Here is a 115,343-nt window from a genome sequence, read left to right as displayed (position 1 = left end):
GTCAGCGCGCGCAGCACCACGGTGGGCGGCAGCCCAGCGCGTACCGCGGTCCGCGCGATGTGGTCCAGGTGGCCTGCCGTGACGATGTGGTCGGCGGCCAGGTCGTCGGTGACCAGGCAGAACGGGGGGAGCTGCGGGAGCGCGAGCAGCGCCTCGACGACTTCCGGCAGCAGGCACTTCTCCTGGAGCATCATCAGCATGCCCATACGCGCCTTCTCCAGGACGACTTCGGTCCGGTTCTTGGTGTGGTCCGAGTCGATACCGGTTGCCATGTAGGCGCTCAGATCGGCACCGCTCAGGTTCGGGCAGTGCCCGTCGAGCAGTACGCCCTGCTCGCGTGCGGCGCCGACGATGCCGCGCATCCGGGGCTCGTCACCGACAACGGCGCGGTAGTCCATGACCTCGCCCAGCGCCACCACGCCGGGCCAGCGCAGCATGGCCGCGATGTCCTCGGCGCTCAGGTTGGCCCCCGAGTGTTCGAGCCCTTCGACGGCGGGGACGCAGGAAGGCACGCCCCACAGTTGGGTCTGCGCCGTCTCACGGCCCTCATCGATCATCCAGCGCATCGCGTCGGCACCGGCCACGTTCACGATCTCGTGCGGGTCGGCCAGGACGGTCGTCGTCCCCCGCGCGAGCGTGACCGAGGCGAAGGTGCGCGGTGTGAGGAAGGCGCTCTCGATGTGCATGTGCGCGTCCACGAAGCCGGGTGCGACGAGCATGCCGCTCGCGTCGATGTGTTCGCGCGCCTCGCCCGGCGTACCGGGCGGGACGACCCCGCTGATGGTCTCGCCCCGCAGCAGTACGTCGGCGGCGAACTCCTCGCCCGTGAAGGCCGAGACGACCCTCCCCCCGCTGATGCGGATGTCGTGCTGGTGCTCAGTCATGTGATGCGCTTCCTTCGGATACGTACGGGAATCTCGCGGGCCCTCGCGGACCTCGCGGGCCCTTGCGCCGCCGGTGTTCGGGGCCTTGGCCCTGCCGGGCGGTGTCGGGCCCTGCCGGGCGGTGTCGGGTGCCTGGCAGGCGGTGTCCTGGGCCCTGCTAGACGAGTGTGTAGAAGTAGTAGCCGAGCGGGATCATGACGATCCACAGGCCCCACGGCAGTTCCCTGAAACGGCCCGCAGCGGCCTTGACGAGGACGTGCGCGGTGAGGCCGACGGCGATGCCCGTGCCGAAGTTGCCGAAGAAGACCGTGGTGGCCACCAGCATCGCGGCGGGCAGCGCGTTGGTGGGCTCGGTGAAGTCCACCTTGCGCAGGGCGCCCAGCATGTTGAGGCCGATGTACATCAGCACGGGCGCCGTCGCGGCCGAGGGGATCAGCGTCGCGAACGGCGTGATCAGCAGCAGCGCGGCGAACCCACAGGCCGCGACGGCGGACGACAGCCCCGTACGTCCCCCGCTGTCAGCGCCTGCCGAGGACTCCAGGTACGCGGTCATGCTCGGCGCCCCCAGTCCGGCGCCGCCGATCACGGCTGCCGAGTCGACGTAGAAGGGGCGCCGCATGCGCGGCAGGTTGCCTTGCGCGTCGAGCAGCCCGGCACGACCCGAGACGGCCAGCAGGGTGCCCGTCATCGAGAAGAACTCCGAGACGAAGAAGGCGAAGATGTACGGGAAGTACTCCGGCTTGAGCGCGCCCAGGATGTCGACGTGGAAGGCCACGGCGCCCGGGCTGTCCGGGGCTCCGAAGAGATGGTCGGGCACCTCGGTGACCCCGGCCGGGATTCCGGCCAGCGTCACGGCGGCGATGGTGATCAGGAACGCGCCCGGAACCTTGCGCGAGGAGAGCGCGGTGAGCAGCACCAGCCCGCCGAGCGCGAGCAGTGCTGGCGCCGAGGAGAGGGCACCGAGGGTGAGGCTGTCGCTGTCGGGCTTTGCCACGACGAGGCCGCTGTCGCGGAAGCCGAGAAGCGCGATGTAGAGGCCGAGGCCCGCGCTGATGGCGTACTTGAGGTTGATCGGCATCAGCCGCGTGATCAGATCCCGGATGCCGAAGACCGTCAGCAGCAGGAACGCCACACCGGACCACAGCACCATGCCGAGCGCCGCGTCCCAGGGCACGTGGTCCTGCCCCACCAGGGTCACGGCCACCAGTGCGACACCGCCGAGGCCGGGTGCCAGCACGAAGGGCAGGTTGGCGAAGAGCCCCATGCCGAGGGTGGCCAGGGCGATGGAGAGGATCACCGCGGTGGTCACGGGACCGTGCGGCATCCCGGCCTTGGCGAGCTGCCCCGGCACGACGACGGCGGCATAGGCCGTCGCCACGAACATGGACAGACCGGCGACGATCTCGGTACGCGGGTTGCTGCCCCGCGCGCGCATCTGGAACCAGCGCTCCAGTCGCGAGCCACCGCCCTCCTGGGGTGCCGGGTCGGCCGTGGTGGCGGTCGCGGTGGCGGCCGTTGTGGCGGTCGCGGCGGACTCCGCCTGCGCCCCGGGCTCCGAGGGCTGTGGCTTGTCGGCACGTCGGTCTTGGGGCATCGCTACCTCGGCGGCTGGTACGGGCAGGCCGCGGTGTGCGGCGTACGGGGACCCGGCCGTCCGCGACCTGGGGCACGGCGACCCGCTGTACGGCGACCCGCTGTACGGCGAGACACCGAACGGCGGGATGGCCGAACGGCGCGCTGCCGAACGGCGAACCGCCGAACCGCAAGACGCCACATGTGCGGCGCCGATGCGCGGTGTGCGGTGGTGGCGCATGCCGATGCAATCGGTTGCAGAGACCGGTTGCAGCTAGGATGACATGGACCGGCCCGCGCGGGAACCCCATTCCGTTCCGGTGCGCGTGCGGCTCGGGAACTCGTCGCGCGACCAGGCACGTTCCGCATACTGTTCCCCAGACCTCTCCGGTCGGACGGAGGACGTACTACGGGCCACTGCGGACTGCGGACCGCGGACCGCGGACCGCGGACTGTATACAGGCGATCGCGGCGGGCGACGGAGGTTGCCCGGGCCTTCGGTCGGCCGGTGTTCGAGCTGGTCCGACCGGTACAGGTGCGGTGCGACCGAGTCCGGACTGGCCCGAATCGGGTGGACCGGGATCGAGTGGACCGTGATCGGGTGGACCCGAACCGGGCGAGCCCCGAGCCGGGCGGACCCGAACCGGGCGGGGCGTGAGCCTCGGGCGCCGGTCCAGGTTGGCCGGTGTCCCCGGGTGGGGCGAAGGCGCATGCGACGGCGGATGCGGAACGGCGGGCGGGAGGAGCGCGAGGGTGTCGACACTGGCGGATGTGGCCAGGGAAGCGGGGGTGTCCAAGGCCACCGCCTCACGGGCGATGATGCGCCCCGACATGGTGGCGGCCTCCACCCTCGAACGCGTACGCGCCGCGGCCGAACGCCTCGGCTTCCAGCCCAACCGCGCGGCCCGCGCGCTCACCACGGGACGCACGGGCATGCTCGGTCTGATCGTTCCGACGCTGGCCAACCCGTTCTTCTCCCCCCTGGTCCTGGGCGCCCAGCGCGCGGCGGAGGAGACCGACAACCACCTGCTCATCGGGGTGTCCGAGTACGACGCCGCGCGGGAGAGCGCACTCGCGGGACGGCTGTGCGAACAGGCCGACGGGCTGGTCATGGTCGCCCCCGTCGGCAGCGACGCCTCGCTGCGCGCGCAGGCGTCGCACCGTCCCCTCGTTCTGGTCGACCGCCGCGTCGGCCGGCTGCCCGCCGTCGTGCTGGACACCTCGGCCGGCACCGCTGCTCTCGTACAGCACCTGTGCGCCTTCGGCCACCGCGAGATCGCCTACGTCTCGGGGCCGGCAGGCTCCTGGGCGGACGCCGAGCGCCGCACGGCGGCCACCGAGCAGGCCGAGGCCGACGGTGGACGGCTGCACATCCTCGGACCCCTGGACCCGACATTCGATGCCGGTGTGGCAGCCGCGCGCCAACTGCCCCCGTCCGTCACGGGAGTTGTGGCGTACAACAGTTACCTGGCGCTCGGGCTTCTGCACGGCCTGACGGCCGCGGGTATCCATGTGCCCCGCGATCTGAGCCTGGCGGCAGCCGACGACCTGAACGCACTCGGGGCGACCGACCCACCCGTCACCGCGCTGGACGTACCCGTCGAGGAGGCCGGAGCGCTCGCCGTCGCCCGCCTCCTGGAGGTGCACGCGGGCACCCGCCGTACCGTCACCACGCGCCTCCCCACCCACGTTCTGCCCCGTGGCTCGACGGCACCCCCGCCCGGCACCGCCGCCAGGACGCCACACGGCGCCGGGCACGGTGCGTGAACCCCGACGCAGCGCCACACCACACTCACGGCACGGGGCACCCCTGGCCCCGCTCACCTATGGCACCGGGCACCCCTGGCACCAGGTTCGCCCGACGCCGGGTATGCCTGGCACCGGTTTCGCCCGCCGCCGGGTACGCCTAACTCCGTGGCCGCCCAACGCTGTGGCCGCCGGGCACCTGGGCCACCTGACGCCGGGCGTGGGCGGGGCCGAGCCCTGGACCTCACCAATTGTCCGCGCCAGCAGGGGCGTTGAACGACGGTGCCGCACCCGGCCGCACCGACGGTCCCCGCACGGTTGATCGCCGGAACTGCGATCACGCCGCCAACACGCCCACGGGACGGTGGCATGTCGTTCCGCTCGCCGTACCGATTCAGACGTGCCCCATGGGCCGTAGCGGAGGTGGCTCCGCGCATTACAACTCGGTTGTTTCCGTGCCGGGCCATTGACGTAGGCGGCGGCGGAGTTCTAGGTTCCCGGCGTCGGTAGGAAAGTTTCCTAACGAGTGCCGCCCGGGTGCTTCCGCATGGGCGGCTCGCATGGACGGGGCACGTCATGGCCACACACGCAGACCCGAGCGGCAGCGGCACAGCCGGAACCCCGGGCACGCCGCGCGTACTGCGCGCGATGAACGACAGGGCAGCGCTCGATCTGCTCGTGGCCCACGGCACCCTCACCCGCACCCGGCTCAGCGAACTCACAGGGCTGTCCAAGCCCACCGCCTCCCAACTCCTGCGCCGGCTCACCGAGATGGGGCTCGTACGCGCACGCAGCAAGGAGCGGGGCAAGCCGGGGCCGAGCGCGATGCTGTACGAGATCGAGCCGAAGGCCGCCCATGTGGCGGCGCTGTCGGCCGATCCCCACGGCGTCTCGGCCGTGGTCGCCGACATCGCGGGCACGGTCGTCGGGCACGCCCGCGTGGAGGCGGACTCCGTGGCCGAGGATGTGCGGCACCGCACCGCGCAACTCGTCAAGGAGGCCGTCGACGGCGCCCTGGTCCAGGCCGGTCTGGGCACGGAAGAGCCGCACACCACGGTCATCGGTACGCCCGGTGCGATCGACCCGCGCACGGGCGAGCTGCGGTACGCGCCGCACCTGCCCGGCTGGCATTCCCGCACGCTGCGCGCCGAGTTGGCCGAGGTGCTCGGGACACCGGTGACCATCGACAACGACGTGAACCTCGCGGCCATGGCCGAACAGCACGAGGGCGCGGCCCAGGACCACGACAACTTCGCGCTCATCTGGGTGGACGACGGTACGGGCGCCGCCGTCGTCGTCAACGGAACGCTGCTGCGCGGCGCGACGGGCGGGGCCGGCGAGATCGGCTACATGCCGCTGCCCGGCGCCCCGCTCGCACACGGTGGCCCCGGTACGTACGCGGCTGCGGACGCGGGCGGCGGCTTCCAGAGCCTCGTGTCCGTGCCGGCCGTGCGCGGGCTCGCGCAGGGCGAGCCACTCGCCGACGCGCTCGCCGAGCCCGCTGTGCGCGAGGAGGTCGCGCGGCGGCTGGCGTCGGGCGTCGCCTCGGTGGTCGCGGTCGTCGACCCGGAGCTGGTGGTGCTGTCAGGCGCCGTACCGCAGGCGGGGGGCGAACCGCTGCGTGCCCTGGTGGAACGCGAGTTGACCGGACTCGCACTGCCCAGGCCCCTGCTGCGGGTGAGCGAACTGGACGACGACCCGATCCTGAGCGGCGCACTGCTGTCGGCGCTGGTGCAGGCGCGTGACCACGTGTTCGACACCACGTGACCGGGCCGCCGCGAAGCTGGCCCTGGCACCGAACCGGTCCTGGCACCGATCCGGTTCCGGCGGCGGCCCGGTTCTGGTGACGGTGATGGTGATGGTGACGACGGTCGACAACCGACCGCCGACCGTCGGCCGCCGACCACCGCTCGCTGGCCGTCGCCCGTCGACCGTCGACCGTCGGCCGTCGGCCGTCGGCCACCGTTCGTCGACCGCTGCCTCCTCGACCGTCGACCGCTGGCCGTTGCCGGTTGCCTCCCGACTGCCGCTCGTTACCCGCTACTCGTTGCCCGTCGCCCGTCGCCCGTCGACCACCGCTCGTCGGCGGTCGACAGTCGACCGCCACACACCCCGCTCCCCGCTCCCACCTTCCGCCCACTCCCCCGCTCCACCCCCACTCAGCACCCGCCCCCCACTCCGCACCCACTCCGCCCGTAACCACCCAAGAGCCGCCCTGCCGGGGGCGGCGCCCTCCCATGAAGGAGACCGCCATGCCGCCTCCGCGTCCGCGTGCCTGGCCGACCGTGCTGCTTGCCGTCGGGTTGTTGCTGACCGGCTGTGCCAATCCGAGCGTCGGGAGCGCCGACGACGATCCGAAGGCTCCCGTCACGCTGAAGTTCTGGCACGGATGGTCGGAGCCGAGTGAGGTGAAGGCCATCGACAAGAGCATCGAGCGCTTCGAGAAGCTGCACCGGAACATCGACGTCGTAGCGACCGGGAACGTCAACGACGCGACGGTCAACCAGGCCCTGCGCGCGGGCGGCGACAAGGCGCCGGATGTGGTCTCGTCGTTCACCACCAACAACGTGGGCCAGTACTGCGATTCGGGGATGTGGGCCGATCTCGACCCGTTCCTGAAGAAGAGCGGACTGGACAAGAAGAAGCTCTTCCCGAACACGCTGCTGGAGTACACGCAGTACCAGGGCACGCAGTGCGCGCTGCCGCTGCTGGCCGACGCCTTCGGGCTCTACTACAACAAGGACGCGTTCGCCAAGGCGGGCATCACGCGTCCGCCGCGCACCATGTCGGAGTTCCGCAAGGCCGCGGCCAAGCTCACACAGCGCGAGGGCCGGCACGTCAAGCGGGCCGGGTACATGCCCAACTTCCGGCTCTACCAGAACAGTCCTGACCGGATGTTCGCGCAGTGGGGTCCGCGCTACTTCGACGCGCACGGCAAGGCGCAGCTCGCGAAGGAGCCCCGCACCCGGCAGTTCTTCCGCACGATGCGCCAACTGACCGACGCACAGGGCGGGTACGGGGCGCTGGAGAGGCTGCGGCAGAGCTTCGGGGACGAGATGTCGAAGCAGAGCGGCTTCATGACGGGCAAGCTCGCGATGCATCTGGACGGTGAGTGGCGCGGGCTGATGCTCAAGGAGGCCAAGCCCGACTTCGACTGGGGTGTGGCCCCGCTGCCGGTGCCCGACAAGCAGGCCGACACCTACGGGCGCGGCTTCCTGACGGGGACGGTCGCCGGGATAGCCCACAGCAGCAAACATCAGAACGCCGCCTGGGAGCTGCTGCGCTTCCTCACCACGGACACGGACCAGGTCGTGTCGTTCGCCAACGCGATCCACAACGTGCCGTCCACGAACGCGGCACTCAACTCCCCCGACCTGGACGCCGATCCGGCCTTCCGTACGTTCCTGCGGATCGCGAAGAACCCCCACAGCCAAGCGCTTCCGCCCTCGACCACCGGCGGCCAGTACGTGACGGCCCTCCAGGACTTCGCCTACTCGGTGGAGTCGGGCAAGGAGGGCGATCTGGACGCGGGGCTGCGCGCGCTCGACCGGCAGATCGACGCCGACACCGTCCAGGCAGAGAACTAGGAGCCCGGCCATGGCACTCTCCCTCTCCTCCGGTTCCGGTTCCGGCTCCGGGCGCGGCCCTGATCGCGGCTCGGGCTCAGGCCCCGGCTCGGGCTCAGGCCCCGGCTCCCGTGACGGGTCGGCCCCGAGCACGGCGACGCTGCTGCGCCGCAAGAAGACGCGGGACAGGCTGCGTACGATCGGTTTCCTGTCGCCCTGGCTCGTGGGGTTCACGGTCTTCTTCGGATATCCGCTGGTCGCGACCGTCTACTTCTCGTTCATGCACTACAACCAGATCAAGGAGCCCACCTTCGTGGGCCTGCGGAACTGGTCGTACGTGTTCCAGGAGATGCCCCTGTTCGGCCCCGCGCTGTGGAACACGCTGTGGCTGGTCGTGGTGATGGTGGCGCTGCGGGTCGTCTTCGGCATCGGTGTGGGACTGCTGGTGACGAAGCTCAAGAGCGGGGTCGGCTTCTTCCGTACCGCGTTCTATGTGCCGTATCTGGCACCGCCCGTGGCCGCGACCGTGGCGTTCGTCTTCCTGCTCAACCCGGCTACGGGACCGGTCAACGAACTGCTCGGCGCCATCGGGATCGAGGGACCGAACTGGTTCAACGACCCGCTGTGGTCCAAGCCCTCGCTGGTGATGCTCTCGCTGTGGGGCATCGGGGACCTGATGGTCATCTTCATGGCCGCGCTGCTGGACGTGCCCAAGGAGCAGTACGAGGCGGCCGAGTTGGACGGCGCGGGTGCCTGGTCCCGGTTCCGCTACGTGACCTGGCCGAACATCACGCCGATCGTGATGTTCGCCGTGGTGACCGGTGTGGTGCAGACGATGCAGTACTACACCCAGGCACTCGTGGCCGGAAAGCTGGCATCCGGGATCACGATCGGTCCCGGCACGGTCATCCAGCCCGGCTACCCCGATCACTCGACGATCACGGTCCCGCAGCTCGTGTACCAGCTGGGCTTCCAGAACTTCAACACAGGTGCCGCCAGCGTGCTGTCGCTCGTACTGTTCGCGATCGCGATGGCTGTCACCGTACTGCTCATGCGCCGCAAGAGCGGCCTGCTGTCGGCGGAGGACTGACCCCATGACGACCCCGACGACCCCGACACCACCGATGAACCCGCAGCCGCCAGCGGCCCCGAACGCCGCGCTGCCGTCACCAGGGGCCAGGCAGCGCACGGCGGCCGGTGCGCCGTCATCCGGCTCCTCGGCTGCCGGCCGCAGTGCCCGCCGCAAGCGGGCGCTGCACTGGATAGCCGTGCACAGCATGGCGATCGCGCTGGCGCTGGCCTTCGTGCTGCCGTTCGTCTTCGTCTTCCTCACCTCGGTGATGAGCGACGGGCAGGCCATGAGCGGCGAGCTGTGGCCCACCTCCTGGCACTGGGAGAACTACACCAAGGTCTTCCGGACCCCGGGCTTCCTCGACTGGTGGCGCAACTCCCTGATGTACGCGCTGGTCGGCACCGTGTTCACGGTGTGCTCCTCCATCCCGGTCGCCTACGCGCTCGCCAAGTTCCGCTTCCGTGGCAGGCGGACGGCGATGCTGCTGGTCATCTCCACGATGATGCTGCCGCCGCAGGTGATCGTCGTGCCGATGTACCTGGTGTGGGCACAGCAGTTCCATCTGTCGGGCACGCTGTGGCCGCTGATCATCCCGATGGCCTTCGGCGACGCGTACTCGATCTTCCTGCTGCGGCAGTTCCTGCTGACGATCCCGAAGGAGTACGTGGAGTCGGCGCGGATCGACGGCTGCGGCGAGCTGCGCACGCTGCTGCGCGTCGTCGTCCCGATGGCGAAGCCCGGTATCGCGGCGATCGCGCTCTTCCAGTTCTTCTACTGCTGGAACGACTACTTCGGCCCGCAGATCTACGCGGCACAGAACCCGGGCGCCTGGACGCTCAGTTACGGGCTCGAATCGTTCAAGTCAGCACATAGTGTGGACTGGAACTTGACCATGGCGGCGACCTTGCTGGTCATGGCCCCGGTCATCATCGTCTTCTTCTTCGCACAGAAGGCCTTCGTCGAAGGCGTCACCCTCACCGGAGTAAAGGGCTGAGACACATGAAGCTCGCAGTGGTCGGCGGAGGCTCGACCTACACACCCGAACTCATCGACGGTTTCGCACGGTTGCGTGACGTGCTCCCGATCGACGAGCTGACCCTGATCGACCCGGCCGCCGAGCGGCTGGAACTCGTCGGCGGCCTGGCCCGGCGCATCTTCGCCAGGCAGGGCCACCCCGGCACCATCACGACCACGTCCGACCTGGACGCGGGCGTGGACGGCGCCGACGCCGTGCTGCTCCAGCTGCGCGTGGGCGGCCAGGCGGCCCGCGACCGCGACGAGACCTGGCCGCAGGAGTGCGGCTGCGTGGGCCAGGAGACCACGGGAGCCGGCGGCCTGGCCAAGGCGCTGCGCACCGTTCCCGTCGTCCTCGACATCGCCGAACGGGTCCGCAGGAGCAACCCCGACGCCTGGATCATCGACTTCACCAACCCCGTCGGCATCGTCACCCGCGCCCTGCTCACGGCCGGACACAAGGCGGTCGGCCTGTGCAATGTGGCGATCGGTTTCCAGCGGAAGTTCGCCAAGCTGCTGAACACCTCCCCCTCCGAGGTGCACCTCGACCACGTCGGGCTCAACCACCTCACCTGGGAGCTGGGCGTGCGCCTGGGCGGGCCCGAGGGCGCTGACGTCCTGCCCAAACTGCTGGCCGAGCACGGTGAGGCCGTCGCCGACGACCTGCACATGCCACGCTCCCTGGTCGACCGCCTCGGCGTCGTCCCCTCCTACTACCTGCGCTACTACTACGCGCACGACGAGGTGGTACGCGCCCAGCGCGGCGCCCCCACCCGGGCGGCCGAGGTGGCGGCGCTGGAGCGGGAGCTGCTGGAGATGTACGCCGATCCGGCCCTGGACACCAAGCCGGAACTTCTCGCCCGCCGCGGCGGCGCCTACTACTCGGAGGCCGCCGTCGACCTCGCGGCCTCCCTGCTGCGCGAGCGCGGCAGCACGTACCAGGCGGTGAACACCCTCAACCGGGGCACGCTGCCCTTCCTCCCCGACGACGCCGTGATCGAGACCCAGGCCCGTATCGACAAGGACGGCGCGCACCCGCTGCCCGTACCCGCGCTCGACCCGCAGTTCACCGGGCTGATCGCGCACGTGACCGCGTACGAGGACCTGGCTCTGCGTGCCGCCCTGCACGGCGGCCGTGACCGCGTCTTCAAGGCGCTGCTCGCCCATCCCCTCATCGGCCAGATCGAGTACGCCGAGCAGCTCACCGACCAGCTGCTCGCGCACAACAAGGAGCACCTGGCGTGGGCTTGAACCAACCCCGGTCCGCCGCGGAAGCCGGCTTCCGGCCGGCGCCTTCGGCGGGCGGCCCGCGTACCCCGGCCGTCCTGGCCATCGACGCGGGCAACAGCAAGACCGACGTGGCGCTGCTCGGCACCGACGGCAGCGTGCTGGGCACCGCACGCGGCGGCGGTTTCCGCCCGCCGGCCGTCGGAGTCACGGCAGCCGTCGACGTACTGGCCGAGGCCGTGGCCCGCGCCCACGCGGACGCGGGCCGCGCCCCGGCCGCTCCCGGAGCGCCCGTACCCCCCGTACAGCAAGTGATGGCCTGTCTCGCCAACGCGGATCTGCCCGTCGAGGAGGAGCAGTTGGCCACGGCTCTCATGGAGCGCGGCTGGGCCAGGAAGGTGACCGTGCACAACGACACCTTCGCCGTCCTGCGTGCCGGACTCCTCGCCCATGAGGGCGACGCCGCGCCGCGCGGCGTCGCCGTCGTGTGCGGCGCCGGCATCAACTGCGCGGGCATGCTGCCCGACGGGCGCACCACCCGCTTCCCCGCCATCGGCCGCCTCTCCGGCGACTGGGGCGGCGGAGGCGGCCTGAGCGAGGAGGCGCTGTGGCACGCCGCACGCGCCGAGGACGGCAGGGGCGAGCCGACGCTGCTGCGTACGGCGCTGCCCGCGCACTTCGGGCTGGACTCGATGTACGCGCTGATAGAGGCCCTGCACCTGGGGCGCATTCCACAGGCGAAACGCCTGGAGCTGACCCCCGTACTGTTCGGGGCAGCGGCTGAAGGTGACGCCGTCGCCCGCTCCCTGGTGGAGCGCATGGCCGAGGAGGTCGTCACCATGGTGGTCGTGGCCCTGCGCCGGCTCGGTCTGCTGGACGAGGAGGTCCCGGTCCTGCTCGGCGGCGGTGTCCTCGCCGCCGGACACCCTCTCCTCAACGGCCGCATCAACCAGCTCCTCGCCCTGCGTGCCCCGCGAGCCGTACCCCGCGTCGTGCACGCGCGGCCGGTTCTGGGCGCCTCCCTGCTGGGCCTCGACGCGCTCGGCGCCCCGCCCGACGCACACGACAGGGCACGCCACTACTTCGAGACCCGGGCACACAGCCCCGGCACGGAGACGGGCGCTGCGCCGGGGACAGGCGCGGAGGCGGGCGCTGACGTCAGGGGCTGACGGCGCGCTTCACGGGGTGACGATGGTGAAGCCCGGGTCCGGGACCGTGACGTACGAGAGGAGCCTGGCCAGCAGTTCGGGGTCGCCCTGCTGGTCGATCCCGTCGAGGCCCTCCCCCGCCAGGGCGCCGCGGAGTTGGGGCCTGGTCAGGGTGAGGGTGAGCCCCGCCATGCGCCGTGGGTGCTCGCTCAGCGGGACGGCGCGATGGGTGAGGGCACCGTTGTGGAGGGTCAGCCGGTAGCGGCGTTCCTCGTCGCTGAGGATGAGGTCGATGGCGATGTCGTCGTCCCAGGCGCGGGGGCCGTCGATACGGGCTGCCACGGAGTCGAGCAGCATCTCCGTCGTGAGGGCGGTGGCCACCTGGGGGTTCGTGGCGTCGATGGCGATACGGTGCACGCCTTGCCGCAGCTCACGGGCCGCTGTCAGGTAGAAGTTGCGCCAGGTGGCGTTCTCCATCCGGCAGCCCAGCGCGTCATAGACCTCCGCCAGGAGGTCCTTGGCTTCCTGGTTGCTCTCGTCGGCGAAGACGAGGTGGTTGAGCAGGGTCACGGCGAAGCGCAGGTCGCCTTTGGTGACGTACGCGCGTGCCTTCGTGAGCAGTTCGTCGGCGCCGCCCGCCACCTCCACGTACCGCCACGCCTGTTCGGCGGGCGGGTGCTCCCACAGGTGGGCCGGGTTGCCGTCGAACCAGCCGAGGTAACGCTGGTAGATGGCCTTGACGTTGTGGTTGAGGGAACCGTAATAGCCGCGCGCGTGCCAGGCGTTCTCCAGTGCGGGCGGCAGCCGCAGCTCCTCGGCGATCTCGGGGCCCGTCTTGCCGTCGTTGAGCATCCGCAGCGTCTGATCGTGCATGTACGCGTACAGATCGCGCTGTTCGCTGAGGAACGCCACCACTTTGTCCCGCCCCCAGGTCGGCCAGTGGTGGGAGGCGAAGGCGACGTCGTACGCCTCGTCGAAGAAGCCGATGGCCTCGTCCAGATAGCGCGCCCACATGCGCGCGTCCCGCACCGGGGCGCCGCGCAGGGTCTGGATGTTGTGCATGTTGTGCGTGGCGTTCTCGGCCAGGCACAGGGCGCGGCGGCCGGGGAAGAGGAAGTTCATCTCGGCCGGTGCCTCGGTGCCCGGGGTGAGCTGGAAGACGAGGCGCAAGCCGTCGACCGTCTCCTCCTGCCCCGTGCGGGTGATGTCGACGGTGGGCGCGATCAGGGTGATGGTGCCGGTGGAGGTCGTCAGGCCGAGACCCGCGCCGATCTGCCCCTCGGGCCCCTTCTCCAGCCGCCCGCCGTACATGAACACGGCACGGCGGGCCATCGCGTTGCCCGCGTGGACGTTCTCGCTGACGGCGTGCTCCAGGAAGCCACGGGGAGCCAGTACCGGCACGCCCTCCTCGGTGCCCGGGGGCAGGACGCCGCGCGCGCCGCCGAAGTGGTCCGCGTGCGAATGGGTGTAGAGGAGCCCGGTGACGGGCCGGTCGCCTCGGTGCCTGCGGTACAGGGCGAGCGCAGCGGCAGCGCACTCGGCGGAGAGCAGCGGGTCGATGACGAGGACGCCCCGCTCGCCCTCGACGATCGTCATGTTGGACAGGTCCAGGCCCCGCACCTGGTAGATCCCCTCGGTGACCTCGAACAGGCCCTGCCGGGAGCAGAGCTGCGCCTGCCGCCACAGGCTGGCGTCGGCCGTGCCGGGGCAGGGCCCGTCGAGGAACCCGTAGACCTCGGTGTCCCAGACGACACGGCCGTCACCGTCCTGGACGACGCCGGGGGCGAGCGCGCCCAGGAAGCCGCGGTCGGCGTCGTCGAAGTCGGTCGTGTCCTCGAAGGGGAGGCCGTTCATCCGTCGCTCCGTTCCGGGGGATCCAGAGCCATCTCAACACCACCGGGCGCTCCGCGCATTCTGGCGGAAGGCACCCCGTTCCCCATGGTGCGAGGGAGGCGAGAGTGCCGGATGAGCCGAACCGGTGATCCTGTCCACGCCCGCTACCGGAGCCGGTCCACGCCCGCCGCGGGAGCCGGTCCGCGCCCGCTACGAGCGGGTGCCTGCGCCCGCTACGAGAGCGTGTCGGCGACCACGGAGGCCGCCTCGGCGATCAGCTTGTCGTCGTGTTCGGCATCTTCGTCGGCGCGGTTCGACATGATCGCCAGGACGAGGGGCGCGGAGTCGGGAGGCCACACCACGGCGATGTCGTTGCGGGCGCCGTAGCCGCTGCCGGTACCGGTCTTGTCCCCGATCACCCATTTCTCGGGCATCCCGGCCCTGATGACGTCGTCTCCTGTGGTGTTGGTCCGCAGCCACTTGGTGAGCTGCGCGCGTTCGGGCCTGTCGAGCACGTCCCCGAGCACGAAGGCACGCAGGTCCTTGGCCAACGCGCGCGGCGTGCTCGTGTCCCGCTTCTCGCCCGGGGCCCAGCGGCTCAGCTCCGGCTCGCGGCGCACCATGTGGGTCACGTCGTCACCCGTCTTCTCCAGCACGGCGTCGAGGCCCTTGGGCCCGCCCAGTTCGTCGAGGAGCAGGTTGCCCGCCGCGTTGTCGCTGTGGCGGACGGCGGCGTCGGACAGCTCGGCCAGGGTCATCCCGGTCCCCACGTGCTTCTCGGCCACCGGTGAGGGGTCGACCAGGTCGTCCTTGGAGAACTTGATGACCCGGTCCATGCCGCTCAGGCCGTGCTTACGCAGCACCGCGCCGGCGGCCAGCGCCTTGAACGTGGAGGCGTAGGGGAACCGTTCGCCATCGTTGTACGCCACCTCGCGTCCGCTGCCCGTATCCACGGCGTACACACCCAGCCGTGCGTCGAACTTCTTCTCCAGCCCTTTGAGGTCACGCGCTGCCCGCTTGGTCTCTGCCGCGGGCCCGGCCGTTCCGCCGTCCTTCCCCGCCCCGCCCGTTCCCGCGGTGGAGCCGGACGGAGACGGTGACGGATCCGACGACGTGCCGGTGCCGCAGGCGGCGAGCGGGACGAGGGTGAACGTGGCGAGCGCGCCGAGAACGGCACACCGGGCACGGGACTGCTGCATGATCCGAACCTCCGAGGCACCCCGCACGCGGGGCACATGGACAACAGGGGCGGCGCACCCCGTTCCGGGCAGGCGGTCACGAGTGGCGTGCTCAGCCCGGCAGGCCCTTCCGGCGCGTGCCGGTTCAGGCCCGCCCTCCCGGCATCTGAACCGGACAGGCCGATGGCCCGGCACCGGCACGTGACAGTTCCGGTCCTGGCTCGTCGGCCCCGGTCGCGGCTCGACGGCCCCGGTCCCGGCCCGACAGGCCAGATCCCGGCCCGACGGAACCGGTCCCCTACCGCCTTCCGGTAGGCGGCGGGGCCGGGCTCGTCTCCCGGTGTGTGCGCCGGGAGCAGCCTCACCTTTGGCGGCCCATGCGGTCCAATGCCCCCCTGCGCTGTTCCATGCCGATCTGGCATAAGGTTCACGCCGTGGATCTCGTGGGGGCGTGTCGCGCGTTCGTCAGCGTCAGCGAGCACGGCAGTTTCACCGTTGGCGCCGACGCGGCCCGGATGTCCCAGTCGGTGGCCAGCCGTCGCGTCGCGGCGCTGGAGGAACGCTTCGGTGAGCAGCTGTTCGAGCGCACCTCACGACGAGCCGTCCTCACACCGTTCGGCCGCGACATGCTGCCGGCCGCCAGACAGCTCGCGCAGGCGGCCGATGAGCTGCTGGACGAGGCGCAGGCCGCCAAGCGCAAGCCGTGGCGGCTCGCGGTACCCGGCGTCTGCTCGACGGCCGCTCTCGCACGCCTCGTCGCCGAAGCGCGCGGACAGGGCGTCACCCTCGATCTCCGCGTCGCCGCGCCCGCACGGCGCAGAGAGCTGGTCCACGCGCAGCAGGTGCGTGCCGCCCTGCTCGCTGTGCCGCCCGACGAGGCGCGGTGGTCCGTTCCGCTGGGGCTGGCCGCCGCTCGGGACCCCGGTATGAACCGCGTCCATCTGGAGACCCTCCGGGTCGGACGCGCCTCAGCAGGGCCGGCCCGGCGCGTCTGGATCCAGCCGGAGGACGACGTGCCGCACATCCGCGACCCGCTGACGCGCCTGCGCGACGCTGTCGGCCTGCGGCCTGCACAGCTCGTCGCCGGTGCCGACCTGACGACCGCCGCGGCCGAAGTCCTGTGCTCGTACGACCTGTTGCTGTGCTCCCCCGCACAGGCCGGGGAACTCGGGCTGTGCTGGCGGCCCCTCGGCGGTATCCCGCTCAGCCGCGGGTTCGCGCTCGCCGCCGCAGCCGACGGCAACCCCCAGCACCTCGAAGCCCGCCTGGGCGAAGCCCTCGCCCGCTGCCTCGGCGCCGAAACGGGCAGCGACGCACACTAGGGCACCGACGCACGAGAGGGCACGGAGGCGGACATCCGGACCGGCACGCAGGCAGACACGCAAGCGGGCACGCAGGCAGGCGCACGGACCAGCAGGCAGACCAGCACACGGACCAGCAGGCAGACCGGCACGCAGACCGGCGCCGCGGGAGGGCCAGCGGCATGAGCAGCGAGGCACTGCTCCGCGACATGCGCGGACAACTGCACGACGGCGGTCTGCGCGGCTGCTTCCTCGTGCGAGATCTGCGTACGGGCGAAGAGCTGGGCATCGACCCGGACACCCACCTGCCCTCCGCCTCCCTGGTGAAGGTCCCGCTCGCGCTGGCGACCGCCGAGCGCATCCGGCGCGGCGAGCTGGACGGGGCGGCGGCGATCGAGGTGCAGCCGGGGCGGATCACCACACCGGGCCCCACCGGGTTGAGCCGGTTCCGGCACCCCGCACGGATCGCGATCGACGATCTGCTCTACCTGAGCACCTGCGTGAGCGACGGCACGGCGGCGGACGCGCTGTTCGCGCTCACTCCACCTGGCCGGGTCGCCGGCATCCTGCACGAACTCGGTGTCCAGGGCATCACCGTCAGGCACGGCATGCTCGAACTGGCCGAGACCCCCGTGGAGCGCTTCGACGCCGGTCAGGCCCATCTCGCCCATGCCCTCGCCATCGAAGCGGGCACCAGCGGCCGGGGCCACCGGGTGCCGCAGCTCGACACCACCCGGGCCAACACCGGCAGCGCGCGTTCCTACGTCGACCTGCTGCACGCCCTGTGGGCCCCGTCGGCGATCCACCCCGAGGTGGCCGGCCGCGTGCGCGGGCTCATGGCCCACAACCTGCTGCGGCACCGGCTCACCCCGGACTTCAGCTCCGACGCGACAAGCTGGTCCTCCAAGACCGGCACCCTCCTCAACCTCCGCCACGAGATCGGCATCGTGGAGCACGCCGACGGGCAGGTCTTCGCCGTCGCCGTCCTCACCGAGTCGCTCGTCCCCGCGAGCACCCAGCCGGGAGCCGACGCGCTCATGGCCCACGTGGCCCGCACCCTGCGCGACCACCTGCGGCAGCTCTAACAGGCCGGAGCCGCCCCTCAGCGGCGTGCCGGCCAGGCCCGCAGTTGTTCACGAGGCACACGGCACCTACCATTCGGCGGCCGAGGGTGGGCAGATTTCCGCGGGCTCTCGTCGAACCCGCCGGGCGGCACCTCGCGCGGTTTCAGCAGCTTCCTTACGGGGCTCGCGGACACGTCCTCGCGGTCGTCGTACTGCGGCGGCCGGGGCTTGAGACCACGATTGCTCATGTGTGACCCCACCTGTCCGTGCCGGGAATGCCCAGCCAACAGACGATTGTTCCAACCGGGGTCAGGGCGGGGCCCGCCTTGACGCCCCGAGGCAGGAGAAAGCATGAGCACCATCGAGCTGACCAAGGAAAACTTCGAGGAGGTCGTTGCCGACAACGACTTCATCCTGATCGACTTCTGGGCCGAGTGGTGCGGTCCGTGCCGTAGCTTCGGGCCCGTCTACGAGGCGGCGGCCGAGCGGCACCAGGACCTCGCCTTCACGAAGGTCGACACGGAGGCCCAGCAGGAGCTGGCCGCCGCGTTCGAGGTCCAGTCGATCCCGACGCTGGCGATCATCCGCGACAAGACGCTGGTCTTCAGCCAGCCCGGCGCGCTCCCCGAGGCCGCGCTGGAGGACCTGATCGGTCAGGCGCGCGGCCTGGACATGGACGAGGTGCGCAAGGAGGCCGAGGCCGCTCAGCAGACCGGCCAGACCGCCGAGGGCCCGGCCTGAAGCAGCACACACCGCGTACGGGGACGCGCGGGGCGCCCGCCCCGTGAACGTCACGCACAGCGTCACGCACACGAAACGGCCGCCAGGGCGACTGAACCCGGGCGGCCGTTTCGCGCGTTCGCGCCCCTCCCCCACACTCGCCTTCCGCGCGTAGGCGCCCTGCCCCACGCCCCCCGCGGCCTCACCGTGGCTCCCCGCCCGCACCGGCCGGGCCGCCCGCACCGCCCGGTTCACCCTCTCCGTCGGCCGGTTCCTCTCCATCAGCCGGTTCCTCTCCGGAGTCCGTACCGTCCGTCAGAGCGCGGTGGTGGCGGGACTCCAGCAGGAGCAGCGCGGCGCCGAGGACGGCCGCGATCACGGAACCGGCGAGGATCCCGACCTTCGCGTCGCCCGCGAGCGCCGAGTCCTCGCCGAAGGCGAGGGTGGTGATGAAGAGCGCGACGGTGAAGCCGATGCCGCCCAGCACGGCGAGCCCCGTCACGAGCGGCCAGCCGAGTCGCGCCGGCAGCTCGCCCAGGCGCAGCCGTACGGCGAGCCACGAGAAGAGCAGGATGCCTACGGTCTTGCCCACGACCAGGCCGAGCACGATCCCCGCCGTCACGGGCGAGGCCAGGGCCTCCCCCAGCGCTCCGCCTGTGAGCGGGACGCCCGCGTTGGCCAGCGCGAAGAGCGGCAGGACGAGGTAGCTGCTCCAGGGGTGCAGCGCGGCCTGGAGCCGCTCGGTGACGGGGACGGTCTCGCCGAGGAGGAAACGGTAGCGGCGCAGGTCGTCCGAGCCGATCTCCTCGGGCGCCGTCTCCCGTGCCCTGCGCCGTGCCTGGTCCTGGTCGAGCAGGGGCCGCGCGGGACAGAGCAGGCCCATGGCGACACCGGCGAGGGTGGCGTGCACGCCTGATTCGTAGAGCGCGAGCCAGAGCACGAGGCCGAGTGCGACGTACGCATACAGGGACCACACCCGCAGCGCGCGCAGCACCGCGGCGGCGAGCACGGTGGCCACCGCGATCGCGAGCCAGGGCAGGGAGAGGTGCTCGGTGTAGAAGACGGCGATGACGGTGATGGCGCCGAGGTCGTCGACGATGGCGAGCGTGAGCAGAAAGACGCGCGCCGTGTTGGGCACGCGCTCACCGAGCAGGGCGAGGACGCCGAGCGCGAACGCGATGTCGGTGGCCATGGGGACGCCCCAGCCACGTCCGGCCTCGCCCCCGGTGTTGAGGACGAGATAGAGCAGCGCGGGGACGACCATGCCGCCGAAGGCCGCGATGACGGGTACGGCGGCGAAGCGGCGGTCGCGCAGCTCGCCCGCGACCGCGTTGTACTTGATCTCCAGCCCCACGACGAGGAAGAAGATCGCCATCAGCCCGTCGTTGACGGCCTCGCGCAGGTCGGCCGAGAGGTGGAAGGACCCGACCCGCAGCTCGGCCTCGGTGGTCCACAGCGTCTCGTAGGCGCTGCGGCCACCGCAGTTGACCCACAGCAGCGCAGCCAGGGTGGCGAGGAGCAGCAGGATCGCGCCCGACGTCTCGATCCGCAGGAAGGCGGCGACAGGCCGGGCGAGAAACCGTGCGACCCTGCGGTCGCTCATGGACAGGACGGGCCCGCTGCGCCAGATCTCCCCGGGCGGCCCCTGGCCGGACCGCCCGTCGGCCCGCTGTCCGGATCCCTGATCCGACCGCCGGGCCTGGCCTTGGTCCGACCGCCGGTCCGGGCCTTGGTCCGGCTCCTGGTCCGGCCCCTGGTCATCGCCACTCACGCGGCGATGTTAGCCCGTCCTATCCCTTATGGGCACTATGCCGCTTTCACGCCCGCACCTCGCCCGCACCTCACCCTCGCCGGCTCGCGCACGTGCCGGTCCGCGCACGTGGGGCGCCCGGTCCGCACACGTGCCGCGCCCGGCTCACGCAGCCGCGCCGGTACGTACCCGTACCGCGGGGGTTCGCATTGGGACCGCACGGATTCGCACCGTACGGCCCGTTGCGCACCCCCACACACGAGGGATCAGACCCCCGCCGTGTGGGCCGCCGCGTGCCGGGGCGCGAGGCGGAAGTCCTGGCGGGCCGGGTGTCCGTCCCGCGCGAGTACGCGGGCGACGGCGGCGAGGCGATCGGGGCTGCTGGCGATGACGTTGACGAAGTGGTCGGGCAGCCCGGACGCCGCGTACTCGCCGTGTTCGTCGGTGATGGCGCGCACCAGCTCGCGCCCCTGCGTGCCGGTCACCGTGATGGCGACCCCCTGGAGCGGGTGGCCGCGCTCGTCGGTGACCATGCCGGTCAGCGTCGGCTCCTGCTGGCCCATGCGGTGCGTGTGCGGGGCGACGGCGGCGGGCTGGGGCAGCTCGAACGAGGGGTCCTCGACCGGGGGTTCGGGTTCGGCCGCCTCGGCCGCCTCCTTGCGCTCGGCGCGGCGGTCCTTCCAGGCGCCGAGCAGGATCAGCGCGATGCCCGCCAGGACCCAGGCACAGATCACCATGACGGGTCGCCCGATGTCCTTGCTGTCGAAGTAGAACAGCCCGCGCAGCGCCTCGATCAGGTTGCCCATCGGCATGATCGGATGCAGCGCCCTGAAGAAGCCAGGCACCATCTGCACGGGGATGGCACCTCCGCTGGAGGGCATGCTGAGCAGCACGAACAGTCCCATGGCGACGCCGGGGAAGAACTGTTTGAAGAACGGCACGAGCCCGTACGAGGTGAGCGCGACGGCCTGCGTCATCAGGAAGACGAGGGGGATCGCGAGTGGCTCGTTCGGGATGACGTCCATCCCGCGTGCCACGAAGAAGGCGACGACGCTCTCGACGACACCGACGGCCACGAAGGTGGCGACCTTCTTCCGCCGCCCGAAGGTCGTGGCGCGCAACAGCATCATGACGCTCACGTACGACGGGATGGTGCACGCCAGCACGAGATAGAACAGTCCTGTCCCCATGCCGTCACCGGGCGCCGTCGGGGCCACGTCCTGCATCTTGAGCTGGCCGCCGCTCTGCTGCGCGACCGAGGTGAAGGTCTTCTGGAGGACGGACTCCAGCGAGTACCCGTCCGCCTTGGCGACGAAGAGCTGCGGGCTCTTCGCGTCCGGCACGAAACCTGCGGTCGCGTCGCGGTTGGTGACCGCGTCCCGCGCCGCGTCGGCGTCGGCGACCTGGTGGATGTCGAAGGAGCCGGGGCTCTTCTGTTCGAGCGCGTGCTCCAGCTGCCCCGCCGAGGGCCCCGCGACCGCCACGTCGACATGGTGCGGCACCGGGTTGTGGAAGGGCAGCAGGTAGCAGACGAGAAAGCCGGTGAAGAAGAACGCCGGGAACCAGAGCGTCTGCGCCAGCGTGCGCACGGTCGCACCGAGCGAGGAGGTACCGCCCTCTCCGCTCTCCGGTTCCGACTTGTGTTCCGCCATGGACGTGGTCCGCCTCCCTGGTTACGACGTCAGCCCAATAGGTGGCATGGGCAATGATTAGCAACGCTAACAGAAAGGTGCAGTGCTGCAAAAATGCATTACTGTAGGGAGCGCATGGAGAGGCACCGAACGGGGAGCAGAGATGGCCGCAGACCCCACCGCAGCCGCCGCCGGCGGGCTCCGGGAGCGGAAGAAGATGGAGACCCGCACCGCCCTGCGCGGTGCCGCCGTCCGTCTCTATCTGGAGCGCGGCCCCTCGGCCGTCACGGTGCATGACATCTGCGAGGCGGCCGGAGTCTCCCCGCGTACGTTCTTCAACTACTTCGACACCAAGGACGACGCCGTCTTCGACTGGGACCACCGGCTCACGGGCCAGCTCGTCGAGCTGCTCGCCGCGCGCCCCGAGTCCGAACCTCCGCTCGAAGCCCTGCGCCAGACCCTCCGTACGGCCATCCCCGCGCTGGTAGCCGACGCGGGCTGGCGCGAGCGGCGGCGCCTGCTGCAGGCATATCCGGAGCTGGTCCCCAAGCTCGTGCACAGCAACAGCCATATGGCAGAAGCGCTCACCGAAGCCGTCGCGGCCCGCACCCGGCTGACCGCCGACGCGCTCTACCCCCGGCTGGTCGCGGGCGCGGGGCTGACCGCGCTGCGCGCCTCCATCCGCACCTGGGACCCCGAATCCTCGGCCGATGAGCTGCTGGCCATGCTCGACGAGTGCTTCGCCGCACTGGGCGCCGGGCTGCCCGAACCCCGGCCGGCGGCGAGCGCCGGCGTCTGAGCGCTGCCGCGGCAGCGCCGACCGCGCCCAGGCTGCCCCGCGCCTCAACGGCCGCCGAGCGCCTCGGCCAGGTCGAAGCGCACGGGCTCTTCGAGCTGCTCGTACGTGCACGAGCGCGGGTCGCGGTCGGGGCGCCAGCGGCGGAAGAGGACGGTGTGCCGGAAGCGGTCGCCCTCCATGTGGTCGTACGCCACCTCACACACCCGCTCGGGGCGCAGGGGCACCCAGGACGCGTCCTTCTTGCCGCTCCATCTGCTCGGCGCCCCCGGCATCCTGCCCTCCTCGTGCGCCTCCTCCTCCCGCCAGCGTGCCCAGGGGTGCTCTTCGGGGTGGCCGGTGCGCAGCGGCTCCAGCTCCTCGTGCAGCGCCCGCCTGCGCGCGGCGGGGAAGGACGAGGAGGCGCCCACGTACTGGAGCGTGCCCTCCTCGTTGTAGAGCCCCAGCAGCAGGGAGCCGACGGCCCGCGCATCGCTCTTGTGCGCGCGCAGTCCCGCCAGGACGCAGTCGGCCGTGCGCTCGTGCTTGATCTTCAGCATCACCCGCTCCCCCGGCCTGTACGGCAGCTCGGGGCGCTTGGCGATCACTCCGTCCAGCCCAGCGCCCTCGTAGCGCGCGAACCACTCGGCCGCCAGCTCGGCGTCGTAGGTCACCGGCGCCAGGTAGAGCGGGTGCCGCGTCCCCTGCAGCGCGTTCGCCAGGGCCTGCCGCCGCTCGGACAGCGGCAGATCCATGGTCCCGAGGTCGCCGAGCGCCAGCAGGTCGAAGGCGACGAAGGCCGCCGGGGTCGTCTCCGCCAGCATCCGCACCCGGGAGGCGGCCGGGTGGATACGGGCCTGGAGCGTCTCGAAGTCCAGCCTCCCCTCCACGGGTACGACGATCTCGCCGTCGAGCACGCACCGCTCTGGCAGCAGCGCGCGCAGCCCGGTGACCAGTTCGGGGAAGTACCGGCTCAGGGACTTGCCGGTGCGGCTGCCCAGCGCGACCTCGTCGCCGTCCCGGAAGAGGACGCAGCGGAAACCGTCCCACTTGGCCTCGTACTGCATGCCCTCGGGGATACGGGAGACGGGCTTGGCGAGCATCGGTTTCACGGGCGGCATGACCGGAAGATCCACGGTCCCGATTCTGCGCGGCGGGCAACGGAAGCGCGCGGGGAGCGCCGCCGGTGGTGCGGCACCGGGAGCGCCGGCGGCGGTGCGACACGGGGAACACCGGCGGTGGGCGCACGGGACCGGCGGGGCATGGGCCCGTGGCGCGCTGCCGGCGTTACGCGGTGCCCGAGTACCGGGGGCCGGAGTTACCGGGGGCCGGAGTTACGGGGTGCCGCGTGGATGTCCGCGGGGTCTCGCGCGAGCGCTGCGGAGGCGGGCTTCCTGGGTGACCATGAGGCCATGCTGCTGGCCGATATCGCCCGTACGTCCCGCGAGATCACCGAGTCCCCGGCGCGCACGGAGAAGGTGGCGCTGCTGGCCGCGCTCTTCCGGCGGGCCGACCCGGGCGAGGTACCGGTGGTGGTCACCTACCTCGCCGGGCGGCTCCCCCAGCGCAGAACGGGGGTCGGCTGGAGTGCGCTGCGCGAACCGCCCGCACCCGCCGCCGACCCTGTGCTCACCATCGCGGACGTGGACGCGGCGCTCGACCGGATCGCGGCCGTCGCGGGCAAGGGCGCGCAGGGCGAGCGCAGGCGGCTGGTCGGCGAGCTGATGGCGGCGGCGACGGAGGAGGAGCAGCGGTTCCTCGTCCGGCTGATCGGTGGCGAGCTGCGGCAGGGCGCGCTGGACGCCTTCGCCGTCGAGGGGCTGGCATCGGCCGTGGGCGCCGAGCCCGGCGAGGTGCGGCGCGCTGTGATGCTGGGCGGCTCGCTCGGCGCCGTCGCACAGGCGCTGCTGGCCGAGGGCCCCTCGGCACTGGGCCGGTTCCGGCTGGAGGTGGGGCGCCCGGTGCTGCCGATGCTCGCGCACACCGCGAAGGACCTGGACGAGGCGCTGGACAAGCTCGGCCCGTGCGCCGTCGAGGAGAAGCTCGACGGGATCAGGGTCCAGGTGCACAAGGACGGCGACGACGTACGGGTCTACACCCGCACCCTCGACGAGGTCACCGACAGGCTGCCGGAGGTGACCGCTGCCGCGCGGCGCATCTCGGCGGGGCGCACCGTGCTGGACGGCGAGGTGATCGCGCTGCGGTCCGACGGGTGGCCGCGCCCGTTCCAGGAGGTCTCGGGGCGTGTCGCCTCCCGGCTCGACGTGGCGGGCGCGAGCAGCGAACTCCCCCTCTCGCCCGTCTTCTTCGACCTGCTCTCGCTCGACGGGCACGAACTGCTGGACCTGCCGGCCGTCGAGCGGCACGCCGCGCTCGCCGAGGCCCTGCCCACGGAGCTGCGCGTACGGCGCCTCGCGGTCCCGGACCCGGGCGACAGCGAAGTCCGCGCCGCAGCACGGCAGTTCGCGGAAGAGGTACTCACGCGTGGGCACGAGGGCGTGGTGGTCAAGGGGCTGGAGTCGGCGTACACGGCGGGGCGGCGGGGCGCCTCGTGGCTGAAGGTGAAGCCCGTGCACACGCTGGACCTCGTGGTGCTCGGCGCGGAGTGGGGGCACGGGCGGCGCGCGGGCAAGCTCTCCAACCTGCACCTGGGTGCCCGCCGCGCCGACGGCACGTTCGCCATGCTCGGCAAGACCTTCAAGGGCCTCACCGATGTGCTGCTGGCCTGGCAGACGGAGCGGCTGCGGGAACTGGCAACCGCCGAGGAGCCGTGGGGTGTGTGGGTGCGGCCCGAGCTGGTCGTGGAGATCGCGCTCGACGGGGTCCAGCGCTCCACGCGCTACCCCGAGGGCGTCACCCTCCGCTTCGCCCGCGTCGTCCGCTACCGCGAGGACAAGCGCCCCGAGGAGGCCGACACCGTGGAGTCGGTGACAGCGCTCCTGCGGTGAGAGGCCCTTGCGTGCCGGGGCGCGGGGACAGCCGAGGGCCCCGGGGGGGGCGGGGCCCGGGGGCCCGAGAGCCCGGGGTCAGATCTCGGCGCGGATGCGCGCGGCGACCCTGCGCGCCTCCGTTTCGTCCGCGTACTGCGAACGGGGCCAGAAGAAGCCGCGCAGGCCGTCCTTGTACTCGCGGGGCACCACGTGGAAGTGCAGATGCGGCACGGACTGGCTGACGCGGTTGTTCTCGGCGACGAAGGAACCGGCCGCCTCCATGCCCCGCTCCACAGCGCCGGTGACGCGGCGCAGCGCCCTGAAGTACGAGCCGACGGATTCCTCCGGCAGATCCGTCAGCGTCTCCACATGGGACCGTGCCACGACCAGGGTGTGACCGTGGAAGAGGGGGCGCCGGTCCAGGAAGGCGACGGCCGCTCCGTCCTCGTGCACACGGTAGGCGGGCAGCTCACCGTTGATGATCCGGCAGAAGACGCAGTCCGCGTCCACTGTCGTCTCCGCGTCCGTCGCCGTCTCCACGTCGGCTGTCATCTCCGCTTCCGCTTCCCTCTCCGCGTCCGCTTCCATGGCGGTCAGACGAGCGCGGCCGGGTCGGGACCGACGCGCGCTCCGGTCTCCAGCCGGCGGATCGCGCCCATGTCCTCGTCGTCCAGCGCGAAGTCGAACACGTCGAGGTTCTCCCTCATACGGGAGGGCGTGGCCGACTTCGGGATGACGACATTGCCGAGCTGGAGGTGCCAGCGCAGCACGACCTGGGCCGGGGTCCTGTCGTGCTTACGGGCCAGCCGGGTGACCGCCGGGTCGTCCAGCACGCCGTTGCCGCGTCCGAGCGGTGACCACGCCTCGGTGACGACGCCGTTGTCGGCGTCGAAGACGCGCAGCGCGTCCTGCTGGAGGCGCGGGTGCAGCTCGATCTGGTTGACGGCGGGAACGACACCGCTCTCGTCGAAGAGCCGCTGGACGTGCTCGGGATTGAAGTTGGAGACACCGATGGCCCGCGCCCGGCCGTCGGCGTAGATCTCCTCCAGCGCCTTCCAGGTCTCCACGTACCTGTCCTGCGTGGGCACGGGCCAGTGGATCAGATAGAGATCGACGTGGTCGAGACCGAGCCGTTCGAGGGAGGCGTCGACGGCGCGCAGTGCCTGGTCGTAGCCCTGATCGGTGTTCCACAGCTTGGTGGTCACGAACAGCTCGTCGCGCGGGATGCCCGACTCGGCCAGCGCGCGGCCCGTGCCCCCCTCGTTCTCGTACAGCGTCGCGGTGTCGATGCTCCGGTACCCGGCCTCCAGCGCGGAAGTGACGGCGCTCGCCGCCTCGTCGTCGGGGACCTGGAAGACACCGAAGCCCAGCTGCGGCATGGTGATGCCGTTGTTCAGGGTGACGGCGGGGACGGCTGCGTTGCTCACGGTGCGACCTCCGCTGGCTCGGGGCTGCATGCCGGCGTGCTCGGCATTCTCGGCGTGCTCGGCGGTCCTCCGCGGCTTCCGCGTGCCGTGGAGGCTTCCGCGTTCTCTGGTGCGTGTACCTGCGGCTTCCCCTGCCCATTCACGCACACACAGCCCCGGAGCACACGCCGAGAGACCTACCCCTGGTCGCCCCGGCCGCCCGGCCGGCTCACGCCCGCTCGCTCAGCCCGCCCCGCCCGGCTGCGGCCTGCCCGGTCCCGTCCTGCTCGGTCCCGTCCTGCTCGCGAGGCGCGGGGAGTACGGCGAAGAGCACGGCGGCGACCAGCGCGGTCGCGGCCCAGCCCAGACCGTTCTCGCCGATCCAGGTGGAGACGAAGGGACCGGTGAACCAGTCGACCTTGGTGAAGCCGAGACCGAGCAGAAGGGCGAAGCCCCAGGCGGTCATGGCCTGCCAGCAGTAGCCGCCCTTGTACCAGTACCGGCTGGTGGGCGAGAGGTCGAGCAGTCCCTCGGGGTGGTAGCGGACCGCCCTGTTCCGGCGCCGCAGCATGTCGATCCCGTACACCCCGACCCAGGCGGAGAAGGAGACGGCGAGCAGCGAGAGGAAGGAGATGAACGAGCCGTAGAAGCTCTTGGCGACGAGCATCAGCAGCAGCCCGCCGACGAGGCTGATGACCGCGTTGATGCTGACGGCAGAGGCCCGCGGCAGGCGTACGCCCATGGTCTGCGCCGTGAACCCGGCCGAGTACATCGACAGGCTGTTGATCAGCACCATGCCGATCAGCGCGATGAGCAGGTACGGCACGGCGAGCCACAGCGGCAGCGCGTCGCCGAGGAACGAGACCGGGTCGTTCGTCTTGGCCAGCGCGGGTGACTGGAAGGAGACCACGCCGCCCATCAGCACCATGGGCACCAGCGCGAGCAGGGCGCCCGAGATGGTCACGCCGAAGATGCTCTTGCCGGAGACGCTGTGCGGCAGATAGCGGGCGAAGTCGGGTCCCGTCGGGATCCAGCTGATGCCGCCCGCCGCGATGGTGCCGATGCCCGCGATCAGCATCGCCGTGCCGCCCGCCGGCTTGGAGAAGACCGCGCCCCAGTCCATGGTGCCGACGAGGTAGACCAGCACGAGCACGGTGAAGAGCCCGAAGAGGTAGGTCGACCAGGTGTTGCAGATGTGGAGCACCTTGCGGCCCATGCCGCTGACCAGGAACGTCACCCCGACGAAGGCCAGCAGGGTGACGACGATCAGTGGGGTGTTGCTCTGCACGCCGAAGAGCAGGTCGAGCACCGTGAGCACGGCATAGGCGCCGGTGACGGCGTTGATGGTCTCCCAGCCGAAGCGGGCGACCCACAGGATCATGCCCGGGAAGTAGTTGCCCCGTACGCCGAAGGTCGCGCGCGAGAGCATCGCGCCGGGCGCACCGCCCCACTTGCCGGAAACGGCGAGCAGACCGACCAGGCCGAAGGAGAGCGTGCCGGCGAGCGCCGCGGCGAACAGCACCTGCCAGAAGTTGAGGCCGTTGAAGACCACCAGCCCCGCGCCCATCGTCAGCAGCAGCACGCTGATGTTGGTCGCCACCCAGGTGGGGAACAGCTCCCGGGCTCTGCCCCGCCGTTCGTTGTCGGGCACGGGCTCGATGCCGCGGGTCTCGATCGTCTCCTCGACCGGCTCGGCCGAGGGCGCTGCGTGGGAGGACGCCTGTACGGCGTCGGAGGCGCTGGACACGCCGGGTGAAGCTGCCATGGATGGGGCTCCGTGCCTGGATCTCTGATGCATCGTGCGTCATTGCATTGCATGGCCCTGACCAGGACCGCGCCGGACTCTACGCGCGTTGCGAAAGCCGTTCTATCGTACATAGACACACGATCGCCCCCCGCCACGTGGGCTGATCCTCCAACGGCGGCCGGAGTTCAGACCACAGGGCCCCGGACCCGGAGTTCAGGCCCCCTGGCCTGCGACACGGGGTCCGGGGCGCGGCCCCGAAGCATGATGCGGAGGGCTGCGCCCCGGGTTACGGGGTTCGGGGGCGGCCCCTCGTGGCCCGAGGCACGGTGGGGCGGTGCGACCCCGGGGCTTCACGGGCGCCGGGTGCCAGGCGCGGAGGGGCCAGGGCACGGGGCGCGGCGGGTCACAGCCTCGGAGTCCGTGACCCGGGGTCCGTGACCCGGGAGGTTGGGGCGGGTCCGTGACCCAGAGGCCCGTGTGCCGGAGGGCCCGTAACCCGGGGCCATGGCCACGGGCCATGACCACGGGCGGCGCTGGGTCAGGACGTGGAGGCGGGTACCGGTACGAGGGCCACCGAGCAGCGGGCGTGCTGGAGCACGGTGTTGACGACGGGGCCGACCTGAAGGCCGAGGCGGCGGTGCTCGCGGCGGACTCCGAGCACGATGACGCGCGCGTTGCCGCTCAGCTCGATCAGGTGCTCGGACGTCGATCCGCGGTGCTGCTCGGTGGTGAGCGGCACATCGGGGTACTGCCGGTGGAAGGGCGCCACGGTCTCGCGGAGGAACGCCTCGGCCCGCACGCTCTCCTCCGTCGGCTCCTTGGGCGGGAGCTTGAGCGAGATGCTGGGAAGCGTCGGGTACGTCCAGGCATGCACCACGCGCAGGGGCGATCCGTCGCGTGCCGCCTCTTCGAAGGCGAACCGCACCGGCTCGGTCGCGCCCGCCCACTTCAGCCCGACGACGGTCTCGCGCCGCCGGTCGGGCGGCTCGGCCTCCTCGCCCCGTACGACCAGGAGCGGGCCGGCTGCGTGCGCGGCGAGCCGGAGGCTGACGGAGCCGACCAGCAGCCCTCGGAAGCCGCCGCGTCCACGGGTACCGATGACGGTGAGCGCCGCGGTGCGGCTCGCGCGGACGAGCGCGTCGGGAGCGGCCTCGGCGACACCGGAGGCGACGACGTCCAGCTCCGGCTTGCGCTCCCGTGCCCGCTTGGCGCCGGCCTCGGCGACCTCGCGTGATGCCTCGCGGGCGCGCTCCCTGTCGCTGTCGGTCTCCGGGACCACACTGCGGCGCGGCGGGACTCCGCCGCACAGCACCTCAAGGGTGGTGCCGCGCAGTGCGGCCTCGTCGGCCGCCCTGTCCAGGGCGCGCAGGGAGTGCGGGGATCCGTCGACTCCGACGACCACACGGTCGGGTGCGGGGGGTGGTGCGGGCGCCCCGGCCGGGCGCTCGTTCGTTTCCGACATGTCCGTCCTCTCCTCGCGTCACTGGCCGTGTACCCCGTCAGTGTGGGTCAAGCCGGGCCGCTACGGGAGGAGGGCGGCGGATCCGTTCCCCGCGCGGTGCGGGGTGAGGGGCGGGACCACGGGAAAGGCGCGGCGCAGGCACGAGAAGGGAAGGCTCACGGGAAGGTGGGGAAAGGTGGCGGGGAGGCGGAGGGAACGCCGCGGCGGCCCGCCAGCTTTGGTGACGGTGCGTCAAGGGGCTATGACCGCACGTCCGTTGATCCGGCCGTCGTGCAGCAGCTCATAGGCGCGCGGCGCCTCGTCCAGGCTGAAGCGTTGGACGTGGATGTCCAGCACGCCCTGGTGCGCGAACTGGAGCACCTCTTCCAGCTCCACCCTGCTGCCCCAGTAGGGCGAGCACACGGTCGTCTCGTACGGGAGGGTGCCGAAGCCCACCGGGAGGGAGCCGCCCCCGATGCCGACGATGGTGATGTCACCCTCGACGCTGACGCTCTTGCCCGCGATCGCCGTGGTCGGCGGGGCTCCGACGAAGTCGAGGACGACGGCGGCGCCCTCGCCCCTGGTCAGGTCGCGGATGCGGTCGGCCGCCTTGGCGTCGGAGGGCAGCGCCTCGTGGGCGCCGACGCTGCGGGCGAGTTCGAGCTTCTCCTCGGAGACGTCGAGCGCCACGACGTGCGCCGCCGTCATGGCGCGCAGGAGCTGGATGGCGACATGGCCGAGCCCGCCGCTGCCGATGACGACGGCCGTACTCCCCGCGACGAGCTTCGGTACCGACAGCTTGATCGCGTGGTAGGGGGTGAGACCCGCGTCGGTGAGGGGCGCGGTGGTGACCGGGTCGAGGTTGCCGATCGGCACCAGGTGGCGCGTGTCGTCCACGATCATGTACTCGGCCATCGCGCCCGGCATGCCCAGCCCGGGCGGGAAGATTCCCTCCCTGGTCGCGCGCAGGCAGTAGTTCTCCTTGCCCTGCGCGCAGTTGCGGCACACCCCGCAGCCCCACGGCCCGTAGACCGCGACCGAGTCCCCCACCTGGACACCGGTCGCGCCCTCGCCCAGCGCCGCCACCGTACCCACGCCCTCGTGACCGAGGGTGAGCGGAAGCGGGAAAACTATCTGGTCGGCCGTCATGCTCATCAGCGCGATGTCGGAGTGACAGGCCCCCGCTGCGGTGACCTTCAACAGCACCTCGCCCGGCCCTGGTTGGGGCTCGGGAACGTCGGTGAGGACGGGTGCCGCACCGATGTGCGGATACTGAAGTGCCTTCATGGCTGACTCCTCTGGGTGACGGGACGACGGAGAAGCGGGGACGACGGGAAGCGGGGACGACGGGGAAGCCGGAGGACAGGGAAGCCGGGTGACGGATAGCGGCGTTGACGGATGCTGGGGTTGACGGGTGCCGGGGTGCCGGGGGCTGGCTGCCGGGGTGACGCGTGTGCTGTACGCCTGGTACGGCGTTCTCCGCGGCGGCCGTCCGGTGGTGGATCCGGAAACGGCCGCCGCGGAGCGGCAGTTCAGGCCGCGACCTGTCCTGACTGCCCTGCCGCCCCCACCCGGTCCGTGCCCCCGGAACCACCGGAGCCCTCGCCACCCCGGGCCTCCCCGCCACCCCGGGCCTCCCCGCCGCCCTCCGTGCCCTCACCGCTGCGGACGCTCACGACGAGTGCGTCCTTGTCGACGTCGGCGACCAGTTTGTCGCCCGGCCCGGCCTCGTCGCTGAGGAGGAAGGAGGCCACCCGGTTGTCCAGTTCGGTCTGGATCGTCCTGCGCAGCGGTCTGGCGCCGAACTCGGGCTGGTAGCCGTGCGCGATGAGCAGCTTCTTGGCCGCCTCGGTGACCTCCAGCGTGACGCCCTGCGCCCGCAGCCGCCGCACGCTCTGCTCCAGCATCAGGTCGACGATCCGGCCCAGATCCTTCTCGGCGAGCGTGTGGAAGACCACGGTCTCGTCGACGCGGTTGAGGAACTCGGGCAGGAAGCCGGCGTTCAGCTGTTCCCTGAGCTGGTCGCGGATCTCGTCCACGTTGCCCTTGTGGGCGAGGATGAGCTGCGAGCCGACATTGCTCGTCATGACGACCAGGGTGTGCCGGAAGTCGACGGTGCGGCCCTGCGCGTCGGTCAGCCTGCCGTCGTCGAGCACCTGGAGCAGCGCGTTGAACACGTCGGGGTGCGCCTTTTCCACCTCGTCGAAGAGGACGATGCTGTACGGCTGACGGCGCACCTTCTCGGTGAGCTGGCCCGCCTCCTCGTGTCCGACGTAGCCGGGAGGTGCGCCGACGAGCCGGGAGACGGTGTGCCGCTCCTGGAACTCGCTCATGTCGATACGGATGAGCCGGTTCTCGTCGCCGAAGAGCAACTCGGCGAGTGCCTTGGCCAGTTCGGTCTTGCCGACGCCTGTCGGGCCGAGGAAGAGGAAGGATCCGGTGGGTCTGTCGGGGTCGCCCATGCCGGAGCGGTTCCTGCGTACGGCCTGCGAGACGGCGGTGACGGCCTCGTCCTGGCCGACAATCCGGGAGTGCAGCGCTTCCTCCAGCTTCAGCAGCCGGTTCTTCTCGCTCTCGGTGAGCTGCGAGACGGGGATGCCGGTGCGCCGGGAGAGCACGTCCGCGATGTCGTCGACCTCCACGGACATCACCCCCTCGCGGCGCTCCTCGACCCCGGCCAGCTCCGCCTCGACCGCGGCGATACGGTCCTTGAGTTCGGAGGCGCGCTCGAAGTTCTCCGCCGCCACGGCCTCGTCCTTCTCGCGCCCGAGCTTGGCCAGTTCGTCCTCGCGGCTGATGACGTCGGAGGAGCGGCCCAGTGACCGCAGCCGTACGCGCGCGCCTGCGGTGTCCATCAGGTCGATGGCCTTGTCGGGCAGGAAGCGGTCGGTGAGATAGCGGTCGGAGAGGTCGGCGGCAGCGGCGAGCGCGGCGTCGGTGAACCGCACCTGGTGGTGCGCCTCGTAGGAGTCGCGCAGCCCCTCCAGGATCTGCTCGGTCTGCTCGACGGTGGGTTCGGCGACCAGCACGGGCTGGAAGCGCCGTTCCAGGGCCGCGTCCTTCTCCACGTTCTTGCGGTACTCGTCCAGCGTGGTGGCGCCGACGACGTGCAACTCGCCCCGGGAGAGCGCCGGCTTGAGGATGTTGCCGGCGTCCATGGAACCCTCGCCGCCCGAGCCGGCGCCGACGACGGTGTGCAGCTCGTCGATGAACAGGATCACGGATTCGCCCTGTTCCTTGACCTCGCCGATGACCTTCTTGAGCCGCTCCTCGAAGTCGCCCCGGTACTTCGACCCTGCGACCAGCCCCGGCAGGTCGAGTCCGACGACGCGGACGTCCTGCAGGCTGGTGGGCACGTCACCTGCGATGACGCGCTGGGCGATGCCCTCGACGATGGCCGTCTTGCCGACGCCGGGCTCGCCGATGAGCACGGGGTTGTTCTTCGTGCGGCGGGAGAGCACCTCCAGGGTCTGTTCGACCTCGTCGGCGCGGCCCACCACCACGTCGAGCTTTCCCGCCTTCGCCTCCTCGGTCAGGTCCCTGCCGTACTCGTCCAGCGTGGGCGTCCTGCTCTCCGGCCGCGCCCCGGCGCCGCCCTCCCTGCGTCCGGTGGCCTCCGCTTCCCTGCTCAGGCGGGCCATGTCGGCGCCGTTGCTCTCCAGGAGCCGTCCTGCGCCCGAGTCGGGGTCGTCCAGCAGCGCGGCGAGGATGTGCTCGGGGCCGATGTAGGAGACCCCGGCGGCCTGCGAGTGCGCGTGCGCTTTACGCAGCGCGCGCTTCGCCGCCGGGGTGAGGCCAGGCTCGGCCGAGGGGGTACCGCTCTCGCCCGGCAGCGCCTCGGCGACGGCGGCGCCGAGGCGGTCGGGGTCGGCCCCCGCCTGGCCCAGCAGCGAGCGTGACGGCTCGACCTGCGTACTCGCCCACAGCAAGTGCGCCGTGTCGAGGTCCTCACTGCCGTCCTCCCGTGCCCGGCGGGACGCCTGGGCGATCAGTTCCCGCGCCGATTCCGTCAGCAGCCGGCCGATGGGAACGCGCTGGACCGCGGGCGGCGAGGAGTGCGGCGAGGTGCCGAAGAACCTGTTCAGCAGGTCGGAGAACGGGTCGGAACCGCCGTAGGAACCGAACGGGGACACGGTCATGGGATCAGCCTCCGCCTCGGCGCGCGGCTCAGGAGTGTTCCGGTTCAAGGAAGGTGAGCATGTCGTCCGCGTGCTCCTCCTCCTTGGCGAGGACCTTCTCCAGCACCCTGCGCGTGGTGGGGTCGGCCGAGCCGATCCAGTTGATCATCTCGGTGTACGAGGCGATGGCGACTCGTTCGGCGATGAGGTTCTCGCGGATCATCTCGGTCAGGTCCCTGGAGGTGACGTACTCCGAATGGGAGCGGTCCAGGAGCTTCGAGGGGTCCATCAGCGCCTCGCCGCCGAGTTGGTAGATGCGGTTGGCGATCTGGTCGGCGTGGTCCTGTTCCTCGTTGGAGTGCTCCAGGAACTCGTCGGCCACCGGCTCCGAGTCCAGGCCCTTGGCGGCGAAGTGGTGCTGGCGGTAGCGCAGTACGCAGACCAGCTCGGTGGCGAGCGCCGTGTTCAGCAGGTCGATCACACGGTCCACGTCGGTGCCGTAGGCGGTGGTGACAGGACCGCTCATGATGCCGTCGCGCGCCCGGTCCCTGAGGGTCTGTACGTCGGTGAGGAAGTCAGCCATGCCACGTTCCCTTTTCGCTGGGGTTCACCGGGTGCGCCGGGGTCAGCTGGACTGCGTCACGCCGGGGCCCCGGACGGGTCTCGGCTCCACTACACCAGTACCGGTAATAGGCCGCAAAAGGAACATATCGCCTGGCCGAACCGGACTCCTGGGCGCGACAGAAGCGGGAGAGCCCGCGGTGGGACCGGTGCGAGGCAAACAGGGAGACCGAGGAAGAAATTTAACTCGGTAACATTTTCTTGGTACCGTCTCCGCATGAGCGAGAAGTCAGCAGGACTGCGCGAGCGCAAGCGGCAGCGCACCTACCAGGTGATCTCCGACGCCGCCGTCGCCCTCTTCCTGGAGAAGGGCTTCGCCGCCGTCTCCGTCACCGAGATCGCGGAGGCCGCCGAGGTCTCCAAACCGACCCTCTTCCGCTACTTCCCCGCCAAGGAGGACATGGCCCTCTACCGCTTCGCCGACCACGAGGACGAGGCGGCGCGCGTCGTCTCGGCGCGTGCGGAGGGCACCTCGGCGCTGGACGCGCTGGAGGAACACTTCCTGGCCGGCCTCAAGGCGCGCGACCCGGTCACGGGGCTGTGCGACGCGGAGGAGGTGCTCGCCTTCCACCGGCTGCTGTACGGCACCCCGAGCCTGGCAGCGCGCCTGCACTCCTACACCGCGCGATCCGAGGAGGCGCTCGCCGCCGCGCTGAGCCGCCCGGCGGACGGCGAGCGACCGCCGCTGACCGCGCGCCTGGCCGCAGCGCAGATCGTGGCGGCCCAGCGCGTGCTCGCCATGGAGAACTGGCAGCGCATCGCAGGCGGCGCGAGCGCCGCCGGCCTCCACGCGCGCGCCGCCACCGACGCGCGGCACGCCTTCGCCCTGCTGCGCTCCGGGCTCACCCACCTCACGGACACGGCAGGAGCAACCCGCGCATGACCGGGGACACCACACCGGGCACCACCCTCGGAGACGAACTCACGGACGAGCGCGGCTACATCGACGTGTGCCGCGCGGCGCTCGACCGTACGGTGGACGCCGCACGCGAACGGGTCCTGGAGGGCGCGGGCGTGCTCGCGGGGCAGCACTCGGGCGACCCGGCCGAGGAGGGCGTGGCAGGGGACGGCGCGAGCGCCGAGGCGCTGGGACGCCATCTGCGCAGCCAGGCAAAGGAGTTGAGCGAGGCGCCGGAGGGCCCGCCCTTCTTCGGACGGCTGGACTTCGTCCCCGGCGAAGAGGCAGGCGAACACCGGGGCCAGCGCTACTACATCGGCCGCCGCCGCATAGCGGAACACCCCTCGGCGCCGCCCCTGGTGCTCGACTGGCGCGCGCCCGTGTCCCGTGCCTTCTACCAGGCGACGGCGCGGCAGCCCGGCGGAGTCGCCGTACGCCGCCGCTTCGGCTGGGCACCGGGCAGCGCGGGAACGGCGGCCGACCTGACGGGCCTGGAGGACGAGCCCCTGGACGGCGCGGCCGGGGCGACGGCTCAGGACGGCCTGGCCAGCCGCATCGTCGCCGGCGAGATCGAACGGCCCCGGGTAGGACCGATGCGGGACATCGTGGCGACCATCCAGCCCGAACAGGACGACCTCGTACGCTCAGGACCCGCCGAGTCGGTGTGCGTACAGGGAGCCCCCGGCACCGGCAAGACCGCGGTCGGGCTGCACCGCGCCGCCTACCTTCTCTACACCTACCCCCGCAAGGTCGAGCGCGGCGGGCTGCTCGTACTGGGCCCCAACAGCGCGTTCCTGGGCTACATCTCCGAGGTGCTGCCCTCGCTCGGCGAGGTCGGCGTCCGGCAGTGCCGCGTCGACGACCTGCTCGCCGAGCGGGAAGTGCGGGCCGAGGACGGCCAGGAGGCCGTCGCGCTCAAGCACGGTGCCCGCATGGCGATCGTTCTGCAACGCGCGCTCTACGCCCGGGTGCGCGCCCCCGAAGAGCCGCTCGCCGTACCGGACGGCTCCTACCGCTGGCGGCTGCCCGAGGACGAACTGCGCCGCGTGGTCGAGGAGACGCGTGCGCAGGCGCCGCCCTACGAGGTGGGCAGGGAGCGGGTGCGCGCACGGACGGTGGCGCTGCTGCGGGCCCTGGCCGAGCGCCGGGCAGGACCACCAGGCGCCGCGTGGGAACGCCGGATGGGCAGGTCCCGGGCCGTGACCCGGTTCCTGGACTCCGTATGGCCCCGGGTGACGCCGGAGGAGGTGGTGGCGGAACTACTGGGAAGCCGGGAAGCGCTGGCGGCAGCGGGCCAGGGCCTGTTGAGCCCCGATGAGCAGAGCGCACTGCTGTGGTCCGTACGCCCTCGTTCGCCACGGAGCGCCAAGTGGTCGGCGGCGGATCTGCTGCTCCTGGACGAGGTGGCCGGGCTGATCCGGCACCCGGAGGAGAGCTACGGACACGTCGTGGTGGACGAGGCCCAGGACCTCTCCCCCATGCAGTGCCGCGCCGTCGCACGCCGCAGCCGCTTCGGCTCGCTGACCGTGCTCGGCGACCTCGCACAGGGCACGACCCCGTGGGCGGCGGGCGACTGGCCAGCACAGCTCGCGCACCTGGGCGTGCCCGAGGCCGATGTCGTACCGCTGACCACCGGGTTCCGGGTACCCGCCGCGATCATCGAGACGGCGAACAGGCTGCTGGGCGCACTGAACGTGGCGGTACCGCCCGCGCGTTCGCTGCGCCCTGACGGCACGTTGCGCCACATCCGGGTGAGCGATCCGGCCGAGCTGAACCGTGCCGTGGCGGAAGCGGTCGGCACGGCGCTCGGCAGCGAGGGCTCGGTCGCGGTCATCGCCGACGGGGCCAGGACAGCGGGGCTGCGCACGGCGCTGGAGGCAGCGGGCATCACACCCGGGGCCCCGGAGGCGGGGGAACTCGCCGAGCGGGTGACGCTGCTGCCGGCCGACCTGGCCAAGGGACTTGAGTACGACCACGTCGTCCTGGCGGAACCGGCGGAGATCGCCGAGAGCGGACCCCGCGGGCTCCACCGGCTCTATGTGGTCCTCACGCGCGCGGTCTCCCGTCTGGAGATCGCACACGCGAGGGACCTGCCTCACGCGATGAGGTGACACACAATGAGGTGACGCGCGACGGGGTACGGCGAAGAGCCGTGCCGCGCGAGCAAGAAGCCGAGCCGTGACGCGCGAGGAGAGTCACGCGGCAAGCGGTGCCGTGTGACGGAACGGCAGGTGGTGCGGGCCGCCGGTCTATCCGGCCTCGTGGCGCGCGGACGCGGTCGCGCCGGCAGCCGGGGGTACGAGGTCACGGAGCCAGTCGGGCTGGTCAGCGATCTCCAGCAGCAGGACCAGCCGCGTCAGCGGGTGGTCCCAGCCGAGGTCTTCGTCCACCGGGTCGGCTTGCCCGGGAGGTTCGGCGCCTTGTGTGGTCACTGATGCTCCTGTTGAAGGACGGAAGCTCGCCAACTCCGCGCCGCCGACGGAGAGTTGCGTGATGGCTGGACTACAACAGCCATTGTCCCGGCACCGTTCTTACTTCTGCAAGTACATCTGCACTTACAGATGCAAGAACGCTGCGCTGTGAGACGCTTCCAGCGTCACAACCGCCCACGGGGGACAGCAAGTGACGTTGGGAGAGACGTACATGCAGATCGAGAACGGCATCGAGGCCACCCGGATCGACGGCGCGGTCTGGCGCAAGAGCAGTCGCAGCAACCCGAACGGCAACTGCGTCGAGCTGGCCACCCTCCCCGGACAGGGAGTGGCCGTGCGCAATTCCCGCTTCCCCTCCGGACCGGCACTCGTCTACACACCGGCTGAGATCGCGGCGTTCGTCCAGGGCGCCAAGGACGGCGACTTCGACGACCTCCTGCACATTCAGGACTGACCTCCGGGACTGAGCGCAGGACCGACAACCACACACCTCCGGACAGACACGGGTCCGGCAACGGCCCGTACCGCACAGCACGGTCATAACCCCCGCCACATGTCAGTGACATGTGGCGGGGGTATGTGCAACCAGCATGTCTGTACGCCCTGTTGGCGTAGTGGGACACTGAGCGTCCAGACAGTCACACAGGGGAGCAAGGCGGACGTGATGCCAGCAGAAGCGGGACGCGACGCACCGGTCAGGCGGATCCTCGACCATCCGCGGGGCGGCCCGACGATCCTGCGCATCGTCCTCGGCACCCAGCTGCGCAGGCTCCGCGAGGAGCACGGCATCACACGCGAGGCCGCGGGCGACGCGATCCGCGGCTCACATGCCAAGATCAGCCGCCTGGAGCTGGGTCGCGTCGGCTGCAAGGAGCGCGATGTCGCCGACCTGCTGACGCTCTACGAGGTGCTGGACCCCGAGGAGCGCGAGGAGTACCTCACGCTGGCACGGCAGGCGGGCAGCCCGGGCTGGTGGCAGAAGTACAGCGACGTGATGTCGCCCTGGTTCGACCGGCTGATCGGCCTGGAAGAGGCCGCGTCCGTGATCCGCACCTACGAGGTGCAGTTCGTCCCCGGCCTGCTCCAGACCCCGGAGTACGCCCGCGAGGTCATCAGGCTCGGCCATCCCCGGGACGACGAGAGCAGGGCCGAGCGGCGCACGAGCCTGCGGATGGCCCGGCAGTCCATCCTGAGCCGGCCGCACGGACCCCGGCTGTGGGCCGTGGTCGACGAATCGGCGCTGCGCCGCCCGCTCGGCTCGCGCGCGATCATGCGGAGTCAGATCGAGCACCTGATCAGCGCGGCGCGGCAGCCCAACATCACCCTGCAGATCGCCCCGTTCAGCCTGGGCGGACTCGCGGCTGCGGGCGGCCCGGTGACGATACTGCGGTTCCTGGAGCCGGATCTGCCCGACATCGTCTATCTGGAACAGCTCACCAGCTCCCTCTACCTGGAGAAGCGCGAAGAGGTCGAGGGGTACATGGTGGTGATGGACCGGCTGTGCGCCAGGGCCGAACCGCCCCTCAGGACAGCGGAGTTCCTGGAAAAGCTGCTGAACGAGATGTGAGTCACGCCCGCGCCGCCCCTCCGGCGCCGCACCGTACGGGGGCAGCGGGCCACGCGCGGGCGTGAGCCCTACGGCTTGCGCGCGACGCCGCCGAACTCGAACCATTCATCGGTCAGTTGACGCGGCCCCAGGTCCGAGTCCGGCCGCCAGTCGTTGATCTCGCCGAGGCCGGGGTCGAGCACCTCAAGGCCCTCGAAGTACCGCTCGACGTCCTTCGGTTCCCTGACCCGCCCCCAGTTCCCGTGCGTACTGCGGTCCATGAAGTCCGTGACGAAGTCCCGCGTCGACTTGTCGTGGCTCACGAGCTGGTTGATCACCAGGCAGCTCCCGGACGGCAACCTGTCGGCGACCCGTCGTACGAGCGCAGCCGGGTCGGAGGAGTCGGGGATGCAGTGCATCACCGAGACGAAGAGGGCGGCGACGGGCTCCTCCGTGTTGATCAGCCGGCGCACCTCGGGGTGCGCGAAGATCTCGTCCGTCTCCCGCATGTCCGCCTGGATCACCGCCGTGTACTCGTTCTCCTGGAGCAGCGCGCGGCCGTGCGCCAGCACGATCGGGTCGTTGTCGACGTAGACGACGCGTGAGGTGGGGTCGATCCGCTGGGCGACCTGGTGGACGTTGTCCTGCGTAGGCAGACCTGAGCCGTGGTCGAGGAACTGCCGGATGCCGTAGTCCCGGGCCAGGATGCGGACCACGCGCTGGAGGAAGCGCCGGTTGTTGATCGCGAGAGGCTTGGTGCTGGGCACCTTCTTGTCCAACTCCGCCACGGCCTCCCGGTCCACGGCGTAGTTGTCCTTGCCACCGAGGTAGTGGTCGTACATTCGGGCCACGCTGGGAGTGGTGACGTCCACCCCGAACTCGTCGGTCCCGGCCGGTTCTTCCCGCATGACTCGCCTCACCGTGTCACCGCGCGCCTCGTCGCGTACGTATGCCGTCGGGGGGAAGCATCGCACGCCACGAGAGGTGGTGACACGCCAAGTGCCGCTTCGCTCAAGGGAGTCGGAACCCTCGGGTGAAGTCGGGGCACTCGAAGGAGCCGGGAGCGCTCAAGGGAGCTGGGGCGCTCGGGAAGGGTGGTGCGGGCGCGCGGTCAGTGGGTGCCGAGTTCGGCCCAGACCACGCGCCCGCACCGGGTGTCCCCCGCGGAAACCCCCCACCTCTCCGCGAGGGCGCCGACAAGCTGGAGGCCGCGCCCGTTCACTTCGTCCGGCGTGGCGCTGCGGGGCAGGGGGGCGCAGTTGTCCGTGCCCTCGTCGGTGACCTCTATGCGCAGCTGGTGTCCACGCAGTTGCAGACTGCAACCTATGCGCCCGCTGTCGGTGTGCAGGACGGCGTTGGTGACGAACTCGGAGATCACGAGCTGCGCGGTGTGGCCCAGGTCCTCGGGGAATCCCCAGCGGCGGAGCTGACCTCCGACCACGGCACGCGCACGGGCGACGGACGAAGCGTGTGCGGGGAGGTCGAAGCCCTCGTGCCGCACGGTGTCGGCCGGGTCGACCAGCAGCGGCAAAGGGAGCTGCGCGGGGGGATGCGAGGAGGCCACGGGCGGTTCGCCTTCCATCTACCTGTGGAGGGAGGGGCCGGCTGCCGGTACGTACACCGCACCTCGCCCGGAAGGACCGGGACACGCGTGGGGAGACCGGGGGACCTGTACTGCCAGGCCCTCAGGCGACGCGGACGATGCTGTGCGGCTCCGGTGCCGCAGCCTCATGAGCTGGGTCACGGTGTTCACTATGCTCCGCCACCTTCACAGATGGCAAGAGGAGTTCTGCAATTCGCAGAATCGCATCGGCAGTATGGCTGGTGCATAGGAAGCCGTGGCACACTTCTGACGCGTCAAGGGTCCATTTGGGAAGGCAGTTGAGGAGGCGTGGTGGCCGAGACCCGTTCCGCACCGACGGTGGGGCAGATCGTTCTCGGGCTGCGCCTGCGTGATCTTCGCGAGCGCGCCGGGTGTTCCTTCACCGATGCCGCGTACGCGCTGAGTGTCAATACGACCACGGTGCGTCGCATGGAGAAGGCGGAGGTCGGGCTCAAGCCGCCCTACGTGGAGAAGCTGCTGAAGGTCTACGGACTTTCCGACTCCGAGACGGAGTCCTTCCTGTCCCTGGTGGAGGAGGCGAACCGGCCCGGATGGTGGCACGACTTCCGGGACGTGCTGCCCGGCTGGTTCAGCCTCTACGTCAGCCTGGAGGGCGAGGCCAGCCTGATCAGGGCCTATGAGCCACACTGCGTGCCCGGACTGCTCCAGACCAAGGAGTACGCGAAGGCACTGCTGCGCACGGGCTTTCCGGGGGCCGACGAGGAGGAGCTGGACCGCAGAGTCGCACTCCGCATGGGCCGGCAGCGGCTCCTGGACGAGCCGAAGGCCCCGGTGCTGTGGGCCGTGCTCGACGAGCAGGTCCTGCGGCGCCACGTCGGCTCTCCCGCCGTGATGCGGGAGCAGATCGACCACCTCACGGAGCTGATCGCGCGCCCGAACATCACGCTTCAGATCATCCCGTTCACGGCGGGGCCACACCCCGGCATGTTCGGGCCTTTCCAGCTCTTCCGTTTCGACATTCCGGAGCTTCCGGACATCGTCTACACGGAGAACCTGACAGGCGCCGCCTATCTGGACCAGCGTCCTGATACCGCGGCCTATCTGGAGGTGCTGGACCGCATGGGCGCGCAGGCCGCGCCGGTACCACACACCGAGGCCGTCCTCGGTGAGATCCGCAAGGAGTTCTGAACCATGGGTCACACAGGGCAGACGCGCCCCATATACAACGGCATGCCTGCGAAGGAGCTGGGCTCCGAGGGCTGGCAGAAGCCCTGGAGCGGCACCAACGGCGGGAGCTGCGTCGAGGCGATGAAGCTCGGCGACGGCCGCGTCGCGCTGCGGCAGTCCACCGACCCAGAGGGCCCCGCGCTGATCTACACCACGCACGAGTTCGAAACCTTCCTCCAGGGCGCCAAGCAGGGCGTGGCCGACTTCCTGCTCGCCTGACCCCCCCTCCGGAACGGAGTATCCGAATGGCCGAACACGGAACCGCAGCCGCGATAGACACGACCAAGCCCCACTCGGCGCGGATGTACGACTACTACCTCGGGGGCAAGACGCACTACGAGGCCGATGTGCAGGCGGCGGAAGCGGTGATCGCGACCGTGCCCTTCGCCGGAGCCATGGCGCGGGCCAACCGCGACTTCATGATCCGCTCCACCCGCTGGCTCGCCGCCGAGCGCGGTGTACGGCAGTTCCTGGACATCGGCACCGGCATCCCGACGGAGCCCAACCTCCATCAGGTGGCCCAGTCGGTCTCGCCCGAGGCGCGGGTGGTCTACACCGACAACGATCCGATCGTGCTCCAGTACGCGCAGGCACTGCTCCGCTCCGCACCCGAGGGACGTACGACGTACCTCCAGGCCGACGCCACCAAGCCCGAGACGATCCTCGACTCCGACGAGCTGCACAGCACGCTCGACCTGAGCCGTCCCGTGGCGCTGTCGTTCAACGCGCTCTTCCACTTCGTGCCCGACGAGTGGGGCCCCTACGAGATCATGGACGGGCTGATGAGCCAGCTCGCGCCCGGCAGCTTCCTGTGCCTCACCCATGCGACGGCCGAGGTCAAGGACCCGAAGATGGCGGCACTGGGCAAGCAGGTCGAGGAGATCTACGCCAAGGGCGGCACCCAGCTGCGGCTGCGCAGCTCCGCTGAGGTCGCGCGCTTCTTCCACGGTCTGGAACTCACGGAACCGGGCATCACCATGGCACACCTGTGGCGCCCGGACGCCTCGATGCCCACCGAACTCAAGGAGGGCGAGCCGAGCATGCTGTCGGGTGTGGCACGCAAGCCCTGACATCCGCGCGGGACGACGACCCAGGACGGAGAGCCCGATGGCCGGAGACGGCAGTGCGCAGGGAAAGGACGCAGCACGGGCGAACGCCCCGGACGCACCGCGTACGGACGCGTTACAGGTCGATGTGACCAAGCCGCACTCCGCTCGGATGTACGACTACTACCTCGGCGGCAAGACCCACTACGCGGCCGACGCCGAGGCCGCCGAGGCAGTGGTCGCCAAACTCCCGCAGATCGTCCAGGCCGCCCGCGCCAACCGCGACTTCATGGCCAGGGCCACCAGGACGCTCTCCCGGGAGTACGGCATACGGCAGTTCCTGGACATCGGCACCGGTATCCCCACCGAGCCCAACCTGCACCAGATCGCCCAGGCGGAGGCGCCCGAGGCCCGCGTCGTCTACACCGACAACGACCCGATCGTGCTCCAGTACGCCCGGGCGCTGCTGCACAGCACGCCCGAGGGCCGCACCGCCTACCTGCACGCCGATGTCACCCGGCCCGAGACGATCATCCAATCCCCCGAACTGCGCGGGACGTTGGATCTGAACCTCCCGGTCGCCGTCTCGGTGAACGCGCTCTTCCACTTCGTACCGGACGAGTTGGGCCCCTACGACATCGTGGAAGCCCTCATGGAGCCGCTGGCGCCGGGCAGCTTCCTGTGTCTGACGCACGGGATCGGCGACATACCCGACGAGGAGCTGTCGGAGCGCGCGAGCGATGTGATCGGTATATACAAGCGCGGCGGCACCGCCTTCGTGCCGCGCACACGGGCCGAGGTGAGCAGGTTCTTCGAGAAGCTCGAACTCCTCGAACCCGGGCTCACGATGGCGCACCTGTGGCGGCCGGACCCCGAGGCGGCCGAGCGGCTGCCGGACGACGCGCTCACCCTGCACACGGGAGTGGCCCGCAAGCCGTAACAGGGACCCCGCAGGCCCCCTCAGCTCCGTCCGCGTGCCCGGGCGGAAAAACTCCGAATGCGCGCATTGACAGGACCTGTCGGTGCTGCGAGGTTCCACACACGGCACGTTCACAGAGTCTCCTGGCCGGCCAGGTGCCCGACGGCGCGCTTCGCGCACCGTCCCCGAAAAACGCACTCAGGCACGCGAAGGACACTCCACCATGTTGTCAGCGTCGTCAGCCTCGTCAGCGTCCTCAGCCGTCGAAGACCCCACAGCGGGGATGAGCGACCTCGTCGAATCGCCCCTGCCCAGCGGCGAGTTCAGCGAGATCACGCCTATCGAGAGCACGGAGAACGCCGGTCTGCCCGAGCAGCAGGGAGCCGAGCGGCACACCGCTGTTCCTGAGCACGCCGAACAGTCGGCCGGAGCCGCGGCCTACCAGCTGGTGCGCGGGCGCTACCGCAGCGGCGGCAGCGGCTTCCAGCTCGAACTGCGTGTGGACGTCGACGGAAACCGCCCGCTGCGCAAGCTCAGCGGCGACTTCTTCACCACCACGGGCGGCACCACCAGCTACTTCGGTTCGTTCGTGGTCAGGAGCCTCACCTACGTCCGCACGGCGACCCACGCCGTCATCCGCGGCCAGGCCACCTTCACCTGGGACGCCGCCTATCCCTTCGTGGAGGTGGCGATCCCGCTCAGGACCGTCGTCCAGCCGCAGGCACCGGCAGCCGTGACGTTCTACCGCACGGCCACCGAGAGGGGCGCGAGTTACCTGTGCGCCTTCGTCTCCAGCTACTTCCGCACGATCCAGTGGGAGCAGGACTCCGTCAGGGGCAAGGTCCCGTTCGTCTCGTACAACACCGGTTCGCTGCCGCAGCCGCCCAGCAGCCCGGCGCGGCTGCTGACGGTGCCCCGTGCCTTCGCGGAGTCCGGCATAGAGCTGCTGACCACGGGCGCCGTCAACACGCTGGCCGACAGCTCCAACGGCTGGACCGACGGCGAGCTGCACGGCGCCATGGCGACCAACTTCAGCCAGTTCAAGAACCTTCCGCAGTGGAAGGTCTGGCTGCTCGTGGCCAGCAGGTACGAGAGCATGGCCGGGGTCCGCGGCATCATGTTCGACCACAAGGACGCGTTCCAGCGCCAGGGCTGCGCCGTCTTCTACGACAACATCCAGGGCGCCACGGCCGCCGCACAGCGCGCGCAGCTCAGGACGTACGTCCACGAACTGGGCCACGCCTTCAACCTGATGCACTCGTGGCAGAAGAACCTCGCCTCGCCGCCGGCGCCGCTCGGCCAGAACCAGGGCTTCGGCGACCTGTCGTGGATGAACTACCCGCAGAACTACAACCCGGGCGGCGGCGCCCCCTCGGGCGAGACGGCCTACTGGGCGAAGTTCCCCTTCCAGTTCACCGCCAACGAGCTGCTGCACCTGCGGCACGGCTTCTACAAGAACGTCGTCATGGGCGCCAACTCCTTCGGCACGGGCGCCGGCGACATCGACGCCGAACAGTTCGACGAGCCGATGACGGACCAGTCCGGGCTCCGCCTCGAACTGCGCGGCAAGCGCGCGTACGAGTTCGGGGAGCCGCTCGTCGTGGAGTTCAAGCTCGCGACGACCGACCTGCGCGGCATGGACACGCACGCCTACCTGCACCCGAACAACGACCTGGTGAGCGTGGCCATCCGGCAGCCCTCCGGGCGCACCCTCGTACACCGGCCGCTGCTGCGGCGCTGCGTGGACGGCGAGCGCACGATCAGGCTGGACGGCGGCAGGCCGGCGCTCTACTCCAGCGCATATCTCGGCTACGGCCAGGAAGGGCACTACTTCCAGCAGCCCGGAACGTACGAGCTGCGCGCCATGTACCTGGCGACGGACGGCTCACGTGTCGTCTCGCCCACCCTGCGCGTCACGGTCAGGCACCCGATGAGCCGCGCCGACGAGCAGGTGGCCGAGCTGATGATGGGTGAGGAGCAGGGCACGCTCTTCGCGCTGCTCGGCTCGGACTCGCCGTCGCTCAAGGCGGGCAACGACGCGCTCCAGCAGATCATCGAGCAGCACGGCAAGCATCCGTTCGCCGTGTACGCGCGGATGGTCAGGGGCCTCAACGCCGAGCACGAGTTCAAGAGCCTGCTGCCCGGCAAGGAGGGCCTGGCCGTACGCCCCGTCGACACCAAGGAGAGCATCCAGCAGCTCTCGCCCGTGGTCGAGGCGTCCGTGCAGGGCTCCGGGGTCGACAGCATCACCCTCAACATGGTGATGCGCAGGCTCGCCAGGGCCGAGGCCAAGCAGGGTGACCTGGAGCAGGCGACCTCCGTACTCGACCGGATGGCGGCACATTTCGGCGCCCAGGGACTCAACCAGCACGTCGTGGAGTCGATCAGGGACCAGGCCGAGGCGGAGAAGGCCGCGCTCGCCGCGGAGTACCGCGCTTGAGTGAACGAGGTACCGCGCATGAGTGAGGGGAGTACCGGTCGTGAGTGAGCGGACTCCGTACCGCGCGGACTGTCCATACCGCACGGGCTGTCGCTACCGCGCGGACTGTCGGTACCGCGCGGAGTGCCCGTACCGCACGGACTATCCGTACCGCGCGGAGTGGAGGATTCTGTTCCGTGCGTGAGCAGAAGGCATCGACGAGGGGGTGGGGCCGCGTGCCCGTTTTCCGGCTGGAGCTACGCGGCCCCGCCCACCTGCCGCACCCCCTCGGCAGCCCGGTGCCGGTCGTCGTGACCCTGCACAACACCTCGGCGCACCGCGTGTGGGCCGCCGGAGTGCTGGACGGCTCGGAGGACGGGGTGCGCTACCCGCACTACGAGCCGGCCGTACTCCTGGAGGGCCGCACCGTCAGCCCGCGCAGGCAGCCGGAGGATCCGCTCGTCGGACCGCTGCGCCCTGCGGACTTCCGGCAGTTGGAGCCCGGCGAGGCGTTCGACCCGACGGGCCCCGGTTATCTGCCGCTGACCACGTTCACCACCTTCACGCCCCGGCGGCCTGGCACCTACCTCTACACACTGACGCTCTCCACCCTGAGCGCCGACCCCGAGGAATGGCTCGGCCGCTTCGGCCAGGGCGAGGAACGGGCAACCGTGCTGGGGCTCGTGGCACGGGTGCCGAGGGAACGTACGGTGTCACCACCCCTCCCGATCGAGGTGCGGTGACCTGTCGGGGGCGGTGACCCGTCGACGGACGGTGACGCCGAGGTGGGGTGACCTGCCGGCGTACGTACAGCCCGGTGCCGCGCAGCAGTGCTGCCTGCGCGTGGGGGTCGTTGGCCCGCCGGAGGTGTTGTCACATTCGCGGGCCCGGCGGTGTCTTTATGTAAAGAGGCAAACGTGCGGAGGAGAACATCATGGCGCTACGCGTCCCGAAGGCAGAACTGCCCACCGAACTCAGCGAGAGCATGGCCAGGCAACTCGGCGCCGTCCCCGAGCCCGTCGAGGTGATGTGGCACAACCCCGAGGTTGCCGAGGCGTCCTTGGAGATGGGGAGCAAGGCAGGCGGATGGCAGGCGGCCGACGAGAGTCTCAAGTCGTTCGCGCACATGGCCGTCGCGGCCCAGGTGGGCTGCGGTTGGTGCCTCGACATCGGCTACTTCCAGGTGCGGAACCAGGACCTGGACATGGCCAAGGCGAGCCAGGTGCCTCGCTGGCGGGAGGCGGAGGTGTTCACGCCGCTGGAACGGGACGTGCTGGAGTACGCCGAGGCCATGACGAACACCCCGCCGACCGTCACCGACGAGTTGTCCGCGTGCCTGCTCGACCAGCTCGGCCCGGCGGCGATGGTCGAGCTGACCGTGTTCATCTCTTTTGCCAACTTCGCGACCAGGAGCAATACGGCGCTCGGAATCGAGTCGCAGGGCTTCTCGTCCGCGTGTGAAATACCCCTGGCCGCGCGCCCTGAGAATTCCGGCACAGCGTCGGCAGCATGACCGACGATCCATTCGTCGCCCACCGCGCCCTGCTGTTCACGGTCGCCTACGAGATGCTCGGTTCGGCGGCCGACGCGGAGGACGTGCTGCAGGAGTCCTGGCTGCGGTGGGCCGACGCCGACCGATCACAGGTGCGTGACCCGCGCGCCTACCTCGTCCGTGTCGTCACGCGGCAAGCACTCAACCGCCTGCGAACGCTGTCGCGCAGCCGCGAGGAATACGTCGGTGAATGGCTACCAGAACCGCTGCTGACAAGCCCCGATGTCGCCGAGGACGTCGAACTCGCGGAGAGCGTCTCCATCGCGATGCTGACCGTGCTGGAGACGCTCGGACCGACGGAGCGGGCCGTATTCGTACTCCGCGAGGTCTTCGAGGTGCCGTACGGCGAGATCGCGGGGGCCCTGGGCAAGTCCGCGGCCACGGTGCGGCAGATCGCACGGCGTGCACGCGAGCATGTCGCCGCGCGGCGGCCACGGGTCCAGGTCAGCCGGCTGGAACAACAGGCCGTTGTCGAACGGTTCCTGGCCGCGCTGCGCACGGGACAGTTGCACGAGCTGATGGAGGTCATGGCACCGGACGTGATCCTGATCACCGACGGCGGAGGACTCGTGGCCGCAGCCCTGGCCCCGATACACGGAGCCGAACACGTAGCGGAGCTGCTGGCCCGCACGCACCAGGTGGTGGCCGCGTTCGCCACCACACCCATCCACCTCAACGGCTCCCCCGCGGGCCGCATCGACATCAACGGCGAACCCTCTGCGGTGAGCCTCACCCTGACCAACGGCCGGATCACCCACATCTACGTCACAAGAAACCCCCAGAAACTCACCCATCTCAACGAACCCGCTGAACTCACGCGATAGGTCCACCATTGCTGCGCCCCGTGGGTGTTTCCCCGGCGGTCCCGGCCACCCGGAAACGCCCACGGCCGCAGCCGCAACCGGAGTCCAAGACGCTGGTCAAGAACGCAGCAGAGAGGGGTCGATCCCACGCACCAACAGAGCACGGGCGCGCTCGCACAAGGGTCCAGCGGGGCCGAAGAAAGCGCCCAGCCCCCTTGGGCGCGCACACCCCGCCCGGCCCTGGCCTTCGCTGGCCCTTTCCGTATCGAGGCACGGGAAACCGCCGCCAGGAAACTCCGCCGCCTCTTCGCCCCACGACATCCCGCTTCGGCGGCTTTCCGCCGGACGGGGGCTCGCCCGGCCCGGGCTCCAGAGGGGCGGCCCCGTCGGATCAAGCTGCCTACGTCCGTGCGGGACGGAGGTGGGTGAGTGCGGTATCGAGGAGGTGGCGTAGGCGAGTAGTGGTGGGGGCGACGGCGGTCGCGAGCAGGGCTGGTCCCCCGGCGAGGGGGACGAGGACGGCCTGGCCGGTGGGCGGATGGACACCGCCGGCGTCTCCTGCGCGGTCGGCTTCGGCTTCGGCTTCGGATTCGGCCTCGTCGATCAGCACCGATTCACGGTCGGTGTCCAGGTCGGGGTCGACGACGAGGAGTTGGCCGGTGGCGCGGTGTCCGGCGAGCACGGCGGGGCCGTCCCAGCCGGGGGCCGGGCCTCCGTAGTCGGTGTGCTGGTCGAGGAGGGTGCGTCCGGCGCGGCGCACGGTGAGGCGGGTGGTGAGGTGGCCCGGGGGCTCGGCTGTGCGGCCGAGGAGTTGTTCCTCACGCAGCACGAGGCGGGCGGTGGGCGCGAGTTCGACGGTGTACGTCTGGTGCAGCGTGCTTCCTTGGGCACTGATCAGCGGTTGGGGCAGCCAGTGCAGCGTGGCGTGCTCGTCCGCTGTGAGACGGACGTCGTACGTGGCGGGCGCGTCGGTGGGTCCGCGCAGAGCGAGGGTTGCGGCGGCCGTCGTGACTTCGAGTTCGGCGCGCGCCTCGGCATGGATATCGAGGGCGAGCCGGTCACCGCCCAACGGGGCACTCATGGCACCGACGATGCTGACCCGTGCCCGCCCGTCGCGCGAGCGCAGCCGCCGCAGGTGAAAGGGGCCGTCGTTGTGCAGCAGCGGGAGCGTGGTGACCCGGCCGTTGTGGGCGGCGCGCACCCCAGCCGTTGCGTGGAGGCCGTCGGATGTATGGACGCCGTCGGGTGCCCCGACGGCGCACGCCGCGTGGGCACCACCTTCCGCGGGACCGCCAACCGCCGTTCGGGCACCGCCCGTTACCTCGCCGACTGGCAGGCAAGCGCCGTCCGTCGTCGGGGCACCGTCCGTCGGGAAAGCCAGCGGCGCGGAAGCGGGCGTCGCTAAGCCCGGCGTCACCGAAGCGGGCGGCGCGGAAGCGGGCGGCGTGGGGGGCAGGTTCTGTGTGGTGGTCATGATGTGGCTCCGGCTTGCCAGGCGGTGAGGCGGCCGGTGATCCAGGCGGCGACCTGGCCGATCCCGTCGGGTGCGGTGAGGCTGGTGAAGACGACCGGGAGGTCGCCCCGCTGCTTGTGTGCGTCGGTGGCCATGGTGTTCAGGTCGGCGCCTACGTAGGGGGCGAGGTCGGTCTTGTTGACGATGAGCAGATCGGCGGTGGTGATGCCGGGGCCGCCCTTGCGGGGGATGTCGTCGCCGCTGGAGACGTCGATGACGAAGATCTGGGTGTCGACCAGACCGCGGGAGAAGGTCGCGGTGAGGTTGTCGCCGCCGGACTCGACGAGGATCAGGTCCAGTGCGGGAAGGCTCTCCTCCAGCTGCTCGACGGCTTCGAGGTTGGCGGAGATGTCGTCCCGGATCGCGGTGTGCGGGCATGCGCCGGTCTCCACTGCGGTGATCCGTTCCGGCGGCAGTACAGCCTCGCGGCGCAGGAACGCGGCGTCCTCGCGGGTGTAGATGTCGTTGGTCACCACGGCGATGGACAGCTGGGTGCGCAGCGCCCGGCACAGCGCTGCGACGGTGGCGGTCTTGCCGGAGCCGACCGGGCCGCCCAGCCCGACGCGCAGGGCGCGGCGGCTGCCGTCGGCGTGGAACGGCTCGGCGCCGTAGGTGTGTCGCTGGGGTGCGGTCACGGGGTGGTCGAGGTGCATGTCAACTCCGGTTCTCAGCAGGGAGGTTGGCGGTTCAGGAGGCGAAGAGCCGGACGGGCCACGCGGCGTGCTGCTCAGCCGCGAGGTCCAGCAGCGGCGCGGAGGCGGCGGGCAGGACGCCGGTGCCCTCTGCTGCGACCCGGGCCGCCGCCGAGGCGGCCCGGTCGGCGATGTGGTCGAGGTCGCCGGCGAGCCGGGCCAGTACGGCGGTCGCGTGGAACGGGTCGAGGCTCAGCAGCCGGACAGCGGCGGTCGCCGGACCCCCCACGCCCTCGTACGCGGCGGCGTGGGCGGCCTCCAGCGGTGCCAGGCCGGCGGAACGGGCGGCTGCGCCCAGAACGACAGGCTGATGTGCGCCCTGCGGGCGGTCATGAGCCAGCCGGTCGAGGCCGTCGGAGGGCCAAGTGGCGCGGGCCGCACGCATCATCTGGCGGCCGAGTCTGCGGGCGACCCTCCGCAGCGCCGGCGCGGGGGTGCGGGCATCGGCCGCCTCGTCCAGGGCCAGCGCGTCGTAGCCGGTGGCCGCCGCGGCGGCCAGGCCGGCACCGGTGAGGCCGGTGGTGTGCAGGCGGCCCCGGCAGAACGCCTCCAAGCTCGCGGGATCGCGTACGGTCCCGGCGGCGACGGCGGCCTCCACTCCACCGGAGTGGGCGTGCCCGCCCGCGGGGAAGCGGCCATCGGCCAGGACGAGCAGAGCTGCGCGGCTCATCGGGGAGCGCCCGCCTTTCGCAGGTTCACAGGTTCACAGGTATGCGGAGTCGCGGATTCGCGGTTCGCGGATTCGCAGGGGTGGGGCCCGGCCGTTCGTGGCGCGGCCGGGCGGGGACGGGCGCGTCGGCTCAGAACAGGAAGTACCGCTGGGTCATGGGCAGTTCGGTGGCGAAGCTGCGCCCGACCGGTACGGGCTTCGGGCGCGTCGGGGCCTGCGGTTCTGGCTGGTCGGGCGTGAGCCCCGAGCCGGGGTCGGGCGGGTCGGGGCGCGGGTCCCGCTCCTTGATGGCAACGCCCACGTCGCCCGTGGAGGCGCCGCCGATGGTGACGTCATAGGTGTCCGCGTCGATCACGATCTTCGGCTTCCCGCTGTTGTGCACCATGCTCGCCTTGGTCACGGCGCGGGTGGACTTGGCCCTGAACACACCCTTGCTCAGCCCGGGCAGGGTGAGCTTGGTCTTCTTCTTCGCCCTCTCCCGGGCCTTCTCCTCCGCCTTCGCCCTGTCCTGCCCCTTCCCCACGCCCGCGTCCTCTTCGATCAGGGCGTCGATGGTGGCCTGCACCACGAAGTTGTACGAGTTCGCCGCAGGGGCCCGGCCGCAGGAGCCCCATACGGGGCGTGGCAGGTAGGGCTGGGGTGTCGGGATCGACGCGTTGGCGTCGCCGACCTGCGCGTAGGCGAGTTGTCCGCCCTTGAGGACCATGTGCGGCTTCACACCGAAGAACTTCGGCTCCCACAGCACCAGGTCCGCGAGCTTCCCCGGCTCCACGGAGCCGACCAAAGCGTCGATGCCGTGGGCGAGGGCCGGGTTGATCGTGTACTTGGCGATGTAGCGCCGCGCTCGGAAGTTGTCCGCCGGCGGGCGCTTGGGCTTGTCTCCTTCCTTGCCCGCCTTGTCCTCGGGCAGGAGGCCGTAGCGGGTCTTCATCACGTGGGCCGTCTGCCAGGTACGCATGATCATCTCGCCGATGCGGCCCATCGCCTGTGCGTCGGAGGACATCATCGAGATGGCGCCCATGTCGTGCAGCAGGTCCTCGGCGGCCATGGTGGAGGGCCGGATCCGGGAGTCGGCGAATGCCATGTCCGCCTTGATCTCCGGGTTGAGATGGTGGCAGACGATCATCATGTCCATGTGCTCCTTGACGGTGTTGACCGTCAGGGGCCGGGTCGGATTCGTCGACGCCGGCAGCACGTTCTCTTCGGCGACAAGCTTGATCATGTCGGGCGCGTGCCCGCCTCCGGCGCCTTCGACATGGAAGACGTGCAGGCTGCGATACGCGCCGCTGCCGCCAGGCTTCTTGGTCGCGTTGAAGGTGTTCTGCACGAACCCGGCCTCGTTCAGCGAGTCGGCGTGCAGGGCGACCTGGCCCTCGTACCCGGCCTCCTCGCACACCGCCAGCGCCGCGTCGATGACCGCGGGGGTCGCACCCCAGTCCTCATGGAGCTTGAGGCCGACGGCACCGGCCCTCAACTGGGCCCTCAGCGCGTCCTTGTTGACGGTACTGCCCTTGGCGAGCAGGCCGATGTTCACCGGGTAGGCGTCGAGCGCCTCCAGCGTCCGGCGAATGTGCCACTTGCCCGGCGTGACGGTGGTGGCCGTGCTGCCTTCGGCGGGTCCCGTACCGCCACCGATCAACGTGGTCACTCCTGAGGCGAGGGCCTCATGGACCTCGTTCGGGCACAGGAAGTGCACATGTGTGTCGACCCCGCCCGCGGTCAGGATCCGGCCGTTTCCGGAGATCACCTCGGTCTCGGGCCCGACAACGAAGTTCGTCGCGTACTTCTGCCCGAGCTCGCTGGTGAATGTCCGCGTGTCCATCGTCTCGGGGTTGTACGCCTTGCCGATCGCGACCACCATGCCGTCGAACACACCGACGTCGGCCTTCACGATGCCCCAGTGGTCGAGGATCAGCGCACCGGTGATGACGGTGTCCACCGGCGCGTCCTCGGGGAACTTCTTCTTCCCCGGGAGGCCGACGGTGACCTTCTTCTTGCTTCCCTTCCCCTCCTCGATGGGCCTCGGGGCAACGTCGTGCTCCCTCCGCGCGATGTGCGACTGGCCCATCGACTCACGGATCGACTTGCCGCCGCCGAAGATCATCTCGTTGCCACTGTGCCCGGGACCACCCGACCAGTCCTCGTCGATGCGGATCACCAGGTCGGTGTCAGCGAGCCGGAGCCGGTCATCCGTCGTCGGCCCGTACAGATCGCTGTACTCCTGCCGGGTCAGCTTCCTGTCGGCCGGCTTCCTGGCCTCGGCTCCGTGGGCCGCCCGCACGTTGTCAGACGCCCCCTCGGCCGCCGCCCGCTTGGCCGCCGCTTCCCCTGCCGCCGGCTTCTTGGCTGACGACTTCTTGGCAGCTGGCTCCTTGGCCGCTGCCTCCTTGGCAGCTGGCTTCTTGGTGCCAGGCTTCTTGGCCGCCGACTTCTTCGTAACCGGCTTCTTCCCGGCCGCCTTCTTGGCCGCTCCTCCTTCCGTCACCGCACCGAACCCCCGTTCCCTGTGGTGACCTTGTTCCCGTCGATCTGCCGGTCGGCCTCGTCCTTGATCTGCAGGCCCTTGACCTGCTTCAGGCCCTGGATCGGCACGAGTTCCACCCAGCGCTCGTCACCGGGCTCGAACCGCTCGGAGGAACCGGATGGAATGTTCAGACGCTTCCCGTACGCGTCCGCGGGGTTGAAGTCGAGCCCCGGCCTCGCTGCGCCGGAGCCAGCGGCGGGATCGGCGGCGGGATCGGCGGCGGCTTCCGCGTAACCGTTCGTCTCGTAGAAGTGGAAGTGCGAGCCGACCTGGATGGGACGGTCGTTCGGGTTCTTCACGCAGATACGTGTGACCCTTTCGCCTGCGTTGTACGGCACCGTGTACTGGTAAGCGGGCCCGCCGCTCTGCGACGCCTTGTGGCTCTGCCTCGTGCAGTCCTTCGCGTCCTGCTGCCCGCCGGGCTTGTCCTTGTCCTGGTCCCCCTTCGGGTCGGCCAGCAGGTCGACCTTGCCCGGGTACACGTCCACCTCGTCCTCGGCGAGCTTCTCGAAGGGGTCGCGGATGGTCACGAGCTTCGTACCGTCGGGGAACGTCGCCTCCACCTGGACGGTGTCGATCATCTCCGGCACGCCGTCCATGACATCGCCGCGTTTGAGCACATGGCGACCGGTCTCCATGACCGAGTCGACGGTCGCTCCCGCCCGCGCCTGCTCGTACACATACGCCGTCAACAGGGCCATGACTTCGGGGTAGTTCAGCCGCAGCCCGCGCTGATGGCGTTGCCGCGCCACATCCGCGGCCACGTGAATCAGCAGGCGTTCCTGCTCATGCGGGGTCAGGTGCATGTCGTCCCTTCTGGTGCCGATCACTGCGTTCGGGCGGCCGGGCCCACAGGGACAAAAGGGACATGTGCCGGTGCGCCTGATGCCGCGCGCAGATCCTTGCCGACCGCGCACCGAAGCAGGGAGAAACAGACGGCATTACACACAATGAGGTGATCATCCGCTTCTTTCCCGGCGCCGCCTTCGCTCCCCGCCCGGCACCCGCCGTTGACAACGGCGAACAGGGTCGGCGAGCATAAGCAAGCGCTTAGGAAGTGAGCGCGCCCTCGCTCAGGCACCTCGGCACCTCACGGGATCGGAATCACCATGGCCGCACCTTCGCTTCTCCTCTCCCGCCGAGACCTCGACTTCCAGCTCCACACATGGCTGGACACCGAGGCGCTGACGCGGCGCGCGCGGTACGCGGAGCACTCGCGGGAGACCTTCGACGGTGCCCTGGAGCTGAGCGAGCGCATCGCGGTGGAGTACTTCGCGACGCACAACAAGAAGAACGACCAGGAAGAGCCCCGCTTCGACGGTGAGCGCGTGCACACGCTTCCGGAGGTGGCCGACGCGCTGAGCGCCTTCGCGAAGTCGGGGCTGCTGGCGTCCGCCATGGACGAGGAGTTCGGCGGCATGGGACTGCCGGAGACGGTCGCGCTGGCCTGCTTCAGCTTCTTCCAGGCCGCGAACGTCGGCACGGCCGCCTACCCCTTTCTCACACTGGGCAACGCGCGTCTGCTGTGCGCGCACGGTTCGCGCGAGCAGATCGACACCTACGTGCGGCCGATGCTGGAGGGCAGGTTCTTCGGCACCATGTGCCTGTCCGAACCGCAGGCCGGGTCCTCGCTCGCCGATGTGGCGACGCGGGCCGAGGAGCGTGCCGACGGGACGTACCGCCTCTTCGGCAGCAAGATGTGGATCTCGGGCGGCGACCACGAACTGTCCGAGAACATCGTCCACCTCGTGCTCGCGCGCATCCCCGGGGGTCCGCCCGGGGTCAAGGGACTCTCGCTGTTCATCGTGCCCAAGTACCTGGTCGGCGCCGACGGCACGCTGGGCGAGCGCAACGACGTGGTGCCCGCCGGGCTCAACCACAAGATGGGCTACAGAGGCACCACGAACGCGCTGCTCAACTTCGGCGAGGGCGCCCGCCACCGGCCGGGCGGCGAGGCCGGCGCCGTCGGGTACCTGGTCGGCGAGCAGCACCGGGGCCTCTCGTACATGTTCCACATGATGAACGGCGCGCGCATCGGTGTCGGCGCCGGTGCGATGGCCCTCGGCTACACCGGGTACCTCAAGTCGCTGGCGTACGCACGCGAGCGCCCGCAGGGCCGTCCGCTGACGGCACGGGGCAGGGACGCGAGCACACCGCAGGTGCCGATCGTCGAGCACACCGACGTACGCAGGATGCTCCTCGCGCAGAAGTCGTACGTGGAGGGCGCGCTCGGCCTGCTGCTGTACTGCTCCCGCCTGGTGGACGAGCAGAACTCGGCCCCGACGGACCAGGAACGGGGGCGCGCGGGGCTGCTGTTGGACGTGTTGACCCCGATCGCCAAGAGCTGGCCCTCGCAGTGGTGCCTGGAGGCCAACAGCCTCGCCATCCAGGTGCACGGCGGCTACGGCTACACCCGCGAGTACGACGTGGAGCAGCACTACCGCGACAACCGCCTCAACCCCATCCACGAGGGCACCCACGGCATCCAGGGCCTCGATCTGCTGGGCCGCAGGGCGGTGCTGGACGACGGTGCGGGGCTGCGGGCCCTGGGCGAGGCCGTGACCGCGACGGTGGAGCGCGCCATGGCGGCCGGCGGCGAGGCGGCGCAGCTCGCCGACGCGCTCCGCACCCGCTGGGAGCGGGTCACCACCGTGACCGCCCGCCTGTGGGAGACGGGCGACCCCGCGGTCGCACTGGCCAACTCCTCGGTCTACCTGGAGGCGGTCGGCCATGTGGTGGTCGCCTGGATCTGGCTGAGCCAGTTCCTCGCCACGGGTGAGCGGGACGACGACTTCCATCGGGGCAAGCGGCAGGCGGCCCGCTACTTCTTCCGGCACGAACTCCCCCGCACCGACCCGCAGTTCGCCCTCCTGGAAGCGCGGGACACGACAGCACTGGAGACCGAGGACGGCTGGCTGTGAGCAGTGGGCCGCGCCGGCCCGTCGCCTTCGGCGGGCGCCGCGCTGCCGCTCTCAGCCGAAGGCGGTCCGGACGATGTGTACGAGATGCGGCGCGACGCGCATCTCGTCCGCTGCGGCGATGTTGAGCGAGCACACCACGCGGCGCGCGCCGTCGCGGGTGGCGAAGAGCGCGTTGGCGTAACCCCGGACGGCGCCGCCCCCGCCGTACACGGTGCGCTCCCCGTACGGGCCGGAAACCCGCAGGCTCTGCACGCCCAGTCCGAACCCGAAACCGCGTACGGCCTCGACCTCTCCCGGGAACGGCGCCAGCATCGTGTCCAGCAGCGGTTCCGGCACCAGGTCCCCAGCGAGCAGCGCTGTGAGGAAGGTGTCCAGGTCACGTGCCGTGGAGATCATGGAGCCCGCGGCATCCCAGACCGAGGGCTCCATGACGGTGATGTCCACCGGCGTGCTGCCGCCCCCGCCGTCCGGTCTGGTGTAGCCACTGGCGTGCGGACGGGGCAGCTCCGGATCGTGCCCGGGCGCCCGGGTGGCGGTGAGTCCGAGGGGGCCCAGCACCCTGCGCGCCAGTTCCTCGCCCCACCAGCGTCCCGTGACCGCGTGGACGAGCATGCCGAGCACTACGTAGTTGGTGTTGGAGTAGCCCAGTTCGGCGCCCGGTGCGAAGGGGCGGGGCTGCTCCACGGCGATCTTCACCAGTTCCCCGGGCTCCCAGCACCTGCCGCGCCCGCGCACCACGTCCCCAGGCCCCGCGATCACATGAGGGAGATAGTTGGGCACGCCGCTGGTGTGCTGGAGCAACTGCCGTACGGTAACGGCCTGGTAGGAGGCCGGAAGCAGACCGGGGGCCCGGCGCAGGACGGGCTCGTCGAGGGTGAGGGCACCTTCGGCGGCCAGTTGGAGTACCAACGTGGCCACGAACGGTTTGGTGATGCTGCCGATCCGGAACGAACCCGCCGGGTCGACGGGCCGCGTGTCGCCGATGTCGGCGCTGCCCGCGGTGAGTTCGCGCAGGCCGTCGTGCCCGTCGAGCCGCAGCAACCCGCCGATGACATCCTCGTCCTGGTCCACGACTCCGGCGAGCACCCGCTCCACCGACGGCAGGTCCAGCGACGGCAGGTCCAGCGGTGCGGGGCCCGCCGATGCGGGGTCCGGCGGGGCCCCATGTGCCGCAGCGTCGCTGTCTTCCCCGGGCATTCCCATCCTCCGCTCCACGAATTCGGGCTCTACGCACCCGAACACATGCTGTAGACGATCCGTGTGAACCGCGGACCGCGGACCGCAGGTCGCTGGTAGCTGGTAGCTGGTCGCGGACTGCGGATCGTAAGTCCCGAAACCCCAGGCCCCTGAGACCCGTCCGCCGCTACATGCCCCCAGCCCCTTCCACTCCCCCGGCCCTCTCTGGTTCCTCCGGTTCCTCCGCGTCCTCCACTCCCCCGGCTCCCTCCGCCGGGTTCGCCACCGCACTCGTTGCCGCGCCGGTTGCCGCGTCCGTTGCGGCGCCCGTCGCCGCGTCCGTCTCCGTCGGCTCGACGCGCTTGCCGGTGCCGCCGGTCGCGTCGCAGTCGAGCGCGGTGCCCGTTACGGGGGCGCCCTCGACGCTGCTGCGGTCGTAGATGATTTTCCGGACCCTGGTACCGGAGCCGGTGAGCACGGTGAGGACGCGTCCTTGTCCCCGCACGGCGCGCAGTCTGGCGTCCGGCAGTGCGGCGGCCAGCACTTCGGCCTCGCGTTCTCTGCCGGGTTCATAGCGGATCTCCGTACGCCTGCCGGGCCTGGCGACAACCGGGTCGACCGTGTCGAGCGTGTCGGGTGCGGCCTGGGGCGGGCCGGTCATGAGCGCGAAACCGTTCTCGCGCAGCGCGGTTCTGAGCCGGTCTGCGGCGGCGCCGCCACCTTCGACCCGTACGGGGACCCTCCCGGGCTCAAGCCCGACGGGGCGCACGCCGGGTGGCGGGCTGAGCCGGGGCTCCAACCTGAAAGGGCGGTCCTCGCGCAGGGCGCGGAAGAGGACGCGGGCGCGTGGCTCGTCCCAGGTCAGGGTGGAGCCCCAGGTGGGAACGCGGTGGTCGAACTTCTTGAGCGGCACGGTGGCGAACTCCATGTCGTCTCCGTCCAGTCCGCGCAGTTCGCCGCCCAGCCGTGCCAGCCGCGACATGGTCAGTCCCGGGTCGGTCGCCACGGTGCCGCGCAACGCGCGTGCCGTGCGCAGGAGTCCGAAAGGGTGGTCCGCGATCCGGGGGTTCGCCAGCTGTTCCAGCAGGCCGGCGACGAGCTGTTGCTGGCGGCGTACCCGGCCCAGGTCGCCCGGGGGCGAGACATGGCGCGCGCGGACGTAACGGAGTGCCTGCCTGCCGTCCGTGTGGTGGTGGCCCGCCGGCATGTCCAGCCCGGAATTGATGTCATGCAGTGGCTTCTTGGTGCACACCGGTGCGCCGCCGAGCCGGTCGACGGCCGCCACGAAGCCGGCGAAGTCGGTCTCCAGGTAGTGGTCGATCCGCAGCCCAGTGGCCTGTTGCACGGTACGTACGGTCAGCTCGCGCCCGCCGTGCGCGTGCGCCGCGTTGATCTTGCCCCGGTGCGAGGTGAGGTGGGAACCGTTCTTCTCCCTGTGCGGCGCGAAGCGTACGTAGGAGTCGCGCGGAATGCTGACCGCGCTGACCCTGTCGCGGTGCCGTGAGACGTGGAGCAGCATCATCACGTCGGTGCACTCACACGCGTCGCCGTTCACATTGAGGTCGTCGCGCCGCTCGCGGGAGAGGCCGGCGCGGGTGTCGAGGCCGACGAGCAGGAAGGTGAGGGCGCGGGACTCGCGCGCGTCCCCCTTGCCGTCGGTCAGCGGCGCGGAGAACGCCGAGGACGCCGAGAACGCCGAGAACAGAGCCCCGGAGGACCAGGGTGCGGAGGACGGGGACACGGAGGACAGGGGTGTCGTCGCGGTGGCCAGGACCGCGCATGCCGTCCCCGCGAGCGCGAGTCCGCGCAGCCGCGCGGGGCGGCTCCGCGCCGGCCGTCCACGGGAACGGGACGCACAGGACCGGATCACACGGGCACCGCGCGCAACGTACCGGCCCGGCGAGCGGTCTTCGGGCGAGCGGGGGGTCTGTGGGGCCAAGGCGCTTCGCACCTCCGCAGCGACGCGACGATCGGAATAAACGATTCCGAATGCTAGGCACGCCCCTCGCCGCTCCCCCGCTGATTCCCCGCCCTCGCACGCTCCGGTCACCCGGCCAGGCCAACCTCGCCGGTCGCTCCCCGCGGCTCACTCCTCGCCGAGGTCGCGCGGCTCCAGCGGCCGGGTCGCGGGGCCCTGGATCACCTCGCCGCCGACACCGAAGCGCGAACCGTGGCACGGGCACTCCCACGCGGTCTCGGCATCGTTGAAGCGCACCAGACAGCCCAGGTGCGTACAGCGCGGGGACACCGCCTTGATCTCGCCCTCCGCCGTCCTGTGCACGGCGCAGCGGCGGCCCTGGACCCGCACGATGGCGCCCGTGCCAGGGGCGATCTCGTCCACGGAGTCCACGTAGGACGGGCGCAGCCTGTCGCCCACGAAGCGCCGGGCGACGGCCGACTGGAACCGCAGCATCGCGGGCGCGTCGCGCGGGCTGAGTCTGACCGGATCGTAGAGCCGGGCCCAGGAGGGCAGCGGCTCACCGGTGATGTGCGCGGCCAGCAGCTGGCCGGACAGCACTCCGGAACTCATGCCCCAGCTGCCGAACCCGGCCGCGACATAGGTGTGCTGGGCCGCCGGGTGGAAGCGGCCGATGTAGGGCACACGGTCGGCGGTGTCGTTGTCCTGCGTCGCCCAGCGGTGCGCGAGCCGGGCCGTGGGGAAGCGCTCGTACGTCCAGGCCGCGAGCCGTTCGTAACGGGCACCGACCGAACCGATGCCGGGCATACCCGGTGTGAACGCCTCGCCGGTCACGATCAGCAGCCGCTGCCCGTCGCCGAAGGGGTACGGCGCCGTGCGCACCGACCGGGTGCCGCGCTCGGGTGTGAGGTACATGCCGCCGGGGTCCTCGTCCTCGGGAAGCAGCGCGGAGATGACCAGTTCGCGGCGGGGCTGCAGCCGCGAGAACATCAGCGCCCTGTCGAAGACCGGATAGTGCGTGGCGACCACCACGTCACGCGCGACGACCTCGCCACCGTTCTCGGCCGTGACCCGGCACGGCTCTCCTTCGTCGAGGCCGAGTACCCGGGTGCGCTCATAGATGAGCCCGCCGCGCTGCCTGATGTCGTCGGCCAGCGCGAGCAGGTACTTGCGCGGGTGGAACTGCCCCTGGTTCTCGACCCGTACGGCCCCGCGCACGGCGAACGGCAGCCCCGTGCGGGTCACATAGGACGCTTCGAGGCCCGCTTCGGCCGCCGCCTCCGCCTCAGCGCGGACCTGGAGTTCGTGGTCGGCCGACTCCACGTAGGTGTGCGCGGGCACGCGTTCCAGCTCGCAGTCGATGCCCAACTCCGCCGTGACAGCGGCCAGATGCTCGATCGCGCCCTGCTGCGAGAGCGCGTACTGCCTGGCGGCCTCCTCGCCACGCGTCGCGCGCAGCCAGCCGTAGCGCAGCCCGTGCAGCGCGGACAGCTTGGCCGTCGTATGGCCCGTGACACCCGCCGCCAGCCGGTCGGACTCCAGCACGGCGACGCTCAGCCCGGCGCGCGCCAGTTCCCAGGCCGCCGAAAGGCCGGCCATGCCTCCGCCGACGACCGCCACGTCCACCTCCACACAGCCGTCGGGCGGAAGGGGCGGACAGAGGGATCCGGTGGCGGAGAGCATCCAGTACGACTCGTAACCGACGGGCAGTGTGGTCACCGCCGCGCCTCCCTTCGCTCCGCACGGCCCTGTGGCGGCCGAGTGGTCAGGTGTTCGTATCCACTGTGTCGTTCCCACTGCCGCGGTGCTCACCCGTGCTCCCCCGTGCGGTTTTGCCCCCTCGGCCCACACTCCACCCGCTCTGTCCCGATCCGGGAATCCGCCCTGGCCACCCACGCGTTGAAGACCGATTCCCCGGATTGCCCCCGCGCAACGCGTTCGGGGCGCTACGGTGTGTGCCCGCGGGGAACGATCGGTCGTTTGGTATGCGCCGGGAGGGGTCCGCAATGCGTGAGGAGAGGCAACTGACGCCTGCTCACCACCTCGAAGATCTGCTGACACGTTCCCAGAATCCGTTCGACGTCTCCGACGCGGTCCTCGACCGGCTGCGGAGCGCCGTGATGTACCGGGTGGAACTGCACGGCTGGAGGCACCGCAACGCGCCTGCGCGCACGCTCCGTTGCAGCAGCTTCCGGCACATCTTCCTGCTCGCCGACGGCAGCAGTCTGCTGCTGTGGGAGCTGTGCTACGACAGCGAGGCCGGGGACGCGGGCGAGCTGTGCGAGGTCTACGACAACGAGGAGTCGCTGCGCCGCTCCGAGCGCCGCGTACACCGCTGGATGGGCGGCCCCGAGGACGCGGACGGCACGGAGGAAGCGGACGGCGGAGAGGTAGGAGAGGGAACGGAAGGCGCCGGAGAGCTGGGCGGAGCCGGGTGCCCCGAGGAGACCGCGGGCTGGCGTGCGCCGGACGAGGACCCGGACGACCGTTACGAGGACGAGGACGAGGACGGATCCCTCGCCTCCGACGACGACCTGGCCGGTCTCTTCGGTGAACTCCCGCCCGGTGTCGGTGGTTTCGGATCCGGTGGCAGCGTGCCCCTCGGTCCGGGGAACGGCACCTTCGGCTCGGACGGCGGGATGCTCGGCCCTGACGGCGGTGTGCTCGGCCCGGAGAGCGGCGTGTTCGGCCCGGACGGTGGCATGCTCGGCCCGGAGAGCGGCGTGTTCGGCCCGGACGGTGGCATGCTCGGCCCGGAGAGCGGCGTGTTCGGCGGCGGGGCCCGGGGGTTCGACGGGTTCGGTTTCGGGAGCCGCGCGTTCGAGGACGCGCTCGCCGACAGCCTCAGGTCCGAGGGCCTGGGCGCCGAGGACCTGGACGACCTCGACTCCGTCGCCGAGCGGGGCGCAGGGCCGGCCCGGATCTCGTTCGACTTCCTGATCATGGCGACCGGCGCCCCGGGACACCGGGAGTACGCCGAGCGCGGTTCGGCCGACCACGCACGGCGCCTGCTGCGGCGTGCCGAGAACGAGGACAGGCCGGGCGACGAGACCCTGCGGCTGCTGAACCGTGCGCTGGGCCACCAGATCCTGCACGTACCAGGGCCCCTCTCACAGGCCGGGGAGTCCCAGGTGTGGTGCTCGGTCTACGAACACGCCTTCCTGCTCCCCGACGGCAGCGAGGTCAGCCTCTACGAGCTGGAGCACAACCTCAGCGGCACCGGACGCCTGGTCTGCGAGGTCTACCTGGAGGAGTCCGGCGCGGGCCAGGCGGCGCACCGCCTCGCCCGTGACCGGGGCATCGACCTGTGAGCCCCCGCCATGCTCCCGTCGCCTTGCGCGGTGCATCCGGGGCGCACCGGGCGCGCGTCGGCCGGCAACTTCGCGGCCATGTACACGTGTTGAGCCTGGCTGTACCCCCTTGTGAGGCTGAAAGAGGCGCCTCTATCGTGGGCTGGCTCGGCCACGCTTGTCCGTGGGCCGCCAACCAACGGAGGGACCGGCCATGTCCGCTCGTGGGCGCCACCGCCGCTACAAGCCCAGCTCCGTCACCCGGGTCTCGCTGCGGGTGACCGCGGGAGGTGCCGGTATCGCGATCCCGCTCGCCGCCGTGCAGTTCGCACACGCGGCGCCGCAGGACGCGTGGGAGAAGGTGGCCGCCTGCGAGAGCAGCGGAAACTGGGACATCAACACCGGCAACGGTTACTTCGGTGGCCTCCAGTTCTCGCAGAGCACCTGGCAGGCGTACGGCGGTACGGCGTACGCGGCACGTGCCGACCTGGCGGCCAAGGACCAGCAGATAGCGGTCGCCGAGAAGGTGCTGGAAGGCCAGGGACCCGGAGCATGGCCCAACTGCGGTCCGAAGGCGGGCCTTTCACGGGGCGACGCCGAACCTGACAGGGCAGCCGGGGCCGGAGAGGCCCGGCAGGCATCGGCCGAGCGCGGCGCCGGGAAGGCACGCAAGGCGGATCCCGCACCGGCGGCGAAGGCGGAGAAGGAGAAAGCGGAGGCAAAGGCGAAGGCGGAGAAGAAGGAAGCCGACAAGGCACGTTCGGAACGCGCCGCCAGAGCCACCGCCGAGCGCCAGAAGAAGCGCACCACGTACGAGGTCGTCGGCGGCGACACCCTCTCCGGCATCGCGGACGACCACAGCGTCGGCGGCGGCTGGCGCTCGCTCTACGCGAAGAACCGCTCCTCCATCGGCTCCGACCCCGATCTGATCCTGCCGGGACAGGAACTGCGGATGACGGGCGCGGCCGAGAAGGCGAAGGCCGCGCAGCCGCGCCCCGGGGCGAAGAAGCCAGCGCCGCGCACGGCACCCGAGAAGAAGGAAGCGGACAGGCCGCAGAGGCAGCAGGCCAAGCCGAAGCCGCAGAAGGCCGAGGCCAAGCCCAGGCCCCAGCAGAAGGCGGGGCCTTCGGCGGCAGCGCCCGTCAGCGGTGTCAGCCCCAGCACCGCCTACCGCGCCTCGGGCAGCAGTTGGTCCTCCGGCTACCACACGGGGGTCGACTTCCCCGTCAGTACCGGCACCACCGTCAAGGCCGTCTCCGGCGCCAAGGTCGTCTCGGCCGGCTGGGCGGACTCCTACGGCTATCAAGTGGTGCTCCGGCACAGCGACGGCAGGTACAGCCAGTACGCGCACCTGTCGGCGATCTCCGTACGCTCCGGTCAGTCGGTTGACGCAGGCCAGCGGATCGGCCGCTCGGGCGCCACCGGCAACGCCACGGGGCCCCACCTGCACTTCGAGGTCCGTACGGGTCCCGGGTACGGCAGCGACATCAACCCGCTGACGTATCTGCGGGGGCGCGGCGTCCAGATCTGACCGGGGCGCCGCCCACCTGAGCACCGGCGTCCGTGCCGGTGGCGGCGGCGGTGGCGTCCGTACCGGTGGCGTCCTTGCCTGTGGTTGGGGCCTGGACGGCGGCGTGCTCGACCGTACGGTCGCACCAGCGCTCCAGCAGGGTGCGGTCGTGGCCGACCGCCAGCAGGGCGGCGCCGGAGCGCGCGCGGTACTCCTCCACCACGGCGACCAGCGCAGCCGTCGTGGAGGCGTCCAGCATGGCCGTCATCTCGTCGCAGATCAGAAGCCGCGGCCCGAGGACGAGCGCACGGGCGACACAGGCGCGCTGCAACTGGCCGTCGCTCACCTCGTGCGGGCGGCGGGTGAGGAGTTCGCCGCCGAGGCCGACCGACTCGGCCAGTTCGGCCGTACGCTCCCCGGCCTCGTCCTTGCGCCCGGTGGCGCGCAGCGGTTCGGCGATCAGCGCGGCGAGCGTGAGCCGGGGGTCGGCAGCGAGCCGCGGCTGCTGGAAGACCACGCCGACCGAGGTGCGCTGGGCACGTGGCGCCCGGTGCCGCCAGCCGCGCGCGGGTTCACCGTCGAGCAGTACCGTGCCCGCGTACGGGCGGTGCAGCAGCGCGGCGACGCGGGCGAGGGTCGACTTGCCGCAGCCGCTCGGGCCGAGCAGCCCGACGGCCTCGCCCGCACCGACGGTCAGCGACACCTCGCGCAGTACGGGAGCGCCGCGCTCGTATCCAGCGGTGATCCCGCGCAGTTCCAGCGCGGACGGGGGCGTGGCCGAGGGCTCGGGCGAGGGCGTGGCCGAGGGCTCGGGCGGGTGCGCGGATGACGGCTCGGACGACGGCGCGTTCACGCGCGGCTCCCTTCGTGGTGCCTGTCCTGCTCGCGGTGCCTGTCCAGGTCGCGGTGCCTGTCCCGCTCGCTGTCCGCCGCAACGTCCTGTGCGGGGACGGGGTGGTGACAGGCGAGGCCCCCGGTCAGCGCGGGTACGGTCGCGCACTCCTCGCTCGCCCGCACACAGCGGGGTGCGAACGCGCAGCCCTCCGGCAGGTCGCCCAGTTCGGGCGGCATGCCGGGCACGGGCGTGAAGGCCCGTTCCGGCAGCGCCTCCAGCAAGCCACGGGCGTACGGGTGGCGGGGTCCCGGTTCGCCGAAGAACGGGGCGGCGGCCGACAGTTCGACGATCCGGCCCGCGTACATCACCGCCACCCTGTCGGCGACGCGCTCGGCCGCCCTCAGGTCGTGGGTGATGATGAGCAGTCCCCGCCCGTCCCGTGTGTGGCCGCGCAGTTCGTCCACGGTCCTGTCCACCAGGTCACGGTCGAGTCCGGTGGTGGGCTCGTCGGCCAGCAGCAGGGGCGCGTCGCCGACCAGGGCCAGCGCGGTGGCGGCACGCTGTGCCAGCCCGCCGGAGAGCTGGTGGGGGTAACGGTCCAGATGGTCGGCGGGGAAGGCGGCGCGCTCCGCCGCCTGCCGGGTCGCCGCCGCCAGTTCCTGACCGCGCAACCCGGTCAACTCCCTGACGGTCTCGGCAAGTTGGGACCTGACGGTCCTCACAGCTGTCAGATGCCCCGCCGGACTCTGCGGTACGAGCCCGATCCGCCGCCCGCGCACGGTGCGGGCGAGCGTCGCCTCGTCGGCCGCGAGCAGATCGAGCCCCGTGCCGTGCAGCAGCGCGCTGCCGCTCGTACGGGCGTTGCCGGGGAGCAGGCCCAGCAGCGCCGAGGCGAGCACCGACTTGCCGCAGCCGCTCTCGCCCACCAGCGCGAGGCACTCGCCGGGCGCGAGGTCGAAGGAGGCGTCGGTGACGGCGGCGATCTCCCGGCCGCCCCGCATACGGAAGCGCACGGACAACTCCCGTACGGACAGCAGCGCCCCGGCCCGCGCCGCGCCCTTCTCACTCACCGCGTCCTTCTCACTCCCCGCGTCCTGCTCGCTCACCGCGTCCTGCTCGCTCTCGGCGTTCTGCTCGCTCACAGCATCAGCTCCGATCGGCGGCGCGGGTTGATCCGCTCCCGCCAGACGCCGGCGAGTCCGGCGATGGCGAGGGTGGGGACGATGATGAAGAGGCCGGGGAAGAGCGTGGGCCACCAGTCGCCGGCGAGGAGGGTGCCGCGTGCGTCCTGGATCATGTTGCCGAGGCTCGCCTTGTGGGTGGGCAGGCCGAGCCCGAGGAAGGACAGCGCCGACTCGTGCCAGATGGCGTGCGGCACCATCAGCACGGCGGCGAGCCCCGCCTGGGGCAGCACACCTGGCAGCAGATGGCGCACCCCGACCCGCCAGCGCGAGGCGCCGCCCGAGACGGCGGCGTCGATGAACGGGCGTGAGCGCAGCGACAGCACCTCGGCCCGTACGATCCGCGCGGTCGACAGCCAGTGGGTGAGGCCGACGGAGATGACGACCGGCCACACGCCTGGCCGGAACATCGCGACGATGAAGATGCCCAGCAGCAGGTGCGGCACGGACGAGAAGACGTCCACGACGCGCATCACCAGCCGGTCCGTCCTGCCTCCCGCCGCACCCGCCGCCGCGCCGACGGCGGTGCCGATGAACGTGGCGGCGAGCGCGGCGACGACGCCGACCAGCAGCGAGACGCGCAGCCCGTAGACGCAGCGCAGCAGCACGTCGCGGCCGACGTCGTCGGTTCCGAACGGGTGGGTCAGGGAGGGCGCCTGGAGCTTGTTCGCCATGTCGACGGCCTGCTCGTCGAGGGGGAAGAGCAGCGGTACGAGAACGACGGTCACGAGCACGGCGGCGACCAGTCCGACCGAGGCGCGCGCCCGCAGCGTACGCGCGCTCGGCCGCCCGCCCAGCGGTGTCGCGGTCGCTGTCACATCTCCTCCAAGGCGACTCGGGGGTCGGCGAGGCCGTACAGCAGGTCGGAGAGCAGGTTCCCGGCGAGTACGGCGACCGTGGCCAGCGTGGTGAGCGCGGCCAGCAGCGGGAAGTCCGTCGCGGTGGCGGCCTCGACGGTGGCCGAGGCGATACCGGGCCAGCTGAACACCGTCTCCACCAGCAGCGCACCGGTGATCAGTTCGGGCACCCGGGAGCCGACCAGCGTGAGGACGGGCAGCAGTCCTGAGCGCAGCGCGTGCCCGAGCAGCACCGTCCGCTCCGCGAGGCCCCGCGCGCGTGCGCCGCGTACGGCGTCCTCCTCCAGCGCGTCGGCGACGCCCTGGCGTACGTACAGCAGGAACCACGGCACCTGGGAGATGCCCAGTACGAGCGCGGGCAGCGCGAGATGCCGCAGGAGGGAGCCGGCGGTGACGGTGTCGCTGCCGGTGTCGGTGAGTCCGCCTGCGGGCAGCACTCCGAGCTGGAGCGCGAAGAACCAGATGCCGAGCAGCCCGAGCCAGAAGGGCGGGGCCGCCTCCAGGGTGTAGGAGACGGAGGTGACGACCCGGTCGAGCATGCCGCCCCTGCGGCGGGCAGCGGCGACCCCGAGCACGGTGCCCGCGAGCAGTGCGAAGGCGAAGCCCGCGGCGCACAACAGCACGGACCAGCCCAGGCGTTCACCGATGACGTCCGCGACGGGCTGGCGCAGCGCCGTCGAGTCGCCCAGGTCCCCGCTGAGCGCGCCGGTGAGCCAGTCCCACCAGCGCACGGGGAAGGGCCCGTCGACACCGAGGTTCTGCCGCAGCTGGTCCAGGGTCTCCTGCGAGGCGCTGAGCCCCGCCGACCCCGCGTACTGCTGTACGGGGTCGAAGGGCGAGGCAGCGGCGACGGCGAAGACGCCGAAGGTCACGGCGGCCAGCACCGGTACGGAGGCGAGCAGCCGCCGTCCCACGAGCCGGGCCACGGGGGCCGCCAGGCGTCGGCGGCCCCCGTCGCGCACGGGTGGTTCCTTCACCCGTATGTGCGTCTCCGTCACTTCTTGGGCTTCCAGTCCTGAACGTTCCACCAGGGCCCGGCACCGATGCCGTGGTCGTGCGGCTCGACCTGCGTGGTGAGGCCCCGCCACTTGTCGTTGAGCACGTAGACGTGGTCGATGTGGGTGAGGAAGGTGTAGCCGGGGTTCTTCTTGAGCGCCTTCTGCGCCTTGTCGTAGGCGGCGTGCCGCTCCGCGGTGTCCCGGCTGCGGCGCCCCTTGTCGAGCTGCTCGTCGACGGTCTTGTCGTCGTAGTAGCCGAGGTTGTTCCAGCCGTCGCCGATCTGCGAGGAGTGCAGCGTCGGGTAGAGGTCGAAGTCGGGGTCGGCGGGGAAGCCGTTGCCCATGAGCATCGCGTCGTGCTTGAGCTTGGGCCGGATGACCTCGCGGCTGCCGGCCTGCACCTTGACGTCGATGCCCGCCTTCTTGGCGTCCGAGGCGTAGGCCAGTGCGTGGTCCTGGCGGAGCTTGTCGCCGGAGAAGTACCAGAGGGTGAAGGAGGCGCGCTTGCCGTCCTTCTTCCTGATGCCGTCCTCGCCCGGCTTCCAACCGGCCTTGTCCAGGATCTTCTTGGCGCGCGCCAGGTCGTGGGGCCGCTCGGTGCCCTTGGCGAACCAGGGGCCGTCCGTGGGCAGCGGCCCGTAGGCGGGTTTGCCCGCGCCGTTGAGGATGGACTTCACCATGGCGTCCCGGTCGACGGCCACGTCCAGCGCACGGCGTACGGCCTTGTCGCCGGTCACCGGGTTGTCGGTGGGGAGGGTGACCGCGCGGTAGTCGGCGGTCTTGGCGCTGAAGGTGCGCTTCTCAGCGCCCTCGTCGGAGTTCTTGTACGCCTTGGCCAGATTGGGCGGCAGGATCGCTCCGTCGAGGTCACCCGAGCGCAGCCGGGTGGCGCGTACGTCGTCGTCCTCGATGATCGCGACCGTGAACTTCTTCACGGTCGGCCTGCCGCCCCAGTAGTGCGGGTTGGCCTTGAAGCTGAGCTTCTCGCCCTTGCGCCAGTTGGTGAGCACGTACGGGCCCGTGCCGACGGGCTTGGTGTTGTACGAGCCGGTGTTGACGTCCTGCCTGCCGGCGACGGCCTTCGAGGCGATGGGGAGCACGGTGCGCTCGGCGAAGGCGGCGTAGGGGTACTTGAGGGTGAAGACAACTGTTTCCTTGCCGTGCCTGTCCTTCGCCTTCACGGTATCGAGTGCGTCCAGCTCGCTCTTGGAGGCGTTGTTGGTCTTCTTGTCGAGGATGGTCCGGTACGTGTAGACGACGTCCTCGGCCGTGAAGGGCTTGCCGTCGCTGAACTTCACGCCGTCGCGGAGGGTGAAGGTGTAGGTCTTCCCGTCGTCGCTGACCTCGGGCAGCTTGGTGGCGAGCGCCGGCTTGAGCTTCATACGGGCGTCATGCGTGAGGAGTCCGTCGAATATCTTCGAGTTGCCCTCCTTGCCGTAGCCGAGGAGCGGGCTGAGCGTCTCCGGTTCCTGTGCGACGCCCACGGTGACCGCGTCGGTGCCACCGCCTCCGCCGCCTCCGCCGCCCGGCGCAGAGCAGGCGGCGACTCCGGCGAGCACAGCCGCGGCGGTCACCCCGGCTGCTGTGGCGGTCCGTACTCTGCGGGCAGACATCTGTGGCACACTCCTGTTGAAGATCACCCGTTGTTGCGAACAGCTCGCAATTAAACATGATGAGGGCGGAACCACGCGCTCCGGGTGCCTCGTTGCGTACTCATGGGTATGCCTGGTCCCGGAGGGGTGCCCCGTGCAGGGGCCGGAGTACTATGCCCCGAAAACTCCCGGACCGGCCGACAAGATCCGGGCGAGATCAAGCCGCAGAACCGCCGATTCCTTCCGTGTGCCGTCTCCGGGTCAGTAGCCTCATGCACCCGACCGGAACTCCCCGGTGAATTCAGCGAGCTGGAGACCCCTCGATGGAACGTCCCGCCTGGGCCCCACAGGGCATCGACCTCAACGTGCCGAGCGTGTCGCGGATGTACGACTACTACCTCGGCGGTTCGCACAACTTCGAGGTCGACCGGGACGCGGCGCGGCGGGCGATCGACGCGTGGCCGGGACTTCCGAAGATCATGCAGACGAACCGTGCCTTCCTGCGCCGCGCCATCCGGTTCGCGGTCTCCGAAGGCGTCACCCAGTTCCTCGACATCGGCTCCGGCATCCCCACCTTCGGCAATGTGCACGAGGTGGCCCAGGCCCTGGACCCGGAAGCCCGCGTCGTCTACGTCGACAACGACCCGGTGGCCGTCGCGCACAGCCGCGCGGTACTGGCCGGCGACAAGCGCGTCGACATCGTCTCGGCCGACTTCCGCTCGCCGCAGGACATCCTGGAGAGCCCCGAGGTCGAAGCGCTGCTCGACCTGGACAGGCCCGTCGCGCTCATGCTGGTGGCCCTGCTGCACTTCATCGAGGACAAGGACGAACCCCACAAGGCCGTCGCCGAGTTGGCCCGTCCCCTCGCGCCCGGCAGCCTGCTGGTCCTCTCGCACGGCTCACCCGAGGGCGGGCCGAGGCGTGACGGCGGCATCGGCCTCCAGAAGGTCTACAGCGGCGCGAGCGCGCCACTGGTGATCCGCTCGAAGGAGAGCGTCGGGCACTTCTTCGACGGCTTCACGATGGTCGAACCCGGCCTCGTCTCCGTGCCACGCTGGCGCCCCGACAGCTCCCCGGAGCTGGAGGACGCGGTCGTCTTCGGCGGCTTCGCCGGAGTGGGCCGCAAGGCAGGACTAGCGGGGTGATCCCCGGCGACGAGCGCGAAGGGCGCGAGGATTCCCCCGACAGCGCCGGCGACAGCAGCAACGACGGGCTCCGCCGCTTCGCGCGGATCTGGAGCAGAGCCGTCTTCCCCGCGACACAGACCTCGATGACACGGGCCGAGCTGGAGGACTTCCTCCACCCGCTCGCCCGCCGGCTCGCCGAGGCACTGCACGCACACCCGTTCAGTCCCGCGCCCGGACGCGACGTGGGCGAGGCCCTCGTCGCCGCGCACTGCACGAGCCCCGACGCGCTGCCCCACGTCCTGGGCGTCGTCGAGTCCTACCTCGTGCTCTACGGAAGCACCCCCGGGCTGCTGTCCGTCGATGACGCGCACTCGCGCTGCGCCAGGCTCCAGCACGCCATCGCGGCCGGGTTCTCGCGCGCGCTGCGCGAGCGCACACTCGCCGAGCAGGAGGCGCTCTCCCGCGCCGCACTCGCCGCGCAGACCACCGTCGAAGAGGCGCTGCACGCCTCAGAGACCCGCTTCCGTGCCGTCTTCAAGGACGCCACGATCGGTATCGGCATCGCCGACATGAGCGGCAGGCTGCGCGACGCGAACGGCGCCCTCGCGCGGATGTTCGGGCACTCGGAGGAGGAGATGCGCCGGCGCAACATCAACGACTGGGTGCACCCCGACGACGCCCCCGAGGTGTGGCGCCTGCACAGGGAGCTGGCGCGCGGAGAGCGCGACCACTTCCGCGTCGAGAAGCCCTACCAGCGCCCCGACGGCACCGTCCTGTGGACCAACCTGACCCTCTCCCTGCTCAGGGACGCGGAGGGCGAACCGCGCTACCAGCTCGCGCTCATGGAGGACATCACCGAGCGCCGCCTCCTGCACCTGCGGCTGCGCTACGAGGCCACCCACGACGAGCTGACCGGACTGCCCAACCGCACCCTCTTCTCCGAGCGCCTGGACCGGATCCTCACACCGGGCAGCGGGGTGAGCAGGTTCGGGCTGTGCTATCTGGACATAGACGGCTTCAAGGCGGTCAACGACAGCCTGGGCCACGCCGTCGGCGACCAGTTGCTGGTCGCCGTCGCCGAGCGCCTCCAGTCCTGCACCGCCACACCCACGCACCTGGTGGCCCGTATCGGCGGGGACGAGTTCGCCGTGCTGGTCTCCGACCCCGAGGGCAGGGAGGAGGTCGCGAGCATGGCGCGGGCCGCGCTCGCCGCGCTGGCGACCCCCATCTCGGTGGACGGCCGCGAGCTGTCCGTACGCGCGAGCATCGGCATCGTCGAGGGGCCTTCGGGCGATCTGGGCCCCGCCGAGGTCATGCGCAGCGCCGACATCACGATGTACCGGGCCAAGGACGCGGGCGGCAACCGTTACGAGGTGGCCGACCCCGACTCGGACGCGCGTGCCATAGACCGTCACAGCCTCACCAACCACCTGCCGGCCGCGCTGGAGCGCGACGAGTTCTTCCTGGAGTACCAGCCGCTGATCCGCATGAGCGACGGCAAGGTCGACGGCGCCGAGGCACTGGTGCGGTGGAAGCACCCCGTGCACGGGCGGCTCGGCCCCGACCGGTTCATCCCGCTCGCCGAACACACGGGGCTCATCGTCCCGCTGGGCCGCTGGGTACTGGAACAGGCCGTACGCCAGACCTGCACCTGGGCCTCGGGCGGGCCGCTGCGCGTGAACGTCAATCTCTCGCCCCGGCAGCTGCACCACCCCGATCTGGTGCCCGACACCATCGCTGTACTGGAGGCCGTCGGTGTCGAGCCCTCCTCGCTGTGCCTTGAGGTCACCGAGAGCGCACTCATCGGCGCCGACGAGGACGAGCTGAAGCCCCTGTGGCAGCTCGCCGAACTGGGTGTCGACATAGCGCTCGACGACTTCGGCACCGGCTACTCGAACCTCGCCAACCTGCGCAAGCTCCCCGCCACCACCCTCAAGCTCGACCGGTCCTTCACCCAGGGGCTCCAGCGCCACCCGGCCGACCCGGTGGACGTCACCTTCGTCGAGGGCATCGTCTCGCTGGCCCACGCGCTCGGCCTCGCGGTGACCGTGGAGGGCGTCGAAACCGAGCACCAGGCCGACCAGTTGCGGGACCTGGGCTGCGACACGGCGCAGGGCTGGTACTACGCGCGCCCGGCCTCGGCCGCCGAGTTCGCACGGGACTGGGCACCCAACGGCTGAGGGCCGCCGCCGCCCGTGGACCGGGAGGCGGGGCGCCGGGCCTTCCTGCGGCGAGTCCCTACGGCAGCCGGGACTCCAGCCATGCCAGCAGGTCGGCCTGCACCTCGTCCCTGTTGGTCTCGTTGAGGATCTCGTGCCGCGCGTCCGCGTAGCCGCGCCAGGTCAGGTCGCGCAGGCCCAGGTAGCGGAAGTCCTCCAGCAGTTCGTGGACGAGCGTCATGCCCTGGTTGCACGGGTCCTGCTCGCCGACGGCGACATGCACGGGCAGGTCGCGGGGAACGCGGGCCAGCTGCGCCGGATCGTTGATCTTGCGGGAGCCGAGCACCCAGTCGAGGGAGAGCCCCGCGCTGAAGGGGAAGCCGCACCGCTCGTCGGCCACGTACAGGTCGACCTCGGCCTCGTCGCGCGAGAGCCACTCGAAGCCGGTGCGGTGCGGGAAGGGGTCGTTGAAGGAGCCGAACAGTTCGGGCACGAAGTCCGATACGGCATCGCGCCCGCCCGCGCTGATCTCCTCCTCCAGCCTGCGGATGTCACCGTCCGGCTCGCTGCCGGGCAGCGAGCGGAACGTCCCGGAGAGCACCAGCCCGCTCAGGCCGGCCCCGTGCTCCTGCGCGTAGTCCCGCGCGAGCTGCGAGCCCATGCTGTGCCCGAGGAGGAAGAAGGGCGTGCCGCCTGGGAGTTCGGCCCGCACACGGTCGCCGATCTCCTTGAGATCGGCGACCGTGGCACGCCAGCCCTCGGCTCCGACGGCGCCGTACCCGCCGGTGTGCTGGGCCGTCGCGCCGTGCCCCCGGTGGTCCGAGGCGACGACGGCGTAGCCGTGGCCCGTGAGGAAGTGCGCGAACCTGTCGTAGCGCTGGGCGTGTTCGGCGGCTCCGTGCGCGATCTGGACGAGGGCGCGCGCACCGCGCTGGGGCAGCCAGGTGTACGTCGCCACCTGCGTACCGTCGGCGACCGTTGTGAAATCGTCGCGCCGTCCTGCCACGTCCAGCCCCTTAGCCCTCGCCCAGCGGTTCTCTCACGGTGCCCGCGAGGAGATCATTCCCCGCGCAGGCGGTAACCGTAGCGGTAGGTGCGGTTCGCGTGAAGGAGGTACTCCTCCAGCGGAGCAGCACCCCACGAGTCGTTTCCGCCGACGCCCATCTGCCGGTGGTTGACGCCCAGCACCGTCTCCTTCCGCGGCTTCAGCTCGTAGGGGTGCTTCGGCCCGTCGAGGTCGGCGGGCGTGAACTTCAGGGCGCTCAGCTCCAGATGGTCGTCGCCGTCAGTGCGCACCCGCAGCCCGGCCCCGTCCTTGCCGGTGAGCGTGGCCCAGCGCACACCGGTGACGTTGCCGCACTGCTGGGGCCGTACGTACGGGACGAACTGTTCCTCCACGGTGCTGCGGTAGCGCCCGACCCCGGCTGCCGTTCTGCGGTCCCAGTAGTTCTCGTGCGGGCCGCGCCCGTACCAGGAGAAGGTCTCGCGCCCCTCGGGGAGCGTGAGCAGCGCGCCCACCATCGGCAGGTCGGGCAGGCCCTTGCCCGGCTCCAGGGTGTGCTCGACCCTGACCTCACCGTCGCCGCGCACGGTGAACAGCGTGGTCCAGGCGGAGGTGGCGGGCGCCGTCGGCAGGGTGCTGCGGACCTCGATGGTGATCACGGAGCGGCCCTCGCGCGTGGTCTTCACCGTGTCCGTCTTCCGCTTGGCCCCCGCCTCCTTCCAGGTCCTGGCCGTCTCGTGGAACTTCCGGCCGATGTCGTTGTCGGTGGGCCCGCGCCAGAAGTTGGGCACGGGGCCCTCGGTGAGCAGCTTCACGCCTTTGTGCCGGAAGTCGGTCAGTGTGCCGCTGCTCTTGTCGAGGGTGAGGGTGAAGTCCCTGCCGGTGACGGTGACCGCGCGGTCGCTCTCCTCCAGCTCGACGGGCGGCAGTGTCCCCGGATCGGGCTCGGCGGGTGCGGGCCGCTGCCAGTCGGTGAGCTGGAGCTGCTCCCCCGCGACCTCGTGCCCTGTCTCGGCCCAGGGGGTGTCGCGGCGCAGGACGAGGGAGAGGTTGAGCCAGTACTCGGCCCCGGGGCGCGGGCGTGCGGGGCGCTTGAGGGGGATGCGTACGGTGCTGGTCCCGCCCGGCTGCGTGGCGGGCGGGCGCAGCGTTCCGTGCTGTTCCCTCTCGCCGTCGCGGGTGACCTCCCAGCGCAGCTCGTAGGGGTCGAGCCCGGTGAACAGCTGCCTGTTGGTGATCTTCACCCTGCCCTGGGCCGGCCCGTCACCGCCGCCGTCGGCACCGGCGAAGGAGACGCGCTGGTAGACGCGCTTGACCTCGTGCAGCTCCGGATCGGGCTCACGGTCGGCGCGGATGACGCCGTTGCAGCAGAAGTTGCCGTCGGTCGGGTACCCGGGCACCCAGTCGCCGCCGTAGGAGAGGTAGCTGCGCGAGGGGTCGCCGGGCACCGGCTTCTTGATGGCCTGGTCGACCCAGTCCCAGATGAAGCCGCCGTGCAGGTTGGGGTAGGACTCGAAGATGTCCCAGTACTCGCGGAAGTTGCCGGTGCTGTTGCCCATGGAGTGCGCGTACTCGCACAGCAGGAACGGCTTGGGGTTGCCCGACTTGCCGTACGCCTCGACGTCGGCCGGCGGCGCGTACATCCGGCTCTCCACGTCGGCGACGGAGTTCATGCCCTCGTAGTGCACGGGCCGTGACGCGTCCCGTTCATGGACCCAGTCGGCCATGTGCCGGAAGTTGTCGCCGCCTCCCGCCTCGTTGCCCAGGGACCACATGACGACGCAGGCGTGGTTCTTGTCGCGCTCGACCATGCTCCGCGCCCGGTCCACACAGGCGTCCTTCCACTCGGCGAGCGAGCCGGGCAGCGAGTCACGGACCTCGTGGCTCTCCAGGTTGGCCTCGTCGACGACGTACAGCCCGTACTCGTCGCACAGCTCCAGCCACCGGGGCGCGTTGGGGTAGTGCGAGGTACGGACCGCGTTGATGTTGTGCCGCTTCATCAGCAGGATGTCGCGCAGCATGGTCTTCTCGGGCACGGCCTGCCCGTAGACGGGGTCGGACTCATGCCTGTTGGTGCCGGCGAAGACGATCGGCTTGCCGTTGATCTCCAGCTTTCCGGGCCCGTAGGTCAGCTGCCGGAAACCGAAGCGCACGCGCTGGGTCTCGGTGCGCTTGCCGTCGGGCCCCGTCACCGTCAGCACGAGCGTGTAGAGGCTGGGGCTCTCGGCCGACCACAGGTCGGGCCGGTGCACCGTGCCGGTCAGCTTCAGCGCCGTGGTGCCCGATGCCGGTGGCTCGGCGGTGCCGCTGAGTTCTCCCGCTTCGACCTCGCGCCCCTTGGAGTCGTAGAGGACTCCGGTCACCGTGTACGTGCCCGTCGCTCCGCCCGTGGTGTCGCGCAGCCGTGTGTGGACGGTGAGTTCGGCCGTGCGCAGCCCGTCCCCGAAGCCGGTGCGCACCTCGGCGTCGTCGAGGTGGACGCGGGGTACGGAGTAGAGGTACACGTCGCGGAAGATCCCGGACAGGTCGATCATGTCCTGGTCCTCCAGCCAACTGCCGTCGGACCAGCGGTAAACCTCGACCGCGAGGGTGTTGTCCCCCTCCTTCAGGTGCGCGGCGATGTCGAACTCCGCGGGCGTGTACGAGTCCTCGCTGTAGCCGACCTGTTCGCCGTTCACCCACACGAAGAAGGCCGATTTCACGCCCTGGAAGGAGAGCAGCACGCGCCGCCCCTGCCAGCCGCGCGGCACGGTGAAGGAGCGTCTGTAGGAGCCGACGGGGTTGAAGGACTTGGGGACGTGCGGCGGCTCCGGCCGCTCGTACCCCGTCCAGGGGTAGGGGACGTTCAGGTAGATGGGCTCGCGGTAGCCGTGCATCTCCCAATTGGAGGGGACCGGGATACGGTCCCAGCCGCTGTCGTCGTAGCCGGTCCTGTGAAAGCCCTCGGGCCGCTTGTCGGGGGTCTCGGACCACCGGAAGCGCCAACTCCCGTTCAGCGAGCGGTAGTACGGAGATGTGGCGCGTTTCCCTCGGAGCGCGGAGGCGGTGTCCCGGTACGGAACAAGTGCCGCGCGCGCCGGTTCACGGTTGACCGCAAAGGTGGTCGGATCCGCGTCCCACTCCCTTCCGCTTCCGGCGTTCGCCGGTCTGCCTGCGGCGGCGAATGCCGCCTTCTGATCTCTGAGGGCGGCCCAGCCTGCGAGAACGCCGCCACTTGCCGTCAGAAAACTCCGTCGTGCCCATGGCTTCGCTTCCATACCCCACAAGACACCACAGGGACCAAGTCACATCAACGCTTTCGCACAGCTTCTTTCACCCCACCCGCACCACTGGCCGCAGTGCCGTCGGGCCGGCCGGTGAACGCCGTTCCCGGTTCCAGGGGTAACCCGGCTATGCCACCGGGTAATGCTCTCCGGGTACCAAGCCATGCAAGATCACGCACCGCTCCATCACCCGCGCACCACCGGCTCAGCCGAGATTGCAGTCCGCAACCCCCGCCCGGCAGGCGGCCAGGCGGAGGTACCCGGGGAGGAGGGCTCGTCATGGATCGATACTTCACGGACCAACGGCACACCCAACTGCGCACCGAGGTAAGGGCATTCGCCCACCGGGAGGTGCGGCCCCGGATACCCGAGATGGAGGCGTCCCGCACGGTCTGCCACGAGGTCTCCCGGCAGATCGCCCGGCGTGGCTGGATCGGGGCGACCGTCCCGCGCGCGTACGGCGGAATGGGAGCCGGACACCTGGCCAAGACCGTGATCATCGAGGAACTCGCCCGCGAGAGCGGCGCCATGGGCGCGATGGTGCAGGCGTCCCAGCTCGGCGTCGCCAAAATCATTCACTTTGGCGACGAGGCCCAGCGGAAGGACTGGCTGCCCGCAATTGCCTCGGGCGCCTGCCTGCCGACCATAGCCGTGACAGAACCGGGCTCCGGCGGCCATGTCCTCGGCATGACCAGCAGCGCCGTACGCGAGGGCGACGGCTACGTCCTCAACGGCAGCAAGATCTACGTCGGCAACAGCCACGTCGGCGACCTCCATGGCGTCGTCGCCCGCACGGGGCCCGGTTCGCACGGCCTGTCCGCCTTCCTGGTCGAGGCGGACCGCCCCGGCTGCACGGTGGCCGAGCAGCGCCCCGCCATGGGCCTGCACGGCTTCAGCTTCGGCGAGCTGGTCTTCGACAACTGCCGGGTCCCCGCCACCAACCGGCTGGGCGACGAGGGCGACGGGCTCTCGGTCGCCTACTCCTCCAGCGTCCTCTACGGCCGGGCCAACCTCACGGCGGTCTCGCTCGGCATCCACCAGGCCATCCTCGACGCGACGACGGCCTTCTGCACGGAACGTAAGCGCTACGGGGCACCGCTCGCCGAACTGGGCAACGTCAAGCTGAAGCTCGGCCAGATGCAGTCCCGGCTGATGACGGCCAGGCTCGCCGCGTACCACGCCGTACATCTGCTGGACAACGGCGTGCCGTGCGACGCGGAGCTGATGAACGCGAAGCTGGTCAATGTGGAGTACGCGCTCGACTCGGCCCGTAACGCGATGGAGATCCACGCCGCGTGCGGCCTGTTCACCGACCGCCCCGTGGAGCGCTATCTGCGCGACGCGCACCACATCTTCGCGCCCGCCGGCACCTCCGACGTCCAGCTGCTGCGGCTGGGCGAGGTGGCGCTCGGCACGGCGAAGGGATCCTGGTCGCACAAGCTCGCCGACACCCTGCGCACCGAGCCGGAATCCGCGCCCGCACGGTGAACGCCCGTTGCCGGGCACCCTCTTCACACCCGTACGGCGAATGTCCCTGGCCGGGCGCCCCGTTCGCGCCCGTACGGTGAACGCCCGGCACGGTGGACGCTGCCGGGCGAGCGGGCGCCGGGTGCTCAGGAACCTCCGGCCTCGCGCTGGTGGATCAGCTCCACCAGCTCGGCGGCCATCGACTTGATGGTCTCCAGGCCCTGTCTGCCCCAGGGCCTGGGTTCCTGGGCGACGACGCAGACGGTGCCGAGCGTCATGTCCGTGCGGTCGATCAGCGGTGCGCCCAGGTAGGAGCGGATGCCGATCTCGTCCACGACCGGGTTGCCCGCGAAGCGCGGGTAGTCGCAGACGTCCTCCAGCACCAGCGCCTTGCGCCGCACCACCACATGCGGGCAGTAGCCGTGGTCCCTCGCCATCACCCGCCCCGGCCGCGCGGGCGCCGTGCCGGAGGCGGGCTCCAGCTCGACCGCCTGGCCGTCGGCGGGGGTGTAGAGCCCGGCGAAATACTGCCGGTGCTCGTCGATGAAGTTGACCATCGCGTACGGCGCTCCGGTGACGTCCGCCAGCTTCCGCGCGAACGCGTCGAACTCGGGAACGGGCGCGTCGCCGACGCCCAGCTCCCGCAGTCTGACGACACGGCGCGGCGCCTCCTCGTCGTCAGGGGTGAGGAGGAGGTGGCTCGTGGGGTCGTAGAACGTCGGGGGCATGTGGACTCCATGAATCGATCAGGTGCTGCACCAGTGAGACGAGTACCTGCGTTCCCGAGCTGGCGAGCCGTGCGTCGCACAGCACGACGGGCACCTCGGGCTTGAGGTCTATCGCTGCCCGTACCTCTTCGGGGTCGTAGTAGAAGGAACCGTCGAACTCGTTGACCGCGACGATGAAGGCGATGCCCCGGCGCTCGAAGAAGTCCACGGCGGCGAAGCAGTGCTGGAGGCGGCGGGTGTCGGCCAGCACCACGGCGCCCAGCGCGCCTGCGCACAGCTCGTCCCACAGGAACCAGAAGCGCTCCTGGCCAGGTGTGCCGAAGAGATACAGGACGTGCGCGCTGCCGAGGGAGATACGGCCGAAGTCCATGGCCACGGTCGTCGTCGCCTTGTTCTCCACGCCTGACAGGTCGTCGGTACCCACGCTGACCTGGGTGAGCAGTTCCTCGGTGCTCAGCGGTTCTATCTCGCTCACGGCGCCGACGAAGGTGGTCTTGCCCACCCCGAAACCGCCCGCGACCAGGACCTTCAGCGCGGTGGGGAACGGGTCGGCGGTCGCGGCCTTCGTCTCAGAGTCGTTTACGGAGCCCATCCAGCACCGCCTCCAGCAGTTCTCGGTCGGTCGGTTCCGGGCCCAGCGGCACGTGTACCGGGGCCCGCGCTGAGATCGCGCCGCAGTCCGCGAGGTCCGACAGCAGGACCTTGGTCACGGCGGCCGGAAGCCGTATCTGCGCGGCGAGTTCGGCCACCGAGACCGGTCCCCCGCACAGTCCGAGCACCTGGGTGTGGTCGGGGCCGAGGTAGCTCTGCGGCCGGGAGCCCGTGGCCATCACCAGGGTCATCAGATCGAAGTGGCCCGAGGGCCTGGTACGCCCGTTGCAGACGGTGTACGGGCGGATCAGCCGCCCCGCGTCGTCGTCGACCAGCGGGGCGCCCTCTGCCGGCCCGGCGTCCCCACCCGGCCCCTGTGCGCGGGGGCCGCCGTGGGAGCCCGGGCCGGCATCGGCGCGTTGCCTGCGCACCCGGCTGCCTCAGTGTCCCGTGGGCTGTCGTGCGGGGGTAGCCAGATACGGCCTGACGCTCTTGACCAGCATCGCCATCTCGTAGCCGAGCACGGCGGCGTCCGCCTCGCGCCCGGCCAGCACGGCCAGACAGGCGCCCTGGCCCGCCGTGGAGACGAAGAGCAGCGAGACATCCAACTCGACCACCACCTGCCGCACCTCGCCACCCTCGCCGAGGCGCACTCCCGCGCTGCGTGCCAGGGAGTAGAGCCCCGAGGCGAGCGCCGCCATGTGGTCGGCCGTATCGGGCTCCAGGCCGTGCACGGCCTTCACCAGCCCGTCGGCGGACAGCAGCAGCGCGCTGTTCGCGTGTGGTACGCGCTGCACCAGACCGGTCAACAGCCAGGAGAGGTCGGTGTTCTGCCCCACTGGGGCTTGGCTCACCATGATCGCGTTCTTCTCCTTGAGGGCGGGCCACGCTAACGGGCGGGGCGGGAGGTGTCCCCGTCGGGGGCCGGGGACGGACCGCCGGGGACCTCACCGCCGGTGGCGGGGTCCTGTCCCTCGGCGAGGTCGGTGAGGTCGGAGAGGTCGGTCCTGCCGGCCTCGTCGGCGAGGCTGGTGCCCCGTCTGAAGGCGGCCATCAGTCCCGGGTCGTGCCCTTCCTCGGCGACCGCCTGGGCACGGGCGCCGCCGTCCAGGAAGGCGGGCGGATCACGCAGTTCGGGCACCAGGTGCTCCTGGCGGCGGCGCTTGGGCAACCGCGGGCGGTCACCGTCTGCCGGGGAGGCCGCTGCCTCGTTACCGCCCTGTTCCGGCGGCTCCTCCCCGTGCAATGCCTCCCCGTGCAACGCCTCCCCCGGCAGCTCGCCCCACTGCGGCACCGTCTGCCCGGCCCCGGATTCCGGGGGGAACCCCGGCTGCTGCGGCCCCGGTTGAGAGGGAACGGACTGCGCGGAGGCGGGCTGCGGAGCCACTGGCTGTGTGGTGACGGGCGGCGGCGGGGCCTGCGGCACGGACGCGGGCCCGGAGGTGAAGGGCGGCGGGGTGCCGGGCCTGTGGGGCGCCGACGTGGGACCGTTCGCCATCTTGCGGACGCGCGCGTGCGAGCGGGGCCGGGGGTCGGGCACGGACGCCGGTGCGTGCCCGGGGGCGCCGGTCTCCTCGGGGAGCGCGGGGCCTGCCGGCTCGGCCCGTACCTGCGGCGCGGCGGCCGGAACTCCGGGGGGTGCGGGACGTCCCGCGTCCTCGGCGGCCGACACCCCGGCCGTGCCCGCCGCCGTGCCCGCGGCCGTCCACCCGGCCGTCCCCGCGGGGGCTGCCCCGGGGGCCGTACCGCTGCCCGCCCCGTGTGCCGTCTCGGAGTCCTCACCGAGCAGGCCCCTGGGCAGGACGAGTACGGCCTGGATACCGCCGTAGATGTTGTTCTGGAGCTGGACGACGACGCCGTGCCGGCGCGCGAGAGCGGAGACCACGAAGAGGCCGATCCTGCCGTCACGCAACAGCTCGGGCACATCGATCTGTTCGGGCTCGGAGAGCACCGCGTTCATGTGGTTCTGCTCGGCCGCCGTCATGCCCAGACCCCGGTCCTCGACCTCGACGGCGAGCCCCGCCGTGACGTGCTGGGCGCGCAGCAGGACCTGGGTCTGGGGCGCCGAGTACACCGTGGCGTTCTCGATGAGTTCGGCGAGCAGGTGGATCACGTCGGCGACCGCGTGTCCGCGCAGCGTGCCCTCGATCGGAGGCACGAGCTTGACCCGCGGGTACTGCTCGACCTCGGCGATGGAGGAGCGCAGCACCTCGGTCATGGTGACCGGGCGGGTCCACTGACGGCGCGAGACGGCGCCCCCGAGCACGGCGAGGTTCTCGGCGTGCCTGCGGATACGGGTGGCGAGGTGGTCGACGTGGAAGAGGCCCTTGAGCAGGTCGGGATCCTCGACATCGTTCTCCAGCTCGTCGAGCAGCTCGATCTCGCGGTGCACGAGGGACTGGAGCCTGCGCGCGAGGTTCACGAAGACCTCGACCTTCTCCTCGCTGCCGCTGTACGTGCTGCGCACCAGGGCCGCGGCCTCCGCGACGGCCACCTCCGCTCCCCGCTGTGCGAGCGCGCACTCGTGGGTCAGCAGGTCCAGGGCGTCCCCGACGGGTTCACTCTCGGGCGCGCGGCTGCGTGGCTGCGGGCGCTCACCGCGCTCCAATCCGCGCAGTATGGCCTGGAGTTCGGCCTGCCCGAGCGCCGTGGATCGGCGCAGCGCGGCGCAGCGTTCCGCCGTGCCCCGCGCCTCGGAGGAGGCGAGCATGGCCGCGGTGACGATCACGGCGCTGACCAGCAGAAGGCTCCCCGCCAGCACTCCCCAGACGGGGGCGCCGACTGCTCCGGCGCCGGGCGCTCCCGTGGCGTCGATGCCGCCCCGTACGCGCATCACGTAGGCGACCACCGCGGCGCCGGCCACCGCGATCAGCCCGGCGGGCAGCACGGCCAGCCGCACCAGGCGGTGGCGCACGGCGGCGTCGCCCGCACTCTCGCGCAAGGGGGTCCTGCCGTGCCGCCGCCGTGCGCCGTTCGCACCTGGTGATCCGGGCGGTACGGGCGGTCCGTGTGGTCCGTGTGGTCCGTGTGGTCCGGGCTGGGCGGCGACCGTAGGGGCGGGACCGGAGGTTCCTCTTCCTGTCTGCACCACGTGGCGCGGGGGTTCAGGCATTGGGTTCCTCGGAGGAAGGTCGAAGAAGGACTGAGGAGTTCGGAGACGAGCTGGAGGGAGGGATGCGGAGCGGGGGGAGCCGCAGCCGAGGAGCTGGAGGGGAGGGCTCCAGGGGAGTGGCCGAACGAGCGGGAGGAACGAGCGGGGGATGAAGAGCGCCGGAGCGGGAAGTGAGAGAGGAGCTGAAGCGGGGCCGGGTGCCGAAGCCGTGGCCACGCTAGCCCTCGCCCCTCCCCCCGCCGGACGCAGAAGGGGTATTCGCCACCCCTCGCCAGCTCCCAACGGGTGAAGATTCCAGGCGTTCGATTGACCCGGCGAAGGGGTCAACTCCCGGGCAGTCACGGCTACTTCAGTAGGCGCGCACCGTGACGTTGACCCTGCCGCGCAGCCCCAGCGCCGCCGGCCCCGAGCCCGGCTCCGTACGCGGGACCCCGTGGTACGCCAACCTGCTGGGTCCCCCGAAAACAAAGGCATCCCCGCTGCGCAGCGACACGTCGTGCCACGGTCTGCCACGCCCCTCCGGGTTGCCGAACCGGAAGACACAGGAGTCCCCGAGGCTGAACGAGACCACCGGCGCACCGGAGCGCTCGTCGCTGTCCCTGTGCATCCCCATGCGCGCCGAGGCGTCATAGAAGTTGACGAGTGCGATGTCGTACGACGCGGCGCACGGTCCCTCCCCGTACGCCCTCAGTCCGTGCTGCTCCCCGGCGACGGCCGCCGCGGCGTCGACCGCGCGCAGCGCCCACTCCCCCAGCCACGCGGGGAACGGCTTCACCGGCTCTCCTCCCCCGTCCACGACGGTCGGCGCGTAGCCGTACGGGTACCAGTGCCTGCCCAGGCTGAGCTGCCGTACGGACATCTCGCCGCCGCCCGGCATGCGTACGGTCCGCAGCCCGGCCGGCGGCTTCGCCCACTCCCGGCACGCCGCCAGCAACTCGCCCTGCGCGCCCGGCTCCAGCCAGCCGGGAAGGTGCACGGCAGCGGGTGCGACCTCGGCCGGGGGTCGCGGGAACAGTTCCTCGTTCACAGGGCCAGCGTACGGCCGCGCCATGACGTAACCTCGGCGGTCCGGGCCCGCTCACGCGCCGCTGACCAGGGACGGAACCGGCCACGGTGCGCGAGGGACCAGCCAACACGACGGCGGGTAACCGCTGCGCGTGCGACGGAGGAGGGTGCGGTGTGGCGGGGAACGAACCGGTCAGCGTGGCACTGATCGACGACCATCCCGTGGTGCTCGCGGGCATCAGGTCCTGGTACGCCGCCTCCGAACGCCCCATCACCGTCGTGGCCGAGGGACAGGACGCGGCGGCGGCACTGACAGCGCCGGGGCGCGAGGCGGACGTTGTCGTCCTGGACCTCCAGCTCGCGCACGGCACGCTCGCTTACGGCGTACTGCGCGGACTGGTCGCGCAGGAACGGCAGGTGATCGTCTACACCATGCAGGACAGCCAGGAGGCCGCGCTGACCTGCCTGGACCTGGGCGCCTTCACCTATCTGACGAAGGGCGAGGGCGAGCACCACCTCGTCGCAGCGACCCTCGCAGCCGCCGACTGCGTCCCGTACACGCCGCCCGCGCTCGCCGGCGCCTTCGGCAGCGACGCCGACCACGACCGGCCCACGCTCGCGCCCCGCGAGGTCGATGTGCTGCTGGAGTGGTTCCAGTCGGAGTCCAAAGCGATGGTCGGCGAGAGCCTGGGGATCTCGGTGCGTACCGTCAACACCTACCTGGACCGGGTACGGATCAAGTACGCCAACGCGGGCCGCCCCGCCACGACCAAGGCCAACCTCGTGGCCCGGGCGATCCAGGACGGCCTTGTCTCCCTCGACGACCTCTGAGCCGCGCCCGCACTCCCCGAGCCCTGCCCTGTGACCTCCGGCGTCCGTCAACTCCCCCTGGTTTCCGCCGACTTCAGACCGACGCACTCCGGTTGGCGCCCGGCCCGGCAGCGGCGCCGCCCCCGGTCCCCTCGACGGGGCAGGAGATCTCGGTCCACAGCCGCCCCTCCCCGCGCACCGTGCGCACCCGCAGCCCGCGCAGCGTGGGCCAGGGGATGCGGGTGTCCGGCGCGTCGGTGACCACCCCGACCCGTACGGCACCGCCACCGCGCACCACGGTCACCCGCGCCCCGCGGTCGGCCGCCAGCAGTGCGGCGAGTACGGGCTCGGTCAGCGCGCGCCGCACCGGCTGGGCGAGCCCTGTGGGTGCGCCTCTGACAGCGAGCTGGACATCGACGCCGTACCGCTCGGCCTCGCCGATGCAGGCGCGCAGCTCGTGTACGAGCGGGTCGGGCGCGAAGTCCCGTTCGGCGAACAGCCTGCGTAACCTGGCTGCCTCCATGCCGCACCGGCGGCGCACCTCCTCGTCCGCCGCGCTGAGCGAGCCGTCGGCCAGCCCCGCGAGCAACGGGAGTGCGGTGTCGTCGAGTTCGCGGTAGCGCTCGCGCTGGTCCGCGTGGATGCGCGCGGAGATCTCCGCCTCCGTCCGCATCCGCTCCTGCTCCCTGAGGGTCTCCCCCGCCGCAGCCGCGACGTTCCGCAGCAGCTCGGCCATGATGGCCGCTGCCACCTGGAAGGCGCAGACCGCCACAGCGCTGACCCCCATGCCGGCGGCGTCGGCCCGGGTGGGCAGCCCCGCCAGTGTCAACTGGCCCAGGGTGAGGGCCAGATGGCAGCCGATGAAAGCCAGCGCCGCTCCGGGGCCCCGTCCGAAGAGCAGCAGCACCCCGAACCAGCCGACCTCCAGGAACGACCAGTGATGGGTGCCCAGGAAGTACGCCGCCGGTAGCTGGCTGGTGGCGACGACCGAGGTCACCAGGGCCGCCAGCGTGCCCGCCGCTGCCCAGTACGGGGGCCGTTGCCTGCCGGTTGCCTCCATGAAGGCGTCGGCGAGCAGGATGAGGGTGAGCGCGCTGAAGGCGGCGAGCTGGATCCATGGCCGCTCGTACGAGGAGAGGTTGACCAGCAGCGCGGGCAGCGCCAGCCCGAAGTGGACGGCGCCGAGGATCACCAGCCCTGAGACCCGCAGCCCGCCGCGCATCCCGGTGGTGATCCGTTCCGTCATCATCGGCTCAGCCATGGGGCCACTCCAGTCGTACGGTCGTGCCCTGCCCTGGCCGTGAGCTGATGGTGGCCCTGCCGCCGACCGCCGCCATCCGTCCGACGACCGAACGCGCCAGCCCCCGCCTGTGCTCCGGCACGCTGTCAGGACGGAAGCCGCCGCCCTCGTCCGTGACGGTGACCACCAGCGTGTCGCCGCTGCGGTACGCGGTCACGCCGGCCCTGTCGACGCCCGCGTGCCTGGCGACGTTGCGCAGCGCCTCGCCCAGGCTGTCGCGGAGTGCGGCGACGGCGGGGCTCCACGCCCTGCCGAGCGGTTCGCCCGGTGGTTCGCCGAGCGAGCTGTCCACGTGGAGTGCGTGGCCCGCGAGTTCGGCCGCCAGCTCACCGGCGACGTCGGCCCCTCCGGTGGTGACGCGTTCGGACGTGAGCCGCTGCAGGTCCTCGCGCGCCTGCGCCGCCAGCACCTCGGGCCGTATCGCCTCACCGCGTACGGACGCCATCAGCAGCGTGGCGCAGGCGGTGTCGTGCAGGGTGGCCAGATACTCACGTTCCTCCCGCCGCAGCGCCTCGTCGACGGCGTGTTCGCGCCGCTCGGCCGCCATCGTCGCCGCGACCGTGTCGGCGCTGCGGCTGCGGAAGAGGATCAGCTGGTACAGCCCGCGCGCGAGAAGCGCCTCCACGAGCAGCCAGCCCGCGTTGGGCAGCGCGTACGTCCATCCGTCGGCGCGGTCGAGCGCGGCGCCCGCCAGGTCGGCCATCGCGAGAACGAGCGAGGCGACGAGCGCCGCGCGTACGGTCTCCGTGGTCTGGTAGGCGACAGCGGCGATGCTGACGGTCACCAGGATCCAGGTGCTGCCGTGCATCGTCTGGGTGTCCGGCACGGTCAGCGCCTGGCTGAGGCATAGCGCCGTGAGCACGCCCAGGTCGGCCACGAGAAGCGCGCGGGAGCCGGGACGCCGGGTTCCCACGCGGTAGTAGAGCAGGTTCCAGCCGATCGCGGCGGCGGCGAGGACAGCGGCGAGGGGTATGTCCCGTACGGGCATGGCGAGTACGGCGAGCACCGCCGCAGCGCACGAGACCACGGCACGGAGACGGTGTCCGTATGCGTGCGCGAACCGCGCGAACTCCGACTCCGCCGGCCCTCGCGGCACCGCCGCCGCGCCGACCCCCGCCACAGCCGCTTCCACAACCAGCCTCCCCGGCACCGGAACCCACCTCGGAATGTAGGTCGAACGACCGTCACACATATCGGCAGGCATCGGTAGCGTTTTCCAGGTCAGCCCTGTGGTCGCAGAGGCCGGAACCCCGCAGGACACGGGCCGCGGAACGCGGCGCTCCGGCGCGGCCTTCCGACCCGGCGGCGTTCTTCCACGCGCCGTCGGCGCACGGGCAGCGGAGGAGTCAGCAACGGTGATAACGAATGCGATGAGGCCGACCGGTACCGCCGCTGAGGCCGACCGCCGTGTGCGGAGGGGCAGCGTCCGCGTGAGCCGCTTGCGCATCACCCTGCTCGGCCCGCTCGAAGTGGCCGGTGACCAGGGAGAACTGTATGTGCCCCAGGGGCGCGCCCGCGCCCTTCTCGCGGTACTGGCACTGCGGCCCGGCAGGACCGTGCCCACGGCGCAGATCGTCACGGCGCTCTGGGACGGCGAACCTCCGGCGTCGGCGCACGCCGGTCTGAGCGCGTACGCCGCGCGGCTGAACGCCGCGCTGGACCCCCGGGGCACGGGCCGCCGCCTCGTCCAGGAGACAGAAGACGGCTATGTGCTGTCGGGCCGCGACGTCGAGGTCGACGCCGACACTTTCCGCTGGCTCCTCGCCCAGGCGGCCGGGGCGCGCGAACAGGACGCCGAGCGTGGCCTGTTGGACCGCGCGCTGGAGCTGTGGCGCGGCGCACCGCTGTCGGGGGTCGACAGCGGTGCGCTGCACCGCACCGTGGTCCCCTCCCTGCACGAGGAGCGGCTGCGTGCCGCGCACCGCCGCCTGGACCTCGACCTGCGCCCCGGGCCACCGGCGCCGGTGCGTACCGCACCCCCCGGTTGCCAACTCCCGCCGCCAGCCGATCCGTTGGGCGGGCGACCGGGTGGGCCGCCGGACGGCGGCGGCACCCTTGACGAGGCCCTGGACACCCTGTTCGCCACCGGCCAGGGGACGGCACGGCGCGACATCGTGGTCCTGCACGGCGCCTCAGGTACGGGCAAGACCGCGCTCGCGCTGCGCTGGGCACGCCGGGCGCGGCCCCTCTTCCCCGACGGCACGTTCTTCGTCGATCTGTGCGGTCAGGGGCCGGGCGCCGCGCTCCCGAGCACCGTGACCGGCACGCTGCTGGGCGCGCTGGGCCTGGGCCAGGAGCACCTTCCGCTGGGCGCCGGCGCACGCCGCTCCCTGCTGCGTACGGCCTGCGCCGGACGCCGCCTCCTGCTCGTACTGGACGACGCCGCCTCGGCAGCACAGGTGCGCTGCGTGCTGCCGGGACCTGGCACCCGCGTCCTGGTCACCAGCCGCCGCCCGCTGCACGGCCTGCCCGGCGGCGCGAGCGCCCAGCTGCACCTCCACGGCCCGGCCGGCGCCGCCACCTTCGCGGTGCCCGGCGGGTGTCGTACGCGTCACGCACCGCTGGCCTGATCCGCCTCGGGGCCCATGTCGTATGGTCAAAAGGACGGCCGTCACAGAACCGAGGAGCGCACGTGAGCCAGCAGTCCGCCGAAACGTTGCTGACCGGGGTCCGGAACTTCCGTGACGTGGGCGGGCTCCCCACCGTCGACGGCCGGAAGGTGCGGCAGGGTGTGCTCTTCCGCAGCGGCCACCTCGCCCATGCGACGACGGAGGACTCGGCGTTCCTCGCCGGTCTCGGCCTCCATACGGTCTTCGACTTCCGCAACGCGGCCGACCAGGCCATGGAGGGCCCGGATGTCGCACTCCCCGGCGTGCGCAACCTCAACATCCCGCTCACGGACCCGGCGGACGGCGCCGAGTTCTGGAAGATGGTCCGCGACGGCGAGCTGGACCAGCTCCGCGCGCTCCTCGGCGACGGCCTCGCAGCCGAGCGCATGACGACCTCGTACCGCACCATGATCAAGGCCCGTACGGCGGAGCACGGCCGCATCCTGCACGCGCTCGCCGAGGACAGCGTCCCGGCACTCATGCACTGCGCGGCGGGCAAGGACCGCGCCGGGCTGTCGATAGCGATCACGCTGCTGGCGCTCGGTGTCGAGCGGGAGGCGATCGAGGCCGACTACCTCCAGTCGAACCAGCCGCACAGGCGGTACAAGGTGCACCGCAGTGAGAAGTCCAGCGCCGGGATGTCCCCCGAGGTCATGGAGCTGCTCGCGCCGCTCTTCGACGCCCGCGCCACCTACCTCGGCGCCGCGTTCGCCACCATCGAGGAGACCTGGGGCAGCATCGACACCTATCTCACCGAGGGTCTGAAGCTCAGCGCGGCGACGCTCACCCGCCTCCGGTCGCGCATGCTGGAGGACTGACCCCCGGACGGCAGCGGCGTCGGGAGAGCCGGTTCAGCGGTGCGCGACCGCCTGCTTGACCAGGGTGCGGCCGAACTCCCACATGAGGCCGCCGCCCGCGTGTGCGTCATCCATGACCTGCTCGAACGCGGTCACGAACCGCTCGACCTCCGCCTCCCCCACCACCAGGGGAGGAATCAGCTTGATGACCTCCAGATGGTCGCCCGACACCTGCGTCAGGATCCGGTGCCGCTGCAGCAGCGGCACCACCACCATCTGCGCGAACAGGCCCTTGCGTGCCGCCTGGAGCATCGTCCACCGGCTCCGCAGGCCCAGTGACCGCGGCTTGCCGAACTCGATACCGATCATGAGGCCGCGCCCGCGCACCGCGTGCAGCAGCTCGTACTTGTCGACAAGTGCCCCGAGCCGCTTGCGCAGCAGGTCGCCGACGTGGCGCGCGTTCTCGGTGATCCGCTCGTCGTCCATCACGGCGAGGGTCGCCAGTCCGGCGGCCATGGCCTGCGCGTTGGAGCCGAAGCTCGCTGAATGGACGAGCACGCGGTCCATCGAGGAGTAGACCTTCTTGAAGATCCAGTCCTTGCCGAGGGTGGCACCTACCGGAACATAGCCGCCAGAAAGCGACTTGGCCACGCACACGAGGTCGGGGTCCACGCCTTCCTCGTGCTGGTAGGCGAAGAAGTCGCCGGTACGCCCGAGCCCGGTCTGCACCTCGTCGGCGATCAGCAGCGCCCCGTGCTTGTGCAGCAGCTCACCGGCGGCGCGCAGATAGCCGGGCGGCGACTCGTGCACGCCCTTGCCCTGGATGGGTTCGACGACCAGCGCGGCGACGTCGCCCCGCTTCAACTCCCGCTCCAGCGCGCCGAGATCGCCGAGCGGAACGGCCGTGTCGGGCAGCAGCGGCGCGAAGCCGTCGCGGAACCCGTCCTCCCCGTTGACGGAGAGCGAGCCCGTGGTCAGCCCGTGGAAGGCGTGGTCGCAGTACAGGACCCTCGGTCTGCCCGTGGCGTACCGCGCGAACTTGAGCGCGGTCTCGACGGCCTCGGTGCCGCTGTTGCCGAAGAAGACACGGTCGAGGCCCGGCGCGTACGACAGGAGCCGCTCGGCCAGCAGGCCAGGCAGCGGCTGGCAGTCGAACCTGGTGAGGTCGGCGAGCTGCGCGTCGAGAACGTCGTGCAGCGCCTGCCGTACGACGGGGTGGTGGCGGCCGAGGCCCATGACGCCGAACCCGGCGAGCATGTCGAGATAGTCGTTGCCCTCGGCGTCGTAGAAGTAGGCGCCCTCGGCCCGCTCGTAGACCTTGTCGAAGCCGAGCGTGCGCAGCATGCGCGGGAGTTGGTGGTTGAGGTGCCGCGTGTGCAGCTCGTAGCGTTCGCCGCCCCGGTCGGCCAGCAGTTTCGCCAGGTCGAAACCGGCGGATCCGGTGGTCACGCCATGCTCCCTTCGTTCGCGCGCGCCCCGCGTTCCCAGCGTGCGCGCTGTGCTCGCTCGCGTTCGTCCCGCCGGGCCAGCTCCTCACCGACACGTGCGGCGACCTCGACCGGGGTGAGCCCGGCCTCGGCGAGGATCTCGTCGCGCTTGCCGTGCGCCAGGAAGCGCTGGGGCAGCCCGAGGGAGCACAGCGGTACGTCGGACCCCGCGTCACGCAGCGCCTCGGCGACGGCCGAACCGACGCCGCCCGTACGGCCGTTGTCCTCGATGACGGCGACCAGGCCGTGCCGCTCGGCCAGGGGCGGCAGTTCGGGGTCGACGGGCTTGACCCAGCGCGGGTCGACGACGGTCGCGGTGATGCCGCGTTCGGCCAGGAGTGCCGCCGCCTCCAGGCATACGCTCGCCATCGTGCCGACGGCGACCAGCAGCGCGTCCCCTCCGGGCCTGTCGCCCCCAGAGGCGCCGTTCTGCTCCGGCCGACCCTCCCTGAGCACGTCCATCCCGCCGACGCGGCGCACCGCCTCGACGGGTTCACCCACGGTGGCCTTGGGCAGCCGCAGCACGGTGGGCGCGTCGTCCACCTCCAGTGCCTCGCGCAGCTCCGCGCGCAGCCGCTCCGCGTCGCGGGGTGCCGCGATGCGCAGCCCGGGAACGACCTGCAGCACGGACAGGTCCCACATACCGTGGTGCGAGGGCCCGTCGGGCCCGGTGACCCCCGCCCTGTCCAGCACGAACGTGACCCCGCACCTGTGCAGCGCGACATCCATGAGGAGCTGGTCGAAGGCGCGGTTGAGGAAGGTGGCGTAGAGGGCCACGACGGGATGCAGCCCGCCGGTGGCCATCCCGGCGGCGGAGACGGCGGCATGCTGTTCGGCGATGCCGACGTCATGGACGCGGTCCGGGTACGCCTCGGCGAACCCGGCGAGCCCCACAGGGTGCAGCATCGCGGCCGTGACGGCCACGACGTCCGGCCGTTCGGCGCCGACGCGCACCATCTCGGCCCCGAAGACCGAGGTCCACGACTGCCCGCCCGGCCGCTCGACGGGCTCACCCGTGCCCGGGTCGATGCGTACGACGGTGTGGAAGTGGTCGGTCTCGTCGGCGAGCGCCGGCTCGTAGCCGCGCCCCTTCTCGGTGAGGCAGTGCACGAGGACGGGCCCGCCGAAGCGTTTGGCCCGCCGCAGGGCCGACTCCACGGCGGCGATGTCGTGCCCGTCGATGGGCCCCACGTACTTCAGACCCAGGTCCTCGAACATGCCCTGCGGCGCGAAGGCGTCCTTGAAGCCCTTCTTGGCGCCGTGCAGCGACTCGTAGAGCGGCTTGCCGACCACGGGCGTGTGCTGGAGCACGCCCTTGCCCCAGGCCAGCACCCGCTCGTACTCGTTGGTGGTGCGCAGCGTGGCCAGGTGGTTGGCCAGGCCACCGATGGTGGGCGAATAGGAGCGCTCGTTGTCGTTGACCACGATGACGAGCGGGCGGTCCTTGGCCGCCGCGATGTTGTTCAGCGCCTCCCAGGCCATACCACCGGTGAGCGCGCCGTCACCGATGACGGCGACGACGGCCCGGTCCGCGTACTCGCCCCCGCGCACCTCGTTGGCCTTGGCCAGGCCGTCGGCCCAACCCAGAACCGTGGAGGCGTGCGAGTTCTCGATGACGTCGTGGTCGGACTCCTCACGCGAGGGGTAGCCGGAGAGGCCGCCCTTCGCACGCAGCTTGGAGAAGTCCTGCCGCCCCGTCAGCAGCTTGTGCACATACGACTGGTGTCCCGTGTCCCACAGGACACGGTCGGCCGGCGAGTCGAAGACCCGGTGCAGGGCGATGGTCAGTTCGACCACGCCCAGGTTGGGGCCGAGATGGCCGCCGGTGCGGGACACCGCGTGAATCAGGAACTGGCGGATCTCCTCGGCGAGTTCCTCCAGGTCGTCCTCGGACAGCGCGTCCAGATCGCGTGGTCCGTCGATGGACTCCAGCAAGGACATGGTCGGCCCCCCTGCTCTCCGAATGCTCCGGTGGTGGTCCGGATGGGTGTGATGGCTGGGTGTGCGCGTGGCTGTGCGCACCGGCTACCGGTTGCCGCCGACCGTCTCGCGCGCAGCGCGCAGGGATTCCTTGAGGGAGCCCATGGTGGCCAGGACGGCGGTGGGCTCGTATCCGCAGTGCGCCATGCAGTTGGCGCAGCGCGGGTCCTTGCCGCGGCCGTACTTGTCCCAGTCGGTCTCCTCGACCAGTTCCTTGTACGTGGGTACGTAGCCGTCGCTCATCAGGTAGCAGGGGCGTTGCCAGCCGAAGAGTGAGTAGTTCGGAATGGCCCAGGCCGTGCACGGGAAGTCGGCCTTGCCCTCCAGGAAATCGAGGAAGAGCGGGCTGTGGTTGAGCCTCCAGCGGGACCTGTTGCCCCCGGCGAACGCCTTCTTGAACAGTTCCCTGGTCTGCTCGACGCCAAGGAAGTGCTCCTGGTCGGGCGCCTTCTCGTAGGCATAGGCGGGCGAGATCATCATCTCGTCCACCTTCAGGTCGTCGTTGAGGTAGTTGAGCACCTCGACGATCGTCTGCGGGGTGTCGGTGTTGAAGAAGGTCGAGTTGGTGGTGACCCGGAAGCCGCGCCGCTTGGCCTCCTTCATCGCCTCAACCGCCTCGTCGAAAACGCCCTCCTTGGCCACGGATTCGTCGTGCCGCTCGCGCAGTCCGTCGATGTGCACGGCGAAGGCAAAGTAGGGAGAAGGCGTGAACTGATCCATCTTCTTACGCATCAGCATCGCGTTGGTGCACAGGAACACATACTTCTTCTTCGCCACCAACTGCCGCACGATCTCCCCGATCTGCGGGTGCATCAGCGGCTCGCCACCGGCGATGGAGACCATCGGGGCGCCGGACTCCAGCACAGCGCCCACTGCCTGGGCCACGGGCATGCGCTGCTTGAGCACACCGGCCGGATGCTGGATCTTTCCGCAGCCCTCGCACTTGAGATTGCAGGCGAAGAGCGGTTCCAGCTCGACGATGAGCGGAAACTTCTCACGCTTACGGAGCTTCTGCTGAAAGAGATAGGAACCAATACGGACGGTCTGGCGGAGTGGCATGGCCATTTCTCGCTCACCTCCAGGGGAGCAGCAAGGATCGGTGCCATTCGAGGAATGCGGGCAGGACACCGCGAAGAACACGGAATGCTGATATTCCACCTCGCAGTGTCCCAATTCGAATCAGTTCGTGTCCGGGAGCATCCACCACCACCCGTACGGCCGCAACCGGACGCCGTGCCGTGCCCGCTGCGGCAGTGGCGAGAGTGGCGGCCGATTCCATGTCGGCGGCGAGTGCCCCCGTCGCGTGCAGTGAACCCCTCTCGGAGCCCCGCACGACGTGATCGGTGCCCGCGAGCGGGCCTGTGTGGACGGTACGGCTCGGGGCGAGCCCGGTGAGTGCGGCGGCGAGCAGTTCCGCACCCGTGCAGGGGACACGCCCTTCGGGGCCACGGGTCTCGTCGGCGACCACGAGGTCACCCGGCCGCATACCGGGCGCGAGCCCGGCGCAGAAGCCGGTGGCCAGGACGGCCGTTCCGCCGGGCACGGACTCGCCGTCGAGCGCGCCGGTCAGTGCCCGGCGTGCCGCCTGGGGGCCCATGCCGCTGCGGAGCAGCCGGATGTCCTCCGTCCCGGTGACGGTGCCCGGGCGCCCCAGGCCGCGGCGCAGCGCGGCGTGCTCGATTCCGAGCGCGCACGCGATCAGCAGCGGGCCTGGGGCGCTCGGGCCTTCCATCAGGCGGCCCGCCCGAGGCGACCGAGGCCGTCCCCGTGGAGATAGCGGCCCAGCGCCGTGACGGGGAAGACCATCCGGTACAGGTGGTAGTTGATCGAGAAGTCCCAGGGGAAGCCGGTTCCCGTGAAGAACGGCTCGTCCCAGTAGCCGTCCTCACGCTGGGTCTCGGCCAGCCAGCTGATGCCGCGTTCGACGGCCTTGCTCTCCTTCTCACCCGCCGCGAGCAGCGCCATCAGCGCCCAGCCGGTCTGCGAGGCCGTGGAGGTGCCGTTGGCGACCCACTCGGCGTCGATGTAGGAGCGCAGGTCCTCGCCCCAGCCGCCGTCGTCGTTCTGAACGCTCTCCAGCCAGGTCACCGCCCGGCGCACGGCGGGGTGCGAGGCGGGCAGCCCCGCGGCGATGAGCGCGGGGAGCACGGACCCTGTCCCGTAGAGGTAGTTGACGCCCCAGCGGCCGAACCAGGCGCCGTTCGCCTCCTGTTCGGCCAGGAGCCAGGCGAGGGACTTGCGGGCCCGCGGGTCGTGCTGCTGCCCTTCGGCAGCCAGCATCTCCAGGACGTGCCCTGTGACGTCGGCCGAGGGCGGGTCGATGACCTCGCCGAAGTCGCAGAACGGCAGCCGGTTGGGGAACTTGCTGGTGTTGTCGATGTCGAAGGCGCCCCAGGCGCCCTCGCTGGACTGCATTCCCAGGTTCCAGCGCACGGCACGGCCGATGGCTCTGTCGACGCGCTCGGGGTCCGGGTGGTCGATACGGCGCAGCGCGAGGGCGACCTCTGCCGTGTCGTCGATGTCCGGGTAGTTGTCGTTGTGGAACTCGAACGCCCAGCCCCCCGGCGGCAGTTGCGGACGGCGCACGGACCAGTCGCCGGGCCGTACGATCTGTTCGCCGAGCATCCAGTCGGCGGCCTTGACCAGCGCGGGGTGGTCGTGAGGCAGCCCGGCGTCCACGAGCGCGATGGCGGCGAGGCAGGTGTCCCATACGGGGGACTGGCACGCCTCCACCATCCGCGTCTCCTCGTCGGGCCAGACGGCGAAGCGGTCGAGGGAGGCGAGTCCCGCCTTCATCACGGGGTGTTCGAGGTCGTAGCCGAGCAGCCTGAGCGCGATCAGCGAGTAGACGGCGGGGGGTTGGATGCCGCCCCAGCAGCCGTCGTTCTCCTGGCGCTCGATGATCCAGCGTGACGCGTCCTTGAGCGCGGCGCGGCGCAACGGCCGTACGGCGACCTTGCGATAGGCGTGCAGGGCGCGGTCGAGCCGCTGGAAGGCGCCGTCCCAGCTGGCGACGGGCACCTTGCGGGCCGGCGGCATCGGCCGGGCGGGATCGCGGTGCAGTTCGTCGATCCTGAACGGCGCGGGGTGCACGGGACGCAGGGCCGAGACGACCGTGAGCGGCACGATGGTCTGCCGGGCCCAGCAGCCGAAGTCGTAGATGTTGAGCGGGAACCACTTGGGGAGGTAGATGACCTCCGGCGGCATCTCCGGCAGGTCCTCCCAGCGCCACCAGCCGAACATCGCCAGCCAGATACGGGTGAAGACCCTGCTGCGCGCGACACCGCCGTGCTCGCGCACCCACGCGGACGCCTCGGCCATGTGCGGCGCCGCGGGATCGTCGCCCGCCAGCCGGAGCGCGACGTACGCCTCGATGGTGGCGGACAGGTCGCCAGGGCCGCCGTGGAAGGTGGCCCAGGTACGGTCCTCGCGCTGCTGGGACCGGATGAAGCGGGCCGCGGCCCGCAGGGTCCTCTCATCACGAATGCCGAGGAACTCGCGCAGCAGCAAGTCCTCGGCATCCATGGTGACGTTGGTTTCCAGGTCGCCCTTCCACCAGCCCGCCTCGTCCTGGCGGGCCAGCAGGTGGTCGACGGCGCGGGCCGTGGTCCGCTCCGCGAGAGCGGTCAGACTCTCCCGTCCTGGCGGCGCAGGCGGAGGGGGAGAGTCACGCTCCGTGGGCTTCGTTTCGGAGACGCCGGGTCCAGCGGGTCCGTCCGTCGTGGCTGTCATCGCCTCTCCTTCCGAAGTGTCCGAAGTGATCGGATCTAAGCGGCTTGCCAAGAATGTCACCTCTGTCGTACGACGACGAAGTCGGCCAGTGCGGCGAGTTGCTCCCGCACCCTGCCCGGCATGTCGACGGAGTCGAGCGCAGCCAGGGCCGTCGTGTGCTGCCGCTGAGCCTCCTGCGACGTCCACTCCCTGCCACCGGCCTGCTCGATCAGCGCCGCACGCTCGGCGAATTCGGCCTCGTCGAAGTCTTCGAACTCTGCCTGGCTCTTCTTCGCGTCGGCTGCCATCAGCTTGGCGAGCCGGGTGGCGGCTTCGCCCTGGGCACCGAGCGCGGCGGCAACGGGCAGTGACTTCTTGCGCTGCCGCAGGTCGCTCCAGGTCTGCTTGCCCGTGCTCTCCGGATCGCCCCAGATGCCGAGCAGGTCGTCCACCGCCTGGAAGGCGAGCCCCAGGTGGTGACCGTAGGACGCCAGCGCGTCGGCCGTACGGTCGTCGGCCCCGCCGAGCACGGCACCGATGGAGGCGGCACAGGCAAGCAGCGCCCCGGTCTTGTTGCCCTCCATGTCCAGGCACTCCTCGACCGTGACGACATCACGGTGCTCGTAGGAGATGTCCTGCGCCTGGCCGTCGATGAGCCTGCGGGTCGCCAGCGTCAGCCGCCGCGTCGCGCGGCCGGCCTCGGGCGTGCCCAGCTCCAGCAGTATCTCGCCGGCCAGCGCGAAGAGGGCGTCGCCGACGAGGATGGCCTGCGCGGGCCCGTGCACTTTCCACACGGTGTCACGGTGCCTGCGCTGCTCGTCCCCGTCCATGAGGTCGTCGTGCAGCAGGGAGAAGTTGTGCACCAGCTCCACGGCAACGGCCCCGGGTACGCCGGTCTCCGGCACGGCGCCGGCCGCCTCGGCCGACAGCAGCGCGAGCGCGGGCCGCACGGCCTTGCCGCCGTCGCCCGACGAGGGGCGGCCGTCGGTGTCGATCCAGCCGAAGTGGTAGGCAGCGACGGTGTCCATGGGGGACGCCAGTCTGTCCACGGCGGCACGCAGCACGGGAGTCGTGAGCGTACGCCCACGCTCCAGCAGCTCCCGCACGCTCTGGGTGTCGACTGCCTCGCCGGGCTCGTTGTCGAGGCGTTGCTTCGCCGGGGTCACAGGGTCTCCTCTGTGCGGTGCTGTCTTGCTGGCCGAACTCGCTGCGTCAATGGTGCTCATGGGCCATTCCTTCGATGCCGGGGACCGGGTCCTGCTCATACGGACGGCCCAACGCGACGAGAGCCTCGCGCGCGGCTGTCGCTCCGCTGCGTACAGCGCTTTCCATGGTCGCCGGCCACCCCGTCGCGGTCCACGCGCCCGCGAGGAAGACACCGGGCGCCGAGGTGCGTGCTCCCGGGCGCAGACGGCCGACGCCGGGAGACGGTGTGAACGTGGCGGTGCGCTCCCTGGTGACGAAGAAGTCCCGCACACCGGCGCCGCGCGCCGCGGGCAACAGCCGCTCCAGCTCAGGGAGATAGCGCTCGCGGAGCGTGGCGACCGGCAGGTCGATCTCCTCGTGCGCCACCGACTGGGAGAGCGCCAGATACTGCCCCTCCCCGGTCATCCCGGAGGCGGACGTACGGTCGAACACCCACTGGACGGGGGTGCCGATCGCGGTGAAGAAGGGGCGCCGCAGCACCTTGCGGTCGTAGATCACGTGAACATTGAGGATCGGCGAGGTGCCGATGTCCAGCAGTTTGCCGGGATCGGCCAGCGCACCGTCGGGCAGCAGCCCGTGCGCCTCGCGCTGCGGTACGGCCAGCACGACGGTGCCGGCGTCCAGCTCTTCGGCTTCTCCCGGACCCTGACCTACCGTCACACGCCATCCGCCGCCCTCTCCCGCGGGGACGACGGAGCGCGCACGGGTACGCAGCAGCGTGCGCACCCCGGCCTTCTCCAGCGCGGCCCGCGCCAGGACGTCGTGGATGTCGCCGAGCGGTACGTGGGCCCAGCCGATGTCGGCCGCGCCGGGGTCGGACAGCAGCCCCGTCTTGAAGACCATGGCGGCCAGGCCCATGGACGCCTCGGGCGCGCGGGCGTTGAGGGTCGCCGTACCCACCAGGTCCCACAGCGCCTCGACGGTGCGCCGCGACTGTCCGTGCCGGTGCAGCCAGGTGCCGAAGTCGACGCCGTCCAGCGCGGGATCGGCCGGGTCCAGCCCCTTGAGCGCCAGCGCGGCACGGCCGACCGAGGCACGCTGGGCGACCGAGAGGTGCGGATAGGTCGCGAGGCTGGCCGCCAGGTGAAGGGGCACGGGAAGTTCGGTGCGCCGCAGCCGGCCGAGCCGGGGCCGCTCGCGGCCGACGTCCAGTACGGGTACGTCGAGGCGCTCCTGGAGCGGCGCGAGTCCCGCGGCACCGACCCGCTCAAGGAACCAGCTGTAGGCGGTGCAGCAGCGCAGATAGACGTGCTGGCCGTTGTCGACGGTCAGCTCGCCGGCCGGCGAATCCCTGGGGAAGGAGAAGGCGAGCCCACCGAGCCGGGGGCGGGTCTCGATGAGCGTGGTCTCCATGCCGGCCTCGGCGAGCCGCAGCGCCGCCGTCGTCCCCGCGAGACCGCCGCCGAGCACCACAGCGCGCCGGGACCTCGCCGGACGCTCACCGGACCACACATCGTCGGCCGTCATGCGCGCTCCTCCCCTGGATCCTGCAGTTCCGTGTGGTCCGTGACCGCTGGGACGCCTCCCCCGCGTGCCGGGTTGCCCGGTGACCCGGCATCAGGCGCTCCGCCGGGACGCCTGCCGTGACACCAGCCTCGCGTCGAAGCCGGAGAGCCCGCGCACCGCGACGAACGCTTTCTCCCGCCCGGGCAGCGAGACCCTGCCGCGCAGAACGGCGCCCGGGTCGGCGGAGATACGGTCCAGCAGGCGGTGGTAGATCCCGGCCATGGCGGCGACACATGCCCCTGAGCGTCGGTCGAGCATCGGCAACAAGCGGTACCCCTCTGCGAACAGCGCACGGGCACGCCTCACTTCGAAGTGAACCAGTCCCGTGAAGTCGGCGCCGGTGGGAACCGTATCGCTGAGAAAGCCGGCGGAGCACCCGAATTTGTCGAGATCCTCCGCAGGAAGGTATGTACGCCCGTTGTCCGCGTCTTCCCTGACGTCGCGGAGAATATTGGTGAGTTGGAGCGCCAGCCCCAGAGTATCGGCGTACTCGGCGGCGCGGGCGGCGTCACGCGCGCCGGGTACCGTGCCGAAGACGCCGAGGGAGAGCCGTCCGATCGCGCCCGCCACACAGCGGCAGTACGCCTTCAGGTCCTCCCAGGTCTCGTACGTGGCTCCGTGCACGTCCATCAGCACGCCGTCGATCAGCTCGTCGAGACCGCCGAGCGGCAGAGGGAACTGCTGTGCGGCATGACTGAGCGCGACGGCGACCGGGTCGGTGTCGTCCCAGGAGACACCACCCTCCCTGATACGCGAGAGCAGCTGGCGTGTCTCCTCCAGCCGCTCTTCCTTCGCCGTCTGCTCCAGCGCCCCGTCACCGATGTCGTCCACCCGCCGGGAAAAGGCGTAGAGCGCCGACATCGCCTGCCGTTTGGCCGCCGGCAGAAGTCTGATGCCGTACGCGAAGTTACGGGCCTGCTGTCCTGTGACGGCCTCGCAGTACTGGTAGGCGGCGGCCACTTGCGGGGGCGGCGTCTGCCGCGCGGACCTGGATCCGGCTCTGCCTTTCTCCATGGTTGCCCGTCACCCCTCTTTTCGCAGGCTCGTCCAGGATTCCCGCAGTACGCCGAGTGTGCCCGCCCGGGGAGTCCCCGCCAGTACGTCGTACCGCGCCGCCCTGATGGCCGCAGCCGCGGCCCGCCCGCCGCCGGTGAACCCGGCGAGCAGCAGCCGCAGCCTGCCGCGCACGCTGCGCACGAGCGGCGTCCCCTCGTCCAGCAGGGCCAGCGCGCGCTCGGTCTCGTAGGCGATCAGAGCGCGTACGGAGGCGTTCGCCGTGGATGCCTTGAGGTCGGCCTCGGCGACCCGGAAGCGGTCCATGTCCTCGGCCGGGAGATAGATACGACCCCTGCCGAGATCCTCCGCGACGTCCTGGAGGTGCTCGATGATCTGGAGTCCCGTGCAGACGGCGTCGGAGCGGCGCAGCCGCTCGGGGGTCGCTGTGCCGGTGATGGCGAGGACGAGGCGGCCCACGGGGTTGGCCGACAGCTCGCAGTACGCGGCGAGTTCGGCGTAGGTGGCGTACCTGCGCACCTTCTGGTCCTGCCGGTTGGCCTCGATCAGGGCGAGAAAAGAGTCGGGCGTCAGCGCGCAGCGGCGAACGGTCGGGACGAGGGCGCGCAGCAGGGGGTGGCCCGGCTCGGGGCCCGCGCGCGCGAAGACACGGCGTACGTCGGCCTCGAAGGCGTCGAGCATGGCCAGGGGGTCGTCCGCCTGGTCGGTGGGGAGGCCCAGATAGGTCGCGTGGGCCTCGCCCGAGGCGATGTCGCTGTCGCCGATGTCGTCGACGAGGCGGGCGAATCCGTAGACGGCCATCAGGTCGTCCCGCCATTCGCGAGGGAGGAAGCGGGGTGCCACCGGGAAGTTCTCGCGCTTGGCCTTGGAGAGCACGGCGCGCGCGTGCGCGTCCTCCTCCGCGGTCACCACGTGCTGCCCATGGCCATTGCCGTCACATCTCCGTTTCTACACCGCTATGAATGAACAGCCTATTTCGGACACGCCGCACGCGCTGGCCAGGGGATCGGGCCAGCGGCACAGGTCAGCCGGGACCTCCTCGCCCGACTTGCCGCGATTCAGCACCGAAACAGCTTACGCCGTACATCAACCCTCCGTGCGAGGGGTGTACGTGCGGAATCAGCCAGCCGCCGGGTGCGTTCGGATCAGCGTGCGGTGAGCCCCTCGATCACGTCCGTCAGCGCCCGTTCGATGACGTGTCGTACCTGCTCGGGGCCGAGGTCGGCCAGCGGCCCGTCGAGGATGAGCGTGGCCACGCCGTGCACCATCGCCCAGGCGCTCAGCTCGGCCCCCGGCCGCCGTTCGGGCGCCATCTTCCCGCAGGCGACGAGCGAGTCCAGGGTCTCGATGAGCAGATCGAAGGAGCGGGACTCCCAGCGCCGGCTGAGCGCGCGCGCCGCGCCCTCCTGGTCGAGCGACACCGAGCCGATGGTCTCGCGGCAGAAGGCGGCACGGAAAAGACCGGGCTCCTCCATGGCGAACATGACGTAGCCGCGGCCGAGCGCCCGCACCCGCTCGACGACGGCCTCGACCCCCTCACCCTCCACCTCGCGGCCCGACTCCTCCATGCGGTCGACGAGCCGCTCCTGCGCGTACTCCTTGACGGCGTGGAGGAGTTCGGCCTGTCCGGCGAAGTGGCGGTAGGCGGCCGTGGCGGAGACACCGGCCGCGCGGGCCGCCGCACGCAGGACGACGGCGTCGGGGCCGCCGTCGCGCGCCAGGTCGATGGCGGCGCGGAGCAGCGCGTTACGCAGGTCCCCGTGGTGGTAGCGGCCCCTGGCGCCCGCCTGCCCGGTCGCCGACGCGTCCCTCGTCGCTCTGCTGTTCGCCTCCATGCCTCCATCCTGCCCGATGTTGACGGCATTAACATCCCCTGCCATGCTCTCCATGTTAACGGCGTAAACATCTGTCGCTGCGTGACTGCCGTCCGCAGCCTCCGCACACGATTCCGGGGGATCCTCCGTGCTCCTACGCATTGCCGACTTCATCCATCGCAGGGCACGTGCCGTGCTGCTGCTCTCCCTCCTTGCCGTGATCGCCATGGGAGCACTCGGCTTCGGCGCCTTCGGCAAGCTCCAGGGCGGCGGCTTCGACGACCCGGACTCCCCTTCCTCCCGGGCGACCGCCGTGATCGGGGAGAAGTTCGGGGGCAACGACAACCTGGTCCTGCTCGTCGAGGCCGAGAGCGGAAAGCTCGACGCACCGGCCGCCAAGGCGGCGGGCCAGAAGCTGACCGACGGGCTCAAGGAGGAACCTGGGGTCTCCCGGGTCACCTCCTACTGGGCGCCCGGCGGCTCCGACCTCACCTCGCGCGACGGCACCCAGGCGCTGGTGCTCGCGCACATCGACGAGGACGACGCGGCTGCCGTCACGGACAAGTGGACGGGTGACCGCGGTGCGGTGTCCGTACGCGCCGGGGGCGCGGCGGCGCTCAACGAGGAGATCACCTCGCAGGTCTCCAAGGACCTGGCCGTCGCCGAGGCCATCGCCGTACCCCTGATCCTCATCCTGCTGGTCGTCGCCTTCGGCAGCGTCGTGGCCGCGCTGCTGCCGCTGGCCATCGGGCTGATAGCCATCCTGGGCACCTTCGCCGAGCTGTACCTCCTCGGCAGCGTCACCGATGTCTCCGTGTTCGCGATCAACCTGACCACGGCCCTCGGCCTGGGTCTCGGTATCGACTACGGGCTGCTGCTCGTCAGCCGCTTCCGGGAACGGCTCGCGGCGGGTGACGAGACGGCCGACGCGCTGCGCGTCACCGTCCGTACGGCGGGCCGCACCATCCTGTTCTCGGCCGCGACCGTCATGGCGGCGCTCGGGGCGCTGCTGCTCTTCCCGCCGTTCTTCCTCCGTACGTTCGCCTACGCGGGTATCGGCGTGGTCGCCATCTCCGCGCTCGCCGCGCTGATCGTCGTACCCGCGCTGCTCGCCGTGCTCGGGCACCGGGTCAACAAGGGCCGCCTCCCCTGGGCCGAGGCCGTGCGCAAGCCCGACGCGCCCCTGTGGGGCCGCCTGGCGGGTGCGGTCATGCGGCGTCCCGCGCTCACCGCGCTCCCGGTACTCGCCGTGCTGCTGCTCGCGGCGAGCCCGCTGCTGGGCGCTTCCTTCGGCATCCCCGACGAGCGCGTGCTCCCCGCGGAGGCCGAGAGCCGGCAGGTGTCGACCGCGGTCCAGCACGACTTCGCAGGCAACGACGCGGGTTCCGTCCCGATCGTCACCGAGGGGCGTGCGGCGCCGGACGAGGTGTCGGCGTACGCGGCGAAGATCTCGGGGCTCGAAGGCGTCGTACGCGTACAGGCCGCCACCGGCACCTACACGGACGGGCGCGCGGTCAAGGCGCCAGGGGCCGCGCACGCCGGGCTCGTCGAGGACGGCGTCAACCGGCTGACCGTCACCTCGGACCTGACGCCCGCCTCGGGCGAGGCACAGGAACTGGTGCGCGACATCCGGGCCACGGAAGGGCCCGGCGGTACGGGAACCCTCGTCGGCGGCAAGGACGCCGAGCTGATCGACTCCAAGTCCGCGATCGGCGACAACCTGCCCGCCGCGATCGGCTGGGTCCTGGGTTCGACGTTCATCCTGCTCTTCCTCTTCACGGGAAGCGTGGTCCAGCCGCTGCGCGCGCTCGTGCTCAACGGTGTCAGCATCAGCGCCTCCATCGGGGCAATGGTGTGGATCTTCCAGGACGGCCATCTCTCGTCCCTGCTGGGCTTCACCGCGATGCCGATGGACACCTCGATGACCGTGCTGATGTTCTGCATCGTCTTCGGCCTGTCCATGGACTACGAGGTCTTCGTGACCAGCCGCATCAAGGAGCTGCACGACGCGGGAGCCGACGACCACCTCGCGGTCACCGGAGGGCTCTCGCGCACGGGGCGGATCGTGACGATGGCGGCCGGGCTGCTCGCGGTGAGCTTCTTCGCCTTCACCACCAGCAGCGTCAGCTTCATCCAGATGTTCGGGCTGGGCAGCGGGCTGGCGATCCTGATCGACGCGGTCGCCGTGCGCGGCGTGCTGGTGCCGGCGGCGATGCGGCTGCTGGGACGCAGCGCCTGGTACGCACCCGGGCCACTGCGCAGGCTGCACGACAAGGCCGGGCTCAGCGAGGCAGGCGAGGGCGAGCCCCTGGACGTCCCTGACCACCAGGAAGCCCGGAAGACACCGGCAGCGGCCGGGGAGCGGGAGAAGGCACCGGCCGGGAGGTGAACCGGCCGTAGGACGGTGGATCGGCCGTGAGACGCCGTGAGACGCCGTGGATCCCGGCGACATGATGAAGCCCCCGCCGAGGCGGGGGCGTCATCCTGTCGCCGGGGGTGTGCCGGCGGTGTCGCGGGCCCGGGTGGGACTGCCGGGCGAGCGGACCGCGCGGGCTACTTGCCCGTGAACTTCTCGTACTCCTTGAGCACCTCGTCGGTCGGGCCGTCGATCATCAGCTCGCCCTTCTCCAGCCACAGCACCCGCTCGCACGTGTCGCGGATGGACTTGTTGTTGTGGCTGACGAGGAAGACCGTGCCGGCCTCCTTGCGCAGCTCGCGGATGCGGGCCTCGGAGCGCTTCTGGAACTTCTTGTCGCCGGTGGCCAGCGCCTCGTCGATCATCAGCACGTCGTGGTCCTTGGCAGCGGCGATCGAGAACCGCAGCCTGGCCGCCATGCCGGAGGAGTAGGTGCGCATGGGGAGGGTGATGAAGTCGCCCTTCTCGTTGATGCCGGAGAAGTCGACGATGCCCTGGTAGCGCTCCTGCACCTCCTCACGCGACATGCCCATCGCGAGACCGCCGAGCACCACGTTCCGCTCGCCGGTGAGGTCGTTCATCATCGCCGCGTTCACGCCGAGCAGCGAGGGCTGTCCGTCGCTGTAGACGCTGCCGCGCTCGGCCGGGAGCAGCCCGGCGATGGCCTTCAGCAGCGTCGACTTGCCCGAGCCGTTGGAGCCGATCAGGCCGATGGCCTGGCCCCTGTACGCGGTGAAGCTGACGCCCCTGACCGCGTGCACCTCGCGCATGCCGCCGCCCGGCCTGCGCTTGACGATGCGGTTGAGTGCGGCCGTCGCGCTGCCCCGGCCCTTGGAGCCGCCGTAGACCCGGTAGACGATGTGCAGGTCCTCGGCGATGACGGTCGGTACCCAGGGGCCAGGAGTCAGCTCCGCCTCGGCCTCCGTCTTCTTCGGAACCCCGGCGGGGGCGCCGCTCCGCTCGGTGTGCTCAGCCACGGCCATAACGCTCCTCCGCCTTCCAGAAGAAAACAAACCCGCCGACACCGATCAGCACCGCCCAGCCGACGGCGAGCGCCCATACGTGCGAGGGAAGATCGGCGCCCGTGTAGTCATCGATGAACGCGAAGCGCATCAGATCCATGTAGACGGCCGCCGGGTTGGCCATCAGGACATCGATCAGCCAGCCCGGTGAGTGGCGCTTCTCCAGCATGAACGGCAGCGAGAACATCACGCCCGACGCGTACATCCAGGTACGGGTGACGAAGGGCATGAGCTGTGCCAGGTCGGGCGTCTTGCTGCCCAGCCGCGCCATGGTCAGCGCCAGCCCTGTGTTGAACACGAACTGGCAGAGCAGCGTGGGCACGATCAGCAGCCACGACCAGGCCGGGAGCTGCCCGAAACCGAGCAGGATGACGACCAGGATGATCATCGAGTACAGCAGCTGCTGGAGCTGCTGGAGCGAGATCGAGATCGGCAGCGAGGCGCGCGGGAAGTGCAGCGCGCGCACGAGGCCGAGGTTCGAGGAGATGGCGCGCACCCCGTTGAGCAGCGAGGTCTGGGTGAAGGTGAAGACGAAGACACCCGTGACCAGGAACGGGATGTAGTTCTTGTCGCCACCGGGGATGCCCTGCCGGCCACCCAGGATGATGCCGAAGATGAAGAAGTAGACCGCCGCGTTCAGCAGCGGGGTGGCGACCTGCCACAACTGGCCGAGCTTCGCCTGGCTGTACTGGGCCGTCAGCTTCGCCCGGGAGAAGGCGAGAATGAAGTGCCGCCGTGCCCACAGCTGCCGCGTGTACTCCGGCAGCGAGGGGCGTGCTCCGCTCACCGACAGGCCGTATTTGGCCGCGAGTTCGGCCGGGGTCAGGCTGTCGTCCGGCGACGGCGGGGGTGTCACGCCGACAGCACTGTCGTGGGTTTCGCTCACGTTGGAAACTTTCGTCCTCACACTGCGCAAGTGGATCCTGTGCCGATGCTCTCAGACACGAGCCTGTCAAATCACGGGAGGGCGTCCCAGCCGCGTCAGACGCCATACCGTACGCCACCGCATGGGCCTCCGAGGCCCCGCAGGTGACGTCCAGCCCTCCTTGAAGCCGCCCATCCACGCCCGCAGCGCGGGCATCGACGGCCGCCTGGCGAGCGTGAGCAGCAGCCATACCCCCAGGTATACGGGCACCAGAAGGGCAGGAAGGTTGCGGCGCGCGAGCCAGACGCGGTTGCGGGCGACCATCCGGTGGTAGACCGCGTGCCTGCTGGGGGCCGTTGTGGGGTGGTGCAGCACCATGTCGGCGCGGTAGTCGATGTTCCAGCCCGCGTCCAGGGCACGCCAGGCGAGGTCGGTCTCCTCGTGCGCGTAGAAGAACTCGTCGGGCAGGCCGCCGACTTCGGCGATGACCTTGGTACGTGTGGCGTTGGCGCCGCCGAGAAACGTGGTCACCCGCGAGGAGCGCAGCGGGTCGGCGGCACGGAGCCTGGGCACATGGCGGCGCTGCGTCTCGCCCGTGTCCGGGTCGGCGATACGGAAGCTGATGATGCCGAGCTTCCTGTCCGCCTCGAAAGCCTCGCGCACCAGTTCAGCCGTATCGGTGCCCGGCAGCAGCCCGTCGTCGTCGAGGAAGAGCAGCGCGTCCACCTCGGCTCCCGAGGGACCGAACGCCTCGATACCGACGTTGCGGCCACCGGGGATGCCGAGATTTTCCGGAAGTTCGACCGTCCGTACACCTGCGGGCAGCTCGGGCAATGGCGCACCGTTACCCACCACCACGACCTCGATGGGATCGCCGTCCTGCTTGGCGACCGAGTCGAGCAGCGCCCGGAGTTCCTCCGGGCGGTTACCCATCGTCAGCACCACGGCGCCCAGCCGCAGCCGCTCCGGGGTTTCCATCTCCCCTTTGCCCCCCGTCACTTGAGCCTGCTGGAGGCCAGGATGGACACGAGGTGCAGCAGGGTCTGCACGAGCGCGATGCCCGCGAGCACGGCGACGCCGAGCCGGGTGAAGAAGAGGTCACCCCGGATCTGGTCGACGACGGCCAGCAGAAGAATCAGCAGGGACGCCTCGATCCCGAGGACCAGCCTGTGGAACTTCAGCGCGGCGGCGGCCTTGCGCGCGAGTGCCATGCCGGAGGAGCGCGGCTCGGAAGCCGACTCCTTGACCGGCGGCAGTCCGCCCTGGTGGCGGGCGACGCCGACCAGGTCGGACTCCGCCTTGATCAGGATGGCGCCGAGCGCGGCGAGGGTACCGAGGAAGGCCCACAGCCAGTCCACCCGCCCCTCGCCCCACAGATCGGCGGCGCGCAGGCCGAAGCCGACCAGGACGGCGGCGTCGCACAGATAGGCGCCGACGCGGTCGAGGTACACACCGCCCAGCGAGAACTGCTTCTTCCAGCGGGCCACCTCGCCGTCGACACAGTCGAGCAGCAGATAGAGCTGGACCGCGAGCACCCCGAGGACCGCCCCGGCGATCCCCGGCACCAGCAGCGCTGGTGCGGCGAGGGCGCCCGCGACGGTCATCACGTAGGTGAGCTGGTTGGGCGTGATACGGGTGTTCACCACGTGCCGGTCCACACGCAGCGAGATCTCGCGCATGTAGATACGGCCCGCCCAGTGCTCACCGCTGCGGCGGTCCTTCACACCCTCGGGGTGGACGACCGGGCGCAGTTCAGCTACCGATGGCTTGTGCATAGTCCGCGTATGCGTCCCTGATCTGGTCGGTGGACAGGTCGAGGTGTTCGAGGATCGTGTACCGCCCGGGCCTTGTCTGTGGCGCGTATTCGACGACCTTGACGAATTCGTCGGCGTCGAAGCCGATGTCCTGCGGCAGCACCGGCAGGCGGTGGCGACGCAGCACCGAGACCATCAGCTTCGCCGTGTCCTTGTCCCCGCGCAGAAACGTGGCGAAGGCGGCGCCGAGGCCGCACTGCTCGCCGTGCGGAGCCGCGCGCTTGGGGAAGAGCAGGTCGAAGGCGTGGTTGATCTCGTGGCACGCACCCGAGGCCGGACGGCTGTCGCCGGAGACCGACATCGAGATGCCGGTCAGTACCAGGCCCTCGGCGAGGACCTGGAGGAAGCCGTCGTCGCTGACGTCCCCGGGGTGGTGCAGGATCGCCTCGCCGGCCTGGCGTGCCATGGCGGCTGCCAGTCCGTCGATGTCCTCGCCGCGCACCTTGTGGCCCAGCTCCCAGTCCTTGACGGCCGAGATGTTGGAGATCACATCGCCGATCCCGGAGCGGATGTAGCGCTCCGGAGCCTCACGGATGACGTCGAGGTCGATGACGACGGCGATCGGGTTCGGCACGCCGTAGGAGCCGCGGCCCGCGTCGTTGTCGAGGGTCGCGACGGGCGAGCACAGGCCGTCGTGCGACAGGTTCGTCGCGACGGCGACCAGCGGCAGGCCGATGCGCGCCGCCGCGTACTTCGCACAGTCGATGATCTTGCCGCCGCCCATGCCGACGACCGCGTCGTAGCGGCCTGACTTCATGGCGTCGCCGAGCTTGATCGCGTCGTCGATGGTGCCGCCGCCCACCTCGTACCAGGAGGCATTGGGCAGCTCGGGCGCGAAACGTTCACGCAGAGCCGCACCGGAGCCGCCGCTGATGGCGAAGGCGAGCTTTCCCTTGGAAGAGATCCGCTGATCGGCCAGCAGGCCCGCCAGGTCGTCCAGGGCGCCGCGGCTGATGTCGACGACTACGGGCGACGGAATGAGGCGGGTCAGTACTGGCATGCGATCTCCCTGCCCTTGGCGAGGTCGTCGTGGTTGTCGATCTCGACCCACTTGATGTCGCCGATCGGTGCCACGTCGACCTTGAAGCCGCGGTTGACCAGCTCCTGGTACCCGTCCTCGTAGTAGAGCTGCGGGTCCTTCTCGAAGGTGGTCCTGAGCGCGTCGGCCAGCTCGGCGCCCGCCTCGGCCTCGATGAGGGTGAGGCCGATGTACTCGCCGGTCGCCTCGGCCGGGTCCATCAGCTTGGTGATCCGCTGGACGCCCTTGGCGGGGTCGACGACGACCTTCATCTCCTCGTCGGCGAGGTCCTTCACCGTGTCGAGGGCGAGGATGATCTTCTTGCCGTCGCCGCGCGCCTCCAGCAGCGTCTTCTCGACGGAGACGGGGTGGACGGTGTCGCCGTTGGCCAGGAGCACGCCCTGCTTGAAGACCTCACGGGCGCAGTAGAGGGAGTAGGCGTTGTTCCACTCCTCCGCCTTGTCGTTGTCGATGAGGGTCAGCTTGACGCCGTACTTCTCTTCCAGGGCCGCCTGGCGCTCGTACACCGCCTCCTTGCGGTAGCCCACGACGACGGCGACATCGGTGAGCCCGACCTCGGCGAAGTTGGCCAGCGCGATGTCGAGGACGGTCGTGTCACCGTCAACGGGCACCAGGGCCTTGGGGAGGGTGTCGGTGTAGGGGCGCAGACGCCTTCCGGCGCCGGCGGCCAGCACGAGGCCGATCATGCGGGTTCTCCTGTTTCGTCGTGTACAGCGGGTGCTTGCGAGGACACCCAGAAACGGATGCTCTCGGTGAGCACCACGGCGGCGATGACCACGGCGAGCGCGGTCAGCGCAATACTGAAGCCTTGAGCGTGATCAGTGCCGCCCAGCCAGAGAGCTGCGGCGATCGTGACCACCAGGGTCCGTCCTTCGTGCCCCCCGACCGCCCGCACCAGCCAGTGCGGAGGCGCACCGGTGCCGCCGCGGATGCGGTACACCGTGTCGTAGTGATGGTAGGCGACCGCCGCGACCAGCCCGAAAGCCGCGGGCACAGCGGCGTCTGCGCCGGATCGGGCGGCCAGCACCAGGATGGTGCCGTATTCCGCTATACGGAAGAGGGGCGGAAGCAGCCAGTCCAGGGACCCCTTGAGGGGGCGCGAGACGGCCACACCGGAGCAGAGGACGTAGAAGAGGGCAGCCACCACAGGCCAGACGCCGCCCAGCGGGGTCCAGAACGCGGTGGCCAGGATCACCGCCGTACCGAGCAGTGCCACAGCGGGCGCTCCGAAGCGCGGCAGGCGCATGGAGCCCAGCGCACGGGCACAGGCCCCGGCCGGCGGGCCGCTGTCGGCGAGCGCGGCCACCGCACCCGCCGCCTGGTCGGTACGCGCGGCCCTGCGGGTCAGCGAGCGCAGCAGACGGCCCGCGGTGGTGTAGCAAGCGGCGAAGGCGCCCGCGATCAGCAGGACGGCAAAGGTGATACGCGGGGTGGTCGCCGCCGTCAGTACCGCGATCAGCGCCCAGCGCTCGCCGATCGGCAGCACGATCATGCGGCGTAGCCATACGGTCCAGCCGGCGCTGTCCAGCTTGTCGGAGAGCGCGGCCGTCGGGCTCGTATTGGCTGTGTTGGCTGTGTTGGCTGTGGAGCCCGCGTGGGACTCGGCGAAGGAGAAGTCGACGGTGTGCCGCGCGGTCATCAGCAGCATCGCGCCGAGCGCGAGTACCCATACGTCATCGCCGTCGGCGCGGGCCGCACCGAGGGCGAGGCCCGCGTAGTACGCGTACTCCTTCGCCCGGTCGAATGTCGCGTCCAGCCAGGCGCCGAGCTTGGAGTACTGGAGGTCGTAGCGGGCGAGCTGGCCGTCCGTCGCATCCAGCACGAACGAGGCGATCAGCAGCACACCGGCCGCGATGTATCCGCCGCGCTCTCCTGTCGCCGCACAGGCGGCGGCGATGAGGGCTGTGATCAGTGAGGCCGTGGTGACCTGGTTCGGAGTCAGCCCTCTGCGCGCGCTCCAGCGGGCGAGGTAGCGGGAGTAGGGGCTCACGCAGAAAGTGGTGAAGAAGCCGTCGCGGGACTTCACGGCCGAGCGGAGCCGTACGGCCTCGTCGTCGACGGCGGCGACGGCCGCCTCGGCCGCACGGCGCTCCTCCTCGTCACCGGGCACGGTGGCGACGAGTACCCCCAGTTCCGGGCGGTGCACGCCGACGCCTTCCGCTTCCAGGAGCCCGGCCACGCTGTCCGCGGTGGGCGGGGTCGCCGGCAGGGACTTCGCGAGCGTCTCCCGCGCCTTGGGCGCGATGCCGACGGCGCCGGGCACCGCACCCGCGGGGAAGCGGGGGTCGGTGAGTGCCAGGCGCAGCGCGTGGGTGTGGCCCACGAAGCCGGGGTCGACCAGGGCGACCCGCTCGCTCACCGGTGCGGCGGAGACGGCAGCGGTCACCCCGGCGGGGTCAGCGGCCACGCGCACCTCGAAGCCGAGCGACCGCAGGTCGCTCTCCAGCGACGACCCGGCGACCGGCGGACCGGTGAGAATAGCGGTCGACAGAACGAACTCACTCCTCGGAAGCTGGCGCACCCGCGCAGGGGACAGCAGGCAGCGGGCAGGACGCGCGTCCTCGCCCGGTCGGGGGGCGGGCAGCACGTCGGCAGAGAGTATCGGATCGTCGGAGCGAGCCTTCACCGAGCGTTCACCGCACCGGCGTTGCCCACCCGGCGCCCGCTTCGGCCAGCATGGTCGATCATGGCGGCGGCCCACAAACCGCGGCCCGATAGGGTTCCCGCATGACATGGTTGATCACAGGCGGGGCCGGCTACATCGGAGCCCACGTGGCGCGGGCCATGGTGACGGCGGGTGAGGATGCCGTGGCGCTGGACGACGTTTCCAGCGGCATCCCCGCACGACTGCCGGCGCAGGTACCTCTCGTACGCGGTTCCGTGCTGGACAGAGCGCTGCTGGACCGCACGTTCACGGAGCACGGTGTCACCGGTGTGATCCATCTCGCGGCGAAGAAGCAGGTCGGCGAATCCGTCGAACAGCCGCTGCGCTACTACGAGGAGAACGTGCACGGACTGACCGTGCTGCTGGAGGCGGTCGTCGCCGCCGGGGTGCGGCGCTTCGTCTTCTCCTCCTCCGCCGCCGTCTACGGCATGCCGGACGTGGACCTGGTGACGGAGGACACCCCGGCCGTTCCGATGAACCCCTACGGCGAGACCAAGCTCGCCGGCGAGTGGCTGGTGCGCGCGACAGGTCACGCACACGGCCTGGAAACGGCCTGTCTGCGGTACTTCAACGTCGCCGGCGCTGCCGAACCCGCGCTCGCCGACACGGGCGTCTTCAACATCGTCCCGATGTTCTTCGACGCGCTCACGCGCGGTGAGGCCCCGCGCATCTTCGGCGACGACTACCCCACTCCTGACGGCACGTGCGTCCGTGACTACATCCACGTACAGGACCTGGCCGAGGCCCATGTCGCCGCCGCCCGCGCGATGAGCGGTACGGGCGGCGACCTCACGGTGAACGTCGGCACGGGCGACGGCGTCTCCGTGCGGGAGATGGCCGGCCTCGTCGCCGAGGTCACCGGCAGGCACGAGCCCGCCGCCCAGGTCGTGCCGCGCCGCGCGGGCGATCCGGCCCGGGTGGTGGCGGCCTGCGAACGGATCAGCAAGGAGCTGCGGTGGGCCCCGCGCTTCGGCGTGCGGGACATGGTGGCCTCCGCATGGGAAGGCTGGCTGCTGCACCACCCGGAGGCGGCCGGACCGGCTTCCTGAAGGCGCCTTTCCGTGTGCGGTGTGGACAGACGCGCTCACAATGCGGAGTTGGCACGCCGACTACGGCACACTGGATCGCGCTGTCCACAGGCCCACAAGAAGGATGAACATGGCGAACAGCTCAGCGGCCCCGATCATGCTCGAACTGGTCGATGAGGACGGGACGACGATCGGCACCGCGGAAAAGCTCTCCGCCCATGTGCCTCCTGGCCGGCTGCACAGAGCGTTCTCCGTCTTCCTCTTCGACAGCAAGGGGAGGCTGCTGCTTCAGCGCCGCGCCCTGGGGAAGTACCACTCCCCCGGTGTGTGGTCCAACACCTGCTGCGGACACCCGTATCCGCAGGAGCCGCCGTTCGCCGCCGCCGCGCGGCGCGTGGGCGAGGAGTTGGGGGCCGCTCCCTCTTTGATGCGCGAGGCGGGAACGGTGCGCTACAACCACCCGGACCCCGAATCCGGGCTGGTCGAGCAGGAGTTCAACCATCTCTTCGTCGGGCTGCTGGACGACACGCTGCGTCCCGATCCCGAGGAGATCTCCGAGACGGCCTTCGTCTCCTGGAACGAGCTGCGGGAACGGCACGCGAGCGACCCGTTCTCCACCTGGTTCATGACGGTGCTGGATGCCGCGCGTCCGGCGATCCGCGAGGTGACCGGCGGCGCCGGAGGCTGGTGACACCGCGATCTACGAGGCCGGGGGGCGTTCTGCGGTTCCGGGCGCGCATCAGGGCGGGGTCAGCGGCAGCGCGGCCCAGATGACCTTGCCGCCCGTGCCCGTCTGCTCGACGTCGCAGACGCCGCCCGCCTCGTCCGTGAGCGCCTTGACCAGCAGCAGGCCGCGACCGCTCGTGTGCTCCAGGAACGGCTCGGCCTCCAGCGCCTTGGGGCGGTAGGGGTGATCGTCCTCGACCGCCACCCGCAGCAGGCCGCCTCCGAGTGAGACCTCGACGCCGATCTCGGGTG

Annotated in this window: 93 protein-coding genes and 2 pseudogenes (2 of these 95 cut by a window edge); 36 read left to right on the top strand and 59 right to left on the bottom strand. The window is 70.9% G+C overall.

The window, feature by feature from the left end:
• Positions 1 to 884 carry the 5' end (the start) of an adenine deaminase C-terminal domain-containing protein gene (locus tag NMN56_RS04205; RefSeq protein WP_274045169.1) on the bottom strand. It extends 937 nt beyond the left edge of the window, so the window shows 884 of its 1,821 coding nt (coding positions 1–884); it begins with the start codon at positions 882 to 884; its stop codon lies beyond the left edge, outside the window.
• Positions 885 to 1,041: 157 nt separating this feature from the next.
• Positions 1,042 to 2,478, bottom strand: coding sequence for an NCS2 family permease (locus NMN56_RS04200; protein ID WP_274045170.1), 1,437 nt, complete (start codon positions 2,476 to 2,478; stop codon positions 1,042 to 1,044).
• A gap of 731 nt (positions 2,479 to 3,209) precedes the next feature.
• Between NMN56_RS04200 and NMN56_RS04195 the strand changes: the two genes are divergently transcribed.
• The 7 genes from NMN56_RS04195 to NMN56_RS04165 all read left to right on the top strand — a co-directional run bounded on the left by NMN56_RS04195 (position 3,210) and on the right by NMN56_RS04165 (position 12,250).
• Entirely contained in the window at positions 3,210 to 4,223 is a 1,014-nt protein-coding gene (locus NMN56_RS04195) for a LacI family DNA-binding transcriptional regulator (RefSeq protein ID WP_274045171.1), read from the top strand.
• 555 nt (positions 4,224 to 4,778) lie between these two features.
• A complete protein-coding gene (locus tag NMN56_RS04190) occupies positions 4,779 to 5,969 on the top strand; it encodes an ROK family transcriptional regulator (RefSeq protein ID WP_274045172.1) in 1,191 nt (396 codons plus the stop codon).
• Positions 5,970 to 6,454: 485 nt separating this feature from the next.
• Positions 6,455 to 7,789, top strand: a complete 1,335-nt coding sequence (locus tag NMN56_RS04185; RefSeq protein WP_274045173.1) for an ABC transporter substrate-binding protein — start codon at positions 6,455 to 6,457, stop codon at positions 7,787 to 7,789.
• 10 nt (positions 7,790 to 7,799) lie between these two features.
• Positions 7,800 to 8,858 carry a carbohydrate ABC transporter permease gene (locus tag NMN56_RS04180; protein WP_274045174.1) on the top strand — a complete coding sequence of 353 codons (1,059 nt, stop codon included), beginning with the start codon at positions 7,800 to 7,802 and terminating at the stop codon, positions 8,856 to 8,858.
• Between the two features lie 34 nt (positions 8,859 to 8,892).
• Positions 8,893 to 9,834: a carbohydrate ABC transporter permease gene (locus NMN56_RS04175; RefSeq protein ID WP_430542464.1), complete on the top strand. Its 942-nt coding sequence runs from the start codon at positions 8,893 to 8,895 to the stop codon at positions 9,832 to 9,834.
• A gap of 5 nt (positions 9,835 to 9,839) precedes the next feature.
• Complete coding sequence (locus NMN56_RS04170; RefSeq protein ID WP_274045176.1) at positions 9,840 to 11,105, top strand: 6-phospho-beta-glucosidase; 1,266 nt, start codon at positions 9,840 to 9,842, stop codon at positions 11,103 to 11,105.
• Complete coding sequence (locus tag NMN56_RS04165; protein WP_430542459.1) at positions 11,096 to 12,250, top strand: N-acetylglucosamine kinase; 1,155 nt, start codon at positions 11,096 to 11,098, stop codon at positions 12,248 to 12,250. The genes NMN56_RS04170 and NMN56_RS04165 overlap by 10 nt, the downstream gene beginning before the upstream one ends.
• Before the next feature lie 9 nt (positions 12,251 to 12,259).
• Here NMN56_RS04165 and NMN56_RS04160 read toward each other — a convergent pair whose 3' ends face one another.
• On the bottom strand, positions 12,260 to 14,083 hold the full coding sequence (locus tag NMN56_RS04160) for an alkyl/aryl-sulfatase (RefSeq protein ID WP_274045177.1): 1,824 nt from the start codon (positions 14,081 to 14,083) through the stop codon (positions 12,260 to 12,262).
• Positions 14,084 to 14,295: 212 nt separating this feature from the next.
• Complete coding sequence (gene bla / locus NMN56_RS04155; protein WP_274045180.1) at positions 14,296 to 15,261, bottom strand: class A beta-lactamase; 966 nt, start codon at positions 15,259 to 15,261, stop codon at positions 14,296 to 14,298.
• Between the two features lie 413 nt (positions 15,262 to 15,674).
• On the opposite strand from bla, the gene NMN56_RS04150 reads away from it, so the two are divergent.
• The 3 genes from NMN56_RS04150 (at position 15,675) to trxA (ending at position 18,346) form a co-directional block, all read left to right on the top strand.
• Positions 15,675 to 16,562, top strand: coding sequence for a LysR family transcriptional regulator (locus tag NMN56_RS04150; RefSeq protein ID WP_274045181.1), 888 nt, complete (start codon positions 15,675 to 15,677; stop codon positions 16,560 to 16,562).
• Positions 16,563 to 16,723: 161 nt separating this feature from the next.
• Positions 16,724 to 17,626, top strand: coding sequence for a serine hydrolase (locus NMN56_RS04145; RefSeq protein WP_274045182.1), 903 nt, complete (start codon positions 16,724 to 16,726; stop codon positions 17,624 to 17,626).
• A gap of 330 nt (positions 17,627 to 17,956) precedes the next feature.
• Positions 17,957 to 18,346 carry a thioredoxin gene (trxA, locus tag NMN56_RS04140; protein ID WP_274045184.1) on the top strand — a complete coding sequence of 130 codons (390 nt, stop codon included), beginning with the start codon at positions 17,957 to 17,959 and terminating at the stop codon, positions 18,344 to 18,346.
• Between the two features lie 181 nt (positions 18,347 to 18,527).
• On the opposite strand, the gene nhaA is transcribed toward trxA, so the two are convergent.
• Complete coding sequence (nhaA, locus tag NMN56_RS04135; RefSeq protein ID WP_283742476.1) at positions 18,528 to 19,928, bottom strand: Na+/H+ antiporter NhaA; 1,401 nt, start codon at positions 19,926 to 19,928, stop codon at positions 18,528 to 18,530.
• 413 nt (positions 19,929 to 20,341) lie between these two features.
• Complete coding sequence (locus tag NMN56_RS04130; protein WP_274045187.1) at positions 20,342 to 21,727, bottom strand: ABC transporter permease; 1,386 nt, start codon at positions 21,725 to 21,727, stop codon at positions 20,342 to 20,344.
• 142 nt (positions 21,728 to 21,869) lie between these two features.
• On the opposite strand from NMN56_RS04130, the gene NMN56_RS04125 reads away from it, so the two are divergent.
• The gene (locus tag NMN56_RS04125) at positions 21,870 to 22,505 is read left to right on the top strand and encodes a TetR/AcrR family transcriptional regulator (protein WP_274045188.1); all 636 of its coding nucleotides are present in this window, start codon (positions 21,870 to 21,872) and stop codon (positions 22,503 to 22,505) included.
• A 44-nt stretch (positions 22,506 to 22,549) separates the two neighbouring features.
• Here NMN56_RS04125 and NMN56_RS04120 read toward each other — a convergent pair whose 3' ends face one another.
• Positions 22,550 to 23,617, bottom strand: a complete 1,068-nt coding sequence (locus NMN56_RS04120; RefSeq protein WP_274045189.1) for an ATP-dependent DNA ligase — start codon at positions 23,615 to 23,617, stop codon at positions 22,550 to 22,552.
• Positions 23,618 to 23,893: 276 nt separating this feature from the next.
• Between NMN56_RS04120 and NMN56_RS04115 the strand changes: the two genes are divergently transcribed.
• Positions 23,894 to 25,429, top strand: coding sequence for an ATP-dependent DNA ligase (locus NMN56_RS04115; protein ID WP_274045275.1), 1,536 nt, complete (start codon positions 23,894 to 23,896; stop codon positions 25,427 to 25,429).
• Between the two features lie 78 nt (positions 25,430 to 25,507).
• Here NMN56_RS04115 and NMN56_RS04110 read toward each other — a convergent pair whose 3' ends face one another.
• The 7 genes from NMN56_RS04110 to NMN56_RS04080 all read right to left on the bottom strand — a co-directional run bounded on the left by NMN56_RS04110 (position 25,508) and on the right by NMN56_RS04080 (position 34,706).
• A complete protein-coding gene (locus NMN56_RS04110) occupies positions 25,508 to 25,963 on the bottom strand; it encodes an HIT family protein (RefSeq protein WP_274045276.1) in 456 nt (151 codons plus the stop codon).
• A gap of 41 nt (positions 25,964 to 26,004) precedes the next feature.
• On the bottom strand, positions 26,005 to 26,790 hold the full coding sequence (locus tag NMN56_RS04105; RefSeq protein ID WP_430542463.1) for an aldo/keto reductase: 786 nt from the start codon (positions 26,788 to 26,790) through the stop codon (positions 26,005 to 26,007).
• A gap of 256 nt (positions 26,791 to 27,046) precedes the next feature.
• Positions 27,047 to 28,582, bottom strand: a complete 1,536-nt coding sequence (locus tag NMN56_RS04100) for a purine-cytosine permease family protein (protein WP_274045191.1) — start codon at positions 28,580 to 28,582, stop codon at positions 27,047 to 27,049.
• A gap of 520 nt (positions 28,583 to 29,102) precedes the next feature.
• The gene (locus NMN56_RS04095; RefSeq protein WP_274045192.1) at positions 29,103 to 30,026 is read right to left on the bottom strand and encodes a universal stress protein; all 924 of its coding nucleotides are present in this window, start codon (positions 30,024 to 30,026) and stop codon (positions 29,103 to 29,105) included.
• Positions 30,027 to 30,257: 231 nt separating this feature from the next.
• Positions 30,258 to 31,292 (bottom strand): NAD(P)-dependent alcohol dehydrogenase, encoded by a 1,035-nt coding sequence (locus NMN56_RS04090; RefSeq protein WP_274045193.1) that lies wholly within the window; start codon positions 31,290 to 31,292, stop codon positions 30,258 to 30,260.
• A 245-nt stretch (positions 31,293 to 31,537) separates the two neighbouring features.
• Entirely contained in the window at positions 31,538 to 34,144 is a 2,607-nt protein-coding gene (locus NMN56_RS04085) for an ATP-dependent Clp protease ATP-binding subunit (RefSeq protein WP_274045194.1), read from the bottom strand.
• Positions 34,145 to 34,172: 28 nt separating this feature from the next.
• Positions 34,173 to 34,706, bottom strand: a complete 534-nt coding sequence (locus tag NMN56_RS04080) for a ferritin-like domain-containing protein (protein WP_274045195.1) — start codon at positions 34,704 to 34,706, stop codon at positions 34,173 to 34,175.
• A gap of 255 nt (positions 34,707 to 34,961) precedes the next feature.
• On the opposite strand from NMN56_RS04080, the gene NMN56_RS04075 reads away from it, so the two are divergent.
• Together NMN56_RS04075 and NMN56_RS04070 are read left to right on the top strand one after the other, a co-directional pair.
• Positions 34,962 to 35,627, top strand: coding sequence for a TetR/AcrR family transcriptional regulator (locus NMN56_RS04075; RefSeq protein ID WP_274045196.1), 666 nt, complete (start codon positions 34,962 to 34,964; stop codon positions 35,625 to 35,627).
• The gene (locus NMN56_RS04070; protein WP_274045197.1) at positions 35,624 to 37,753 is read left to right on the top strand and encodes a HelD family protein; all 2,130 of its coding nucleotides are present in this window, start codon (positions 35,624 to 35,626) and stop codon (positions 37,751 to 37,753) included. Before NMN56_RS04075 ends, NMN56_RS04070 begins: the two co-directional genes overlap by 4 nt.
• 138 nt (positions 37,754 to 37,891) lie before the next feature.
• On the opposite strand, the gene NMN56_RS04065 is transcribed toward NMN56_RS04070, so the two are convergent.
• On the bottom strand, positions 37,892 to 38,074 hold the full coding sequence (locus tag NMN56_RS04065; RefSeq protein ID WP_274045198.1) for a hypothetical protein: 183 nt from the start codon (positions 38,072 to 38,074) through the stop codon (positions 37,892 to 37,894).
• A gap of 211 nt (positions 38,075 to 38,285) precedes the next feature.
• Here NMN56_RS04065 and NMN56_RS04060 point away from each other — a divergent pair, with 211 nt between their 5' ends.
• Together NMN56_RS04060 and NMN56_RS04055 are read left to right on the top strand one after the other, a co-directional pair.
• Entirely contained in the window at positions 38,286 to 38,528 is a 243-nt protein-coding gene (locus tag NMN56_RS04060; RefSeq protein WP_274045200.1) for a DUF397 domain-containing protein, read from the top strand.
• 210 nt (positions 38,529 to 38,738) lie between these two features.
• Positions 38,739 to 39,641: a helix-turn-helix domain-containing protein gene (locus NMN56_RS04055; protein WP_274045201.1), complete on the top strand. Its 903-nt coding sequence runs from the start codon at positions 38,739 to 38,741 to the stop codon at positions 39,639 to 39,641.
• 68 nt (positions 39,642 to 39,709) lie between these two features.
• On the opposite strand, the gene NMN56_RS04050 is transcribed toward NMN56_RS04055, so the two are convergent.
• Positions 39,710 to 40,528, bottom strand: coding sequence for an SAM-dependent methyltransferase (locus tag NMN56_RS04050; protein ID WP_274045203.1), 819 nt, complete (start codon positions 40,526 to 40,528; stop codon positions 39,710 to 39,712).
• A gap of 203 nt (positions 40,529 to 40,731) precedes the next feature.
• On the bottom strand, positions 40,732 to 41,184 hold the full coding sequence (locus NMN56_RS04045; RefSeq protein WP_280842838.1) for an ATP-binding protein: 453 nt from the start codon (positions 41,182 to 41,184) through the stop codon (positions 40,732 to 40,734).
• A 330-nt stretch (positions 41,185 to 41,514) separates the two neighbouring features.
• Between NMN56_RS04045 and NMN56_RS04040 the strand changes: the two genes are divergently transcribed.
• The 8 genes from NMN56_RS04040 (at position 41,515) to NMN56_RS04005 (ending at position 49,171) form a co-directional block, all read left to right on the top strand.
• Positions 41,515 to 42,372: a helix-turn-helix domain-containing protein gene (locus tag NMN56_RS04040; protein ID WP_274045205.1), complete on the top strand. Its 858-nt coding sequence runs from the start codon at positions 41,515 to 41,517 to the stop codon at positions 42,370 to 42,372.
• Between the two features lie 3 nt (positions 42,373 to 42,375).
• Positions 42,376 to 42,630, top strand: coding sequence for a DUF397 domain-containing protein (locus NMN56_RS04035; protein ID WP_274045206.1), 255 nt, complete (start codon positions 42,376 to 42,378; stop codon positions 42,628 to 42,630).
• A gap of 26 nt (positions 42,631 to 42,656) precedes the next feature.
• Complete coding sequence (locus NMN56_RS04030; protein WP_274045207.1) at positions 42,657 to 43,481, top strand: SAM-dependent methyltransferase; 825 nt, start codon at positions 42,657 to 42,659, stop codon at positions 43,479 to 43,481.
• Positions 43,482 to 43,518: 37 nt separating this feature from the next.
• Entirely contained in the window at positions 43,519 to 44,397 is an 879-nt protein-coding gene (locus tag NMN56_RS04025; RefSeq protein ID WP_274045208.1) for an SAM-dependent methyltransferase, read from the top strand.
• Between the two features lie 262 nt (positions 44,398 to 44,659).
• Complete coding sequence (locus tag NMN56_RS04020) at positions 44,660 to 46,816, top strand: zinc metalloprotease (protein WP_274045209.1); 2,157 nt, start codon at positions 44,660 to 44,662, stop codon at positions 46,814 to 46,816.
• 176 nt (positions 46,817 to 46,992) lie between these two features.
• Positions 46,993 to 47,538 carry a hypothetical protein gene (locus NMN56_RS04015; protein WP_280842841.1) on the top strand — a complete coding sequence of 182 codons (546 nt, stop codon included), beginning with the start codon at positions 46,993 to 46,995 and terminating at the stop codon, positions 47,536 to 47,538.
• 191 nt (positions 47,539 to 47,729) lie between these two features.
• Positions 47,730 to 48,308 carry a carboxymuconolactone decarboxylase family protein gene (locus tag NMN56_RS04010; protein WP_274045211.1) on the top strand — a complete coding sequence of 193 codons (579 nt, stop codon included), beginning with the start codon at positions 47,730 to 47,732 and terminating at the stop codon, positions 48,306 to 48,308.
• A complete protein-coding gene (locus tag NMN56_RS04005; RefSeq protein WP_274045212.1) occupies positions 48,305 to 49,171 on the top strand; it encodes an RNA polymerase sigma-70 factor in 867 nt (288 codons plus the stop codon). The genes NMN56_RS04010 and NMN56_RS04005 overlap by 4 nt, the downstream gene beginning before the upstream one ends.
• A gap of 379 nt (positions 49,172 to 49,550) precedes the next feature.
• Here the strand turns inward: NMN56_RS04005 and NMN56_RS04000 are convergent, their stop codons facing one another.
• The 6 genes and pseudogenes from NMN56_RS04000 to NMN56_RS42990 all read right to left on the bottom strand — a co-directional run.
• Positions 49,551 to 50,351: an urease accessory protein UreD gene (locus tag NMN56_RS04000; protein WP_347178572.1), complete on the bottom strand. Its 801-nt coding sequence runs from the start codon at positions 50,349 to 50,351 to the stop codon at positions 49,551 to 49,553.
• A 269-nt stretch (positions 50,352 to 50,620) separates the two neighbouring features.
• Positions 50,621 to 51,316, bottom strand: coding sequence for an urease accessory protein UreG (gene ureG / locus NMN56_RS03995; protein ID WP_274045214.1), 696 nt, complete (start codon positions 51,314 to 51,316; stop codon positions 50,621 to 50,623).
• 34 nt (positions 51,317 to 51,350) lie between these two features.
• A complete protein-coding gene (locus tag NMN56_RS03990; RefSeq protein ID WP_274045215.1) occupies positions 51,351 to 52,025 on the bottom strand; it encodes an urease accessory protein UreF in 675 nt (224 codons plus the stop codon).
• A 130-nt stretch (positions 52,026 to 52,155) separates the two neighbouring features.
• Positions 52,156 to 54,306, bottom strand: a complete 2,151-nt coding sequence (locus NMN56_RS03985) for an urease subunit alpha (RefSeq protein WP_430542462.1) — start codon at positions 54,304 to 54,306, stop codon at positions 52,156 to 52,158.
• Between the two features lie 200 nt (positions 54,307 to 54,506).
• Positions 54,507 to 54,878, bottom strand: a pseudogene (locus tag NMN56_RS42995) (urease subunit beta); the annotation flags it as partial.
• A 183-nt stretch (positions 54,879 to 55,061) separates the two neighbouring features.
• A pseudogene (locus tag NMN56_RS42990) lies at positions 55,062 to 55,355 on the bottom strand (urease subunit gamma); the annotation flags it as partial.
• A 303-nt stretch (positions 55,356 to 55,658) separates the two neighbouring features.
• Here NMN56_RS42990 and NMN56_RS03975 point away from each other — a divergent pair.
• Positions 55,659 to 57,470 (top strand): acyl-CoA dehydrogenase, encoded by a 1,812-nt coding sequence (locus NMN56_RS03975; RefSeq protein ID WP_274045217.1) that lies wholly within the window; start codon positions 55,659 to 55,661, stop codon positions 57,468 to 57,470.
• A 51-nt stretch (positions 57,471 to 57,521) separates the two neighbouring features.
• Here NMN56_RS03975 and NMN56_RS03970 read toward each other — a convergent pair whose 3' ends face one another.
• The 3 genes from NMN56_RS03970 to NMN56_RS03960 form a co-directional block, all read right to left on the bottom strand.
• A complete protein-coding gene (locus tag NMN56_RS03970) occupies positions 57,522 to 58,667 on the bottom strand; it encodes a serine hydrolase domain-containing protein (RefSeq protein WP_274045218.1) in 1,146 nt (381 codons plus the stop codon).
• A 166-nt stretch (positions 58,668 to 58,833) separates the two neighbouring features.
• Complete coding sequence (locus NMN56_RS03965; RefSeq protein WP_280842843.1) at positions 58,834 to 60,387, bottom strand: LCP family protein; 1,554 nt, start codon at positions 60,385 to 60,387, stop codon at positions 58,834 to 58,836.
• A gap of 345 nt (positions 60,388 to 60,732) precedes the next feature.
• Entirely contained in the window at positions 60,733 to 62,283 is a 1,551-nt protein-coding gene (locus NMN56_RS03960) for an FAD-dependent oxidoreductase (protein WP_274045220.1), read from the bottom strand.
• Between the two features lie 287 nt (positions 62,284 to 62,570).
• On the opposite strand from NMN56_RS03960, the gene NMN56_RS03955 reads away from it, so the two are divergent.
• A complete protein-coding gene (locus NMN56_RS03955; RefSeq protein ID WP_274045221.1) occupies positions 62,571 to 63,875 on the top strand; it encodes a DUF6227 family protein in 1,305 nt (434 codons plus the stop codon).
• A 193-nt stretch (positions 63,876 to 64,068) separates the two neighbouring features.
• Entirely contained in the window at positions 64,069 to 65,385 is a 1,317-nt protein-coding gene (locus tag NMN56_RS03950) for a transglycosylase family protein (protein ID WP_274045222.1), read from the top strand.
• Here NMN56_RS03950 and NMN56_RS03945 read toward each other — a convergent pair.
• From NMN56_RS03945 to NMN56_RS03925, 5 genes are all read right to left on the bottom strand, one after another.
• The gene (locus tag NMN56_RS03945) at positions 65,342 to 66,124 is read right to left on the bottom strand and encodes an ABC transporter ATP-binding protein (protein ID WP_274045278.1); all 783 of its coding nucleotides are present in this window, start codon (positions 66,122 to 66,124) and stop codon (positions 65,342 to 65,344) included. The genes NMN56_RS03950 and NMN56_RS03945 overlap by 44 nt on opposite strands.
• Before the next feature lie 89 nt (positions 66,125 to 66,213).
• Complete coding sequence (locus tag NMN56_RS03940) at positions 66,214 to 67,269, bottom strand: ABC transporter ATP-binding protein (protein WP_274045279.1); 1,056 nt, start codon at positions 67,267 to 67,269, stop codon at positions 66,214 to 66,216.
• A 68-nt stretch (positions 67,270 to 67,337) separates the two neighbouring features.
• On the bottom strand, positions 67,338 to 68,198 hold the full coding sequence (locus NMN56_RS03935) for an ABC transporter permease (protein WP_274045223.1): 861 nt from the start codon (positions 68,196 to 68,198) through the stop codon (positions 67,338 to 67,340).
• A complete protein-coding gene (locus tag NMN56_RS03930; RefSeq protein WP_274045280.1) occupies positions 68,195 to 69,199 on the bottom strand; it encodes an ABC transporter permease in 1,005 nt (334 codons plus the stop codon). Before NMN56_RS03930 ends, NMN56_RS03935 begins: the two co-directional genes overlap by 4 nt.
• Positions 69,200 to 69,231: 32 nt before the next feature.
• Positions 69,232 to 70,848: an ABC transporter substrate-binding protein gene (locus NMN56_RS03925; protein ID WP_274045224.1), complete on the bottom strand. Its 1,617-nt coding sequence runs from the start codon at positions 70,846 to 70,848 to the stop codon at positions 69,232 to 69,234.
• Between the two features lie 302 nt (positions 70,849 to 71,150).
• On the opposite strand from NMN56_RS03925, the gene NMN56_RS03920 reads away from it, so the two are divergent.
• Positions 71,151 to 71,972, top strand: coding sequence for an SAM-dependent methyltransferase (locus NMN56_RS03920; RefSeq protein ID WP_274045225.1), 822 nt, complete (start codon positions 71,151 to 71,153; stop codon positions 71,970 to 71,972).
• Positions 71,969 to 74,134, top strand: a complete 2,166-nt coding sequence (locus NMN56_RS03915) for a putative bifunctional diguanylate cyclase/phosphodiesterase (protein ID WP_430542458.1) — start codon at positions 71,969 to 71,971, stop codon at positions 74,132 to 74,134. Before NMN56_RS03920 ends, NMN56_RS03915 begins: the two co-directional genes overlap by 4 nt.
• Positions 74,135 to 74,192: 58 nt before the next feature.
• Here the strand turns inward: NMN56_RS03915 and NMN56_RS03910 are convergent, their stop codons facing one another.
• On the bottom strand, positions 74,193 to 75,119 hold the full coding sequence (locus tag NMN56_RS03910; RefSeq protein WP_274045226.1) for an alpha/beta fold hydrolase: 927 nt from the start codon (positions 75,117 to 75,119) through the stop codon (positions 74,193 to 74,195).
• A 53-nt stretch (positions 75,120 to 75,172) separates the two neighbouring features.
• Positions 75,173 to 78,373 carry a beta-galactosidase, LacZ type gene (gene lacZ / locus NMN56_RS03905; RefSeq protein WP_274045227.1) on the bottom strand — a complete coding sequence of 1,067 codons (3,201 nt, stop codon included), beginning with the start codon at positions 78,371 to 78,373 and terminating at the stop codon, positions 75,173 to 75,175.
• Positions 78,374 to 78,658: 285 nt separating this feature from the next.
• On the opposite strand from lacZ, the gene NMN56_RS03900 reads away from it, so the two are divergent.
• Entirely contained in the window at positions 78,659 to 79,867 is a 1,209-nt protein-coding gene (locus tag NMN56_RS03900) for an acyl-CoA dehydrogenase family protein (protein ID WP_274045228.1), read from the top strand.
• 125 nt (positions 79,868 to 79,992) lie between these two features.
• Here NMN56_RS03900 and NMN56_RS03895 read toward each other — a convergent pair whose 3' ends face one another.
• The 6 genes from NMN56_RS03895 to NMN56_RS03870 form a co-directional block, all read right to left on the bottom strand.
• A complete protein-coding gene (locus NMN56_RS03895) occupies positions 79,993 to 80,574 on the bottom strand; it encodes a GAF domain-containing protein (protein WP_274045229.1) in 582 nt (193 codons plus the stop codon).
• On the bottom strand, positions 80,525 to 81,166 hold the full coding sequence (locus tag NMN56_RS03890) for a GTP-binding protein (RefSeq protein WP_274045230.1): 642 nt from the start codon (positions 81,164 to 81,166) through the stop codon (positions 80,525 to 80,527). Before NMN56_RS03890 ends, NMN56_RS03895 begins: the two co-directional genes overlap by 50 nt.
• Complete coding sequence (locus tag NMN56_RS03885) at positions 81,144 to 81,500, bottom strand: DUF742 domain-containing protein (protein ID WP_274045282.1); 357 nt, start codon at positions 81,498 to 81,500, stop codon at positions 81,144 to 81,146. The genes NMN56_RS03890 and NMN56_RS03885 overlap by 23 nt, the downstream gene beginning before the upstream one ends.
• Before the next feature lie 105 nt (positions 81,501 to 81,605).
• Positions 81,606 to 82,022, bottom strand: a complete 417-nt coding sequence (locus NMN56_RS03880; RefSeq protein ID WP_274045231.1) for a roadblock/LC7 domain-containing protein — start codon at positions 82,020 to 82,022, stop codon at positions 81,606 to 81,608.
• Positions 82,023 to 82,054: 32 nt separating this feature from the next.
• Entirely contained in the window at positions 82,055 to 84,106 is a 2,052-nt protein-coding gene (locus NMN56_RS03875; RefSeq protein WP_274045232.1) for an ATP-binding protein, read from the bottom strand.
• Between the two features lie 520 nt (positions 84,107 to 84,626).
• Positions 84,627 to 85,304, bottom strand: coding sequence for an alpha-ketoglutarate-dependent dioxygenase AlkB family protein (locus tag NMN56_RS03870; RefSeq protein WP_274045233.1), 678 nt, complete (start codon positions 85,302 to 85,304; stop codon positions 84,627 to 84,629).
• Positions 85,305 to 85,456: 152 nt separating this feature from the next.
• Here NMN56_RS03870 and NMN56_RS03865 point away from each other — a divergent pair, with 152 nt between their 5' ends.
• On the top strand, positions 85,457 to 86,113 hold the full coding sequence (locus tag NMN56_RS03865) for a response regulator (protein ID WP_274045234.1): 657 nt from the start codon (positions 85,457 to 85,459) through the stop codon (positions 86,111 to 86,113).
• Between the two features lie 73 nt (positions 86,114 to 86,186).
• Here the strand turns inward: NMN56_RS03865 and NMN56_RS03860 are convergent, their stop codons facing one another.
• Positions 86,187 to 87,353, bottom strand: a complete 1,167-nt coding sequence (locus NMN56_RS03860; protein ID WP_274045235.1) for a hypothetical protein — start codon at positions 87,351 to 87,353, stop codon at positions 86,187 to 86,189.
• On the bottom strand, positions 87,346 to 88,524 hold the full coding sequence (locus NMN56_RS03855; protein ID WP_274045236.1) for a sensor histidine kinase: 1,179 nt from the start codon (positions 88,522 to 88,524) through the stop codon (positions 87,346 to 87,348). The genes NMN56_RS03860 and NMN56_RS03855 overlap by 8 nt, the downstream gene beginning before the upstream one ends.
• A 298-nt stretch (positions 88,525 to 88,822) precedes the next feature.
• Here NMN56_RS03855 and NMN56_RS03850 point away from each other — a divergent pair, with 298 nt between their 5' ends.
• The gene (locus NMN56_RS03850; RefSeq protein ID WP_274045237.1) at positions 88,823 to 89,962 is read left to right on the top strand and encodes an AfsR/SARP family transcriptional regulator; all 1,140 of its coding nucleotides are present in this window, start codon (positions 88,823 to 88,825) and stop codon (positions 89,960 to 89,962) included.
• Positions 89,963 to 90,024: 62 nt separating this feature from the next.
• Positions 90,025 to 90,819, top strand: coding sequence for a tyrosine-protein phosphatase (locus NMN56_RS03845; protein WP_274045238.1), 795 nt, complete (start codon positions 90,025 to 90,027; stop codon positions 90,817 to 90,819).
• Between the two features lie 33 nt (positions 90,820 to 90,852).
• Here the strand turns inward: NMN56_RS03845 and NMN56_RS03840 are convergent, their stop codons facing one another.
• From NMN56_RS03840 to NMN56_RS03795, 10 genes are all read right to left on the bottom strand, one after another.
• Positions 90,853 to 92,247: an aspartate aminotransferase family protein gene (locus NMN56_RS03840; protein WP_274045239.1), complete on the bottom strand. Its 1,395-nt coding sequence runs from the start codon at positions 92,245 to 92,247 to the stop codon at positions 90,853 to 90,855.
• Complete coding sequence (gene dxs, locus NMN56_RS03835) at positions 92,244 to 94,226, bottom strand: 1-deoxy-D-xylulose-5-phosphate synthase (RefSeq protein WP_274045241.1); 1,983 nt, start codon at positions 94,224 to 94,226, stop codon at positions 92,244 to 92,246. The genes NMN56_RS03840 and dxs overlap by 4 nt, the downstream gene beginning before the upstream one ends.
• Positions 94,227 to 94,310: 84 nt before the next feature.
• The gene (hpnH, locus tag NMN56_RS03830) at positions 94,311 to 95,330 is read right to left on the bottom strand and encodes an adenosyl-hopene transferase HpnH (RefSeq protein WP_274045242.1); all 1,020 of its coding nucleotides are present in this window, start codon (positions 95,328 to 95,330) and stop codon (positions 94,311 to 94,313) included.
• Between the two features lie 7 nt (positions 95,331 to 95,337).
• Entirely contained in the window at positions 95,338 to 95,997 is a 660-nt protein-coding gene (locus NMN56_RS03825; protein WP_274045243.1) for a phosphorylase family protein, read from the bottom strand.
• Positions 95,997 to 97,997, bottom strand: coding sequence for a squalene--hopene cyclase (gene shc, locus NMN56_RS03820; RefSeq protein ID WP_274045244.1), 2,001 nt, complete (start codon positions 97,995 to 97,997; stop codon positions 95,997 to 95,999). Before shc ends, NMN56_RS03825 begins: the two co-directional genes overlap by 1 nt.
• A 56-nt stretch (positions 97,998 to 98,053) precedes the next feature.
• Positions 98,054 to 99,202 carry a polyprenyl synthetase family protein gene (locus NMN56_RS03815; protein WP_274045245.1) on the bottom strand — a complete coding sequence of 383 codons (1,149 nt, stop codon included), beginning with the start codon at positions 99,200 to 99,202 and terminating at the stop codon, positions 98,054 to 98,056.
• Positions 99,189 to 100,649, bottom strand: a complete 1,461-nt coding sequence (gene hpnE, locus NMN56_RS03810; protein ID WP_274045246.1) for a hydroxysqualene dehydroxylase HpnE — start codon at positions 100,647 to 100,649, stop codon at positions 99,189 to 99,191. Before hpnE ends, NMN56_RS03815 begins: the two co-directional genes overlap by 14 nt.
• A gap of 90 nt (positions 100,650 to 100,739) precedes the next feature.
• Entirely contained in the window at positions 100,740 to 101,702 is a 963-nt protein-coding gene (gene hpnD, locus NMN56_RS03805) for a presqualene diphosphate synthase HpnD (RefSeq protein WP_274045248.1), read from the bottom strand.
• Between the two features lie 9 nt (positions 101,703 to 101,711).
• Positions 101,712 to 102,614 carry a squalene synthase HpnC gene (gene hpnC / locus NMN56_RS03800; RefSeq protein WP_274045249.1) on the bottom strand — a complete coding sequence of 301 codons (903 nt, stop codon included), beginning with the start codon at positions 102,612 to 102,614 and terminating at the stop codon, positions 101,712 to 101,714.
• A 233-nt stretch (positions 102,615 to 102,847) separates the two neighbouring features.
• A complete protein-coding gene (locus NMN56_RS03795) occupies positions 102,848 to 103,582 on the bottom strand; it encodes a TetR/AcrR family transcriptional regulator (RefSeq protein WP_274045250.1) in 735 nt (244 codons plus the stop codon).
• An 82-nt stretch (positions 103,583 to 103,664) separates the two neighbouring features.
• Here NMN56_RS03795 and NMN56_RS03790 point away from each other — a divergent pair, with 82 nt between their 5' ends.
• Positions 103,665 to 105,905, top strand: coding sequence for an MMPL family transporter (locus NMN56_RS03790; protein WP_274045251.1), 2,241 nt, complete (start codon positions 103,665 to 103,667; stop codon positions 105,903 to 105,905).
• 164 nt (positions 105,906 to 106,069) lie between these two features.
• Here NMN56_RS03790 and NMN56_RS03785 read toward each other — a convergent pair whose 3' ends face one another.
• The 7 genes from NMN56_RS03785 to NMN56_RS03755 all read right to left on the bottom strand — a co-directional run bounded on the left by NMN56_RS03785 (position 106,070) and on the right by NMN56_RS03755 (position 113,163).
• The gene (locus tag NMN56_RS03785; RefSeq protein ID WP_274045252.1) at positions 106,070 to 106,915 is read right to left on the bottom strand and encodes an ABC transporter ATP-binding protein; all 846 of its coding nucleotides are present in this window, start codon (positions 106,913 to 106,915) and stop codon (positions 106,070 to 106,072) included.
• The gene (locus NMN56_RS03780; protein ID WP_274045253.1) at positions 106,902 to 107,840 is read right to left on the bottom strand and encodes an ABC transporter permease; all 939 of its coding nucleotides are present in this window, start codon (positions 107,838 to 107,840) and stop codon (positions 106,902 to 106,904) included. Before NMN56_RS03780 ends, NMN56_RS03785 begins: the two co-directional genes overlap by 14 nt.
• Positions 107,841 to 107,906: 66 nt before the next feature.
• Positions 107,907 to 108,779: a glycosyltransferase family 2 protein gene (locus NMN56_RS03775; protein ID WP_274045283.1), complete on the bottom strand. Its 873-nt coding sequence runs from the start codon at positions 108,777 to 108,779 to the stop codon at positions 107,907 to 107,909.
• A gap of 35 nt (positions 108,780 to 108,814) precedes the next feature.
• The gene (locus NMN56_RS03770) at positions 108,815 to 109,594 is read right to left on the bottom strand and encodes a CDP-alcohol phosphatidyltransferase family protein (RefSeq protein ID WP_274045254.1); all 780 of its coding nucleotides are present in this window, start codon (positions 109,592 to 109,594) and stop codon (positions 108,815 to 108,817) included.
• On the bottom strand, positions 109,572 to 110,633 hold the full coding sequence (locus tag NMN56_RS03765) for an iron-containing alcohol dehydrogenase family protein (protein ID WP_274045255.1): 1,062 nt from the start codon (positions 110,631 to 110,633) through the stop codon (positions 109,572 to 109,574). Before NMN56_RS03765 ends, NMN56_RS03770 begins: the two co-directional genes overlap by 23 nt.
• Positions 110,621 to 111,358 (bottom strand): phosphocholine cytidylyltransferase family protein, encoded by a 738-nt coding sequence (locus NMN56_RS03760; protein WP_274045256.1) that lies wholly within the window; start codon positions 111,356 to 111,358, stop codon positions 110,621 to 110,623. Before NMN56_RS03760 ends, NMN56_RS03765 begins: the two co-directional genes overlap by 13 nt.
• On the bottom strand, positions 111,355 to 113,163 hold the full coding sequence (locus tag NMN56_RS03755) for a DUF5941 domain-containing protein (protein WP_274045284.1): 1,809 nt from the start codon (positions 113,161 to 113,163) through the stop codon (positions 111,355 to 111,357). The genes NMN56_RS03760 and NMN56_RS03755 overlap by 4 nt, the downstream gene beginning before the upstream one ends.
• Positions 113,164 to 113,399: 236 nt before the next feature.
• Between NMN56_RS03755 and galE the strand changes: the two genes are divergently transcribed.
• A complete protein-coding gene (gene galE, locus NMN56_RS03750) occupies positions 113,400 to 114,386 on the top strand; it encodes a UDP-glucose 4-epimerase GalE (RefSeq protein WP_274045257.1) in 987 nt (328 codons plus the stop codon).
• Between the two features lie 109 nt (positions 114,387 to 114,495).
• A complete protein-coding gene (gene idi / locus NMN56_RS03745) occupies positions 114,496 to 115,056 on the top strand; it encodes an isopentenyl-diphosphate Delta-isomerase (RefSeq protein ID WP_274045258.1) in 561 nt (186 codons plus the stop codon).
• Between the two features lie 48 nt (positions 115,057 to 115,104).
• On the opposite strand, the gene NMN56_RS03740 is transcribed toward idi, so the two are convergent.
• Positions 115,105 to 115,343: the end of an ATP-binding protein gene (locus tag NMN56_RS03740; protein ID WP_430542457.1), read on the bottom strand. The gene runs 262 nt beyond the window's last position; the window shows 239 of its 501 coding nt (coding positions 263–501); the start codon falls outside the window, past its right edge; the stop codon is at positions 115,105 to 115,107.

This window comes from Streptomyces iconiensis (genome assembly GCF_028657195.3).
Classification (GTDB): Bacteria; Actinomycetota; Actinomycetes; order Streptomycetales; family Streptomycetaceae; genus Streptomyces; species Streptomyces iconiensis.
The sequence above is the reverse complement of the archived record's forward strand: the minus strand, read 5'-3'. Positions and strand labels throughout refer to the sequence as shown.

Excerpts from the sequence above, each read along its gene's own strand:
- NMN56_RS04175 (WP_430542464.1), top strand. The coding sequence starts at position 8,893 with ATGAACCCGCAGCCGCCAGCGGCCCCGAACGCCGCGCTGCCGTCACCA.
- trxA (WP_274045184.1), top strand. The coding sequence starts at position 17,957 with ATGAGCACCATCGAGCTGACCAAGGAAAACTTCGAGGAGGTCGTTGCC.
- NMN56_RS03765 (WP_274045255.1), bottom strand. The coding sequence starts at position 110,633 with ATGCCAGTACTGACCCGCCTCATTCCGTCGCCCGTAGTCGTCGACATC.
- NMN56_RS04145 (WP_274045182.1), top strand. The coding sequence starts at position 16,724 with ATGAGCAGCGAGGCACTGCTCCGCGACATGCGCGGACAACTGCACGAC.
- NMN56_RS04005 (WP_274045212.1), top strand. The coding sequence starts at position 48,305 with ATGACCGACGATCCATTCGTCGCCCACCGCGCCCTGCTGTTCACGGTC.
- NMN56_RS03770 (WP_274045254.1), bottom strand. The coding sequence starts at position 109,594 with ATGCACAAGCCATCGGTAGCTGAACTGCGCCCGGTCGTCCACCCCGAG.
- hpnH (WP_274045242.1), bottom strand. The coding sequence starts at position 95,330 with ATGGCCATGCCACTCCGCCAGACCGTCCGTATTGGTTCCTATCTCTTT.
- NMN56_RS04090 (WP_274045193.1), bottom strand. The coding sequence starts at position 31,292 with ATGAAGGCACTTCAGTATCCGCACATCGGTGCGGCACCCGTCCTCACC.
- ureG (WP_274045214.1), bottom strand. The coding sequence starts at position 51,316 with ATGCACCTCGACCACCCCGTGACCGCACCCCAGCGACACACCTACGGC.
- NMN56_RS03825 (WP_274045243.1), bottom strand. The coding sequence starts at position 95,997 with ATGGAAGGCCCGAGCGCCCCAGGCCCGCTGCTGATCGCGTGCGCGCTC.
- NMN56_RS04075 (WP_274045196.1), top strand. The coding sequence starts at position 34,962 with ATGAGCGAGAAGTCAGCAGGACTGCGCGAGCGCAAGCGGCAGCGCACC.
- NMN56_RS04185 (WP_274045173.1), top strand. The coding sequence starts at position 6,455 with ATGCCGCCTCCGCGTCCGCGTGCCTGGCCGACCGTGCTGCTTGCCGTC.
- nhaA (WP_283742476.1), bottom strand. The coding sequence starts at position 19,928 with ATGAGCGACCGCAGGGTCGCACGGTTTCTCGCCCGGCCTGTCGCCGCC.
- NMN56_RS04035 (WP_274045206.1), top strand. The coding sequence starts at position 42,376 with ATGGGTCACACAGGGCAGACGCGCCCCATATACAACGGCATGCCTGCG.
- shc (WP_274045244.1), bottom strand. The coding sequence starts at position 97,997 with ATGACAGCCACGACGGACGGACCCGCTGGACCCGGCGTCTCCGAAACG.
- NMN56_RS03925 (WP_274045224.1), bottom strand. The coding sequence starts at position 70,848 with ATGTCTGCCCGCAGAGTACGGACCGCCACAGCAGCCGGGGTGACCGCC.
- NMN56_RS04125 (WP_274045188.1), top strand. The coding sequence starts at position 21,870 with ATGGCCGCAGACCCCACCGCAGCCGCCGCCGGCGGGCTCCGGGAGCGG.
- NMN56_RS04170 (WP_274045176.1), top strand. The coding sequence starts at position 9,840 with ATGAAGCTCGCAGTGGTCGGCGGAGGCTCGACCTACACACCCGAACTC.
- NMN56_RS03950 (WP_274045222.1), top strand. The coding sequence starts at position 64,069 with ATGTCCGCTCGTGGGCGCCACCGCCGCTACAAGCCCAGCTCCGTCACC.
- NMN56_RS04080 (WP_274045195.1), bottom strand. The coding sequence starts at position 34,706 with ATGGCTGACTTCCTCACCGACGTACAGACCCTCAGGGACCGGGCGCGC.
- NMN56_RS04025 (WP_274045208.1), top strand. The coding sequence starts at position 43,519 with ATGGCCGGAGACGGCAGTGCGCAGGGAAAGGACGCAGCACGGGCGAAC.
- NMN56_RS04115 (WP_274045275.1), top strand. The coding sequence starts at position 23,894 with ATGCTGCTGGCCGATATCGCCCGTACGTCCCGCGAGATCACCGAGTCC.
- NMN56_RS04055 (WP_274045201.1), top strand. The coding sequence starts at position 38,739 with ATGCCAGCAGAAGCGGGACGCGACGCACCGGTCAGGCGGATCCTCGAC.
- NMN56_RS03990 (WP_274045215.1), bottom strand. The coding sequence starts at position 52,025 with ATGAGCCGCGCAGCTCTGCTCGTCCTGGCCGATGGCCGCTTCCCCGCG.
- NMN56_RS04190 (WP_274045172.1), top strand. The coding sequence starts at position 4,779 with ATGGCCACACACGCAGACCCGAGCGGCAGCGGCACAGCCGGAACCCCG.
- NMN56_RS04110 (WP_274045276.1), bottom strand. The coding sequence starts at position 25,963 with ATGACAGCCGACGTGGAGACGGCGACGGACGCGGAGACGACAGTGGAC.
- NMN56_RS04030 (WP_274045207.1), top strand. The coding sequence starts at position 42,657 with ATGGCCGAACACGGAACCGCAGCCGCGATAGACACGACCAAGCCCCAC.
- idi (WP_274045258.1), top strand. The coding sequence starts at position 114,496 with ATGGCGAACAGCTCAGCGGCCCCGATCATGCTCGAACTGGTCGATGAG.
- NMN56_RS03900 (WP_274045228.1), top strand. The coding sequence starts at position 78,659 with ATGGATCGATACTTCACGGACCAACGGCACACCCAACTGCGCACCGAG.
- NMN56_RS03890 (WP_274045230.1), bottom strand. The coding sequence starts at position 81,166 with ATGGGCTCCGTAAACGACTCTGAGACGAAGGCCGCGACCGCCGACCCG.
- NMN56_RS03880 (WP_274045231.1), bottom strand. The coding sequence starts at position 82,022 with ATGGTGAGCCAAGCCCCAGTGGGGCAGAACACCGACCTCTCCTGGCTG.
- NMN56_RS03760 (WP_274045256.1), bottom strand. The coding sequence starts at position 111,358 with ATGATCGGCCTCGTGCTGGCCGCCGGCGCCGGAAGGCGTCTGCGCCCC.
- hpnE (WP_274045246.1), bottom strand. The coding sequence starts at position 100,649 with ATGACGGCCGACGATGTGTGGTCCGGTGAGCGTCCGGCGAGGTCCCGG.
- NMN56_RS04105 (WP_430542463.1), bottom strand. The coding sequence starts at position 26,790 with ATGCCGCAGCTGGGCTTCGGTGTCTTCCAGGTCCCCGACGACGAGGCG.
- NMN56_RS03785 (WP_274045252.1), bottom strand. The coding sequence starts at position 106,915 with ATGGCCGTGGCTGAGCACACCGAGCGGAGCGGCGCCCCCGCCGGGGTT.
- hpnD (WP_274045248.1), bottom strand. The coding sequence starts at position 101,702 with ATGGAGAAAGGCAGAGCCGGATCCAGGTCCGCGCGGCAGACGCCGCCC.
- galE (WP_274045257.1), top strand. The coding sequence starts at position 113,400 with ATGACATGGTTGATCACAGGCGGGGCCGGCTACATCGGAGCCCACGTG.
- NMN56_RS03975 (WP_274045217.1), top strand. The coding sequence starts at position 55,659 with ATGGCCGCACCTTCGCTTCTCCTCTCCCGCCGAGACCTCGACTTCCAG.
- NMN56_RS04050 (WP_274045203.1), bottom strand. The coding sequence starts at position 40,528 with ATGCGGGAAGAACCGGCCGGGACCGACGAGTTCGGGGTGGACGTCACC.
- NMN56_RS03860 (WP_274045235.1), bottom strand. The coding sequence starts at position 87,353 with ATGGCTGAGCCGATGATGACGGAACGGATCACCACCGGGATGCGCGGC.
- NMN56_RS04100 (WP_274045191.1), bottom strand. The coding sequence starts at position 28,582 with ATGGCAGCTTCACCCGGCGTGTCCAGCGCCTCCGACGCCGTACAGGCG.
- NMN56_RS04010 (WP_274045211.1), top strand. The coding sequence starts at position 47,730 with ATGGCGCTACGCGTCCCGAAGGCAGAACTGCCCACCGAACTCAGCGAG.
- NMN56_RS04095 (WP_274045192.1), bottom strand. The coding sequence starts at position 30,026 with ATGTCGGAAACGAACGAGCGCCCGGCCGGGGCGCCCGCACCACCCCCC.
- dxs (WP_274045241.1), bottom strand. The coding sequence starts at position 94,226 with ATGTCCTTGCTGGAGTCCATCGACGGACCACGCGATCTGGACGCGCTG.
- NMN56_RS03970 (WP_274045218.1), bottom strand. The coding sequence starts at position 58,667 with ATGCCCGGGGAAGACAGCGACGCTGCGGCACATGGGGCCCCGCCGGAC.
- bla (WP_274045180.1), bottom strand. The coding sequence starts at position 15,261 with ATGCAGCAGTCCCGTGCCCGGTGTGCCGTTCTCGGCGCGCTCGCCACG.
- NMN56_RS04070 (WP_274045197.1), top strand. The coding sequence starts at position 35,624 with ATGACCGGGGACACCACACCGGGCACCACCCTCGGAGACGAACTCACG.
- NMN56_RS03920 (WP_274045225.1), top strand. The coding sequence starts at position 71,151 with ATGGAACGTCCCGCCTGGGCCCCACAGGGCATCGACCTCAACGTGCCG.
- lacZ (WP_274045227.1), bottom strand. The coding sequence starts at position 78,373 with ATGGAAGCGAAGCCATGGGCACGACGGAGTTTTCTGACGGCAAGTGGC.
- NMN56_RS04180 (WP_274045174.1), top strand. The coding sequence starts at position 7,800 with ATGGCACTCTCCCTCTCCTCCGGTTCCGGTTCCGGCTCCGGGCGCGGC.
- NMN56_RS03795 (WP_274045250.1), bottom strand. The coding sequence starts at position 103,582 with ATGGCAGGGGATGTTAATGCCGTCAACATCGGGCAGGATGGAGGCATG.
- NMN56_RS04160 (WP_274045177.1), bottom strand. The coding sequence starts at position 14,083 with ATGAACGGCCTCCCCTTCGAGGACACGACCGACTTCGACGACGCCGAC.
- NMN56_RS03895 (WP_274045229.1), bottom strand. The coding sequence starts at position 80,574 with ATGCCCCCGACGTTCTACGACCCCACGAGCCACCTCCTCCTCACCCCT.
- NMN56_RS04085 (WP_274045194.1), bottom strand. The coding sequence starts at position 34,144 with ATGACCGTGTCCCCGTTCGGTTCCTACGGCGGTTCCGACCCGTTCTCC.
- NMN56_RS03815 (WP_274045245.1), bottom strand. The coding sequence starts at position 99,202 with ATGAGCACCATTGACGCAGCGAGTTCGGCCAGCAAGACAGCACCGCAC.
- NMN56_RS04130 (WP_274045187.1), bottom strand. The coding sequence starts at position 21,727 with ATGGCGGAACACAAGTCGGAACCGGAGAGCGGAGAGGGCGGTACCTCC.
- NMN56_RS04020 (WP_274045209.1), top strand. The coding sequence starts at position 44,660 with ATGAGCGACCTCGTCGAATCGCCCCTGCCCAGCGGCGAGTTCAGCGAG.
- NMN56_RS04060 (WP_274045200.1), top strand. The coding sequence starts at position 38,286 with ATGCAGATCGAGAACGGCATCGAGGCCACCCGGATCGACGGCGCGGTC.
- NMN56_RS04200 (WP_274045170.1), bottom strand. The coding sequence starts at position 2,478 with ATGCCCCAAGACCGACGTGCCGACAAGCCACAGCCCTCGGAGCCCGGG.
- NMN56_RS03955 (WP_274045221.1), top strand. The coding sequence starts at position 62,571 with ATGCGTGAGGAGAGGCAACTGACGCCTGCTCACCACCTCGAAGATCTG.